We start from the raw sequence: 115,343 nt of genomic DNA, 5'->3' as shown, positions 1-115,343 counted from the left end.
TACGATTGCTGTCCTAGACTCTATCTGTTTTATTGCACGGTTTTTTTTGAAAAATTTATTAAATATGCATAATTGCATAAAAAAATTGAAATTTATAAGTTAACATTAAACTACTTTTTAATTGTAAAGAATAGTTTAATAATCTTTACTAGGGAAGGATATTCCTTGTGAAAAGTGAATTTGTTTGAAAAGTAGATAAACCAAAAGTATGGAAATGATACAGACTGAATAGGGGTTTGTATTAAATAAAAAGAGAAGGGGAATGGAGTTTTAAACGTTTTCGTAGTTTTAGGGAGAACATTTTTAGTAAATGACTTCAAATTATATTTTAAAGGGGAAATGGGTATATGAAGTTTCGAAATACAAAGCTTGCTATGGTTACACTATCTTCATTCTTTATTTTAGGTTCTGCATCTCTATCATTCACAGATACTATACATGGTGAAGTAGCTTCTGTATCACCACAAGAGATGATTGTAAAAAGCTATGACGATACATATTATAATAATGCAATAGGAAAAACGGGTTTGGAACTAAAGAAGGAACTTCATAATATTATTGATGATCATACAAAGTTATCATACAGTGCGGTTTGGGAAGCGCTAAGAGATACGGATGAAGATCCAAATAATAAAAACAATGTAATACTCTTATATACTGGGCGTTCGCAAGGGAAACTTACGAATGGTTCAGGAGTTAATAACTGGAACCGAGAGCATGTTTGGGCAAAATCTCATGGTGATTTTGGAACGGCTGCAGGACCTGGAACAGATCTGCATCATTTAAGAGCGACGGATGTATCTGTAAATAGTTCACGTGGAAATCTGGATTTTGATAATGGTGGTGTGAATCATTTGGAAGCGACAGAATGTAAATATGATAGTGATTCTTGGGAACCTCGTGATAGCGTAAAAGGAGACATCGCTAGAATGCTGTTTTACATGGCTGTTCGTTACGAAGGGGATAGCGGTGAAATAGATTTGGAACTAAATGAAAAGGTGAATAACAATAAAGATCCGTACATGGGGAAACTCTCTGTATTACTAAAATGGAATGAACAAGATCCGGTCGATGATTTAGAGCGAAAGCGTAATGAAATAATTTTTACAAAATATCAACATAATCGTAATCCTTTTATTGATCATCCGGAATGGGTAAATAAAATTTGGAACTAAGATTTGTAAAGGTATTATATTTTGTAAGAAGGGATTGATCATAATGATCAATCCCTTCTTACATCTATACTAGAATCAATAATTTTCATAGGATTGGAGATGAAAATAGAATAGATGTTTTTGTATCATCAAGTTAAGTATATTGTAAACCTTTTAGTACGGTCCCCACTCAATATTCACTCCAATAATAAGAAAAATAAGTCCAATGATAAACCAAATGAATGCAAGAGGAGCCATAAATCGAATCCATTTTCCGTAAGAAATGCCGCTAGCTGCGAGAACGCCCATTAAAACACCGGAAGTTGGATTTAAGCAGTTCACTACACCTTCGCCGAGCATAACAGCTTGTACTGTAACTTGGCGTGTAATGTGCATGAAATCAGCTAATGGAGCTAATATCGGAATGAAAATAACAGATTCTCCTGTCCCGGATGAAATGAGGAAATGTAATGCGGCACTACTTACATACATACCGATAACGCCAAATACAGGGCTATATCCTTCGAGAGACTGTGCGAGTTGATTAACAATTGTATCAAGTAATTTGCCTTGTTCTAGAATGACTGAAATAGAGCGAGCCATTCCGACGATCAAAGCACCGTATATGAGATTTTGGCAGCCTGCTAGAAAAGTAGAAGCGATATCGTTCGCTTTCATACCGCCTATTATTCCTGCTGTAATTGCGATGAAAATAAAAGTAGCGGTCATTTCTGCATCTGTCCAATGTAGTCGAAAAGCCCCTATTAAAAATACAATTAATGATAAAGCTGAGACGAGTAAAATTAATTTGTGACGTATTGTCCAAGGAACTTCAGTTTTCTCTATTTCTCTCTCTCTTGAAAGAGCATTACTTGGAAACCAGTTATCGCCGAGTATGCTTCCTTTATTCGATTTTTTTAAACGTTTTATATACCAATTAATATACAAAATGGTAGCAATTAAAAAAGAGATATAGATTGCTGTACGTAACCCAATCCCTGAAAACATCGGAAGTTCTGCGATTTTTTGTGAAATACCTAAAGGTGAGGGAGATAATATAGTAGCATTAAAACCAGCATAAGTGCCTAAATAAATAATTGCTACGCCAACGATAGCGTCCCATTTCAATGTGCGTGCAACGATGATGCCGATGGGGATAAAGCCGATAACTGAGTTAACGATAATGCCAGTCGTTCCGAGAAGAGAAAAGAGTGCGGCGACAATACAAATGAAAAGTAATTGCTGATTCCGAAATTTGTTAATCACATGATAGATTAAACCGTCAAGAGCACCTGTTTTTTCAAGAATGGCAATGGCACCACCTGTAAATAAAATTAAGAAGATGATAGGAGCAGCAAGTGTCATTCCTTTTTCAATAGCGGTAAAAAAAGAAACAAACCCTACCGGTGATTGCGGAACAGAATGGTAACTTCCTGGTATTGTCGTTGTAACAGTCCCGTTTGTTACTCTTTTAAATTCTCCAGCAGGAACGAAATAAGTAGCTATGGCACAAAGTAAGGCAATAAAAAATAGTAGTACGTACGCGTCAGGCATTTTAAACTTTCGTTTACTAGGTTGTTTTTTTATCTCAGTTTGTAATTGCATAAAATCCCTCCTTTTTCACTTGGTTAATTTTTAATATTCTGAAATTTATCTGTGAAATAGATTATAATAAAGGTGACTTCTTAAGGCAATAGTTTTTCTGTCCTTTCCTGCACATACAAATTATTGCAACATTAGACAGGGAAACGAAAATAATCCAAGAATATGTTAAATAGAAAGTAAAAGGAAAAGAGGGAAAAAGATGTGGAAAACTACGGATCTATGTGATGAGTTTGAAAAGGAGTTACAAATATGTCGCCAGTCTTTTCGATCTTTTGGGAAGAAAGAACAATTCCACGGGAAAATTGCAACGGTGAAAGTGAAGGATGATAATGTACTAGTGAAGGAAGGATTACAAACATTACCAGAAGGAACGGTATTAGTTGTTGATGGTGGAGCGTCTACGAATTGTGCGTTACTCGGTGATAATTTGGCAGCTATTGCAGAGGAAAGAAAGCTGGCAGGAATTATTGTAAATGGATATGTTCGTGATTCTAGTGAACTAAAGAATATTAATATTGGTATTTTAGCGTTAGGGACGATGCCAAATAGAAGTGTAAAAGAAGGGAAAGGAGAACGAAATATTTCATTGCAATTTGGACAAGTAGAATGGAAGCCAAATGATTATGTTTATGTGGATGAAGATGGAGTCATTATTAGTGAAAAAAGTTTGCGTCGTTAAAGGTTAGTAAGTTACTATTCTTAGAAAATAAATCCGATAAAGCATGGACAAAATTCTTTGTCAATAGTAAAATAATACAGAAATTTAAAATTAACAGAATGTATAGGTTTATCGTTTTACGATAACTTAAATGGAAGTAAGTCGTGCCTAAAAAAGTGAATGTTATCACAATGATACGTTCATGAACAAAATTATTTTTCCTATACAAATATAGCGGCGAATGATGCGGGTAGGAGGTGTTGCACAGTTTGTTCGACACTTACAAAAAAAGAGTGTCAATTGCACGCCCTTGAAGGGTCTTTTTTTGTGTGAATAGTAGTAAGGGAGGAAATTTTGGGATGGCAATGTTGAAAAAATGGCTGCTTACGTCGTTAATGGCAGTTATACTTGTATTTGTTTCTTTTGCGAATACAGTACATATTACGTTTGCTGAAGGAAATACAGCAAAACTTGCAATTGTTGGTGAATCACAAAATGGCATTATGTTATGTCCGAAAGAAGAGCAAATTAAAGATGGGGAAACAGCTTTAAGTTTGCTGCAAAAAGTCATGGGGGACAAAGTAGAAGCTGAAACGATGTCGTTTGGAACGTATGTAAAAGGCATTGATGGGCTAATGGCCGGGGCTACAAGTGGCTGGCTGTATGATGTAAATGATAAATCTGCAGAAGTTGGAGCGGATAGTTATAAATTAAAATCTGGAGATGTTGTTGTTTTCCGTTTTGTTTCAGACTGGAGCAATATGAGTCAAGAAACATTACAACAAACATTAGATAAATTTGGTACTTGTAAAACGGTAGAAGAACCAAAAACAGATGATCCAAAACAAGAAAAACCAGAAGAACCAAAGACGGATGATCCAAAACAAGAGAAACCAGAAGAACCAAAGACGGATGATCCAAAACAAGAGAAACCAGAAGAGCCAAAAACAGATGATCCAAAACAGGAAAATCCAGATGGAACAAAAACACCAGAAAAACCAAAGCAAGAGAACATTCAAGTTCCAGCAGCGCAAGTAAACGAAGCAATTTCTAAAACGTCTGAAAAGATGTTACAAGATGGAATAGAGAGTGATTGGGTAGCTCTAGGGCTTTCTCGTTCTGGAAAGAATGTACCAATTGAGGCGCAATTAAATTATGTTAAGGCAGTAACAGAAAAAGTGGAAAAGCGTATAAATCGTTTTTCAGCAACAGATTTAGCTAGAACGATTATTATGATGAATGCAATGAGTGCAGACCCTAAAAAGGTAGGCGGACATAACTTAGTTCAAAAATTGTATGAATCTGATAAAGTAAATTCTGTTACAGGTTATACATTTGCGTTACTTGCCTTTGATACGAATAAATATGAAATTCCAGTCGAAGCAAAGTGGAATCGAGTTGCTTTAGTAGATGCAATTTTAAACACGCAACATACAGATGGTGGCTGGACTTATACTAGTTCAGGTAGTAAAGATAGTGCTAGTAGCGTCGATGTAACAGGTATGGTTTTATCCGCGTTAGCACCTTATCAAGATCGATCAGATGTGAAACCAGCTGTACAAAAAGCTGTTGCGTATTTATATACCGAACAGCTAAAAAATGGTGGTTTTTCTGCTGATGGACAAGAGAATTCTAATAGTACTGCGCAAGCAATTATTGGATTATCACTTGTTAAAGATGTAGATCAAAATCGTCTTCATAAGGCAGTGCAAAGTCTGCTGTCATATCAACTTCCAAATGGTGAATTTAAATGGTTACCAAGTGATCAAAATGGTAACGGAATGGCTACAGAGCAAGCTCTTTTAGCGTTAGTTCAATTTAAAGAAATCGGAAAGTCTATTTATGACTGGTCTAATGTAGGCGATGATGAAGTAATTAAGCCGAAACCGATTGAAGAGCCAGAAAATAAGGTAATAGAAAAAGAAATTACTGAAGAACCGAAAGAACAAAAACAAATACAACAAGAAACAAAAGATGAAGATGTAAAAGTTGTTGTAGATAATAAACCAGTTAAAAATGAAAACATGCTACCGAAAACAGGAGCATCTTCTCATAGTACAGCTACAGAAGTAGGTATGGGTGTATTATGTATTGCTTCTGCATATGTATTATGGAGACGTAAAGCAGCTTAACAAAAATTAGGAGCAATGATTTGCTCCTAATTTTTATATGAAAGGTGAGAGAGAACATGAGTAAGATGAAGTGGTTCATTTCTTTAATGCTTTCACTCGGGCTACTTGCCGGATGTGAAGAGGCGGCTGTAAAGCCTGAGAAGAAAGTAGAGCCAAAGCAAGAAGAGGTAGCAAAACAAGAAGAACCGAAAGAAGAAGTGAAACCGGAAGAGAAACAAGCTGAGCCGGAACAGAAACAACAAGAAGAGAAACAAGAACAAAAAGTAGCAGAGCAGCCGAAAGAGGAAAAGCCGCAGGAACAACCTGAAGTAAAGAAAGAAGAGAAACCTCAGGAGCAATCTGCTACTAAACAACCAGAACAACAAAAAGCACAAGAAGAGAAACAACAGCAACCGAAAGCACAGGAAGTAAAAGAAGAAGCAAAGGTTGTCAATCAGCCGAAAGAAACACCAAAGCAGGAGCAAAAGGTAGATCCGAATAAAGAGAATAAAACGATACCGACTCCGCCCGTACCAACTCCTGTACCACCAAAACCAGATCCAGTACCGGTACCTAAACCACAAGCAAAACAAGTTACTATCTCCGTAAAAGGACATGAAGCGTACTTATTAGGTGCGAAAAAGGTTGATGTACAAGAAGGTGATACTGTTTATAAAGTGTTGCAGCGTACAGGATTAGATGTTGATGCAAGTGGATCAAAAGATAGTATTTATGTAAAAGGTATTAATGATTTATATGAAAAAGATATTGCCGATACTAGTGGATGGAAATATCGTGTGAATGGTGCATTTCCGAACCGTAGTGCTGGTGTAGTTACAGTAAAACCAGGAGATACAATTGAGTGGGTATATGTATTAAAATAAGAAAGGCATTCGGTAAAGGACTATGAAAATAAGTTTTTCTTCTTTACATCCTTTTGTGAATTTTTTCTATTATATTGGGGTGATGATACTATGTATGATGTGTCTTCATCCTCTTTTTTTAATTGGAGCAATTTTATTAATCGTTATTTTAAATGTGATACAAGGGAATAGCGAAAAGATAAGAAAGATGTTACCGAGCACAATCGTATTCTTTTTTATGGTAATTTTATTTAATTCGTTATTAACGCATAGAGGTCGAACTACGTTATTTTGGTTAGGTGATAGCCGTATTAAGCTGGAGGCAATTATGTTTGGACTAGTAATGGGGTTATTACTAGTTGCGATTATGTTTACGTTTGCTTCGTATAATGATATTATTTCAAGTCATAAATTTTTATATTTGTTTTCGAGAATTTCACCGAAAGTTGCATTGTTAACGATGATTACAGTGAGGTTTGTGCCTTTGTTTATTAGACGATTACAGAAAATAACACTCGTCCAAAAGACAAAAGGTGTGCAGGTAGATTCAGGTTCAATTGTTGAACGAGTGAAAAATGGCATGCAGTTACTGCAAGTATTATTAATTTGCTCGTTAGAAGATGCACTTCAAACGGCAGATTCTATGCAAGCTCGTGGATTTGGTGTAACGAAACGTACGACGTATATTCGGTATAGAATGGAAAAACGTGATTGGTATACGCTCAGTTATTTAATGATTTTATTTATAACTGCTATCATATGTAGTAAGTATGGCGGAGGAAAATTGATCATTTATCCGAAAGTCGAATTTATTCTATTCCACCAATACGATGGAATGATGTTTGTAGCATTTACGCTGTTTATTAGTTTACCAATCATAATGGAAGGAAGGGAATGGATATGGTGGCGCATGCAGAAATAAACAATTTATCATTTGTATATACTGATGAAAATGAAAAAGCGTTACAGCATATTTCTCTTTCTATTCAAAAAGGAGAGTTTATAGCGCTAGCTGGAGGATCCGGATCTGGGAAGACGACATTATTAAAACATTTTAAAAAGGAGTTACTTCCAATTGGCACGCGTTCGGGAGAGATGTTTTATGAAGATGTATTATTAGAGGAAGTACCTGACTTATTATCTGCCCAAGAAATTGGGATGGTATTTCAAAACCCAGAAAATCAGCTTGTAATGGATACAGTGATTCAAGAATTAGCATTTTCTTTAGAAAATATCGGATTACCATCACATATTATTCAAAAACGAATAGCCGAGCTCATTAGCTTCTTAGGATTTCAAGATTTATTGCATCAATCTGTTCATACGTTATCTGGTGGGCAAAAACAACTTGTCAATTTAGCTGCGGTATTAGTTATGCAGCCGAAACTATTATTATTAGATGAACCAACGGCGCAATTAGATCCAATTGCTGCGAAAGAGTTTTTAGGATTGTTAAAACGTATTAATGAAGAACTTGGAATTACGATTATTTTAAGTGAACATCGTTTAGATGAAGTGATACCACTTGCAACACGCGTTGTTTGTATGGATAACGGCCGAATTGTTTATGATGGTAGTCCTAAAACAGTTATAGCGAAAATGTGGAAAGTAGAAAACTTCCGTCCATTTATTCCGCAAATTCCAAGGTTGTTTTTAGAATGGAATGCGAGAGATATTCCGTTTACAGTGCGAGAAGCACAAATGAAAATGAATGACTTTTCAGCGATATCATATGTGAATGAGCAGATGGTACAACGTGAAAAACAAGAAGTAATGTTAAGTGCAGAACATATTTCTTTTCAATATGAAAAAAATAGTCCGCTTATTTTACGAGATTTAACAGTTGCGATTGAAAAAGGAAAATGGGTAGCGCTCGTTGGGAAAAATGGTACTGGGAAGTCTACACTGTTAACGATTTTAGCAGGATTGCAAAAAGCGAGAAGAGGGAAAGTAAAGTGGCATGGTAAAGTGATACATAAAATTGATTCGAAAGAACGATTTAAAAGGATCGGGTATGTATCACAGCATCCGTATTATCATTTTACATTTGATACAGTGTGGCAAGAAGTTTATGAACGTGCTCGTGAATTATATGGAGAACAAGGAAAAGAAATAGCAAAAGATATGTTGAAACAGTTTTGGTTACATTCGCTTAAAGAGCGCCATCCACATGATTGTAGCGGGGGAGAGCAACAACTACTTGCATTATGTACAACGTTATTATCAAAACCAACGCTATTACTACTTGATGAACCGACAAAAGGGTTAGACCCATGGAAGAAAGAAAGAGTAGGGGAGCTATTTAGGAAATTACAAAAAGAAGGTACAACCATTGTAATGGCAACGCATGATATTGAGTTCGCAGCGAAATATGTTGATCAGTGCATGATGTTATTTGATGGAACAGTCATTATGAATGATGCACCGAAAGAATTTTTTAGCGGTAACTTCTTTTATACAACATCTATTAATCGATTCATTCGAAAAGAATTGCCATATGCATTAACGTGGGAGGATGTGTACGAAGCGTGTCCAAACGATATATTGCATTCATAATATGTATTTTTGCGTTTATAATAGGCACATTACTCTTTACTACACTCCTCATGGACGGCTATTACATGGTAAGTAGTTTGTTTTTATTAGCTGTTATTATGTTACCTTTCTATATCCGTTTTGAAAGGAAGGCGTTTGTTTCACGTGAAATTGTTCTCGTTGCCGTGTTAGCAGCAATTGCTGCGGTTAGCCGCGTACCATTTTCTATTTTACCAAGTGTACAACCAACTTCCTTTGTCATTATCGTTTCTGCAATCGTGTTTGGGAGTGAAACTGGTTTTATGATCGGGGCAACAGCCGCTATCGTATCGAACATTTTTTTAGGACAAGGTCCGTGGACACCGTGGCAAATGTTTTCGTGGGGTATGATTGGTTTTATAGCTGGACTATTACGTAATACATTTTTCATGAAAAAGCTATGGGGAAGACTCCTATACGGATTAATTGTTGGATTTTTATTTGGTTGGATTATGAACTTCTGGGGACTTCTCGGTTTTATACGAGAAGCAACGTGGGAAACCGTCATTGCGTACTATGTCGCGAGTTTTTACTTTGACTTAAGTCATGCGATTTCAAATGTTATTTTCCTACTACTATTTAGTACTTCGTGGATTACGATTCTCACAAGGTTTAAAAAGAAATACGGTATATTAGATGAGCATAACATGACATAGAAAAGCATACTTATATAAGGTAGGGTCGCGACTTACATATTCGTTTGCCTCTTTCATGCTTCTTACATATTGTAAGAAGCATTTTTTATTGTCAAAAAATAGATCCAATATACATCCGTTATTATATAAAATTATTTGTATAATAGTAGGTGAGAACTTCTTTCAAGAGGGAGGTGTATAGTTAATGAAGTTAGTTATTCCGAAGCAACATGGTGCATGGGCCATGCTTGTTATCCCATTTCTATTAAGTGTCATACTTGGGAAACCTACTTTTTATCATATTCCATTGTTTTTAGCTTGGTTCTTTATCTATTTAGCTACGTATCCATTTCTCATATACATAAAACAAAAACGAAAAAAAGAGTTTTTACATGCAGCAATTGTATATTTTATTATTGCGTTCGTATTTGGGATGATTTCTCTATTATATGAATGGCGAGTTCTTTTATTCGTAGCAGCAATGATTCCATTATTTATAGTAAATATGTATTACGCTCGTCAAAAGAATGAAAGAGCACTGCTAAATGACATTTGCGCAATCATCGTTTTCTGTATAGGTGGTTTAGTTAGTTATTATTTTTCAATGAAACTCATAGATAAAACAGCTTTATTTATTGCGCTTATTTCATTTTTATATTTTTTAGGAAGTACGTTTTATGTGAAGACAATGATTCGTGAAAAAAATAATCCGAAGTATCGTATTATATCATGGGGTTATCATATCGTATTAACGATAATTATATTTGCTATCAATCCATGGTGCTCTCTTATTTTTATACCAAGTGTCATTCGAGCAATTATGTTGTATGGCAAAAAAATTTCTATCATAAAAGTAGGGATTTTAGAAATTGTTAATTCTGTATATTTTTTAATCATAACGGCAATAATTATGAAGTATGCCATTTGAAAAAACTTCCCACCTTATGATGGGAAGTTTTTTTCAATCTTGTTCTAAAATGTGAACCGTGTAATCACAGCGTTGAATAGCTTGTTCGATCGCATAAAGAGATTGCTCAATACGAGCACGATTAAAATCTTTTTCGACAGTCTGTAATGCTTCTTCTAAACAATGTTTTGCTTCTTGTAATGATTGAAAAGAATCTTGTACATATCCGCGAGCATTTTCGTGCATTTCATAATCCTCCTTGCATATTCATATATGTATAGTATGAACAGGAAGAAAGAAAATATAATTTGTTGTATTTGTTTGACAATTGAAATGAAATTACGTATAGTAAGATTTAAGTGAATATTTTCTTATCCAGAGAGGTGGAGGGACTGGCCCGATGAAACCCAGCAACCGCGATGCAGGTGCTAATTCCAGCAGAACATATTTGTTCTGGGAGATAAGACGAAGATATATACGTAACTTCTTCTTATCGGAGAGGTTTTTTTGTTGCAAAAAAACCGATTACGAAAATTTATATTAAGAAGAAAGGGGTTGCGGATTACTGTGACACTCGAAAAATACGTAAAACTGCGTAGTACAGTTTATGAATATATGATAGAGCAAGATAAGCCAATATCATTGTTAGATATTCAAGAACATATCGTTTCGCATCATGAAGGAAAATTCACGAAAAAAATGTTACATCAATTTTATTTATCAAGACTATTAGATGAACTCAAACTGGATGGGAAAATTACATTAGCTGATGATGAATATCTCTATACTGAAAAAGGGGTATTTTATAAGGCGAGAAAAGGGAGCTAGTCTCTCTTTTTTTCTTGAAATAGCGAAGTATGTAGAGTAAAAGACTGCTAATGCAGCCTGATACAGGGAATGGTGTTGAGTGTGTAGTGTCAAAAATTGAATGTGCCTGAAAGAGGCAATTCATATCGGCTGCAAATGAAAAGAGACACCTCCGCCGAATAGGTGTCAGTCGTTTTGTCACGTAGACTCGCTACTTGACAGTTATTAGAATAACATGCAGGTTTTTTGAAGTCAAAAGGGAATTAAAGGAAGAGGTGCAAATATGTACACTTACTTATTAAAAGATATAACGAAATGGATCCCAAAGTACATTATAGATAAGGGATATGAATATTATGAAGATGGACATGTAGAAGATGTTGAAATACAAGACAAGAAAGTAATTGCTTTCGTTACTGGAAATGCAGGAAATTATGAAGTGATTATTGATCTTGAAGATTTTACAGAAAGTAGCTGCGAGTGTCCTTATGAGAATCTTTGCAAGCATATGGCGGCAGTTGTTTATGATATTCAAGGTGCTGGTGAGCGTAAGGTGAAAGAGAAACTGAAAGATTTAGACAAGGAAGAGTTACTTACCGTATTAAACCGTTTATTACAAAGTTCGAAAAACGTACAAATTGTAGAGAAGATGTTAAAGAAGGGGAAACTTTAACTATAGAGGGAGTTGTTTTGTAATGAACGTATTAATTATATACGCTCATCCTAATCCTTCCATTTTTAACGAGGCGATTTTAGAGCATGTGCAAAAAGGACTACAGGGGACAAATCATTCTGTTACAGTACTTGATTTATATAAGGAACAATTTGATCCGGTGCTCGTATTTAATGAAGAGAAGAAAAGGCGTGATTTAGTAAATGAAGAAGAAACAGCTTGGTACAGAACGTTAGTGGCAGAAGCAGATACTCTTTTATTCATATATCCGATATGGTGGTGGGGGATGCCTGCTATTTTAAAAGGGTTTATTGATCGCATTTTCGTAGCTGGATTTGCTTATAAATATGAAGGTGCCTTGCCGAAGGGCTTATTGAAAGGAAAGAAGGCGTGGGTAATTAATACGTTAGATTCACCGTTATGGTACGTCGCCCTATTATATCGATCAGCAGATTGGATTATGATGAAGAGAGGTGTGTTACGTTTTTGCGGCATTCGCGATATAAAACGATCTGTTTTTCAATCTGTGAAAACGAGTAAACGAGAGAAGCGGGAAAAGTGGTTATTACAAATAGAAGAAAAGGCTCGTACATTATGAATGAAATTGATCGTATTATAAATTGTTGTCAGTATGATAACGAACTTTTTCGTACCTATATTAATTGCTTAATCCAATTAAAGAAATATAGTGAAACGTTTCAACAAATGAAGATCCAATTAAGAAATGATTATTTAATAAGAGGGATTTGTGAAAGAGAAGTCGATGAGGTAGTAAGAGGAAGTAAAGAGTATGAAACGTATTTTCTTCCTAAAGCGTTACAGTGGAATTTCTTGAGGGAAAATCCATATCTGATTGAAAAGATATGTGAAGATTTTTTTGCATTTGAGGCATTACATCTTACCGATATAGAGTGGGAAACGATTGTAAATTGCATGGGAAATAAGTGATTTATTATGTAAAAAAGCTAGTATAAAACTAGCTTTTCGTTTAAATAAATAAGAAGCATAAACTAATGATAAAACCTGCATATAGTAAGTTCACAACGCAAAATCCCATAATATCACGAGCACCTAAACCAGCTATCGCTAACGCTGGTAATGCCCAGAAAGGTTGAATTAAATTCGTCCAAGCATCGCCCCACGCAATTGCCATCGCTGTTTTTGCAGCAGGTACACCAAGTTCAGCACCAGCTGGAATCATAATGGGTGCTTGTACAGCCCATTGACCGCCACCAGATGGAACAAAAATATTAACGATGCCAGCACTTAAAAAAGTAAAGAGTGGGAAAGTCGTTTCGTTTGAAATACTAATAAAGAAATTAGAAATAGCTCCTCCAAGAGAAAGTCCTTCACTATTTACTCCAATCATCATACCCATAATTCCTGCGTAAAACGGAAACTGAAGTAGAATGCCAGAAGCACTTTTTGTAGAGTCTGAAAAAGCGCGAATATATTGAATCGGAGTCCGGTGAAAAATAAGACCAGCAATTAATAATATAAAAATAACGATATCGAGTGTAAGGTTAAAACCTTTCGTATAAAAGTAATTGAAAATATAAATGAGACCTAATAACCCAACGCAAAGTGTAATAATGATGCTATTTTCCATTTTTTCAGCGACTGTTTTTGGCTCTACTTCTATAGCAGCAGCTTCTTCATGAAATACGCTAGGATCTACTGTTACCGTATGTTTTTCATCGGGATGCATTGCCCTGTTAATGAGTGGCATCGTAATGAGAAAGATAATAACTGGAACGAGAGCGTATGGTGAGAATAACGTTTCTGTTATTGGAATCGCTTCTTTAATACTTCCAGCTGTCGTTTTAATTAACGTTTCACCGCCCGTAGCTAACGTAAGAGGGATAGAAGCGGAAAGACCCGCATGCCAAATGAGAAATCCAGAGTAAGAAGAAGCAATTGCTAATCTGTAATCTAATCCTTCAAGTTGTCTTGCAACTTCTTTTGCATATAAAACAGATACAACAATACCAAATCCCCAGTTTATGTATGCACCAAGTAAACTTACAATTGAAATGGCAATAATACCTTGGCCATTCGTTTTCGGTAGCCTGGCAGCTTTCGTTAACCCCTTTTTAATAAGAGGAGCGTTCGCTAAAGCAGATCCAGTGACAAGTACTAGTGCCATTTGCATAGAAAAGGCGAGAAGTCCCCAAATCCCATTACCCCAATGATTAATCATTTCGACCGGTGTTTGGTGAGTTGCAAACATGCCGAAGAAGATAACAAAAACAGTTAATAAACATGATAAAATAAACGGTTCTGGCAAGAAACGTTGCACTAAGGCGACGCAACCATTTGTAAAGGAACGAAACAAAATAGATCAACCTCCTTATGTATGTTTCTTACAATGTTCGAGGTTGTTTGGAGGATAACCTTTAATAAATAGAAAATTCTGATATTTATAGATTTTTGTTGTAATGTATTGATAGATTGAATTTATATTTCAAAACGTTTTTTCATTTTGATTTGAAATATTTTTAAGAGGGGGAGTACTACATGCCTTTCAATATAAGAGGAACGAATGGAGCAAATGCTTATTTCTACCTGTAAAAAAATGAATGAACTTATAGGAGCATTGTAATGAATATAAAAGAGAGGTGAAAGGATTGGTAAGGAGAAATTTGAATGTATTTACTAAAATATCCTCTTTGCCAGCGATTGCTACGATTATTATCTTACCAATTTACAATTTATTAAGTAGTGTAGACGATAGTGGGAATTATATGATAAGAATGTTAGTATTACTCACATTCTATCTTTCTATATTTAATGTACCTGTAAGCATTCTTTCAATGTTCAGCACAGAGAAATTAAGTAAAAGAATTTTCGCTTTAGTTGTAAATGTATTACCTATAAGTCTTATCATTTATGCTTTGATTATGGAATTTATAGATGAATTTGTCAGACTAGCACCTTAGTTAAAAAGGGCTCTGCAACACCCCATTGACGGCATGTTTTAAATCCTCGGCCGATAATTGCTGAATATGTAACATAAACCCTGCACCAAGTTCGTATACTCGTCCAGCGATTGTGTGCTGATCATTTATTAAAGGGAGCATAACTAGAGGAACTTCAAAATAAAGTGATTCACTTATGCTGTTTATCCCACAATGGCTAATATTGTGCGTCTGTTTGTTTCAAAATCATTTGCTGAATACTAGACACTATTATCTCCAAGTTCTATTAAATTGTGCACTAATCTTAACGTTGGATTTAGGTGTCACATGAAGTGATTTGTTTTTATCGTTGTGGGGGACACCAAAACTTCAGGGTGATGGGCATATGGTTCTATTCCATCATCAATCTAGTAAAAAAATGTTCTTCCTCCAATATGTAATATTGCATATAAAAATGAATTGATGCAAATGTAAAAGCTTATTATAATGAAGACATAAATATTCAACACATCTTTAATACAACAAAGAGGAGGAAGCAATATGGAAATCGCAATGGCAGTTTTGAAATTTTTAGGTGGGGTAATTCCGTTAGTTCAAGAACTTTTAAAAGCATTTATGTAAGTTTATTAATTAGCAATCATTATCATATTTAATATAAAAAAAGAACGGGGTGATTTTTCTGAAAATTAAGAAAAGTAATAAAAAAATAAAATTCCTAGCATGTGTGTTAGTTAGTTTATGCACTATTCATTATTCATCTATTTCTTTCGCGGAAACGCAAACAGGTAATGCAACTGATGCAGTAAAAAATGCTAGTGACATTAATAATGGTATAGCAAATTTAAAGTATGATAGTAGAGATATTTTAGCAGTAAATGGTGATAAAGTAGAGAGTTTTGTTCCGAAAGAAAGTATCAATTCAAATGGTAAATTTGTAGTAGTTGAGCGTGAAAAAAAATCACTTACAACGTCACCGGTCGATATTTCGATTATTGATTCTGTAGCTAATCGTACGTATCCAGGAGCAGTACAACTTGCAAATAAAGCTTTTGCCGATAATCAACCTAGTTTATTAGTGGCTAAGAGAAAACCTTTAAATATTAGTATAGACTTACCTGGAATGAGGAAAGAAAATACGATATCTGTCCAGAATCCGACATATGGTAATGTGTCTGGAGCAGTAGATGATTTAGTATCTACTTGGAATGAGAAGTATGCATCAACACATTCGTTACCTGCAAGAATGCAGTATACAGAGTCCATGGTGTATAGTAAATCACAAATCGCAAGTGCTCTTAATGTCAACGCTAAATATCTTGATAACAGTCTAAACATTGACTTTAATGCAGTTGCAAATGGAGAGAAAAAAGTGATGGTTGCGGCATATAAGCAAATATTTTATACCGTAAGTGCTGAACTACCTAACAATCCATCAGATCTTTTTGATAATAGTGTTACTTTCGGTGAGTTAACTCGTAAAGGGATAAGTAATGCGGCTCCGCCTGTTATGGTGTCAAATGTAGCCTATGGCAGAACCATTTATGTGAAATTAGAAACAACATCTAAGAGCAAAGATGTACAAGCTGCTTTTAAAGCGTTACTTAAAAATAACAGCGTCGAAACGAGTGGACAGTACAAAGATATTTTTGAAGAAAGTACCTTTACCGCTGTAGTATTAGGCGGAGATGCAAAAGAGCATAACAAGGTTGTTACAAAAGATTTTAATGAAATCCGAAATATCATTAAAGATAATGCAGAGTTAAGTAAAAAAAATCCAGCATACCCAATTTCATATACGAGCACTTTCTTAAAAGATAATGCAACTGCTGCTGTTCATAACAATACAGATTATGTTGAGACTACAACTACAGAATATTCAAGTGCGAAAATGACGCTTGATCATTACGGTGCATATGTTGCTCAATTTGATGTATCTTGGGATGAATTCTCATATGATCAAAATGGGAAAGAAGTACTAACACATAAAACTTGGGAAGGAAGCGGCAGAGATAAAACTGCTCACTTTTCTACAGTTATACCACTTCCACCGAATTCAAAAAATGTAAAAGTCGTAGCGAGAGAATGTACAGGTCTTGCATGGGAATGGTGGAGAACAATTATTAATGAGCAAAATGTTCCTTTAACAAATGAAATAAAGGTTTCAATTGGAGGAACGACATTATACCCAACTGCTAATATTAGTCATTAGGTTGGAGCAAAGCGCCCTGTGTACAGGGCGCTTTTTTACTTTTTTGAAAGTATATCGGTGTTTTTAGATGTATCATAATCAATTCGCAAATCTTGTAATCATATTTTTAAATGGATGTATCAATGTTTTTAATGATTGCATTCTCCATTATTAAATCCCCATAAATGTAGCCTATCTTAGGTTGATAGTGATGCATGGTGCCTCCATGTATATAAATGCATTTTGTCGAAATTATTAAAAAGGGGAATTTTTCTATTTGAAGAACTAATAATTGATTGTCAATATGTATTAGAAATCTCAATCTAAACTAAAGGAGAACAAAATGGGACAAAACAATAAGGGCTTTTCTGAAACAGGATTGCGCAAAATGCGCAATGTATTGGCGCGGCATGTCGATTCTGGAAAGATTCCTGGGCTCGTCGCCTTAGTCAGCCGAAACGGCGAGACGCACGTCGAAGCGCTTGGAACAATGAGGCATGATGGCGGTGCATCAATGCGTCGGGACACGATTTTTCGATTGGCGTCCACTAGCAAGCCAATCGCAGTTTCACCAGTAATGGTTTTGCTCGATGAGTGCAAACTGCATTTAGACGACCCAGTAGACAAATGGCTACCGGAACTCGCCGACCGGCAAGTGTTGAAACAGCCCGATGGCCCACTAGAAGAGACCGTCCCAGCACGGCGTCCTATCACTGTACGAGACTTGTTGACCTCCACATTCGGGCTCGGAGTGGATCTCACGTTGATGGGTTCTCCCATCATGAACGCGTTCTTCGAGAGTGGGATATTCGACACGCCAGGGCAGGATATGCCCGATCCAGATGAGTTTATGCGTCGCCTAGGTGCACTTCCGCTAAGCTATCAGCCCGGAGAGCGGTGGCAGTATCATATCAGTTTAGAAGTAATCGGCGTTCTTGTTGCCAGGGTCACGGGTCAGACGTTCGAGTCGTTCTTGCACGAACGCATATTCGATCCGCTAGGAATGAAGGACACTGGATTCTACGTACCTGAGCTCAAGATTGACCGGCTTCCACCAGCCTTCAACCCCGATCCGCAGACAGGTGAATTCATCGTGTGGGATGAAGGTGTGGGCGGACGTTACAGCAAACCTCCAGCATTCCAAGCAGGCGGTGGTGGACTGCTTGGAACCGTCGACGATTATCACGCGTATTTGCAGATGCTTTTGAATAAAGGGATGCACGGTACTAAACGGATCCTGTCTAGGCCCGCAGTCCAGCTGATGACCACCAACCGTCTTACTCCTGAACAACAAGTATACCGAGACGATTTGGCCAAAAATAACATCCATTTGTCGTTCGGACAAGGGATCCAAGGTGGCTGGGGCTTTGGGATGGCGGTGCGTACCTATCTTGGAGACTACGCGTCTATCGGTCAATTCGGCTGGGATGGCGGAACCGGCACTTCAGCTTACGCTGATCCAGATAAACAGTTTATTGGAATTCTGTTCACACAGGTTGGGATGTCCACTCCAGCCCCATCGCATCTTATCCAAGACTTCTGGACCACGGCCTACCAAGCGATCGAAGATTAGGGTATCGTTTAAAGGAAAACGCCAAGACGGATAGATAATCATAGGCCTGATGGCCACGATCAACACCATGGTTAAAAGTTATGATAGGACGGTGTTGGAAGTACTGCGGTAACAGTTGAGCATTATTAATAATAGCACAACAAAAAATCCTCTTGGATGCAAGAGGATTTTTTTATTGGGAATAGTAAGGAGGAGGGAGGTGCATTACATATGGGAAAAGGTAGAAGTAATAATGCTGGTAAAAAGCAACCAAATTTCGATGATTCATCTAATTTCGCTAAACAAAGCCAACCGACAGAAAAGAAGAAGAAGTAAAAAAAGGATCTCTCTTGATAAAGAGAGATCCTTTTTTACTATATTGACGTTTCAGCACAATAGATCGATTGTTCAACCAAATAGTCATTCATGTAAGGCTTAAACTCCTGCTTCCACTACTGTGAAAGCTTCTCCAAATGATGGGCAATATCAACATACATATCGGAATAAACCGAATGTATTTCATTACTAGGTGTAGCATTAGAAGAGAAGTGGACGATTACCATATTTGCTTTCGGATCGATATAAAGCGTTTGTCCGTAACTGCCTAACACTTCGAAAGCACCTTGTTCATTGTGCGGAATCCACCATTGATTATGATAAGAAATAGAAGCGCCATTGCCAATTGCGAGTTCACCTTCTTGTACATTTTCCACACTTTCTGTAATGGAGGAAGGGATGATTTGTTTTCCGTTATATTCCCCGTTATTTAATAGTAGTTGACCGAATCTTGCCATATCTCTAGTAGTTGCATTTAAACCAGCGCTTGCTTGTTCTACCTTTGTTTCGTCTGTAACGTAATACGCATTTTCTTCCATACCAATTTGAGACCATATTCGTTCGCTAACATTTTCAGCTAATGATTTACCAGTGATAGTTCGAATAACCCAAGCGAGTGTTTCCGCTGATCCGTTATCGTAAGAAAAACCGGAACCAGGTGGTGCAGTTTCTTCTGCTTCTCGTAACATATCATAAATTTTCATCGGACCGTTGTAGTTTTTACCTCGGGGTAAAATATTGCTCGCTAAATATAGTTGTGCATCTTGATTTTCTAACGCTGGATGTTCATATCCATGAGTAGGGTACTCTACAGAAACTTGCATGTCCATTAATTGCTGAAGTGTCGCTTTACCGAACGGTGTATTGTTTAATTCTTTTATATAAGTGTCAGCTGTTTTCTCTAAATCGATACGATTTTCTTTAGCGAGAGATTGTATCATTACCCCAGTAAAGACCTTTGCTAATGAAGCCATACCATGCGGTTCACTCTCGTTATATCCATTGAAATATCGTTCATATACAAGTTGCCCATTATGTACAACGACAAAAGCATCTGTTTTGTTATCGTCTAAAAGTTTTCTTAAAGGAGTCGTAGTTCCAAATCCACGCTCCACAGCAAAATCATCTAATTTTTGTAACGCAGTAGGGAAGTGAGCCACTTGGTCGGGGTTGTTTTTGACTTCATTAATTAAAGTGAATTCTTTCATATGTGTGTACGACCAACGTAAGTAAGGGTCATCTAACCAATTCTCCTTTGTCACGTTATTTTTTGATGGGGTTGTTTTATTATGTTTGAAGTATGTAAAACCAAGCCCTGTAATTACAAATATGCATGTTAGTATAAGTAAGAGTAGGGGAGATTTTTTTAGTTTCATATAGGTCCCTCCTTTATTTGCTACTATAAGTATACGCTCGTCTTGAAAGAAATACAAAATAAGGAAAGTAAACGGGGAAGTTTACTTTCCTTATTAACGTTAAGCGGAAATTTGTCCGTCTGTACGTTGTTTCTTGAATTTTTGTTTTCGACCGTGTAATCCATAATATAGAAGTAAAGTGAACGCAACGATAATAGCTGCGATAAAATACATATTATGATAACTTGATTTCGCTGCGACGATACCTAAAATGAAAGAACCAAAACCAATACCACTATCAAAGAATGAGAAGTACGTAGCTGTCGCAGAACCACGTCGATGATTTGGCGCCGCAGAAATTGCAATCGTTTGGAAACTTGGAATTAATGTTCCATAACCTAAACCGATTAATACACCTGCGCTTAGGAACCAAAATGGAGTTTGCGCTTGACTTAATGCGAACATCCCAATTGTGAAAATAATAATAGCTGGATAAACAAGTACGTTTTCGCCGTAGCGGTCAAAAATCTTTCCTGTAAATGGACGAGAAATTACAACAACAAGTGCGTATACAATGAAGAAATAACTTGCAATATCGGCTAAACCGAGCTCTTTCGCATATATAGGAATAAAGGATAAAATACCACTATAAGAAAAGGCTAAAACAAATCCTGTCAGAGCGATTGGAATAGAAGATGGTTCAATTAAATCTTTCCACTTCATTTTTTCTCGTTTTTGTTTTTTCACTGGTGCTTCATGTGGAATATTTACAAGTAATCCTAATAAAAATGCAAGTAATGAAAATACGGAACAAACGATAAATAGTACAGTAAACGAAAAATGAGAAATAATTGTTAAACCTAAAAAAGGACCAATTACCATCGGCAGACTCATAAATACGCCGAAATAAGCAAGTGCTTCGCCTCGTCTATGAGCTGGCGCAACATCAGTTACAATCGTACCAGTTGCTGTCGTCGCCATCCCAAAGCCAATACCATGTAAGAAGCGAAGGGCAAGTAATAAAAATAAACTTTGCGCACCGAAATACATAACAGTAGCGGCTAAAAATAATGAAAGTGAAATAAATAATATTTTCTTTCTTCCTAAGTCATCGAGCCATTTTCCTGTAAATGGTCTACATAAAACAGAAGAAATAAGAAAAACAGTTGCAACTAAACCAATTTCCTCAGGTTTTCCTTTTAGGCCGTCTATTACATAGACAGGTAAAGTAGTCATAAGCATATAGAATGTTAAAAAGAGAAATAGACTACTAAAACAAGTTCCGAGGAAATCCTTCGTCCAAAGTTTTTCACTTTGCATCGTCATCCCTCCAATTTAATCTAAGTTTTTAATAATTTGTTGTAACACTTGAAATGCTTGATGTAAGTCATCTTCGTTAATACCATCTAGCGTCTTTTCTTCGAAGGTATCCACTTCTTCTTGCCATACTGGAATCATTTTTATAGCTGTTTCGGATAAAGAAATAAGCTTCTCACGGCGATCTTTTCCTTCTGTACGAATAATCCAGCCCATCGTTTCCATACGTGTCAACGTACGAGTCATCGTTGGTGATTCAACATTTAAATACTGGCATAATTCTGTTTGTGTACAAGAACCGGTTTGATTAATACGAAAAATAACAGCCCACTGCGCACTAAATAACCCAGTTGGAGATACGCGTTCATTAAATTTCTTCGTAAACTTTCGAGAAGTCTGGCTGACGATGTGAAAAAAATGTTGTTTTTCGTCCATATATTTTGATCCTTTCAAATTAGTTACCTAGCTAACTATATCTTTTTTTATTATAGTTGTCTAGTAATAGGCATGTTGTTTTATGTGAAAATTTCGCATAGGTTTTATGTTGAGAACATATATTCTGTATGTTATTCTTTAATTATATAAAGAATTTTCTTTCTATTAAAAAGAATGGGGGAACTTGTGATGATTAAGCCTGCAACAATGGAGTTTGTTGCACTATCGAATGGAGAAACGATTGCGTATCAGGAAGTTGGAAGGCGAAATACAGAAACTCTCGTACTCATTCACGGGAACATGACATCGTCACAACACTTTGATTTAGTTATCGAAAAGCTGCAAAATCAATACCATATTTACGCTCTTGATTTAAGAGGATTTGGACAATCGACGTATAATAAGTCGATAGATTCATTACAAGACTTCGCAGAAGATGTAAAATTATTTATCGATCAATTAAAGCTAGAGAAGTTTTCGTTAATGGGATGGTCAATGGGCGGTGGTGTTGCGATGCAATTTACAGCGAATCACCCAACTTTTGTAGAAAAGTTAATTTTAGTAGAATCAGTAGGGATGAAAGGCTATCCAATCTTTAAAAAAGATATTAACGGGGAACCGATCGTATCAAGTTTAGTAAAGACGAAAGAAGAAATCGCGCAAGATCCCGTACAAATTGCTCCAGTACTAGATGCGATAAAAAATATGAATAAATTATATTATCGTACAGTGTGGAATCTATTAATATATACACACAATCAACCGGAACCGGATCGTTATGAGAAGTATTTAGATGATATGTTAACGCAGCGTAATTTCGTAGATGTGAATTATGCGCTCATCACATTTAATATTTCGGATGAACATAATGGTGTGGTAGAGGGAAATAAACAAATTCATCGTATTAAAACTCCTACACTCGTCATACAAGGTGACAGGGATTACGTCGTACCGCAAGTAGTCGGTGAGGAATTAGCAAAACATTTGCCAAATGCAAAGTTGCAGGTGTTAGAAGATTGCGGGCACTCACCGTTTATTGATTGTTTAGATGTATTTATAAATCATGTAGAGAATTGGTTAGAACAGAAATAGTCCCCGAAAGCAAAAGTATTGCATATACTATAACATTTGTAGGTAAAAGGGGAGATTACTAGTGCATCAACCGTTTTTAATTGCGCATTCGCCATATAATCATCACTTATATGCAAAAATAATGATAAGCCCGATGTATTTGCAAGTTTCACCAGCTGTAGTTCCTTTACAAATACAGCAGCCACCAATCGCTCATTCACATCCGTACTTATATGGCCCTTCATTTTATGAAAATCCATATTTTAAACATTTTCATTACAATGTGAAAGCACAAGTTTGGGAAGGATAAGAAGCTAAAAGGCTCATTCTTTTAGCTTCTTTTTATTGTTAATATTCGTACACGCATTTGAAGAAACCGTTTATAATGAAAAGTGGAAAGCGTGAGAAGGAGAGGGAACAGGATGTCGATGCGTTTTACTTTTTGGATTATGGTTGGGATTGTGGCAATCTCAGGTTTATCACAGGGGATGCTCTTACCTGCCATTGCAATGATTTTTGAACAAGAAGGGGTTAGTTCAAGTATTAATGGTATTCATGCGACGGCATTATACATTGGGATATTAGTTATTTCACCGTTTCTTGAAAAACCGATGCAAAAGTTTGGAATGAAGCCAATTATCGTCATTGGTGGGTTTCTCGTCATTATTTCATTATTCTTTTTTACACAAACATTTTCATTTTGGGTATGGTTTATCCTTAGATTTCTAGTTGGAGTCGGCGATCATATGCTTCATGTTGGAACGCAAACGTGGATTACGACAACATCGGATCCGAGTAAAATAGGTAGACAAGTATCGATATACGGTGTATTCTTCGGAATTGGTTTTGCCGTCGGTCCGTATTTAGCAAGCACTGTTCAGTACGGTCTTGCAACACCATTTATCATATCTACTATACTTTGTTTAATAGGTTGGCTTTTACTACTCCCAACGAAAAATGCATTCCCAGCACAAGATGAAAGAGAAGTGAAGAGTGGATCATCATTTTCTCGTTATAAACAAGTTGTTGGATTAGGGTGGATTGCATTACTGGGACCACTTGCATACGGTGTGCTTGAAGCAATGTTAAATAGTAACTTACCAGTATACGCACTTCGTAAAGGGTGGTCTGTATCGGAAGTTTCCTTCTTATTGCCAGCGTTTGCAGTTGGGGGCATTATTACACAAATTCCTCTCGGTATATTAAGTGATAAATACGGAAGGGACCGTATATTAACGTGGACGTTCAGCATAGGTACGAGCATTTTTCTACTTGCGGCCGTATTTGATCAATATTACTGGATAGTCTTTGCCTGCATGCTGTTAGCTGGTATGGTCATTGGATCTTGCTTCTCTTTAGGACTTGGATTTATGACAGATTTATTACCGAGACACTTACTACCAGCAGGTAATATATTATCTGGAATCGCCTTTAGTTTAGGAAGTATTATGGGGCCTGTATTAGGAGGCGTATTTATAGAAAAAATACAGTATACAAGCTTTTTTATTGCGGTTATGATTATAATAGGGATTCTCGCAATGGTATATATGATCTACATGAAGAATCAATTCGCATCAAGAAAAATAGAAAGTAGGTTAGGGCATGACAAAACAACCTAATAAAAAGAAATTTGAAGTACTCGAAAACGAAGCAATTACAGACTGCTTAGCTCGCATGGAACAAGAAGGATACGCCCCGTCTCGTCGTATGGAAGAGCCAATCTTTCATGAAGTGAAGAAAGACGGAAAAACAGTAGTTGAACCGTGTGGTAGAAAAATTGTTTTTGAGGGAAAATTGAAGTAATACAAATAGAACATTTTCTTTCTAGTATAAGGCCATCCAATTCGTTCGAGTTGGATGGCTTTTTTTACGACTGGTCAATGGAGGAAAAGGGATTTTAGGAGGGGGATAGAATGAAGAGATATTTTCTGGGAAGAACGAATAAAAATGAGTTGCGCTGTCTTCGTTAGTAAAGATAGTACTGTGAGACCTTCACTAAATAAAAAAATCTAATAGTAGTCCGAAGAATGCTAAACGTATAGAGTTTTGGAGTTGGGACAGGAACTATAGAGCCGTGACTATAATTCATTTAAATAAGATTGATATGTAAACGTTGTAGAATGAAATTGGCAAATCGAAAATGGTAGTGCGGATGCTGATACCCGCACTACCATTTTAGCTACAAAGGTGCTACTCATTTGTGAAATAGCATATTTTTCGGACAAATACTTTTTGTATGCTATTTGTTCGTACTAGCCAAATACATGAGCATGTGGAATTTTTCGTCTATTACATGATAATCGAAATAAGGTCCTGGATCTGTACAGTAACCGATATTTTCACTTTGCGTAATTTGAAATCCATTGACTGATAAATTTTCTTCTAAGTATTTGGGATACAAAATATGCTCGTTGGAATTTGGATATAAGCCTGAAATGTTTTTCAAGGATTTGGCCGAGCTATCATAATACGAGTATCCGCCGACAATTGTTGAACTGTTATGTAAATAGTTTTTTAGAACGTGAATGGGGAATTGCGGATTGAGCAATGAAAAATCAGTTACTGAAAAACTATCTACAAAAACATCGATGCTAAGCGGTTTCAATGGCAAATTTAAATCGGAATTCAAAATATAAAGGACGCGTGGCTTCGGATTCATACGCTCAATTCTGTTTCGAACCTTCTTGAGCATCTCAAGTGAATAGCCACTGAATACATAGGATGCGCTCGTTTCAAGAACATCGATATATTTAGGTAGTGACACGAAAGCGTCAACGTTTGTTTCCACAATTAATTTGTTTTTCAAATCTATATTTTGTAGAACTTTTTGAAATTGAAAATTAATTTTTTCAAATAAGTTAATCATTTTGGGATTAATCTCTTTAATCGTTTCTTTATCGTAAAAATAAGATGGATAAGGAGACGTCTCATACAAGTTCGCGGTAATGATAATACCTTCCTCGATAGCTGCTTCGTATCCACAGGTACAAGTTAAACTTCCCGTGTGAATGTAAACTTTTTTAATCGTTACATCTTTCATTTCAAGGGGAATTTGGCATTTCGGACAATAGAGCAGATTTACAAAGTCAAGCGGAATTCCTGTAATATTCTCTTCTTTGGATGAAGGCGAACTGGTTTGAACCGCCTTTTCAATCAATTGGATAGCTTTTGATATGTCTTCTTTTTTTTGGATCAGTTCGTTCTTTTTATCAGTGAGCAAGTTGTTGTAGTAGTCGATATCCTCATGGTCCGAGAAGCTTGTAACACGCCGATACGATAAAATTCGTTGGATTTCTAACAATGAAAAATGAAATTTTTTCAACTCGGTAATAAAAGCCATGTCGTCGAAACACAATTGGTTCATTTGATACTGGGTGTTTTTTTTGTCTGGTATTAATAATCCAAGTTCAATGTAATAACGAACGGTATCAGTCGTAACATGAAAAAGTTTTGCAAATGCACCAATTTTCATAGATGTGTCCCTCCGATGAAAAAAGTGGAGTTACTCCACTTTTTTCGCAAAATGAATTCAAAAAACTCTTAAATGACTATTGACTTGGAGGAAACTCCAAATCATATTATTAATTCAATAAGAGTGAATATTTCGAATATTTTTGACTGTATTGTAACATACATGTCACGAAAGGAGAAGGATTAGCTATGGAAAAGATGGATCGAATGGATACGCTCTCTCTGTGGACAGCGACTGCAAACAGCTATGACAAAGGAAAACCTCTTGAAGGAAATGAAGAGGCGGATGTTGTCATTATTGGCGCAGGTTTCACAGGTCTTTCTTCTGCATATCATTTGCAAAAATTAGGAAAGAGTGTCATTGTCCTTGAGCAGGAAACAATCGGATATGGCGCAAGCGGTCGCAACGGCGGGATGGTATTGCCGGGCTATAAGTCAACGATGCAGGAGCTTGCTAAAAAGTATGGTGCCGAAGAGGCGAGACAGCTTAACGATCTTTCTCTGCTTAGTGTTGAATTAGTTAAAAACATTATCGACGAGCATCAAATCAACTGTAATTTTAGAAAGACAGGTCACATTGTGGCAGCTTACAAAGCCAAACATTTTGAAGGATTGAAACATGAAAGTGAGTACTTAAACAAAAATTTTGGATATGAATGTAGCGTGCTTAATCGAAGTCAGTTGCATCAAGAAATTGATTCCCCTCAATATTATGGTTGCTTAGTCGACAACTCAAGTTACTCATTCCAACCACTGAACTATGCAATTGGTTTGGGAGAAGCAGCGAAATCAATTGGTGCAAAAATCTTTGAGCATTCGAAAGCATTATCTATTGAGTACGGCCGAAATAGTGTGAAAGTTGTTACAGAAAAAGGTACTGTTACAGCGAAAGACATTATTGTTGCTACAGATGGTTACTCTGGAAAAATCATGGCTGAACTGAATAAAGGCGTACTGCCAATTTCGGCACGCATTATTGCTACTGAACAGCTTTCAGAAACACTTTTGAATAGCGTTATTCCTAAAGATCGCATGGTTTTTGATACGAGTAGTTTCCTTTACTATTTCAGGCGTACACCAGATAATCGAATCGTATTTGGCGGTGGTGATATTCGTCCGAACTTAGGTGATGCCGTTTATCAAAGTGTGTACGATGCTATGGTTAAAATAATGCCAAAACTAGAAGGAAGCAAGATAGATTACAGGTGGGGTGGATTTATCGGTGTGACAATTGATACGTTCCCGGTTATCGGTAAATCTAAAGAAGGTGCATATTTTGCAACTGGTTATACAGGCCACGGCGCGTCTCTCTCAACATTGTTTGGTAAGTTATTGGCACAATGGATCGTTACGGGGAATGCAGGTGGATATCGATTTGAAAAGGAACGTCTCAAATCATTTCCATTCTATAATCAGAAAACGATGCTGGTCAATATAGCACATATTGGTTTCAAGTTGGTAGATATTATTGCGTAAAGGAGAGGTGTTTATGGAAATAAACATGTTCATTGACGGAAAATGGGTAGAAGCATTATCGGGTGCGAGACGAAATATTATCAATCCTGCAACTGAAGAGGTTATTGCAACGTCCGCTCATGGATCAGCAGATGATGCGAAACTAGCAATAAAGGCGGCTCGTAAAGCGTTTGACAGCGGAATTTGGTCAGATTTATCGGCTGATGAAAGAGCTGATTATCTATATAAGATTGCAGATCGTCTTGAAGAGAAGACAGCTGAAATTGCCCGTTTGGAAACTGCAAATAACGGTAAGGTTATTCGTGCAACAACCTATGTAGATATTCCAGTATCGGTTCAATGCTTCCGCTATTATGCTGACTTGATTAAAGGTATAAAAAAGGAATCTTACAATCGTGATGATTCTTCAGAAACGATTGTTATTCATGAACCGATTGGTGTTTGTGGACTGATTGTACCTTGGAACTTCCCGCTTATGCTAGCTGTTTGGCAAATTGCTCCTGCACTTGCCGCAGGGAATACAATTGTAATTAAACCTGCTGACGTCACTCCTGTAAGCGTATTCAAGTTATTTGAAATTATCGAAGAGATTGGGCTTCCAGACGGAGTGGCAAACTTAGTGTTGGGACCTGGTTCAAAGGTTGGGAATGAGCTTGCAGAGAGCCATGATGTTGACAAAATTGCCTTTACAGGTGGAACAAAAACAGGTCAAAGTATTATGCGAGCAGCCGCGGGCAATATGAAAAAAATTACACTGGAACTAGGGGGGAAATCTCCACTTATTGTGTTCGACGATGTGGATTTTGAAACTGCTGTCGATAATGCGATGTTTGGTATTTTCCACAACGCTGGGCAAGTTTGTTCAGCTGCATCCCGTTTACTTGTACAAGAGACCATTTACGATAAGTTTGTTGAAAGATTGGCCGAACGTGCGAACAAAATTGTAGTTGGAAACGGAGAAAGCGAGAATATCGAAATGGGAGCTCTCACAACCGAGTCTCATATGAATGACGTTTTACATTATATAAAGAGTGGAATGGAAGAAGGTGCAAAATTAGTTTGTGGTGGTAAACGTTTAACAGAAAATGGGCTTGATCGAGGTTTTTTTATCGCACCAACAATCTTTGCTGATGTAAATGCAGATATGCGTATTGTTAAGGAAGAGATTTTTGGACCAGTCCTTATTGTACAGAAATTTAAAGATGAGGAAGATGCGATCCAAAAAGCGAATGATTCCATTTATGGATTAGCCGGTGCTGTATTTACTGAAGATATGGACCGAGCAAAACGTGTCATTAGTAAATTGCGTGCGGGAATTACTTGGATTAATAGTTATCATCTTGCTTATGTTGAAGGTCCTTGGGGCGGGTATAAGCAAAGTGGAATCGGTAGGGCTTTAGGTGTTGCCGGGCTGGAGCACTTTATGGAAACGAAGCAAATCAATATCCACCAGCATGCCAAGCCTGTAGGTTGGTATGTGAATTAATTGAGCTTAACTTGCTATATAAATTATTTGTAAGGGGATATGCTCATGAAAATAGTGGACAACCGTCCGTCATCGAACATAGAGAAGCCAGAAGGAATGAATAAGTCGGTGGATGATTCAGTGCTCGGAACCAAAAGTATTCCGTTACTATATTTACGGTTTGCTTTGGCAGGAATTATGGCTAATGTAATTCTAGGAGTTGTATCGGTTATTGATGGCTATTTCGTCAGTGGCTTTCAGGAGCTAGAAATCGAAGGAATCGGAATTGGATTTACGGTCATGGTTATTACCCGTATGATTGGGGTTCTTTTGGGGATAGGAGCCGGAGCGGTCATTTCACTTCGAATGGGGAAAGGGAAGATAGAAGAAGCTAGAAGTATTATGGGACAAACTTTATGGTTTACTCTTTTCCTTTCCACTTTGATAGCTGTACTTGGATTGGTCTTTGAAACTGATATTATGATTCTATTTGGAGCAAGTGATGAAGCACTTCCGTATGCGGTGCAATATAGCCGACTACTATGGATTTCGTTGCCATTAACGATATTGGCCGTTGTATTAAGTATTTTAGCTAATATCGATGAAAAACCTATATTGTCAATGAACAGTTGGTTAGTCGCAGCAGTTGTTGCTGGAGTTATGGAATGGATTATGGTAGTGAAGTATGACATGGGGATGATGGGTTCTTCATGGGCTAATACGATTTCGCAATCGATTCCTGTTCTCTTAATCTTTTATTTCTGGTTTGGTAAAACAAAACTGAAGCCAAAAATGAAAGATGTGATGATTAATCTTAAGAAGATTGGTGAAGTAGTTTGGACGGGGTTTGCATCTTTCTCTAGTCAGTTCATGATGTTTATAGCAATTATTTTCACCAACAATTTACTGCAAAGCTACGGAGGTGGTCTGCACGTTGCAGCTTTCACGATTCAAAATGGTTACATTACAAATCTTCTCGCTTTAGCGGCGCTCGGTGGAATGACAGGGCTTCAACCGATTATTAGTTATAATTATGGTGCAGGCAACCTTGATCGTGTGAAACAAGCAATTAAGATGGGACTCATTTTTACAGTTTCCTTCTTTGTAATTGTGACAGCTATATTAATCATTTTTGCAGATCCAATTGTGTCATTTTTTTCCGGTGGTAATCCTGAATTGCAAAAACTGGGCATTTGGACGACGGTTGTATTCAATTGTTTGTTTACACTTAGTGCAGTTAGCTTGCTTGTCTCTGGTTATTTTGAATCACAGGAGAGAAACTGGTCCGCAACGTTTATTAGTGTTAGCAAAATATTGTTGTTCATGATACCGTTTCTATTTGCTTTTCCGAAGTTCTGGGGTGTAGAAGGTGTATGGTACGCTGCTCCTGCTGCCGAAATTCCAGGCGTTCTCATTGCCATATACTTTATGAGAAAAGAGTTCAAACGTTTAAAGGTTACCAATGTTAATACAGATACCAATGTTAAAACAGTAGATGTATAGGAACGTATTCCGTCAAAATTACTAATAAGAGAGAGGGGTATCATCATGTTTTTTGCGAAAAAAATTACAGCAGAAGAAGCAGAGCAACTAGGTGCCAACACATGGGAACCATGGGTAGGTGAACCAAATAAAGGAACGTGGCATGTAGAAGAACAGGAAGTTTTCTATGTGACAGACGGTGAAGTGTTTATTACTGTTGATGGAAAAAAGTATCATGTTACAAAGGGCTGGGTTGTTTCCTTGGATAAGGACCTTGTTTGTGAATGGGATTGCCCAGTATTTTTGAAAAAGAATTATAAGATGAACCATGAGATTAATCTGAAATAATGTGAACTGGAGAGTGGACAAATGCTAAGCAGATGACTGCTCCTGCATATGCAATCGATAAGAGTAAGATTAGTAATGTTAGAGAAATGTATATAAATAAGTTTATATACCGTCTAATGAATGCGCTTTCTTTTTTTGTGAATGCAATACATACATAGGACGGCTATCTTAAAATTAGGAGGTTTCACCATGGTAGTAACCAAAAATGTACAAACGTTAAAAAATTATATTGGTGGACAATGGATAGAATCTAAAAGTAAACAAGTAGAAGATGTACCAAATCCAGCAACAGGAGAGACTATTGCTCGTGTGCCGCTTTCGACTAAAGAAGATTTGGATAGAGCTGTAGCAACTGCGAAAGAAGCATTCCAAACATGGAAAAAGGTTGCTGTACCTCGGCGTGCTCGGATTCTATTTCGCTACCAACAGCTTTTGATTGAAAACTGGGAGGAGTTAGCGAAACTCGTTACCTTGGAAAATGGAAAAAGTTATAAAGAAGCTTACGGTGAAGTACAGCGAGGGATTGAATGTGTTGAATTTGCAGCAGGTGCACCTACTTTAATGATGGGAGAGCAACTTCCTGATATTGCTACTGGTGTTGAATCAGGGATGTATCGTTATCCAATCGGAGTAATCGCAGGAATAACGCCATTTAACTTTCCGATGATGGTGCCATGCTGGATGTTCCCACTCGCGATTGCATGCGGAAATACGTTTGTATTAAAACCATCTGAAAGAACACCGTTGCTGGCGAATCGCATAGCTGAACTGTTTACAAAAGCAGGTCTTCCAGATGGAGTACTAAATGTTGTACATGGTGCACATGACGTCGTGAATGGCATTCTTGACAATGAGGATGTGAAGGCTGTATCTTTCGTTGGTTCTCAACCTGTCGCTGAGTATATATATAAAACAGCAGCAGCAAACGGCAAACGTGTACAAGCTCTTGCAGGTGCAAAAAATCATTCGATCGTATTAAAAGATGCGGACCTTAGTTTTGCAGTGAAAGAAATTACAAGTGCTGCCTTCGGTTCAGCGGGTGAAAGATGCATGGCGGCGGCTGTTGTTGTCGTGGAAGAAGACGTTGCAGATGAGCTCGTTAATAGACTGCTTCAAGAGGCGAATGCAATTACGATTGGTAATGGTCTGGAAGAAGATGTTTTTCTTGGTCCCGTTATTCGTGACGGCCATAAAGAGCGTACACACGGATACATTCAATCTGGTATAGAGCAGGGAGCGACACTTATTCGTGACGGACGTGAAGATGATGCAGCAAACGGTGACGGTTATTTTGTCGGTCCAACGATTTTTGACAATGTGACACAGGAAATGAAAATCTGGCAAGATGAAATCTTCGCACCGGTTCTTTCTATTATACGCGTAAAAGACTTGGCGCAAGCAATTCATGTTGCTAATGCATCACCGTTCGCAAATGGTGCATGCCTATACACCGATAGCGCGAAAGCAATTCGTGAATTCCGTGAAGAAATTGATGCAGGTATGCTTGGGGTCAATCTTGGGGTTCCTGCTCCAATGGCATTCTTCCCGTTCTCAGGTTATAAGAAATCCTTCTATGGTGATCTCCATGCAAATGGAAAAGATGGCGTAGAATTTTATACGCGCAAGAAAATGCTTACGGCTCGTTATTGATAGAGTGATAGAAAATCATAAACGGATAGAATGGAGTTGGTGATTGTGCAAGTGACAGAGCAAACACAAAGTTTGAAACAAGCAGATGAAAAGTACCTTTGGCATGCAATGAAAGGAGCATCCCCTAATCCAACGAATTTAATTATTACAAAAGCAGAAGGAGCATGGGTGACGGATATTGATGGAAACCGTTATTTAGACGGCATGTCCGGTCTTTGGTGCGTGAATGTTGGATATGGCCGTAAAGAGCTTGCAAGAGCGGCTTTTGAACAACTGGAAGAAATGCCATATTTTCCTCTGACACAAAGTCATGTTCCTGCTATTAAATTAGCAGAGAAATTGAATGAATGGTTTGATGATGAATACGTTATTTTCTTCTCTAACAGTGGATCGGAAGCAAATGAAACAGCGTTTAAAATTGCTCGTCAATATCATCAGCAAAAAGGTGATCATGGACGCTATAAGTTTATTTCACGCTATCGTGCTTATCATGGTAACTCAATGGGGGCTCTTGCGGCAACAGGACAAGCACAAAGAAAGTATAAATATGAACCACTTGGGCAAGGATTCTTGCATGTAGCACCGCCTGATACGTATCGTAATCCAGAAGATGTTCGTACACTGGCAAGTGCTGATGAAATCGATCGTGTCATGACATGGGAGTTAAGTCAAACAGTAGCCGGCGTAATTATGGAGCCGATTATTACTGGGGGCGGCATTTTGATGCCTCCTGATAAATATATGGCAAAAGTAAAAGAAATTTGCGAGAAGCACGGTGCGTTGCTCATTTGTGATGAAGTAATATGTGGATTTGGGCGGACAGGGAAGCCGTTTGGATTTATGAATTACGGTGTCAAACCAGATATCATTACGATGGCAAAAGGTATTACAAGTGCGTATCTTCCTTTGTCGGCAACAGCAGTTAAACGAGAGATTTATGAGGCGTACGTAGGCAGCGAAGATTATAATCGATTTCGCCATGTGAATACGTTCGGAGGAAACCCTGCAGCTTGCGCCTTAGCTTTGAAAAATTTAGAAATTATGGAGAATGAGAAACTCATTGACCGTTCCAAGGAATTGGGTGAACGACTATTATATGAACTAGAGGATGTAAAAGAACATCCAAACGTAGGAGATGTTCGCGGAAAAGGTCTTCTTTTAGGTATTGAACTAGTGGAAGATAAGCAAACAAAAGAACCGGCTTCCATTGAAAAGATGAACAAAGTCATCAATGCTTGTAAAGAAAAAGGTCTAATTATCGGTAAAAATGGTGACACTGTTGCCGGTTACAATAATATTTTGCAACTTGCACCGCCATTAAGCATTACAGAGGAAGACTTTACTTTTATCGTTACAACAATAAAAGAGTGTTTAGCTCAACTTTAATTTGTTAAAAGGCGGAAGATCCTATTGAGAGATGTAACTGTAAATACGGAATGAATTACTCGAAAAGGGTAATTCCGAAAGGGTTGAGTTTATGAAAGCTGATGTTGTCTTGTTAAATGGAGAAGTTATTACAGTCGACCAAAAGAATACAGTAGTCGAAGCTGTGGCAATACAAAATAATCGTATCGCATTTGTTGGTTCAAATGAGGAGGTTAAGAGTTTTATAGGAGAAAAAACGGATGTAATTGACTTGCAAGGAAAAACGCTTCTTCCTGGATTCATTGATTCCCATCTTCACCTCATTTCTTATGGACAAAATCAGTTGGCTGTCAGTTGTAAAGCTGAACATATTGATTCTATCGAAGCTTTGTTAGATGACCTAAAAAAGAAGGCATTAGAAACGCCAAAAGGTGAATGGATACGTGCTTGGGGCTTTAATGAAACCGCTGTGAAGGAAAAGCGTTATCCAACAATTACTGAGCTGGATGACATTTCAGTTGACCATCCTATTATTATAACTCGTACTTGTCACCACATAAGCGTAGTGAACAGCAAAGCATTAGAAATTGCGCAAATTAACGAGAACACACCGAACACGAGTGGGGGAGTTATTGAAAAGGATCAGGCAGGAAAGCTTACAGGAAGGTTAATTGAAGCAGCAAATATGGAGATGAGTGAAGTTGCAAGTTATAAAGAAAGTGAAATGATGAAGGCTGTGAAAATTGCATCAGATCATTTCGTTGCAGCTGGTATAACGAGTATACATGACGCAGGTGGAGATGGACCTGAGAGTTTTCGTTTACTACAACGAGCTGTGAAGAGTAGGGATATTCGTGTCCGAATATATGCAATGATATGTCAAATAAATAACTCCCATGAATTTGTTAATAAAATGGTCGAAGCTGGTGTGATAACTGGTACGGGAGATGAGAGGTTCAAGGTTGGACCAGCTAAACTGTTTACAGATGGAAGTAGTACTGGACCTACAATTGCAACCCGTGAGTCGTATTCGAGTGATCGTAACAATTATGGCATTCTTTATTATAATGAGGAAGAAATTTATCAAGTGTTAGGCGAAGCACACAAAAAAGGTTATCAAATCACTGTGCATGCACAAGGTGATAAAGCTATTGAAATGTATTTAAATTGTGTAGAAAGGGCGTTAGAGGAATCACCAAGAAAAAATCATCGTCATCGAATCGAGCACGCGGGAATTTCTTCACCAGATTTACAAGAGAGAATGAAAAAACTTGAGATAGTTCCAATTCCAAACCCTCCATTTCCATATGAATTCGGAGAGATATATTTACGGCACTATGGTGATCGTGTTAATCATATGTACGCTGCTCGTGATTATATTGATCGAGGCATCATTGCAGCAGGTAGTTCGGATGCACCAGTTACCGACTATAACCCTTTATTAGGAATTCATGTTGCTGTCAATAGAAAAACGAAGTCTGGAATAGAGGTTGGTGTGAATCAATCTATAAGTGTAATGGAAGCTATTAAACTATACACATGGAATGGCGCTTATGCGAGTTTTGAAGAAGAGATAAAAGGAAGCATAGAGGTCGGAAAGTTGGCGGATTTAGTTATATTAAATGACAGCATTTTAAGTGTGAATCCAAACCAAATTAAAGATTTAAAAGTAGAAATAACTATTATTGATGGTGAAATTATTTATCAAGAAGAACAATCAGTGAAAATTTAATATTTCATCGTTTACATACCACGTAACTCTTGTAATGTTACGTGGTATTTTAGTTTGTTAGTTTTATGGAAATATAACGGTGCCATCGTATAGTCGTTTCATACCAGTATTCATTTACATAATTTTCGATATAGGAAATAACTATTTTTTTCTTTTAACTGTTGTTAATAGTACAGATTAACTTTTTTAATACTTGAGCTACATCATCTTTATCAATTGTACGATAGAGATAACGACTTCCTTTTTCATTTCTCCTAATTGTCTTCTTTATATGAATCGCAGGTGATATTGCTACTTTTTTAATATATTGGTAAAATAAGTTCTTGGGTCTTACTTATTGTGATTCGTATAATGATTGTCGCTCGACTTAAAGAAAATAGGTACAAAAATTTTGCACTATCTAAAGAGGGGACGTCAACGATTCCCTCTTTTTGGAGCCACTCACAAATGTAAAGCAAGAGAAGAGGCTATATCTCCTCTCTTGTTTAGATTAACCAGCTACTACAATTGGAACAGGTATATCAAATTCAATATATGGAGGATGTTGATTGGAATCTAGTCGGCATCCTGGTGGATAATGCTTTTTTAGCAATCTATCAATTCTAATAGAATCGATAGATTGTTAGAAAGTGGAAAACGGTTATCCGTATATTCCGAAGCAGATGTAACAGAGTGTCCTTCCATAATGAAGTGTAAAACCAAAATACGTTGTTTAAAAAGTTATTTGTTAAAATTGGTTATAAGTAATAGAACAGAAAAGAGGATTACATGTTACATAATTTACAGAGAAGTAAAAATAAATTTTTATTATGTCTTATTTTTTTAGTACTTTTAACCGCTTGTGATAATACAGATGTTAAGTCATCTAAAGCTTCATCACCACCGGCTCAATCAAATACAGATACATCATTAAAAGCACCAAATTGGGTAGAGAAAAGTCCTATTCAACAGTCTCCTAATTTTATTGAAGGTAAAAAAGTAAAATCGGTTGTGAATGTAATGGCAACGGGTGATAATTTATATCATGATGCAGTAATTAAAGATGGCAAACAAAAAGACGGTTCATATGATTATCACTATATTTATGAAAATATCAAAAAAGCTGTTCAATCAAGTGATCTTGCTATAGTGAACCAGGAGACTCCAATAGCAGGAAATAATCTAAAAGTACAGGGATATCCGACTTTCAATACACCTGAAGAAGTAGGTCAATCTTTAGTGGACACTGGATTCAATATAGTGACGCAAGCGACAAATCACGCTATGGATATGGGTATTAAAGGTGTTGCGAATACAAGAGAATACTGGAAGAAATATCCGGATGTTATCTCATTAGGCATTAATGAGAATCAAAATGAGCGTAATGAAATAAAAACGATTACAAAAAATGGTATTCGTTTTGCGTTACTAAATTATACATACGGTACGAATGGAATTAAAATTCCAGCTGATAAGTCTTGGGCATTAAATGTAATGGATAAAAAAGCGATACAAAATGATGTGGAAAAGGCAAAGAGTAGCTCTGATATGGTGATTGTTATGGTGCATTGGGGAGTAGAATATACCTCTACACCTTCAAAGCAACAAAAAGAAGTTGCTCAATATTTAACAGATTTAGGTGTAGATGTAGTAATTGGAAATCATCCACATGTAATTCAACCAATTGAGTGGAAACAAAATAAAGATGGACATGAAACGCTAATCTATTATTCTCTTGGAAATCTTATTTCTGCTCAAGAAAAATTAGAAACATTGGTAGGAGGATTATCTTATATACAATTTGTTAAGTATGAAGATAAAACTTTTGGTATACGACAAGCGGCACTCGTACCGACAGTAACCGACTATGCTGATGGTAAGAAACAATTTAAAATTCAATTTTTAAAAGATTATTCGGATGAAGATTCTAAAAATCATGGGATTAAAAAATTTGTCGGCCCCGTTTCTTTAGAGAATTTCAAGGAGATTCCTAGAGATGTGTTGGGAAATTGGTATAAAGACTAATAAACAAAAAGGGAATGAGATACAATTAAAAAATTTATAATTTTAGCATTGGTATTGGCAATGGGATGGAGCCTTGCTGCTTGTAGTGGAAAGCAAACATCTCAGGAAACTACTAATAATAACGATAAAAATAAAAATGAGATAAATGCGAATAAAAAAGATGTTTTACCTATCTCTGATGTTAATGATTGGAGAATTATCCTTGTAAATAGAGAGCATATGTTATCAAAGGAACTAGGAATTGAATTAACAAGTATTACCCAAAATGCGAAGCCAAATATGAAAATAGATAGTAGAATTGCAACTTCCTATCAGGATATGGTAGCAGCTGCAAAAAAAGAGGGAATCAATCTTTATTTAAGATCAGGTTATCGAGCTATAAAATTACAACAAACTTATTATGATGCTTCAGTTAAAAGCTATAAATCTCAAGGTTTGTCGGATAAAGAGGCTAGTGCTAAGGCATTGGAATATCTTCAGTATCCTGGTGCAAGTGAACATCATACGGGATTAGCGTTAGACATTATTTCAGTTGAATGGCAGAATACGGTAGAAGATTTAAATGCAAAATTTGAAACGACTGATGCATTCAAATGGTTAGATAAGAATGCTGCAGAGTATGGGTTTACTCTCCGCTATCCGAAAGATAAAGAGAATATTACTGGTATTAAGTATGAGCCATGGCATTATCGTTATGTAGGAAAAGAAGTTGCTGTGTATCTAAAAGAAACAGGGTTAACTTTAGAAGAGTATAGCGAAAAAATTAAGTCAGGCAAGTAAAAATACACTTGGATTCTATTAAAAATTATGCACTGCCACAGGAAAAGGTGGATCTGAGGATGTGTTAACCTTCCGCCTAGTATTGTAAAAACTGTGTATGATAATTTGAGCACGTATGAACCAGTTATCGTATGAAACGATGTATGTATCAAGAAATTAAATTTATAAAAGAAGCAGTGAAAAAGGATCTGATATTTATATCAGATCCTTTTTCATTTGTAACATAGAATACTTACTTAATTAGGCCTTAAAGACTGCCTGCTTTTCAGGTATTACAATTGAAGAAAAATGCGAAAGCTATTTATAAAATATGGAAATGTTAAAACCCCTTTGATAAAATAGCAATATGCAAAAATAATTATTTGTTAATTCTTAATGTAATGAATATTTATGTTTATATATACGAATTTAACTACATAATTATTGTAATAAAGGGGGAGAAAGATGTTAGATGAATTGTACAATGCTTTTTTAAATGCGTCTGGTTTTACAGAAAGTGCGAGGAAACGAGATCGGTATGATGATTTACATGATTATTTAAAAGATAAAGAAAGAGAGTTAAAGCAATTCATTCAAGAGGCTGAATCAGCGAAGAGAGATTATGAGAGTAAAAGTAATGGCTTGGAAGCTAATAAAATTCCGGCAGTTGAATTTGAACAAAAACGTCATGAAAAGGATGAAGAATTAAATACATTAGTATCCTATTTTAAAAGTGCATTAAGCGATGTTGGATCTGCAAAAGGTACAGCTTATGCAAAGTATTTGGAATATAAAGCTAAAGCAGAAGCGGAGAAAGCGTCAGCATACGCTGCAGCGACTAAGGCTTTTGAAGAAAAGAAAAAGGAAATTGAAAAACTTATCCATTAAGCATACAAAGAATGGAGGGAACCAACATGAGTGGTAAAGAGGTTGAAATTATAGGAAGTAACACTGCAAGTGCCATTTCTTACGCACAAAACATAGAAAATGGTATGAAGGATTCTTTAAACGAAGCGAAAAACTTAAAAGCATACGTTACATGTGCGAACTGGAATGGAAAAACGAGAGATGCCTTTTTAAGTTATCTAGATTTAATCATTCAATATAACTCAGAACTGGTAGATGCATTTGAAGGACATACGAAAGCTTTGAAAGAGTTAGATAAAAGTATTCAAACGTACGGAGATAGATCGGAAGTAAGGGCGATAAAACAGTTGTGATGGAGAAATGAGGGATAAAAGAATGGGAAAAGAAAGGGATTTTGCACCAGCTGAATTATATGTTCTCGCAGGTGCAGCCGGGGTTACGGATATATTTGGATTGCCAAACCGTGACGTAATTATTTTACTTGATGAAGAATGTGTCACGAAAGCAACTATGAGTTTAAAAGAAAAAGGCTTGCTTACAAGTGAAAATGGAATTACCTCTGCAGCTTTTCAAATGATTGAGCTATTAAAGGAATATGAAAATTGTCATGAATACACGAGAATTAATAATGTATTAATTGGCTTTTTGAAACATGATAAAGACCGAGTGGCTGTATTAACAGAAGTAGAGCCAAATAAAAAATACGAGATCGACTACATACCAAAGCCAGACGTATATTTTTCATTATTAACACGCATCCCTTTCTTATTGAGAGAACCGAGAGAAATAGAAGATACATTTTTCTCAAAGAGAATGACAGAAACAGAACAACAAACATTTGAGGGGAAAGATTTATCAAATAAAGACGTTATAGCGATAGAAACGTATACGAGGCCTCGAAGTAATAGAGGAGGAAAATGGGAATGTTTCTTATATTTCACTGAAGGAGAAGATTTCGTTCAAATAGATGTAGATCGTAATCGATATGACTGGGTGAGCCTCTATGCGGTTAATAAGAAATTGTATGACGTGTTAAAAATGCCATATAAAAAGTTAATTGACCCGAGACAATTCTCGTTAGGAGGTATGCAATAATGCAAGTATCAATGGGAGATAGTGGTTCTGGTGGTGGAGAAGAAGTATTAGTTAATTTTCAAGAACTACTTGATATAGTAATGAAGTTAGAAAATATATATAAAATCCATTTAGACGTCATTGGAACAAATATTGAGAGTTTATTAAGCAGTGATTTTTATCAAAAAGGTGAAGCGATGAGAGTAATTGAAAAATATCCTGATATATTACACAAAACACTTGAATTGTCTGAACACTATTTGAGGTCGGCGAAAGTTGTAGGAAATGTATGTGTAGAAATGCTTGAAAAGGACGAACAATTACGTGAAAGATTAAGTAAGTTGTAGAAATCACCATACGGCTGGGGGATGAAAACGAAATGGATGTGAAATATAGACCTGAACCATGGCAAAACATGGGAGATGGTATGAATCGAATTACAAAAGATGCACTCATGAAATTACGGGACGCAAATGAATCATTAAAAAGAATTGATGGAAGAATACGAGATTTAGACTCAGATGGTAGTATACATTTTAGCCCAAAAGATCAATCGCAAAAAATAGGGGAATTACTTGATAGCTATTCGACATTACAAAAATATTGCGGAGAAGCAGGGCGATTGGTGTCTGAACATATAGATAAACCTTTTTTAGTAGAAATGGATAAATTCGCTCAAAAAATGAGAGATACATCTATTCTTAGCTTCGAAACAAATAACCGAATTGGCTCTACAACAACGACAGTATTACCAGATGAGCACGCGGGATACGGAAGTGTACCGCAAACAATACAAACAAAAAAAGATAAAATAACTGTAGAAGATATTTTTAAAGATTCACCTGCATTTGATAACGTACTGAAAGCGGAGTACAAAGAACTAAAAAAACAAAACCCAGATGCAAAACTAAATTATGAAGAATACAAGAAAGTAGTCCCATCCACACGAGGATTTGAATACAAATCGATAGAAGATGAACAGAAAAAACTAGAAATGGTGCGAGACATAGGAATAGGCGCAGGAATCATCATCACAACAATCCTTTGTCCACCACTTGGGGCCGCTGCCGCAGTTGTATACGGCGCTGTACAAATAAAAAGCGGTATCGACGGAGAAGACTGGGGAACACACCGGAAATTGAGCCAAGAAGAGCGGGTAGGAAACATCATTTTTGGCGGATTAGATGCAATCCCATTTGTTGGAGCAGTAGGAAAAGGAGTAAAAGCATTCAAAGGAACGAGTGAATTAGCTGATTTAGCCAAATTATTAAAATTCAAAGAAGGAATGCCTGGTTTTAATCCAAATTTGGGTAAAAATGTGGTACAATCGCTTAAGGAAAATAAGACTTTAAAAAATGCACTAGATGCTATGAAAAATACTCCTATTCCAGTAGCAGTTAGGACGGTGGATACTGGAATAGGAATGAAGCTTCCTTATATAGAATCTTCAACTGTTGGAGAAGTAGCTGGAAAGTTTTCAAAGGCAAGTACGGCAGCTAAGGATGACGCTTATCAACTTGCTAAGGGTACGGGTAATACTGTTCATAGATCTGAAATTGACGAAGTAATTAAAAATAATTACGATAAAGACGGAAATTTGATTAATAGATCAATTGTTCCTAAGGGATATAATAGTGTTGAAGATTTCTTAAAACAAGTAGATGATACTACTATCAAAGAATTTGGGTATGATAGTGTTGAAGAGTTTAAAGAAGTGGTAGGTTATGTTGATGAATATTTGAATGCCTCACCTAAAAATAATATTTTAAATAAATCATTAGCGGGAGGTACACATGTGAAAGGTGTAGACTACGATGTACTAGGATTTCCTATTTTTAAAGGAGATGCTGTTAAATTTCAAACAAGGTTGGATAAAGGGATGTTTATAGCATCTGATGATAGACAGTTTAAGTTCTGTACAAAGGCTTTAAAAGAAGCAATAGAGAAGGGAGATATACCAAAAGAAATCTTTACAGAGAAACAGCTCCGGGATATTTATAATGAGGAAGCTAGAATAAAAGGATTGACTTGGCATCATCATCAAGTACCTGGTAAAATGCAGTTAGTAGTGTCTAAAACGCATAAAGTTAACCATTTAGGTGGAAATGCATTATGGGGGGATGGAATCAGATGAGTAAGGTACAATGGAGATCACCAGATGAACCTATTATACGAGAAGATGTAAAGAATGTTGAACAGGAATTGAACATTAATTTTCCTTTAGATTATATAGAATGTGTGATGAAAAATAATGGAGCGCATGTTAGTCCAGAGGTATTTGAAGTTGAAGGGAAAAGAAAGGTTTTTGGAACGTTATTAAGTTACGATATGGATGATGACGAAAATATTATAGAAGTATTTGATGATTACAAGGATACACTACCGGCAGAATTAGTTCCTTTTGCTTTTGATCCAGCGGGAAATTTAATATGTTTTGACTATAAAAATGACAAAAATAACCCTGTTGTGGTATTTTGGGAACATGAAAATGCTGGTGAAAAAGAAATGTTGATGCGAGAAGAAGGATTAACAGAAGAACAAGTGGAAGAACGTGCAAGAGAGAATGTATTTTACATTGCAGATACATTTACTGATTTTTTAAGTAAATTACACGATTAAAAATATAATGATGAATGAAAAATAAAGTTTATGTGAAATGGATAGAAAAAATAATAGGGTGTTTGAAAATATATACTCCATGATGGTTGTACCATCATAGAGTACTATGTACAATGATAGAATAGAAAACGAAGTACGAGCTTAGGCGATATGACATTTTACTGTGCGACGAATACAAAGACATGGAATGGACATAAAACTAACGAACTCGTACAAGCTCGTAATTTTTAATGTAGTAGTTGTCACGACATATAAAAGGTGTCATACTGTTGCCATAAAATTTACAAATTTAATGCTACTTAAAAACAGATGAACTTAAAGCGCTTGATTGTCAACTAGAGGCAACAAGTGCTTTTTTGCGTTTTAGCGTAGAAATTTAAAAGAGCATTATAATTTTATAAGTGCATTAAGTGTTAAATTTTTATTGTTGTTTTATAGATTGTAATGGCTATGTACAGTGTACGACGATAGTAGAGGGAAAAATAAAGGGTTGTGTTATTTTTTGAAGTCATCGTAAAGTACGTTTTAACGGATGGACGTTATGCATACGTTATCCGCAAAAAACGGGTAAACGTTACAAGGACTTTAATTGCTGTAACGGGAGAGGACTCAATATGGAAGAGAAAGTAGTTGGTTATGTACGTGTTTCAACAGAAGGACAAGTGCGTGAAGGGTACAGCCTAACGTATCAAGTAGAAGAAATCGAACGGTACTGCATTGAAAATAAACTACAACTGTTTCATATATACGAAGATAAAGGAATTAGCGGAGCGACAGTAGATGAAGATGGATTAACAGTTGAACGTGAAGGTTTACAAGAATTATTGTCAGATATGACATATCATCAAGTGAGCCACGTGATTGTACTAAATACATCTAGGTTATGGCGCTCTGATATGGCAAAAGTGTTAATACAACGAGAGCTAAAGAAATACAAGGTAGATGTGAAAGCAATTGAACAACCCAATTACAGTATATACACACATGACCCAAATGATTTTTTAGTAAATGGCATGTTAGAGCTATTAGACCAATATCAACGTCTCGAGATTGCGTTGAAGCTAAGTAGAGGCAGAAAGAAAAAAGCGGAACAAGGTGGATATGCAGGGGGCGGTGTGATGTTTGGTTATAGGGCAAACAAAGGACAAAAAGTGTTAGAAGTAGATGCTAGTAAAGCAATCGTTGTACGTAGGCTATTTGAGCTACGACACTTTTTTAAGCATTGGTCACTTACTCAATTGGCAGAACGACTGAATACGGAAGGCTATCGTACAGAGAAAGGAAAGCTGTTTACGAAAGTACAAGTGAAACGTATGTTAGACCGAGAGAGTTTTTATCGAGGGATATATACATACGGGCAAATACAAGTAAACGGTAAACATCCAGCAATTATATAACAGTCGTACTTAAAGAAATCGCTCATTTTACTATATGTACTTATGAAATTATGAAAATGGATAGGCTTGCGTACCTATGCGCATCGGAGGATGAACGCTCGAACTAAGGTTGCCGACATTTTTATATATGACTAAATCATTGAATAGAGGGATGAGTTATGCATAATAGACAGAACTATTTGTATGTAGGAGTAGATTTACATAAGTAGCATCATACGGCTGTTATGATTAATTGTTGGCAAGAGAAATTAGGAGAAATACAATTTGAGAATAAACCATCTGCATTTTCGAAGTTTTTATTAGAAGTAGAGACATATGTGAGTGATGGTTTATCAGTTGTATTTGGTTTAGAAGATGTTGGTGGTTACGGAAGAGCATTAGCGAAATATTTAGTAGATCACGAACAGGTAGTAAAAGAAGTAAATCCAGCTTTATCATTTTTAGAACGAAAAAGCCAAGTGATGATACACAAAAATGATAGTTGGGATTCGTAATGTGTGGCACGCATATTGGTAAACAAATTTAATCAATTACCAGATGCAAAGCCAAACGATTTATTATGGTCAATACAACAACTGGTTTCAAGAAGGAATGCATTAGTAAAAGCACAAAGTGCATTAAAGAACCAATTACATATTCAATTAAACCATCATTATCCAAGTTATAAAAAGTTTTTCTCAGAATTAGATGGGAAAACAGCATTAGCGTTTTGGCAGCAGTATCCGTCACCGTCCTGTTTAGAAGGTGTTAGTATAAAGAAATTAACAGCTTTTTTATTAGATGTTAGCAACAATACATGTTCGGTAAAGAAAGCAAGCGACATATTAAAACTTGTAAAAGAAGATGGACAAACAATGAAAGAGTATCAAGAAATGCGAAACTTTTTAGTAAGAAGTATTGTACGGGAGATTGAGTTTAAAAAGAAGGAAATGAAATACATCGAAAGAGAATTAAAACAGCTAGTAAATCTACTAGATTATCAATTAGAGACGATGCCGGGAATAGAACTTGTGACTGCATCAGCATTAATTGCAGAAATTGGAGATGTAAGACGATTTCCAAATGCCAACAAATTAGCACGATTTGCGGGGATTGCGCCTGTTTACTTTGGTTCTGGTGGGAAAGGTAAGACACATAAAAGCAAACAAGGGAACAGAGCGTTACACGCTTTATTTTATAATTTAGCTGTACAGCAAGTGCAAGTAGCGAAAGGAAGTAAGACGCCACGGAATCCAGTATTTCATGCATACTATCAAAAGAAACTAAAAGAAGGAAAAACAAAGGGACAAGCATTGGTATGTATTATGAGAAGGCTTGTAAATATTATATATGGCATGATGAAATATAAAACAGCTTATGAGTTGCCGGTAGTGGAAGGAAAAGAAGTAGTTTAATAAGGGGTTACATGGTTTGCTTTTTTATTGTGAGGGTTTAAGATTACAACATAGGGTACGGGTAAAGGTAGTAAGAAAATCTCTGATGTTCCTCATGTAAAAGAAGCAAGAGATATTATAGCAGAGAGAACAAAAGGATTAGATTTAAATCAGCATCCAACTACGACAAAGCAAATGAGTTCTAAGAAAATGAAAGCATTAAGAGATAAGATTGATAATAGAACTATTACAAAACAAGAGTATGCAGACTACATCTGGAATAAGAAATTTGCTAAAAGACGGGATAAAGGAGTTAAAGAATTTTGGTACCAAGAACAACAAAGAATATTAAATAATGAACCGCTTACTCGAGAGTGGTCTCAAGAACAGTTAAAAGATATTCTTGCTGGTAAAACTCCTAAATTTGATGGTAAACCAATTGCAGGGCATCATAGTTATAGTGCTGCAAAATATCCGCATCTCGCTGATAAGGGAGAAATAATCTATCCAGCAACTTTTCGTGAGCATTTTTACGGATGGCATGGAAGAAAGTGGAGGAATAGTATTCCAGGTGAGCCTATAATACCAATTAAAGACTTTTAAGGAGGTAAGAATTTATGGTGAAGATGAGACTGAAAATTGATGATGATTCAAATAAATTAAAGTATGTATCGATTATCAGACAGAATAATGGAGCAAGTATTCAAGATATTAAAAGAAATATAGAAGATAATAATGTGGTACTAGAATGTGATTGTTTTGATACAGATGAATTAAAAGACTTCAAAAAAACAATAGAGGCTTTAATAAGTAAGGGGGCTACTGTACATTTGTTTCAAGATAATCGAGAGGTTCAAATTGATTATATAAGTAACCTTATTAGTTCATATGAACAAATTGCTGAAGACAGAGAAAAGCTAGATGATAGAATTTTAGGTGATGATTAAGAGAGATTAGGGTATTGAAATATACATTATCAACTTTATGTATTGAATAGTGAAGAAAATAATAGCAATTATGGTGTTGAAGATAAACATGCATAAACGTATATATAGATGAATAAAGATAAAGTATATTTGTAGTGGAAAGAAAAAGAATAAGTGGTTTAAAAGTGCATACTCCATGATGGTTGTACCATCATGGAGTACTATGTGCAATGATAGAATAGAAAACAAAGTACGAGCTTAGGCGAGATGACATTTTACCGGGCGATAAATATAAACACATGGAATGTATATTAAACTAACGAACTCGTACAAACTCGTAAGTTTTAACATAGTATTTGTTGTGATATATAAAAGGTGTCATACTATTACTACAAAACTTACAAATTTATGCTACTTACAAATAGATGAACTTAAAGCACTTGATTGTTGAATAAAGGAAACGGGTGCTTTTTTAATCGTATGGGGAGGCCGTAATTAGATGAGAAAAGATTTAACATGGCCAGTACCAGATGAGCCGGTTTCAGCAGAATATATATATGAAGTGGGTAAGCAGATGGGTTTTATATTTCCAAGTGATTATGTAGAGTGTGCTATTACTAATAATGGTTCAGCGGTATTACCATATAAGTTTGAGGTGGATGGAGTAACAAGAGTGTTTGGGACATTGCTCTCTTATGATACGGATAGTAGCGAATATATTGTTAAAGTATATCGTACTTATGCCACTACTATACCTAAAGAGTTAGTTCCTTTTGCTTTTGACCCAGCAGGGAATTTAATATGTTTTGACTATAAAAATGCCAAAAATAACCCTGTTGTGGTATTTTGGGAACATGAGAATGCTGGCGAAAAAGAAATGTTAATGCGTCAAGAAGGTTTAACAGAAGCACAAGTAGAAGAACTGGCAAGAGAAAATGTATTTTACATTGCAGATACATTTACTAATTTTTTAAGTGAATTGCACGATTAAAAAATATAATGATGAATGAAAAATAAAGTTTATGTGAAGTGGATAGGAAAAAATAATAGGGTGTTTAAAAATAGATACTTCATGATGGTTGTCCCATCATAGAGTATTATGTGCAATGATAGAATAGAAAACAAAGTATGAGCTTAGGCGAGATGACATTTTACCGGGTGATAAATATAAACACATAGAATGTATATTAAACTAACGAACTCGTACAAACTCGTAAGTTTTAATATAGTATTTGTCATGATGTACAAAAGGTGTCATATTGTTACTACAAAACTTACAAATTTACGCAACTTAAAAACAGATGAACTTAAAGCACTTGATTGTCAATTAAAGGAAACAAGTGCTTTTTGCGTTTTAGCATAGAAAATTAATAAATAACTATAATTTTATTATGTAAACTTATTTCTGTTTTTTTACATAGTTTTTTATACAACTAACGAGAAGAAAAATGTTCACTATTACTTTCATTCCTGTTATAAAAGATTCTACAATAGAAGACAGAACGTATATTTGGTATAATCGAAACATACTATATGGAATTACGGACATGAGTTTGAAATTCATGTAATAAGGTAAGTACTACATAACAATACATAATATTTAAAGTTCCAGTACATATAGGATTCAGTTCATGTTATATAAATCAATTGTGAGAAAGGAAAAGATGTAATGAATCAAATTTCATTTGAAGATTTATTTGAAGAAGAAAAAGAGAAGGTGGAGGTAGCTGAGATACCCGTACCGTTATCGCCATTGCAAAAAGCTATTTTGGAATTACTTAATTCTGAAGAAATAAGTGCACTTGAGCTATGCGAACGATTAATACGATCTGGTAAAATACCCGATGAAAGATTCACAACAAATAAGCCTAAAGCATATGGTCAAGTATGCTTAATATTAGAAGGTTTTGTTAAAGAAGGAAAACTTATTTTTATCAAAGATGATGAGAAAAGAGATAGAGTATATAAATTGAAAGAAGAAGTTTTAGATGTATAGAGGGAAATGAATGATTGGTTCTCTTTAACTTTGAGTCCGATTAATCTAGTAATGTCCATAAAAAAAGGTGTCAATCTCACTTAGATTGACACCTTCATACTTTTAACACCTTACATATTTACGTTTGAAACCAAGTCTGCCACTATCAAGTTCTTTTTGAATACTTTCTGAAGCATTTAGTAAACTGCTTTTTTTCTTATCACGTTTTACTTCAACTATACCAACTTCTTTTGCAGTCTCAACTGCCTTTTCGTGTAGCGGTACATATGAAATTGCCACAGTGTTTAGGAAATTATTCATAGCGGATTTTGTTCGTTCTGGTGAATCATGAATTGTATTTTTCACCATTTCAAGCATATCGGAAATTTTGCTTTCAGAAAACTCATTGTCTTTGCGATTCCCTAAAAGCCAGCAGTAGCAACTCCAGCCTGCAGACATTTTAAGCTCATCCCCACTTGTAATCCATTTATCAGCAACATCTTGTGCAATATTTGCCTCTGATAAAGTTACTGCCACTACATAATCGGATAGCATATAAAAATATGCCCCGTCCATCCAGCGATCAAAATCAGACTCACTCATAGATTTTGGATCTGCAATAATGCCTGCAAAGTACATAGCATCGTAGTTACCTGTGGCATAAAGTTCCTCAGCCAACTCTTGATTTAATTTTATTTTCTTAGCGATTGGTTTCATAGCGCCCGTAGCTACGCCGAAAACTGGCTCGTGTGCACCGTTAGATATGTATATTTTTTTCGTTCTTTCCTTACCGAGGGATTCAAGCTCTTGCATAACTGTTTTAAAATCCATAGCTGTGCACTTCCTTCCTTAATATAAAGACCATTTTAATTTTAATGATATAGTTTATATTTTTTATCGAGTTTTCCATACCTCTCAAATTTAATACTAATCGTATGTGAGTAGGATGTCTACTTTCTATAATTCCTTGGCAATTCAGTTTGTGATTTTGACCTTCCATCTAATTATAATCATGAGAATATTACATTAAGGTAAACGGGAAAGAGACAAAATAGATGTATAACTTTCCGCATCGGTTTTTAAAGTGGGAGAATGTAAATAATATTTTATCTTTGGCATTTTCTCTGTAGTGTTATGTTATTATTTGGTAAGGGGATAAATGGAATTTAAAGTTAAACATGTGAGGTTGGTTACAAATGATAAAGAAATTTACTAGAGTAGTATTAACGGTGGTTATGCCGATTGGTCTTATTACGGGTTGTGGAACTGCTGAAAAAACGGAAGCAAAAGAGCCGAAAGCGGTACAAGTGGAGAAAAAGGATTATACGGATTACTCATATGGTAGCAAAGGTATATTAGTAAGTGGCAAAGCGAAAGAACGTCTACAATACGAGGTAGGATATATGGATGATAACAAGTTAATTGGGATTGATGAAACTATTGAGGACTGTATTATTTTAGATAATAAAGATGAAGCAAGCCACATTTGGAAACAAATAGAGCGTGGATCTATTATTGAAGTGCAATATGGTAAAGACCGAAAAGACATCGTAGGGGTACAATTAGTAGAAGATCGTAAGCCATACGAAATTAGTGATAAGTTTGATCGAAATACGATAAATGAGATTGTTGGACAAGTTAAAGGTAATTTGTAATAGAGGTATTTCGTTAGTATAGGAACCATTAACATGACATGGCGAATCGCATACATAAAAGTTTGGAATCAACGGCATTTTTAATATGAAAATGCCGTTGATTTATTTTAAAAAGTAAATGGTATTCTATAGTCTTGTAGAAAAATGCATATTAGAAAATATATAAATGAATTATTCTTTTTTTAGTTGTGATGATCGTCGTAAGGTCATTGCCCAAAATAAAAGAGCAAAAGCACTAATAGATACACCTAATAGGCATACTCCATTCCATCCGTATTTTGCATAAACATTTGTTGAAAGAATTGCACCCGTTGCACTACCGATAGAATAAAAAATCATGTAACTGGCAGTGATTCGACTTCTTGCTTCAGGGCGCACTGTGAAAAGCATACTTTGATTGGTGACATGTACAGCTTGCACAGCTAAATCTAAAAGGATAATGCCGAAAATTAGTAACAATAGAGAGTAGTTAATAAATTTAATTAGGAGCCATGAAAGTACTAATAAAGATAAGGCTATGCCAGTTGTTCGTTGTCCTAATCCTTTATCAGCTAATTGTCCCGCTTTCGTAGCAGCTAATGCACCTGCAACTCCAGCAAGGCCGAATGCACCAATAGCTGTATGTGATAGATTATGAGGTGTAGCACTTAGAGGTAATACTAAAGAAGTCCATAAAATACTGAATGAAGTGAAAATGAGCAATGCTAATATTCCGCGAATGCGTAAGAGTCGTTCTTCTACAAATAATAAGAGAACAGAACGTATTAATTTTTGGTAAGGCATAGTTGTCATTCTTTTCTGTTCAAGAGTAGGTAAATTCCGATGTAATAAAAAAGATACGAAGAGTAAAAGGGTAGCGGAGGTGAGATAAACGGACCGCCATCCAGCTAAATCTGTTAATGTGCCTGCAAATGTACGAGCAAGGAGAATACCTATTACAACGCCGCTTGTCACGAAACCTACTATGCGTCCACGTTCAGCTGGATTAGCTAAAATTGATGCGTATGCGACGAGTGTTTGCGTCACAGTTGCAAGAAGTCCTACTAAGGCCATACCTATAAAAAGTATGGTGCTGGAGGGAGCGATTCCGATTACAATTAAAGCGAAAACAGATAAAAGCATTTGAACAATAATGAGTCTCTTTTGGTTTAATAAGTCACCAAGTGGGACGAATAAAAGTAATCCGAGTGCATAACAAACTTGAGTAATCGTAATCACAATACCGATAGTTGAATGACTAATCTTAAATTCATTTGATAAAGAATCAAGTAGTGGATGAGCGAAGTAGATATTCGCCACAGCCATCCCGCAAGCTATTGCGAATAATAGAGTCATATAGCGTGACATGGTTGCATGAACAGGTGAATGTATATGAGTATGTTTTAGAGTGGTCATCATTTTTTCTTTGCTACTCATAAAATCAGCTCCTTTTTGTGTGATTGGAAATAACGTACCGAACGGTATGTTATTTCGTAAGTAAAATATAATCTCGAAGAAATAGATATGTCAAGTTTATTTTGAATTAATAACGTTTTCTTTTGACACATCGTTTATAATTTAATACGATATATAATATACTGATTGGTACATAAAGTGATAATGTATAATCTTAAAAAGTAGATGGAGAAGGGGAGGGTTTTAAATGGCTCGACTACGCGAATTTGATGAAGAAAAAGCTTTGGATGCTGCTATGCAACTTTTTTGGGAGAAGGGGTACGCTGCTACTTCATTAAGTGATCTAACTGCTAAAATGGAAATACAAAAGCCGAGTTTATATTCAGCCTTTGGTGATAAAGAGGGTTTATTTGAAGAGGCATTAAGGAGATACACAAATTTACATGCGGCTCGTATACGAACAAAACTTCAAAGCGGAAAATCTGTAAAAGAAGCAATTCGGACATTGTTTGAAAATATAGTGGAAGAAGAATATAAAAAAGAATTAAGTAAAGGTTGTTTTTGTATTAACACAATGGTTGAGCTTGCTCCTCATAATGAAAAGTTTGAAGTGCTAACTAGAGAACATCAAATGTATCTCTCAGTTATATTTCAAGAATTAATTATGAAAGGAATTCAGTCCGGAGAACTGGAAAGTGATTTGAACGCTAAAGCAGTAGCGCAAACATTAGTTACGTCTTTAATAGGATTAACAGTATTAATGAAATCACGCCCAGAACGTTCCGTTATAGATAATTCGGTATGTATAATCGTATCGTTACTAAAATGATTTGTAGAAGTGTATTTCAACTAACCTTATTAATAGTAGCCACTTTCATTTATAAGTTTTCAATCGTCAAGTACTGGATTATCTACGAAGAAAATTCAGTACTTTTATTTTCGGAAAGAATATAATTTTATGGGTGTACACAGTATAAGAAGATTGTAGGAGGCGTGTGTAATTAAAAATTAGACGGGAATAAAACGCTATATAGCCCCTTCCAAGCCCCTCATAAGCACCTACCAAGTAATAAATCACTAAGAAAAAACAAAACAAAAACAAAAACAACTACAAGAACAAAACAAGCGCGAAAACATAATAACGTCGTTGTAAGTGTTCACAAATAATATAGTTGTATAAAATTAGAGATGGTACGATGGATCATTATGCTATTTTTTCTTTCATGTATAATAAGATGAGAGGACATCTCAATATTTAACTAATTAAAATAAGGGCAGTATATCAGTAAAAGGGGGAGAAGGATGGATAAGTTATTGCAAGAAATCATAAATTGGATTAGTAGGACTAATGAACAGGTTGTTATTGGTGTTTCAGGACATGGCGCTGCTGGAAAAACAACGTTTGCTAATATGCTTGTAGACCTACTAGATCAAAATGAAGTGAATTATATTAATACAGATCCATATATTGTTAGTTCAGACATACGAAAGCATGCAATTATTGACTATACATATCAAAACGAAAATCATCATTATAAAATGACGGCTTGTCATCCATCAGCGCATCATTTGTCTGCTTTAGAAAGAGATGTTCAGATGGTAAGGGCTGGTTTAGATTTTTATACGATAGATACGCATTATATGAAAAGCGAGTTAATTTCTTCAAAAAACAAAGTGACAATTGTAGAAGGAATGTGTGTCGCATTTATTAATCCCAATCTATTTGATTTAAAAATTTACTTCTATACAGATGATGAAACGGAATTAATGAGAAGGTCTAGCCGAGATATTGCTGAAAGGGGAGCCGATATCAATTATTTAAGGCGGTCTCATGCAGAACGTCGGATTCAGTATAAAGTGTTTATGCATCCATACAGTCAACGTTTTGATATTATTATTAAAAGTTCCGATGAAGCAATATGTCTAGAAAAAAATACATTTGAGTTTTATAAAGTTTAAATGCAAATACTCTATTTGTTATGTTTATTATGAGGGTTCATTTTCATTATTTGGTTCTCAAATGAAGAAACTTTATTATTCACCTAAAAATCCATTGTCTATGAAACAACTAGATTTTTAAACGACTTTAATAGACATCTGTCATTTACATAGACAGATGTCTATTGTATTTTTGGTAGCAAGATTAAATAACCTTTTTGTTACTTTACAGTAAGTAGTAAAAAAAATTGTAATTCGAATGCCAAAACGGCTCCCACATTCCTATATTTATATTGAAGGATTGGGATTTCTTATTTGCTAGCAAAGAGTGGAGGGAAATAGATGGCGGTGTACCGTAATGTGCAGGTGAACTTTTGGCAAGATGAATTCATATTAGATTTAACGCCAGAGGAGCGTTATTTTTACATATATTTGTTAACTGGAACGAAAACGAAGCAATGTGGTATTTACATATTACCGAAGCGAGTGGCAGAGCTTGAAACAGGTTACAGTATGGCAACTGTTGAGAAGCTATTAAACCGGTTTGTTGAATATGGGAAGATTTTTTATGATATGGAAACGAAAGAGTTATTCATAGTAAATTGGCTACGTTATAACCCTATTTTAAATACGAATGTAGAAAAATGTGTGTTACGTGAGTTGAAGACTGTGAAAAATAAAGAGTTCATACATATGTATTTACGTAGATGTCTTGAAGAAGAATGGAAGATCCCATTGTTATTGCAGCATTTTGGTATGCCTGAAGAAGAGGATACTAGTAGTTTACAAGAAGTTATTGAAGAGAAAGAAGTAGAAGAGGTAGAAAGTATAGAAGAGGCCGTTCCCAATAGTAAAGTGTACAAGTTTTATGAACAACATATTAGTAGCTTATCCCCATATATCGTGAAAGAATTGAAGGATTGGATACAAAGAGTTTCAGGAAAGGTAGTACTAGAAGCACTTAAAATTGCGTTTGAACATAATAAGCGAACGTTCGCTTATGTGAAGGGGATTTTGAGGAATTGGTGTAAGAAAGGGCAAGTAGATTTAAGTGAAGAAAAGGAAGGATTCATTTTGTATGATCCGTAGCATATAAGGATTTTTCTATTTTAAAAGGTTCTTTCAAAATAGAAGCGAATAGTTTGAGAAAGGAGGGGTTATATGGAAGTTGTTATAAAGAAGAAACGAACTAGAGGTAAGAGAATTTTTATTTGGTCTAGTAGTATCGTTCTTTTATTGATTATTTGCAGTGTGATTTTTTTGAACGTATATACGCTGAGATCTATGCCAAAGATAGATGGAACGATAAAGCTAGAGGATTTACAACATGCTGTTACGGTGAAACGAGATAGTAACGGGGTACCGCATATTAAAGCGGAAAATGCACATGATTTATATTTTTCGCAAGGGTATGTGCAAGCACAAGATCGCTTATTTCAAATGGATTTAAGTAGAAGGCAAGCTTCTGGTATGTTAAGTGAAGTTGTTGGAGAAGCAGCCGTTGATAGAGATAAATTGTTTCGAACGCTCGGTTTACGGCGAGCAGCAGAAGCGTCTGTTAGTCAATATGATGGGGAAGCAAAATTTGCTTTGCAGTCATTTGCTGATGGGGTGAACGCTTTTATACGTGAAGCGAAAGCGGAAAAGAGATTGCAAGTTGAATTTACTATATTAGGTTATGAACCTGCTGAATGGTCAATTGTTGATACTTTAACGATTGGGAAGTATATGGCGTTTGATTTAGGAGGACATTGGCACGGACAAGCGTTTCGTTATTGGGCGCTGAAAAATCTTCCGAAAGAGCAAGCAAATGAGCTATTTCCTACATATCCGAAAGATGCCCCTAGATTGCTCGCTGAACTGAAAAATACAAATGTGGACGTAGCACAAAGTTTTTCAAAAACAATAATTCCGCCGGAGTTTAACGGTAGTAATAACTGGGTTGTGAGCGGTGAGAAGAGTGCGTCAGGTAAGCCAATTTTAGCGGATGACCCTCATTTATCTCTTGCGACACCTTCTATATGGTATCAAACGAGACTTGAAATGAGAGATTTAAATGTGAGTGGCGTTATTTTCGCTGGAGTGCCAGGTGTTATATTAGGACACAATGACAAAATAGCATGGGGCGTTACGAATACCGGTCCTGATGTGCAAGATTTATATATTGAAAAGAGAAACCCTAATAATGAAAATGAATTTTTGTATAACGATAAGTGGGAAAAGGCTACTGTTGTTGACGAATCTATTAAAGTAAAAGGCGGGAGAACCATTCCGTATAACGTTACTGTTACGAGGCATGGTCCAGTCATTTCAGAGTTTGCGGATAAGGAGAAGGGAAAAACGAAAACAGTATTCGCTTTGAAATGGACTGCTTTGGAGCCTTCAGCTGAATTAAAGGCTGTATTAAATATGAATAAAGCGAAAGACTGGAATGAGTTTGAAACGGCTCTACAAGATTTTCATACACCAACTCAAAACTTTGTGTTTGCATCAAACGATGGCACGATTGCTTATAAAGCGAATGGAAATATACCAGTGCGCAAAAAAGGTGATGGTAGTTTGCCAGTTCCAGGATGGACAGATGAATATGAATGGGAAGGATATATCCCGTTTGATCAGCTGCCAAAAGTAATAAATCCGAAAGAAGGATTTATTTCAACTGCGAATAATAAAATTGTTGATGATAATTATCCATACCATATTAGCAATACGTGGGCGCAGCCATATAGACAAATGCGTATTCAAGAGTTTTTGCAAGAGAAGGAAAAGTATACGGTGAAAGATTTAGAAGAATTACAGATGGACCAAAAGAATTTATACGGGAAAGAGTTTACTTCAATATTTTTAAAAGAGTTACATAAAACAACTTTAAATGAAGTAGAGAAAGAAGGCGTAAAACAATTAACAAAGTGGAACTTTTACGATAGTAAAGATGAAGCGGCACCATTAATTTTTCATTTGTTAATGAAAGAGATTTCGAATACGTTATTTTCAAAAGAAATACCGAAAGATGTGATGGAGTTATTTGAAGGAAAGTCACAAGTTGTTGATGAATTAATTCGGAAACAAGTAGCCGGGGAAAATAGTGTATGGTTTTCTAAATATGGAGGCTTCACAAAAGTTGTGCATACATCGTACGAGAATGTAATGAAAAAATTGCAGAAGGAGTATGGAACCGATGTTGCAGAGTGGAAGTGGGGCGATTACCATCAACTTGCTTTTACACATCCAATTTCGAAATCATCTAGTATGTTAGCGTTATTTGCTTTTAATCGTGAGAAGCCAGTTCCAATTGGCGGAAGCCAAGTTACCGTTCAAGCAGCGAGTTATGGAGATAACGGTATTGTAAATCATGGTGCTTCTTGGCGATTTGTCATAGATACGAAAGATATGTCAAACGGTTATCATATCGTAGGGCCAGGACAGTCAGGACATTTTAGAAGCGATTGGTATCATGATCAAATAGATGATTGGGTAAATGGCACGTATCATATGACTACTTTAAATACAGATGGAATTGAAGGGAAAGTATTAACTTTACAGCCGAAGTGATAGTATGTTCCTATGTGCAGATGGCCCAGCTTTATGAAGTAATAATCCTTCCGCTAATGAAAGTGTTACTTTAGAAAAAAGACTCTTACTATTGTAAGAGTCTTTTTTCTACGGTAATGGATAAAATATCCTTTTTGTAGAAAAACGACAAATTTTGACAAAATATTGTACTGGGACTTGTTATAATACCTTTTGGAATATTATGTTTATTAAACGGAGGATGAAGTAGTGTGCAACAAGGGGAATTTCTTAATAGTTGCAGTGAAATCTAATAGGGGGATTTAATATGAGCATTAAAGTAATAAGAGCAACAGGGATAATGGGCGGAGCAGCAAGAGTTGCAGTAAAGGTAGATAACGAAGTAGTAATGAAACTTGAGAATAACGAAGAATATACGTTTCCTTTTGAATTAGATGAAGCGAATATTAAAGTAAAACAATTTTTTTTTGGAAGTAAAGAAAAGAAAGTAAAGGATGGCGACATAGTAGAAATTAAGATAAATAGTATCGCCATGCTATTACTGATGGTGTCAATGATGGCTGTTTTATTAGGTTCATCAATTGGTATAAATATTGTTGTTTTTGGTGTAATAGGAGCATTAGTTACGTTAGTATACGGATTGAATAACTGGTTTAGTTTAGAGGTTAAATAATTATTGTATATATATTTATTTCAGTTGATTTACTATACATGAAATGAAAATATTTTTAAGCGGGAAATGGGGAGAATCAGTATGAAGAAAATGGTTGTAATATCTAGTTTGGCTCTAATAGTAGGTTTAACAACTGGTTGTAGCAGTGAAAAAACAAGTGGACCTAAAACAGTATCTGTAAAAAAAGAAAAAGAGTTAGTAGCGAAGGATATTTTTAAAAAAGCAGCTGACGGATTAAAACAAGAGGAATATCTTACATTGACATCTCTTATGTCAATGAAGGGGAGCAGCCAATCAGAAGAGATTAAAATGAAAATACAGATGGAGCCGAAACTGAAGAATTCTAGAGCTGAAATGAAAATAAGTGGTACAGATATTGTAACGTATGAAGTAGATGGAAAGGTCGCTGCTCAAGTGAAAAACCCTGATACAGGAGAGTTAGTTACGATACCTAATGATCAATTTAATGTAAATGATGTAATGGTCAGTAAAAATTTACTGAATGAGTTAGATTTACCGGAAGCTTTGGCTAAGAAAATGAAAGCAAAGAAGGATGGGGACACATATAAACTTACACTTGAATTAAAAGGAAAAGAAGCAGTAGATACGTTACAAAAAATTAATGGAGATATGAAAAAATTAACGGAAGGGTTTAATATGGATGCTTTTAACATTGAATATATAATAACAAAAGATTATAAATTTGAAGAGATGCGAACAACTATAAAAGTGAGTGAAAGTAACGCAGATAAAAAAGCTAGTACAGATAAGGAAAAGTTGGATGCAGTTGTGAGTATAAAGATTGATTCATATGAAAAGTTTGATTCAATTAAGTTACCAGAAGGGATTCAATAATTTCAATTGTAAAAGGATAAAAAAGAGCAGAAATCCGCTCTTTTTTATTTATCTTACTATTTTCAGGAGAATTATATGAATAATGCTTTTATTAATGAAAACTTCATGTAATTTTTTCTGGAATATATGTGAAACATTGTATAAAATAATCAAGAAAGTCAAAAATTATAGGGGGAAAGTTGTGAAGAAAAATAAGAGTTTAATAAGTTTTTTAGGAGTGTTTATTATGTTGTTTTCTTTTTGTTTTCAAGGAAACGTACAGGCAGATGTAAATACTGTTCAACCTGGAAAAATAAAATCAGGAAACGTAACGGTATGGGAAGTTGGAAATGTAGCGAAAGTGTTAGCTGATGTAGAGCGCTTAAATTTAAATACAGTAAATGTACCGATTCAAGTAGATATTCCGAATGTGACTTCTACTAACATGGTAATTAATCAGGCGCAAAAGAAACAGGCTATCATTTTAATTCAAGAATTATTAAAGCGTAATATTCAAGTTATAGTGGAACCGTTCCCATATATTCAGCAGGGGAATGTTGGAGAAACAGAATGGAATCCAAGTAATATTAATGATTTCTTCTGGAATTGGAAAACGGTTATTCTACAAGATATTTTTAATTCTATTACAAGTAAATACAATGTGTATGGACTAAAGATTGCTTCTAATTTCGTTAATATGGAATATGCAGAAGGATATTGGAACGATACGATTAATTTTGTCCGTCAGCAGTATAAAGGAAATGTTTTGTATCAAATGAACTGGTGGTTAACAGCAAGCTGGGACCCTTCGTATGAAGCGAAGTTTAAAGAGAAAATAAATCGTCCGTATTTAAAAAAGGTGGATATTGTTAGTATCGATAGTTGGTTTGAAGTTTCAGGAAAAAGGAATCCATCATACGAAGAAGTGAAGCAAAGTTTATTCGCGACAACAGTATATAATCGTGGACAAAATGTTGTTCAACAACTGGAACAATTACATAATGCAACAGGAAAGCCAGTTTATTTTGGTGGATTTAACGTACCAGCGCGTGAACTAGGACTACAAAATCCATGGAATCCAGATGTTTCAAATGTATTTTCAAAAGATGTACAATTAAATGGCTGGCGCGCTTACCGAGATGTATTAGAACCGAAACCATATTTTAAAGGTTTTTCAATTTGGTTTATTGGCTCTAATGATAGTACACATGCGTATCAAATACATAGTAAAGAAGCAGAGGCAGTTATTAACGGATGGTATCGAAAATAAATTTTATAAAATAGGTAAGTTTTGAAGTTTCCTACATATATTTCTAGTGAAAGGCCTTTCACCATCTTATCACCTAGGGGGCAATCATAATGAAATTTTTGTCTTACCTTACAGTAATTTTGGTGATTCTTGGCGGTTTGAATTGGTTGTTTGTAGCGTTAGATTACAATGTAGTTGAGAAATGGTTTGGTTCTATGCCGGCGCTTGTGGACACTATTTATTGGCTCTTTGGTCTTTCTGCTATTTATCAAATTTTTGATCGGTTCTTTACGGACAATTAGCTATTATTCTTCTATTATTAAAGTGTTAAGTACGATTATGTACTTAACACTTTTTTATATGTTTACATATAGTATGCACGTGCAAGCGATTCCATCGCGTCTTGAGACATAATAATAGAAAAGAAATTGACCGTATATTGTATTGTGGGGTATAATTCAGAAAGTTTAAAAAATAACAAAATGAGAAATAGGGAGGTCATCCGGGTGATGGAGAGAGTGTATAATTTTTCTGCAGGACCATCAATACTCCCTTTGCCAGTTTTAGAGAAGGTGCAAAAGGAGCTTTTAAATTATAACGGGACAGGCATGTCTATTATGGAAATGAGTCATCGATCTTCTTGTTTTCAAAGTATTATTGATGAAGCGAGTAGCCTGCTTCGTGAATTAATGAACATTCCTGATGGGTATGAAGTTTTACTTTTACAGGGCGGTGCATCATTACAATTTTCTATGATACCGTTAAATATAATGAATACGTACAAAAAAGCAGGTTATGTACTGACTGGCTCATGGTCTAAAAAGGCACTGCAAGAAGCAGAAAAAGTAGGGGAAGTACAAGTGATTGCTTCTTCTGAACAAGAGAAGTTTACTACGATTCCTAAATTGGATGGTTTACTCGGTAATGAAAAACTAGATTATGTACATATAACAACGAATAATACAATTGAGGGGACAAAATATGTGGATATTCCACATCTCGAAGAAGTGCCGCTAGTTGCGGATATGTCCTCAAATATTTTATCAGAACGATATGATGTTACGAAGTTTGGCCTCATATATGCGGGAGCACAAAAGAATTTAGGGCCAGCGGGCTTAACGATTGCTATTATAAAAAAAGATTTAATTGGCGGGGCAGATTGCTCTTGTCCTACAATGTTAAACTATGAAACTTATAGTAAAAATAACTCCTTATATAATACACCGCCATCCTTTAGTATTTACGTAACGAAGCTTGTACTAGAGTGGTTAAAAGAACAAGGCGGGGTATCTGCGATTGAAGAACAAAATAGAATGAAATCGTCACTTCTTTATCATTTCTTAGATGAATCTAAATTGTTTACTTCACCAGTTGATCCTACGTATCGATCACTTATGAACATTCCGTTTACAACACCGTCAGAAGAATTAAATAATCAGTTTTTACAAAAAGCGAAGGAACGCGGGTTCGTTACGTTAAAAGGACATCGTTCAGTAGGTGGCATGCGCGCTAGTATTTACAATGCGATGCCAGTGGAAGGTGTACAGCAATTAGTAGATTATATGAAAGAATTTGAGCTTGAAAATAGATAGGGAGATGGGGATATGTTTCGTGTTCAAACGTTAAATCAAATTGCAGAAAAAGGTTTGCAAGTTCTTGGCGGAGAGCGCTATGAAGTAGGGGATAGAATGGATCATCCAGACGGCATTTTACTTCGCAGCTATTCTTTACATCAAGAAGAGTTTTCAAAAGATTTAAAGGCGATTGCAAGAGCTGGTGCGGGTGTAAATAATATTCCTGTCGATCGATGTACGGAAAAGGGAATTGTAGTATTTAACACGCCAGGGGCTAATGCGAATGCCGTAAAGGAACTTATTATCGCAAGTCTTATTATGTCTTCACGTAACATTATTAATGGAGTAAGCTGGACGAAAAATCTAGAGGGTGAAGAAGTACCTCAGCTTGTTGAATCAGGGAAAAAACAATTTGTTGGATCAGAAATTGCGGGGAAACGTCTAGGGGTTATTGGCCTTGGTGCAATTGGTGCTTTAGTCGCGAATGATGCGCTAGCTTTAGGAATGGACGTTGTCGGATATGATCCTTACATTTCAGTTGAAACAGCTTGGCGCCTTTCTACACATGTGCAAAGAGCGTTTAGCCTAGATGAAATTTTTGCAACGTGTGATTATATTACACTTCATATTCCTCTTACGAATCAAACGAAGGGGCTTATTGGTGAACATGCTATAGAGACGATGAAAAAAGGAATACGTCTATTCAATTTCTCAAGAGGGGAACTTGTAGATGAAAATGTTCTTCAAAAAGCATTAGAAGAAGATGTTATTACACATTACGTAACGGATTTCCCGAATGAAAATGTGATTAAGATGAAAAATGTAACAGCGACGCCCCATCTTGGTGCATCTACATCTGAATCGGAAGAAAATTGTGCAGTAATGGCTGCACGTCAATTACGTGAATATTTAGAGACAGGAAATATTCGTAATTCAGTCAACTATCCTAACGTAGAACTTCCGTATATCGGAAAGAAACGTATTACAATTATGCACCAAAACGTTCCGAACATGGTAGGACAAATTACAGGATGTTTAGCAGAACATCATATAAATATTGCGGATATGATTAATCGTAGTAAACATTCTTGGGCGTATACAATGATTGATATTGATAACGGAATTGATGATATAATTAAAGAGAATGTTGTGGAAAATATAAGCAAAATTTCAGGTGTTGTAGCCGTTCGAATGATTGTGTAAAGGAGAGAGGAAGTTGGCAAAAATCCGACCGTTTCGGGCCATTCGTCCAGTAGAAGAAAAAGCAGCACAAGTTGCGGCTTTACCGTATGACGTATTAAATAGTGAAGAGGCAAGAGAAGTTGTAAAAGGCAATCCGTATTCTTTCTTACACGTTGATAAAGCAGAAATCGATTTAGATCCGGCACTTTCACCGTACGATGATCGCGTATATGAAAAAGCGGGTGAAAATTTAAAGCAATTTATACGAGAAGAAGTGTTCATTCAAGATGAGGAGCCAGCATTATACATTTATGAGCTGACGATGCAAGGAAGAACGCAGTCAGGACTTGTCGTTTGTACATCTATTGATGAGTATGATGATGATACAATTAAAAAACACGAAAGAACGCGTCATGAAAAAGAATTAGATCGCATCCGTCACGTTGATGTGTGTGATGCAAATACGGGCCCTATCTTTTTAACGTACCGTACAAAAGATGAAGTGAAACGTTTCATTAGCAGCTGGAAAGAAGAACATGCGCCAATTTATACATTTACAGCAGAAGATGGCGTTGAGCATGTTGCTTGGAAGGTTGCAGATGAAAGTGTAATTGCCACTTTAGTAAACGCATTTGAAGATATTCCGAACTTGTACATTGCAGATGGACATCATCGCTCTGCATCAGCAGCAAAAGTAGGACTTATGCGAAGAGAACAAAATCCGAATTATACAGGAGAAGAGGAATTTAATTTCTTCTTATCCGTTCTATTCCCTCACGATGAATTATCAATTTGGGACTATAACCGAGTTGTGAAAGATTTAAACGGCTTATCAGAGGAACAGTTTTTAAAGCAAATTACGCAGTATTTTTATGTAGAAGAAGCAAATGTTTCTCCGTATAAACCGAATGAGCCGAAAACATTTGGTATGTATATAAACGAGAAGTGGTATAAGCTCACTGTGAAAGAGGAAACGTTTGATGCGAACGACCTTGTGAAAGGTTTAGATGTGTCTATTCTGCAAGACCATCTATTAAGCCAAGTACTTGAAATACATGATCCGCGATCTGATTCACGCGTCGATTTTGTAGGCGGAATACGCGGGTTAGAAGAACTAGAGCGCCTTGTGAACAGCGGTGCATATAAAGCAGCGTTCTCATTATATCCAACGTCAATGGAAGATTTATTAGCAATCGCAGACGCTGGGGAAGTCATGCCGCCAAAATCAACGTGGTTTGAACCGAAACTGCGCAGTGGGTTGTTTGTACATTCTTTAAAGTAAATATAGACTTCTTTAGATTGAAAAACCGAAATGATTTTTAGTTTCGGTTTTTCTTATTTTAAAAGTGTTTTCGAGGAGGGGTATCAATGAAATTGCAAGTAGGCGAAAAAATCACCTTTGAGCGAACGTTTACAAGAGAAGATGTTGTTTTATTTACAGAGGTATCTAAGGATGAGGGAGTTCATCATGTTACACCTGATGAACAAGGGCGATTTGTTGTACAAGGACTTTTAACATCAACACTGCCTACGAAAGTTGGCGGTGATTATAACGTATTAGCTCGCAAGATGGATTTTGAATTTTTACGTCCCGTTTTTAGTGGGGATACGATTCGATGTGACGTAACAATTGAAAAATTTGAACCCGATGAAAAAAATCGTACGAAGATTATTGCGATGTTTACATGTATGAATCAACTTGAAAAAGAAGTATTGAAGGGGAGTTTTTCAGGGATTATTCTTTAATTGGTAGGAGAAGTAATGAATAAGTGGGGGCCCATGCCTCTCAGGCTTAGAGTTTTAATTCCCACCCATAACGAAAATTTTATGTATTATACTCTGTTCTTTTCTTAACGATTAGAAAATAGTTGAATAAGCTCGTCAATAAAAAGGACATTCTTAGTATTACAAGAAATGTCCTTTCCACTAAATTATAGGGTATTTTGCTAAATTTCAAATTCTAAAATTAGTTTACTAGTTTGACCTGTAAACTGATAGTTATAGGACCCTCTCAGACTTTCTAAGTTACCAGTAGCTTTAATAATTGTTCCCGGGGAATCTAAATTTCCTTTATCAAATATTCCTTGCTCTATAGCTGTAAATGTTCCTTGTTGCCCCTTATAAATTCCTTCAAAGTGTAAAAATCCAGAAATTTTAGCAGTAGCCAAGTGACCATCATTTATATTTGAGTCTAAATAATATAATAAGTATTCAACAAAAGCTTTTCCTTTTAATTCCCCATCAATATCATATTCAACATGGGCAATATTAATAGGGAAATCTTTTCTAGTATCATCAATTGGTTTTTCATCCCATTTCCTTACTGTAAATGTTACTTCCATACACGTAAATCCCCCTTTATCATTAGATAAGTAATCTCCATATCATTTAAAAAGTAACAATTCCCAGTCATATCTCATAGGAGTGTTTTTATTGATTTGAGTCCTGCCATATCGCTATCAAGCTAATAAAATAAAAATACGCTAGGATCAGGAAAACATAATTATAAAACTTATGGCTTTACTTATTGAAAGTTTCACTCCACTCCACTTTCCAAAATAGAGAAAGATCCATTTTCACAATCAATTTCTGCCATCGCACCGTAAGGTAAAATAAACTTCGGTTCGGTATGGCCGAAATTTAAATTGTAAAGAATCGGCAAATCTTCTAAATTATTTTCCTTCATAATCTTAAGTATTGCCTGTTTATATTCTTCATAATATGTTTCGTCTTTCGGTTTACCGAAGATGATTCCCTTTGCTTTTTGCAGAATGCCTTGCGCTGCATAATTTCGCAACCAATACTTTATATAATTTGGTTCTGGATGTTCTTCAGATGTTTCAAAGAATAGAATACTATTCTCCCAATGCTTTTTCTCAGGCCAAAGTTCCGTTCCTTTTACGAATTCCAATACTTCAATACAACCACCAATTAAACGCCCTCGTACAGTCCTAGATCCTTGAAGGACCTCATATCCGTTGTTTTGCTGCATCGTACGTCTTGTATCCTTATTTATTTCTATCCATTCTAAACGCTCATTCGTCCATTCGTTAGCTGGTTGAATTTCACCAATAATCTCATTTGAAAAGAGAGTTCGATTCACTGTTTCAATCGTATATGAATCCATCTCTATATTTTCAGCAAAATCGGTTAAGATTGCTGGACCGTAAAAAGAGGAAATTTCTGCTTTATGACAAAATAAGTGTGACACGGTATCGTCAGAGTACCCCATAAAGATTTTCGGATTTTCACGTATCACATTAAAATCAATATAAGGTAGTAAACGGATACTATCTTCGCCACCAATATTCGTAATAATTGCTTTAACACGCGTATCTTTAAATGCTGTCATTAAATCTTCCGCACGAGCCCCTGGATTGTTATAAAGGTATTCGCTACCTTTTAAACTATTTGGCATTGGGATAACTGTAAGCCCGAATACTTCTTCTAATCTCTTTACTCCTTGCTCATAACGCCATCTTAGCTTAGAATCACCCGCTCCTCCCCATGAAGCACTTACTGTTGCTACGATATCTCCTGCCTGTAATCTCTTTGGTTTTATTAACATATGAATTCCGCCCCTACATAATGTAATGAACTACGATTATACAAACCGTAGCATTGAAAAATATGCTGCATGACAGTAGTTTCTTCATCATCAATCCGTTTACCTGCTGATATTCAAGAATTTAGCAGTAGTGTTGAATATAGGAATAATCGATTTATATTTAAAAATTACAGTATGCAACATTGCATGAGAAAAGTGGTTGTTATTTTTATAACCTGTAACTATAATGATTACAGGTTGGTCTTAGCCAATCAAACAAATAAAATCATCATGAATGGAGAGGTTACATATGGGTATGAAAAAATTAATTTTAGCAGGTGCTTTAGGTATCGCAGCATTATCAGGAACGAATGTACCAGGATTAGAACTATCAAAAGCGAGTGCCGCTTCTATTGAGTCAAATTTCTCGACGTTAGAAGGGCGAGTAGTAGAAGTAGATAACGGTGTAATTGTTGTGAAATCTAAGCAATATGAGGAGCCTGTTAGTGTGTATATGGATTCACTTTCAAATGTGAAAATAGGAGACGAAGTAAAAGCGACTGGATCTATGATGCGTAATTTTACAGAATATATGGTTGCAACTGCATTTGAAAATACAACAAACAAGTTAGGTATGCACATGAAAGAAGATGGCTCACCTGATTATGTAATTGGCGAAGTATCAAAAATAGGAACGATGGAAGATGAGGGAGACGGTTCTACTAAGTATGTCGTAGTTGAGTATCCATCACTAAATGGGAAGAAAGATAGTATTGACGTTTTCTTAACAAAGGGACAAGTATTTCATACTGGTGAGAAAGTAAAAATTGATATGAAGTTTGTAGGATGGGGCGGAAGTTCTATTAACTGGAACACAACGGACAACATTGAAAAAGTTCATGAGGTAAAGAGCGACGTTGAAAATAATGATGATGTTTGGATTTGGTCTTAATTAGACGCTTGTAAATAACAAATGTATCATGCAGTACCCATCGAATCATCATATGTATGATAATTCGATGGGTACTTTTTTGTTTTATGTTTTTTTGAGAATACTGGATTTCCGATTAGAATATGATGTTAACACTGGAGCGAAGGTTAAAAATACAATATTGAAAGAGGTGTTTAAGGGTGGAGCGAGATGATGTTTATTTACGAGCTAAAAAAAGAATGGAGAATTTAAAAGCATTTTACATTCATTTAACGGTTTATATACTAGTGAACTTAATGCTTTTTATTATAAATATAAGTTCTGATTCAAGTAAATTATGGTTTTTATATCCACTTGCAGGTTGGGGGATTGGTATCGTTATACACGGATTGACGACTTTTCCATTTGGGATATTCGGAAAAGAGTGGGAAGAACGAAAGATTAAAGAATATATGGAGAAAGATAAGTAAATTTATTTCTGGAATTTATGAATATAAAATCTCATATAAATCTCTATGATTACACGCTTGGTGCGAAGTCTATTCTATAGCTTCGCCTATTTGCTTTGTATTTGAAGTTTGTGCGAGTGAGAGTGTTCATATACATTTTTTAGGGTGAACTGCATGTGAAATCAAAACTTTATTTGTAGTACATAATAAATACAGTTATTTTACTTTTTAAATTACATGTGGATATAGGATAAAGTTGATTTATTACCCTATATTAAAATAAAAATAAACCACTGTTCGATTTGAATATTCCACGATATAATGGTGAGAGTTTATGGCAGAATAAATATTTACATAAGAAGTGAGGTACTGTATGAAAAAAAGAACGACAGACATTATTTTTATTATTATTGGTGCATTTCTTTTTGCGTTAGGTGTCAATTTGTTTGTTATCCCGAACGAGTTTGGTGAGGGCGGGGTAACAGGTATCACGATTATTACGTACTATTTATTTGAGTGGTCACCAGGTTTAGTCAACTTAATTTTAAATGCGATTTTGTTAATAGCTGGTTATAAATTTTTAAACAAGATCACAACAATTTATACGATTATCGCTGTAGTTACGAACTCGCTATTTCTTCATTTAACAGAAGGTTGGACGATTGCTTCTGATGAAATGCTCGTAAATGCCATTTTCGGAGGAATATTTATTGGGTGCGGGATTGGCCTTATTATTCGCGTTGGCGGAACAACTGCAGGTACTACTATCTTAGCAAGGATGACGCATAAATATTTAGGATGGAGCATTAGCTATGGTTTACTGTTCTTCGATTTAATTGTTGCGTTTTCATCTTATTTCATCATTGGTGCAGAAAAACTGATGATAACAATTATTATGCTATATGTAGCAACGAAAGTGATGGAGTTTGTAATTGAAGGTTTAAATCCGAAGAAAGCCATTACGATTATTTCTGATAACCCGAATGAAATTGCCGGGAAGGTAACTACCTTAATGGGCAGAGGGGTTACTGTGTACTCAGGTCATGGCTATTACACGAAAACTCCGAAGGAAATTCTTTATGTTGTTATTAATAAGCAAGAAGTAGTGAAGCTAAAACGGATTGTTCAAACTACAGATCCGGCTGCGTTCATCGCTATACACGATGTTCGTGATGTGTTCGGAGAAGGATTTGTTGATATTTCTAAAGCATAGAAATTACTTTTCATTAAAATAATCTTAATACTAAAACGTAAGAATTTATTTTGAATAATCTTTTTTCAAAATAGATTCTTTTTTATTTATCTTAAAATGTTGGTTTGTTTTTCTTTTTCTTGCAAAAAATCCAATTGTTTCTTAATGTAAGGATGTAGAAGGATGAACGAGAGAGGGTTTAATGAAGATGATACATATTTTATTAGCTGATGATGATAAGCATATTAGAGAATTATTGCATTACCATTTACAAAAAGAGGGGTTTAAAGTTTTTGAAGCGGAAGATGGAAAGGTAGCGCAAGACGTTTTAGAGAAGGAAAATATTCATCTTGCGATAGTAGACATTATGATGCCGTTTGTTGATGGCTATACGTTATGTGAAGAAATCCGGAAGTATCATGATATACCGGTTATTTTATTAACTGCGAAAGATCAGTTAGTTGATAAAGAAAAAGGATTCATTTCTGGTACGGACGATTATATTGTAAAACCGTTTGAGCCAGCTGAAGTCATTTTTCGAATGAAAGCTTTGTTGCGCCGTTATCAAATGTTGAGTGCAGACATTATTACACTTCACGGGACGACAATTGATCGTAAAGGTGTTGAAGTAAAGTGTAACGGTCAAACGATTTTGCTTCCGCTGAAGGAATTTGAATTATTATCGCAATTAGCTAGTTATCCTGGAAGAACATTTTCAAGAGAAGAGTTAATTGAATTAGTATGGGGAATGGATTTCGAAGGGGACGAACGAACGGTTGACGTTCATGTGAAGAGACTACGAGATCGTTTCTCAAAAAGAACAGATGATTTTCAAATTACGACAGTGCGCGGACTCGGCTATAAGTTGGAGTTGAAATAAAATGAAATCACTATATTCTAGATTCGTTTTTATGACAGTAGGTATTATGCTTCTTAGTAGTATTATCGGTTTTTTATTAACGAATGTATATTATCAAGTGAAGTTAAAACCGTATAATAGTGAAAAGATTTTAAACTATGCTGAGGAAGTTAAATCGTTATATGAAAAGCAAAATGAAGAAAATAAATATGATTATTTACAATCTATTGCGAAGTTAGGGTATGAAATTTATATTGTAGACGACCAAATGAATGGAAAGCGTATCGGCAACGCGTTTCGTAAAATAACGATAAGTGATGATACGGTTCGTAAAGTATTGCAGGGGGAAACGTTTAATGGTGTTTCCACATATCCAACGAGGCTCTTTATTACAGGATTCTTCGATAATGAATTAATTAATAGTGTCGGTGTACCGTTAAAACACGGTGATAAACAATACGCTTTATTTATTCGTCCTGACATTCAGCAACAATTTGGTGAAATGAGAATTTTCTTAGCGGTTTTACTTGGTTTTATCGTGTTATTAAGTATTATTTTTATTGCAATTGCAGCAGGATATATCGTTCGCCCAATTCGTAAATTTACGAAAGCTACGCAAAAAATTGCAAGTGGCGAATATGAAATTGAATTAGACGTAAAACGAAAAGATGAAATAGGAACGTTATCTACAAGCTTCCAAAAGATGACGAAAAGTATAAAAGAATTAGATGAAATGAGACAAGAATTCGTTTCGAACGTTTCGCATGAATTTCAATCGCCGCTTTCTTCCATACAAGGATTTTCGAAAACATTGCAAACAGAAAAGATGAGTGAAGAAGAAAGAAACCATTACTTACAAATTATCGAGGGCGAAAGTAAGCGAATGTCTAGTTTATGTAAACAGTTACTTACGCTAGCTTCTTTAGATAAAGAAGAAAAAGTATTACAAATAAAAGAATTCAATCTACAAAAGCAAATTAAAGACGTCATTTTTATGCTCGAATGGAAATGGCGTGAAAAAGATATTGCCGTTGAATTTGATGTACCAGACATTACAATACAAGGTGATGAAAATTTACTTCATCAAGTATGGAGTAATATTTTTACGAATAGCATTAAGTTTTCAAATGATGGTGGGACGGTTGAGTTTTTTGTCGAAGAGTTAGAGTCTAGCGTTATAATCTCTATATCCGATAACGGAATCGGTATGGAAAAAGAAGGAATGGATCGTATTTTTGATCGTTTCTATAAAGTAGATACGGCAAGGGCAAGAAATGTAGAAGGTAGTGGCTTAGGATTATCAATCGTGCAGAAAATTGTTGAACTGCATAAAGGGGCAGTTTCGGTGTATAGTACGAAAGGGGAAGGGACGACTGTTCGGGTTGAACTTCCGAAATAGATGGAAGAGGCTGTTTGCGAACGCCTCTTCTTTTTTGTCCGTTATTCTACATGTAAAGTGAAAAAATATGAGTAATCCTATTCTATAATTGGACTTGTTTGTGGAATAAGATTAGGAGGAAGTTTATTTGAAAATGTAGAATCTCTACAGAGTTATAAGGATTTTATTGAAACTTTAACTATTTAGGGAGGAAATTACTTTGAAACGAGTTGACGTGTTATTAAACGCACTAGATTCAACATTCGATAAAGAGAGTTGGTATGCACCGTTTAAACATGCTATAGAAGGACTTACAGCCGAACAGGCTATGTGGAAACCATCTGGAGAGGGAATGAAAACCATTTGGGAGAACGTTAATCATCTTATTTATTACAAAGAGAGACTTGCTGCAAACTTGGAAGGCCGTGAATGGACACATAATCTCGACGGTGATGAAACCTTTTATCTTACTAAGCAATCTAATGGTGATAAGGAATGGAAGGAGGTCGTTGAACGTTCTGAAAATGCTCAATGTAATTTAAGACAGGTATTAAGTGCAATTTCTGAAAAAGAACTTGAACAAAATTCACTTGAGGGTAAGTTACTGGATATTATGCTTCACGATGCTTATCATACAGGACAAATTATTCAATTAAGGAAAATGCAGAGTGCTTGGCCATCAAAGCGTTAACTGCCGTTTTAAGTTGGTGCTATTGTTGAATAAAATTTAGATATTCAAACGACTTTATTGTTATATTTTTAGTGAAGTATTTTACATCCAAAATGAAATAACTATATTTTTAACCCCGTCCCCAATTTAGAACGGGGTTATGTTTGGTTTGCTATAAAGCCGCACCTTTCCCGCGCTCTTCCTTAAACCGAACCCCAAAAGTATCCGTTGTAATCTCATCAGCTTTCGGCAAAGCCCGTAATTTCGGATGAAGCAGCCATACAAGAGAAATGAATAAAATTCCGATACTAGCGAGTGCGAAAATGAGTTGGCTACTAAATACATTTGCCGTATATCCACCAATTAGAGAACCGAACGGCATAGCGATTGTGCCCATACTTCGCATCACTGAATTGATACGTCCAATATATTGATTTGGAATTACAATTTGACTAATTGTCGCGAATAATATGTTCGTGGCTCCAATTGGAATCCAAGCTAGGCCGAATAAGAGAATAGATAGCCATTGAAACGGTACGATTGTAGAGAGAAACCAAAAGATAGCGCCAGTCGCAAAGCCAATAATAGAGACATGGCCAACATTACGTTTGCCAACCCAGGAACTGAATAATGCACCAATGAGACTACCTGCTGATATAGCAGCTAAGAAGAAGCCATATGATTTCACGCCTCCTAAAGAATCAGCGAAAGAAGGGAGTATGGCCATCGTCATACCGATTGAAAAATTAGCGACTACTGAACCGATTAAGAATACGCTCATTAATGAACGGAAGACGATTGAAAAACCTTCTTTTAAATCAGAGAAATATTGCTTAGTTGATAGTGATGTGCCCGTTTCGGTTTGTTTTGGCATTTTTAATGAAAAAAATAAAAGGGCAGTAATCGCGAATGTAAGAGAGTCGATCACATATAAAGTAATGGCACCTAGTAGTGCTACTAATATGCCAGAAAGAGTTGTACAAATTAAATCGATGCCTTGATACGCAAATGAGAAGAGTGAATTTCCTTTTAATAATTGTGTTTTATTCAGTAGAAGTGGTAAAGCTTTCGATTGTGCGGGATAGGCGAATTGTTCGATAAAGGCTACGATGGGCATGATGATGAGTAGTAATTGGACTGTTAATAGGTCGAAGTAGTGTGTAATAGGAATGATTAAAATAAGAATGCATTGCAAAACTTGTGTGATGACGAGGGTGTTTTTTATTGACCATCTATCAACGAATGGACCGGTAAGAAATTGTAATGCAGAAGGTAATAACGTAAGGAAACCAGCTAATCCAGAATAAAAAGGATTGCCACTTAGCCTATATACGAGCCACATCGCTGCTACATAATACAAGCTATCTCCTATGTTTGTAAAAATTCTCCCTAAAAATAATAAGAGGAAATTCCGGTTTTTTAATATGTCCATTTAATCTACTCCTTTATAATAAATTTATTCGGTAAAATAAATTTGACCGTCTCAGTAAAAAAAATCGTATTACGATTTTTCTTCTTCTTTAATAAATTGGTGCATTGTTCTCTCAGCAATTTGAAGTGCAGTAGTAGAAATATAATAAGGTTTACTATTCGGATCTTTATCTGCACTTTTTGTAATTTCGCTTAATTCAGCCATCAATTCATAAAACCTTTTTACCCACACTTGAAATTGTTCTGGCGTAGCATCAAATTCCCAGCAAGATGAAACGTAATTCCACTTAGCTGGGTCTTCACTTGCATTTCGTAATGTAAAAGCTTCCTCTGGTGCAGCGAGAATTTGGCTTTTCGTTCTTTCTATCATTTGTAAAAAGATTTGGCGACCTGATTCGCTTAATATTTCTAAATGAGGTAATAGATCTGTGGCAGGGGTGAAGCCTTTAGCGACAGATTGATAAAACTTTTGAACAATGCCATTCTTTTCTTCTGTATAAACAATCTCTATAAGACCATTCTTTTCTAATTCTTTTAAATGATAATGAATTTTCGCCCTTGAAATGCCGAATTTCTCAGATAGTAATTGTCCAGTATAAGGACGTTCGCATAGACGTATCATCATTTCGGCACGTAGTGGATCGCTTAATGCTTTTAGTTGGCTATAAGTAGTGAGTGTTAATACGGGCTTCAAAATGATCAACTCCTTTAATAAAATTACTCGGTCAAGATTATTTGACTGAATTGTATCAAGGATTCCAAATATTTTCAATACTTTCTGAAAATTAAATCTTAATCTCTGTAATCTTCTGTTCATATTCCGTTCATATTTCTTTTTTATGATAAGTGCATAGAAAGAAAGAGGAAGGAGCGAGCGAAATGTTTTTAGCTCTGCGTGAATTAAAACAATCAAAATTAAGATACGGATTAATCGGACTGATTATGGTGTTATTATCATTTTTAGTTCTTGTTATTTCAGGATTAGCAAATGGACTATCATATGATAATGCTTCATCGATTCAAAATATGGAGGCAAACAAGTTCGTTTTAGCAGATGATGCGGAAAATAAATTACTTCGTTCACAAATTAAGAAAGATGATGTAGATAACGTAGTAAATCAAGTAGGCGAGAAAGAGGCAGTTCCGTTTCGTGTGAAAGTTTCAACGTATGAAAAGAAAGATAGTTCGAAAAAAGTGGACGTTGCTATTTTCTCAAGTGAACGTGATTCATTTTTAGAGCCGAACATTGTAAAAGGTGAGAAATTAGGCACAGCAAATAACGAAATGGTTGCTGATGAATCGATTAAAGAAAAAGGAATCGATATCGGAGATACAATTATTGATCCTGTTTCAAAGAAAGAATTTACAATCGTTGGATTTACGAAAGATCAAATGTTTAGCCATACACCAGTTGTATATGTAAATGAAGATGTATGGGGATCTATTTCACAACCAAACCAAAAAGATTATAGTGCAATTGCGCTGAATACAGATAAAGAGATTAAAAATGCTCACGTTATCGATAAAAAAGAAGTACTGCAAAGTATTCCAGGATTTAAAGAAGAGCAAGGAACATTAACGATGATCATTGCATTCTTACTTGTTATCGCTGCGTTATTAATCGGTGTATTCTTCTACGTCATTACGTTGCAAAAAACACAGCAATTAGGCGTATTAAAAGCAATCGGTACTAAGAACTCGTATTTAGCAAATAGCTTAGTCGTGCAGGCGTTATTCTTATCAGTCGTTGCGATGGTAATCAGTATTGTTCTTGTACAAGGATTAGAACAAATTTTACCAGCAGGTATGCCGTTCTTATTAACAACACCGATGATTGCACAATATGCAGCAATCTTTATCGTCATTAGTATTTTAGGAACACTTATTTCGTTATATCAAGTATTAAAAGTTGATGCATTAGAAGCGATTGGAGGCGGGATGTAATGACTTCATTATTAAAATTAGACAAAGTAAGTAAAGTGTACGGAGAAGGGAATACAGAAGTAACAGCCCTTCATCCGATATCGCTTGATGTGAAAGCTGGAGAATTTATCGGAATCGTCGGTCCTTCTGGATCAGGGAAAAGTACGTTATTATCAATTGCGGGTGCTTTATTATCGCCGTCAAAAGGGGATATATACATTCGTGAACAAAATATTACGCAGTTATCCGAAAAGGAAATGACAGATATACGTTTGAAAAAGATCGGTTTCATTTTCCAGTTCGCAAACCTTGTTCCGTATTTAAATGTGAAAGAACAGTTACTTTATATTGCAAAGCTGAAAAAAGACAACAAACAAGAGTCTGAAAAGCGTGCGGATCACCTATTAGCGGCATTTGGATTAGGAGAAAGAAAAAATCATTATCCAAATCAACTATCTGGTGGAGAAAAACAAAGGGTGGCAATCGCTCGTGCGTTCATGAACAACCCAGATTTAATACTAGCAGATGAACCAACGGCAAGCTTAGACTCAAAACGTGCACGTGAAGTCGTTGAAATGATGAAACGTGAAGTGAAAGAGAGCCAAAAAGCAGCTATTATGATTACACATGATGAAAGAATGCTTGATGTATGTGATCGTATATTGACGCTTAGAGATGGACAGTTAATATAAAGAAAAAGGCCAACCGCACATGCGGTTGGCCTTTGTATAATTGTTTTTAATAAGTATAATGGCTTTATTTTGAGAATAACGTTTTAATTTTATTTCGTGTTACTAATAAAACGCTGCCTAATACAGATAACATACCTAAAGCCATATTATTTGATTGCTCACTACCAGCGTTAGGAAGTTCTCTAGCGTTATTGTTTTTAGCACTATTATCTGCTTGCGTTTGTTTCGATTGTGATATTTCATTAATTTTGTTATCAACATTTTGCTTCGTTGTATGTACCTCAGCTAATTTGTCATCAATTTTTTTCTCAGTATGTTTAAAGTCGTTGATTTTAATATCTAAGTCTTGTTTTTTCTTTGTTAAATCGTCTGAAACAGTTTGTTTCGCTTGTTTAATTTCGTTAATTTTATTTAGTAAGTCTTGTCTAGCCTTTTGTAATTCAGCTAGCTTATTTTTCACATCTTGTTTAGCTAGTTCTAAGTTAGCGGAAAGACTATCTAAATTGCCTTTAATTTTCTTAAGTTCCTCTAACGTATTCCCAGTATTCGGCTTGTTTTCTTTTAACTCAGCAAGTTTGTCCTCAGCAGTTTGTTTCGCTTTCTTTAACTCAGCTAATTTTTCATCTACTTGTTTTTTAACTTCCTTAAGTTCATTAACCTTTTGATCAATGTTCTCTTTATGTTGCTTAATTTCATTCACTTTTTCATCGACAGTTTGTTTATGTTCTTTAATCTCATTAACCTTGTTATCGATATTTTGCTTATGTTCTTTTACTTCAGCAACTTTATCATCTACTTGTTTCTTATGCTCTTTAATCTCATTGATTTTCTCATCGACGATTTGTTTGTCTTGTTGAAGTTTTGCATCTAACTCTTGTTTATGTTGTTTCATTTCGTTAATTTTTTCATCAGCAACTTGCTTACGTTCATGTAGTTCATTCACCTTAGTATCAACATTTTCCTTAACTTGGTTAAGTTCATTTAATGTTTGATCCACATTTTCTTTGTGCTGCTGTAATTTCGCATCTAACTCTTGTCTATGTTGCTTAATTTCAGCTAATCGATCTCCTGTATTTTGCTGTGGAGTAGTATCGTTTACTTCCGCATGGGCCGAGTTTGCGCCTGCAATCATAGCTAAAGCTAGTGTAGACGCAGCGATTGTTTGTTTTGTTTTCATATTTTTGTACCTCTTTTCTTTCATATGCATGAGCTGTTTTGTGTAGAATTGAGCATATAGAAGTAGATTATTTTATTATTATATACCATGTGCGGTGACTAGAGGAAGTATTTACATATTAATCTAAGAATATGTAATTTTTAAAATCTCTTATTTAGGGGGAGGGGACAAATCTTCAGCAAGATGAACAATTTCTTCTATACTAAGGTTTACATCCTTACTATTGCGAATAATAAACAAATGATCAGCCTCGTTTTCTATAGGATCTATTGTATCCTCATGCAGTGATTTAGCCTGTTGGCGATTGAGCATTTCTTTGAAACTAGAATAGTTACCCCTAAAAATATTTGTACTTCGTTTACTATGAGCCACTCTTTTATATAGGACATCAACAGGAATGTCAAAATGGACTAATATGCGTATATATTCGTTTTGTGGAAATAATTCATTTAGTAAATATACTCTTCCGTTTTTACTGCGATTAGAGTTACAAATAATAAGGTGTAAACTTGTATGTTCTCTCGCATAATCAACAATGAATTTCGAAAGACCGTGCTTAAATGTATTAGGGCCTTCAGTTGGTTGTAATTTCTCATAATGTGTGTTAATAAATTCTGCTTGGTTATCTTGGTCCATAACGAAAGAGGGGGTAACTCTTTTTCTAATACTTTTGCAAATGTAGTTTTTCCGCTGTGGGTTTTTCCTACTGTAATGATAACTAATCTTTTCATGACGGCCTCCGTTGGTGTTGTTATAAACTGGAATATTCTATGCAAGAAGGAGTATTCCTGCTAGAAAATACACAAATTGCTAGAGTGAAGGTGAGCTAAAAACTTGACAAAAAAACTTATTTATGCTATAATTTACCAATATAAAAATAAAGTGTATAATAGGGTTCTCCTGGCCAGGGGGACCCTATTTTTGTTGTGAAAATGAAGGAGTGTATGTGCGTGAAACAAGGTGAAGCAAGTGTAACGTCGTTAGTATCAGCTTTTGGAAGGGCATATCATAGTGAGTTTGATAGTCCTAAAATCTTTGATGATTATGTAGCTAAAGATTTTCTTTCACAAAAAGAACGTAACAATATTGAAATGAATATGGTTCAAGGAATACATTTTTTCAATAAAGATATTGCAGAGCAGTTTGAAGATAATCCGAAAGAAATATTAAAATGGATTACACAAGTTCAGTTATCACCAACACCTTTAGCACGTGCAGCATATTGTGAAAAGGTATTACTACATGAAATTACACTAGGAGCAAAACAATATGTCATACTCGGTGCAGGTTTGGACACGTTTAGCTTTAGGCACCGAGAATTAGAAAATAAAATAGAAATATTTGAAGTGGATCACCCTTCTACGCAAGCGTTTAAGAAAATAAGAGTGAAAGAGGCAGAATTTGAAATTCCAAATAACCTTCATTTTGTTTCCATGGATTTTACGAAAGGATTTTCCTATGAACAGTTACGCAATGAAGGATTTGAAAATAAAAAGACTTTCTTTAGCCTTTTAGGTGTTACGTACTATTTAACGAAAGAGGAACTTTCCAGTTTAATAGAATGTTTATTCGATTTGGTTCCAGCAGGGAGTTCCATCGTTTTCGATTATCCTGATGAAAACTTATTTATAGAAAAAGGGTTGTCCAATCGAGTTGAAAACATGGTGAAAATGGCTGCGGTAGGCGGAGAACCGATGAAATCATGTTTTTCTTATACCGAAATAGAAGCACTGTTAGAAAAGTCGGGCTTACTCATTTATGAGCACTTATCACCAGTGGACATAAATAAATTGTATTTTGAAGGAAGAAACGATTATTTAGAAGCTTTTGAGACGGTACATTATGTGCATGTGGTGAAAAGGTAAGAAATTAGTAGGCATGGGGAGGAATCTCTGTGTCTTTTTTGTATTAAATTTCCTGCCCTCGAATAAAGAACAGTAAAACCCTTAAGTATGTAGAACTTTGATTTTTATTACAATTTTGTAAGGTTAAGTAATAAAAATCGATAGAATAGGATATTAGAATGGGATATTCTAATCGATGGGTAGAATATTCTGAAAAAAAGGGGTGTAGCAAATGAAGAATAGGCAAAAAGCATCGATAATATGCAAAAGTATTTTATGTTTAATGATTTGTATATTCATTATGAATGAAGCATGGTTTACAAATGTGGTGAGGGCAGAAGCGGGCACGTTGACTGATAGGAGTATAGAGAATTTCAAAAAAAAGATGGATGAACAGGTACCAAAATGGCAGGAGAATTATGAGGTACCAGGGGCTGCAATAGGTATCGTACATGAGGGGCGTATTGCTTATACACTTAACTACGGTTATGTAGACAAAAAGACAAAAAAAGCGGTGAGTGATGATACATTGTTTCAAGCTGGTTCTATATCTAAAAGCCTTACAGCGTGGGGAATCTTGCATCTTGTAGATGAAGGTCGTTTATCACTAGATGATCCCGTTGGAAAATATCTGACCAAATGGAAATTACCTAATTCAGAGTTTAATAATAATGAAGTCACGATAAGAAGATTGTTAAGTCATACAGCAGGGCTGTCTGCACATAAAGGATACCTCGGGGTTGCACCAGGGAAACATCTTGACTCTATTGAGGAATCTCTGTCTGGAAAAGGATGGCTTAATGAACCAGTGGAGGTTACCAATAAACCAGGTTCAGAAACAATTTACTCTGGTGGCGGATATACAATTTTACAACTTGTAATTGAAGAGGTTACCGGAATACCGTTTGATCGTTATATGGAAGAACAAATTATGAAACCTTTAGGAATAAAATCTAGTTCATTCTTACAACGTCCTGAAAACCATAACCTTTCGAAAGCTTATGGATATTTTGGAGAGGAGCTCCCTAGTTACCAATTTACCGAACAGGCTGCTGCAGGTCTTAAGACAAATGTTACGGATATGATGACATTGATACTTGCAAGCATGGATGCAAATAATAAGGGGAATGGTGTCATCAAAAGTGAACATGTTGAAGAAATGCAAAGGCTAGTATTAGGGGAGAATGGTTTAGGCATATTTGAAAAAAAACTATCTAATCAATGGAAATTACTTTATCATTCTGGTGACAATCGAGGCTGGCATTCTTTTTATGGTTTCATTCCTAATACAAAGGATGGATTGGTAATCCTTACAAATGGTGAAGGTGGTATAGACTTACGACAGGATATTTACCACGCATGGATTGAATATGAAACGGGAAAATTACCTGAAAGTTACTTCTCTCTAGCTGAGCAGAGAAAAAACAACTCTATTACATCAATTGTTATTGGAGCCACACTTGGTTTATATTTGCTGCTATTTGTGATTAGATTGTACAAAGGTAGAAGAACTTTCATTTTTAAGCAAGAGAAGAGATCCTACATCGGATTAGTAGTTAGGACATTTTTACTTATTATTACTGCTATCCTCGTATTTTGTGCTGCCTATTTGTGGAGAGTTTTCAGCTTGAATTCCGGTAATACAATAAATTTTATTCTAATAATGGTATGGATTATAACATTATTAATTAGTGGATTTTTCCCGAAAATTAAAAGTAATAAAAAACAACGTATGAAACGAAAAGATTTAACATCAAAATTTACATGTATGTAATGTTAAAGGCTAGAAAGTTAGATTGGCGCGAATCTCGAATTGTGGAGTGCAATGAAAAGACAAAATCTCTTAAAAAACAATTAATTTTTCACTCCATTAGCCTTTACAATCTCTCCCTATAATATGAATTGGACAAGCACCTAAGAGAAAGCAGAACATGTCAGTTTGTACATTCTATTATTAGGGGGAGAATTTGTATGAAAAAGACAGTTGCTTTGTTAGCAGTTATGGCAGCATTATTACCGACGTTTTCAGTGCATGCGGAAGGGAAAGAGCAAGTCCGAAAATCAGCTACAACTTTTAACGTTATTAGTGATATTCAAGGGGATTTAGGGGACTTTGATCACGTGTTAAAAGATATGAGCAAAGTGACGCCACTTTCTAGAGCGCTTATTATGAATGGGGATATAACGCCAACTGGACAGCAGTCACAATATGATGATGTGAAGCGTGTGTTAAACAAAAATAAACATCCGGAAAATGTATGGTCAACTGTTGGGAATCATGAGTTTTATGCTGGGAAATGGACAGCTGATGGGAAACTTTCTCAAAATACATGGCCAAATGGTGTAACTGAGGAAACGCTATTTAACCGTTATCTGAAGTTCAGTGGGCAAGAAAAGGTATATCATAAAAAAGAATTAGACGGTTATCCGCTTTTATTTTTAGGAACTGAAAAATATATGAAATACCACGATTCAAAAATGTGGGACGAAGTATATATGAGTGATGAGCAATTAGGTTGGCTTAAACAAAATTTAGAAGAGTATAGTCAAAAAGATAAAAATAAACCAATTTTCATTTTCTCTCATCACGTTTTACCTGATACGGTATCCGGATCGAAACAATCACCATATTTACAAGATTATTTAAACGTGGATAAATTGTATGATATATTAAAAGACTATCCGCAAGTTGTTTTCTTCACGAGTCATACGCATTGGGATTTAAACTTACCTGACTGGGCTGGTAAAAAGAAAATTAAAGGCGGAGATGAAAAAGGTTTCACTGTTGTAAATACAGGCGGGATTGAAACAGGCTGGATGTCAGCAGGACCAAATGGTGGAGAGAAAACTGCTCCTGATGGATATTCATTTAAACAAGGACTGCAAGTGAAAGCATACGGTAACGATGTTGTCGTAACGGCTTACGATTATAAACGTGATAAGGATATTAAGAAATTATTAGTTAGTGATTCAAAAGTTGCGCAAATGGCACCAAATGTAACAGCTGATGATAGTAAAAACGTAATTGCCGGTGCAACTGAATACATGGAGTACTCTATAGAAGGAACGAATGAGTGGTATACGTATAATAAAGCAAATCCTCCGAATTTTGATGGAGATAAAACTGTATACGTACGTCATAAAGGTGAAATGAATTTAGAGCCGGGATTAACGCAGTTACTTCGTTTTTCGGTAAATAAGTGATTGGAGGGAGTCCACATTTGAATGTGTGGGCTCTTTTTTTGTTGATGAGAAATGGGTGCTTGTCTGTCGTTTTTTGTCGATAGCTCGATATATTAAGAAAATCGTTGATATATTGCAAGTTACGATCGATATATTAAGAAAATCGTTGATATATTGCAAGTTACGATCGATATATTTGAAAAACCGTTGATATATTGTAAGTAATGAACGATATATTTAAAAAATCGTTGATATAAATTTCATGTACCGTAATTAAGTTAAAATCATTAATACGGTTTTACTTATCAAAATGAAATTCTAATACATTTTTAACCCAGAAAGGTGACTTCATCATTTTTACATGTAATAATAGTATCGTTACATATATTGTGAAAGAAGTACAAAAGGAGCGTTACAATGAATTTAGCTAAATTCCCGAGAAAAAAATATACAGAATCATATACACCAATTGAAAAGTTAAACAATTTTTCTGAAGTACTTGGTGGGCCGACTATTTATTTTAAACGAGATGATTTACTTGGTTTAACAGCTGGCGGTAATAAGACGAGAAAGTTAGAATTTCTAGTTGCGGATGCACAGGAAAAGGGTGCAGATACGTTAATTACAGCAGGTGGTATTCAGTCTAATCATTGCCGCCTGACACTGGCAGCTGCGGTAAAAGAGAAAATGAAATGTATCCTTGTATTAGAGGAAGGGCTTGAGCCAGAAGAGAAGCCAGACTTTAACGGAAACTATTTCTTATATCACTTATTAGGTGCTGAAAACGTAATTGTTGTACCAAACGGAGCAGATCTTATGGAAGAGATGCAGAAAGTAGCAAAAGAAGTAAGTGAAAAAGGTAGTACACCATATGTAATACCAGTTGGTGGATCAAACCCTACTGGCGCAATGGGATACGTTGCTTGTGCGCAAGAAATTATGGCGCAATCATTCGAGCAAGGAATTGATTTCAGTACAGTTGTTTGTGTAAGTGGTAGCGCGGGTATGCATGCTGGTTTAATTACTGGTTTTTCTGGAACGCAAAGCCAGATTCCTGTAATCGGAATTAACGTAAGTAGAGGAAAAGCTGAGCAAGAAGAGAAAGTAGCAAAACTTGTAGATGAAACTTCAGCTCACGTTGGTATCCCAAACTTTATTTCACGCGAAGCCGTTACATGCTTTGATGAATATGTAGGACCAGGATACGCTTTACCAACACCAGAAATGGTTGAAGCAGTACAGTTACTTGCGAAAACTGAAGGTATTTTACTTGATCCAGTGTATACAGGTAAAGCAGTAGCGGGACTAATTGACTTAATTAGAAAAGGTACATTTAATAAAGAAGATAACATTTTATTCGTACATTCAGGTGGCTCGCCAGCTTTATATGCGAACACATCTCTATTTGCGTAAGTGTAAAAAGCATTGGGTATCCAATGCTTTTTTTTGTTATATAGCGGAATTGTTAGAAGGTGAGAAGTGGATTACATGGGTTCAAATGTAAAGTGATTCGGATATCGTTATAATCGATTGTTTAAAAATATTATGAGATGGGCCCTAGTATGTATAAAGTTCGTTCTGCTTGCTACTGTTTTGTTTGATGTTCAGTATTTTATTACTAGATTAGCAAGGGATAAATTCAATAAATTTTAAAAAGTTATAGGTGTTAGTTTGATTAAAGTATTGCTACAAATATTGACCTTATAAATAGAAGAAACCCAAACAATTTAATCAAAATGTTTGGGTTTTAATTTTAGATTCTTTACATTTTTATAAAAAAGATTGATCGTTTTATGTGGTCTACTTAAATATTTTGTCATTTTCAAAAAAAGTTCATTTATATATTCATTCAAAAGCTTATTTACATGTGTATAAAGGATTTAGTCAATAAAAATGATTTTAAAATGTTATGTTGAGCAAAGGGAATTGCTAAAAAGAGAATATCTATTCGAAGAGTTTGGCAAAATACTGCAAGGATAAAGTATTCTTGTGCAGATATGCAAACGATTTAAACGAATCAATGAAATTTATAATGAGGGAGCAAACAAATATATGAGTGAAACATTACATAAAAGAAAACCACCATATTTAATGCTTGTAATTCTTTTTATTGGGGCCTTTGTTTCATTTCTAAATAACTCGCTTTTAAATGTAGCTTTGCCATCAATAATGAAAGATTTAGACATTCAAGATTATTCAACGATCCAGTGGCTTTCTACAGGATATATGCTTGTTAGTGGTATATTAATTCCGGCATCAGCATTTTTAATAACCCGCTTCTCAAATAGGAGCTTATTTATTACATCTATGGTGATTTTTATTCTTGGGACTACCTTAGCGGCTGTAGCACCGAACTTTGGTTTATTACTTACTGGTCGGATGGTTCAAGCGGCAGGCTCTTCAGTTATGGGACCTTTGTTAATGAATATTATGCTAGTAAGCTTTCCGAGAGAAAAAAGGGGAACAGCAATGGGGATTTTTGGACTAGTTATGATTACAGCTCCAGCAATTGGACCGACACTATCAGGTTATATTGTAGAGTATTATGACTGGCGTTTGCTTTTTGAAATGATTTTACCATTAGCAATCATTAGCTTACTATTAGGGGTTTGGAAATCTGAAAATGTCATGAAACAAAATAAAAATGCAAAACTTGATTATCTCTCATTGCTATTATCTTCTGTCGGTTTTGGCGGTTTGTTATATGGATTCAGTTCTGCAAGCTCCGATGGTTGGATGGATACAGTTGTCGTAACAACTTTAATCATAGGCGCTATTGCCCTAATTGCTTTCATTATCCGTCAATTAAAAATGAATGAACCGTTATTGGATTTACGTGTTTACAAGTACCCAATGTTTGCACTTGCATCTGTAATTGCAATTGTCAATGCGGTGGCCATGTTTTCAGGTATGATTTTAACACCAGCTTATGTACAAAACGTCCGTGGTATTTCGCCGCTGAACTCTGGGCTGATGATGCTTCCGGGTGCGGTAATAATGGGGGTTATGTCACCAATTACAGGTAAACTATTTGATAAATATGGCCCTCGGATTCTTGGCATAGTAGGACTTTCCATTACAGCTGTTTCAACTTATATGTTGGCAAACCTGCAAATTGACTCTAGTCACACACATATTATTCTTATTTACACACTGCGGATGTTTGGGATGGCAATGGTGATGATGCCACTTATGACAAATGGTCTTAATCAATTGCCGACTCGCTTAAATCCGCACGGTACGGCTGTTAATAATACAGCTCAACAAGTGTCCGGTTCGATTGGTACTGCTATTCTTGTTACGATTATGAATTCTGTAACAACAACAAAAGCTGAAAGTCTAATGTCTGATGTAGATCCAACAACCTTCACAGCAGCTACGAAGGCAATAGTAACTCAGAAGGCTTTATTGTCCGGAATTCAGCATTCATTCTATGTAGCGCTTGGCATGAATGTTGTTGCACTGCTATTAGTTTTTTTCGTTAAACGTGTAGATACAAGTGCGGAAGCAGTCGATAGGTTAAATCGTTAGAGCAAAACAAAACTCTTGCTAATGATTCCTACAAGTTTTTTTGCTTATTAGTTCGAATATGAAGAAATCTAAATTTCCGCTGCTAAGGCGCCGGTATTTAAAGCTGGAAAAGAACCAGTGAAATAATTACATATAGTAAAAAAGATCTGATATTCATATCAGATCCTTTCAGATTGAAGACAAACACATTGTTCAATTAAATAATGTGTTTGCTTTTTATCTATTTCTCTATCCTTCTCAAGCTTTTTATGCGGTGTTTTTTTATTTTCACTCAATATTTTCTACATGTAAACACTTAGTTTCACAGTAATATCCTTTGCCGCCAACATAAACTTTTTCTATTTCATTCTTGCTATTGGTTGCTAATTTAACTAATATTTCGGAAGGCGAGTGTAAAGAATAACCTTGTTCAAATACATAGACTTCTTTTTGCAAGTAGTGCTGTTTATAAAGGTAGCAAGCTAATGCACCGTTTGAAGTTCCAGTCGCTGCTTCTTCATTGATATCGTATAGTGGAGCAAAGTTTCTGCATATAATTCGATTGTCATTAAAAGTATATAGATGCATCCCGACAACATTATAATACTTGCTGATTTCTTTAATTTTTTCAAAATTAGGTTGCATTGTATGTAATTGTGTTTCGCTTTTTATAGGAATTAAAATATCTTTTAAGCCCGTGGAGACAATTTGAATTGGGTATTTATTGTCTATATCTTTAATGTCAAAGCAGTCGATAAACTCATTTGGAGATATAACATCATAGAATATCGGTTCGTTTTGTTCCATGAATATGATGTCCTCTTTTATGGTAATAGTAAGAACACCGCTGTTCGTTTCAATCGTATAGCGATTCTTGAAAAGTTTATTTAAATGCATCAGTATCGTGAAAGAGCCAATTGTGGCATGCCCACATAAATCAACTTCTTCTTTTGGTGTAAAATACTCAATTTTATAATCAGCAATTTCAGATTCTGATATAAATGCGGTTTCCGCATAGCCCAGTTGTTTGGCTATTGCCATTTTTTGAGTAGTGGTCAATGTATTCTCCATAAATACCACTCCTGCTTTATTTCCGCCTTTATGATCCTTGCTAAATGCACTTGCAACATAAACGGATATTTTCATAAGACACCTTCTTTCCTCACTTATAGTAAATTGTAGCATGGAAAGCACTACGTATAAATGTTGTTGGATAAATTTACTATAAAGCAAGAGACAAACTATTTTTTAGCATCTGAACTCTCTGGAAATAGTTTCACTAGTCAAACATTACTTATCGTATTTGTTTGACTGGACATTAAAAACTATGGGCTTTCCAAATACTACAATCTTAAGCTCATCAACTTCTTTGTTTTGGGTATTCGCTTTTCTTAGCTTGACGGATATGTAGTGCAACTGTAGCTGTAAAATAAAGTGTGATCAAAATATGTGGGGAGTTTTTAGATTATCTTTTAACACCAACATTATAATGCTCCAATTATAATAATTCGCTTCATTGTAAGTTAGTATTTTTTTCTGCAAGTTATAAATCTAATGTCAACAAACAACTTAGATTACCAACCTTATAAGCAATATCATAATCATGAATAGTTAGGGAAAAGATAAAATAAGGTAATCAATTACATATCTTTATCCCAGGCGATTACTTGCTATCTTCTCTTTATTGAATGGGATATTTTATCCCGCTATTTGCCGGGCAGTAAGACCCCCACCTCAAAATTCAGCGGAAGCAAAGAAGTTAGGTGGGGGTCGGGCTGCCCGTAAAAGCCCGATTGGTGAGGGCTGATTAAAGTTTCACTTTATTTCATGCTTTTTGAAAGGGTGTTTTTAATGGATAAAAAAGTATCTGCCATTCCTCAGCCGAAAACATATGGACCGCTGGGGAATCTCCCATTAATCGACAAAGATAAACCGACCTTATCTTTTATCAAGATAGCGGAAGAGTATGGTCCTATTTTTCAAATTCAAACTTTAAGTGATACCATCATTGTCGTTTCTGGACATGAACTGGTAGCAGAAGTCTGTGACGAAACACGGTTCGATAAAAGTATAGATGGTGCTTTAGCAAAAGTTCGCGCCTTTGCTGGGGACGGATTATTTACAAGTGAGACTGACGAGCCTAACTGGAAAAAAGCTCATAATATTTTGATGCCTACATTCAGCCAACGGGCAATGAAAGATTATCATGGCATGATGGTTGATATTGCTGTACAACTCGTTCAAAAATGGGCAAGACTGAATCCGAATGAAAACGTAGATGTTCCGGAGGATATGACCCGCCTTACATTGGATACAATTGGTCTATGTGGTTTTAATTACCGATTTAATAGCTTTTATCGTGAGACCTCTCATCCTTTTATCACTAGCATGAGCCGTGCTCTAGATGAAGCGATGCACCAATTACAGCGACTGGATATAGAAGACAAACTCATGTGGAGAACGAAACGTCAATTTCAGCATGATATCCAATCCATGTTTTCTTTAGTAGATAATATTATTGCTGAACGTAAAAGTAATGGAAATCAAGAAGAAAATGATTTACTTGCCCGTATGTTAAATGTGCAGGATCCGGAAACTGGTGAAAAATTAGATGATGAAAATATTCGTTTTCAAATTATCACTTTTTTAATAGCTGGGCATGAGACAACAAGTGGATTGTTATCTTTTGCAATCTATTTTTTATTAAAGAATCCGGATAAGTTGAAAAAAGCCTATGAAGAAGTAGATCGGGTATTGACAGATCCTACTCCAACATATCAACAAGTTATGAAACTTAAGTACATACGGATGATTTTAAATGAATCGCTACGTCTATGGCCTACTGCTCCAGCATTCAGTCTCTATGCAAAAGAAGATACAGTAATTGGTGGGAAATATCCAATTAAGAAAGGAGAAGATCGTATTTCTGTTCTTATTCCACAGCTACATAGGGATAAAGACGCATGGGGAGACGATGTGGAAGAATTCCAACCTGAACGATTTGAAGAGCCGGATAAGGTTCCTCATCATGCTTATAAGCCATTTGGAAATGGTCAACGAGCATGTATCGGTATGCAGTTTGCACTTCATGAAGCCACTCTCGTAATGGGAATGCTTCTTCAACATTTTGAATTAATCGATTATCAAAACTATCAGCTGGACGTAAAACAAACATTAACGCTAAAGCCCGGTGATTTTAAGATTAGGATCCTTGCCCGAAATCAAACGATCAGCCATCCTACTGTCCTTGCACCTATAGAAGAGAAGCAGAAAGACCATGAAATCAAGCAGCAAGTTCAGAAGACTCCTTCTATTATTGGAGCTGATAATCTTTCGCTGCTTGTTCTGTATGGCTCGGATACAGGGGTAGCAGAAGGTATTGCAAGAGAACTAGCAGATACAGCTAGTTTAGAAGGTGTTCAAACGGAAGTGGTAGCTCTTAACGAGCGAATTGGAAGTCTGCCAAAAGAAGGAGCAGTTCTTATTGTGACTTCTTCTTATAATGGAAAGCCGCCAAGTAATGCAGGGCAGTTTGTGCAGTGGTTGGAGGAATTAAAACCGGATGAGCTAAAAGGTGTTCAATACGCAGTTTTTGGTTGTGGAGATCACAATTGGGCTAGTACTTATCAGCGGATTCCAAGATACATTGATGAGCAAATGGCTCAAAAAGGAGCAACAAGATTTTCTACACGCGGAGAAGCAGATGCAAGTGGTGATTTTGAGGAACAACTCGAGCAATGGAAACAAAGCATGTGGTCTGATGCGATGAGGGCATTTGGACTAGAACTTAACAAAAATATGGAAAAAGAGCGCAGTACTTTGAGTCTGCAATTTGTTAGTCGTCTTGGAGGATCTCCTCTTGCCCGAACATATGAAGCAGTTTATGCATCTATACTAGAAAATCGTGAACTCCAATCATCCAGCAGTGATAGGAATACGCGGCATATCGAGGTATCCTTGCCAGAAGGGGCTACGTATCAAGAAGGAGACCACCTTGGAGTGCTGCCAATTAATAGCGAGAAAAATGTTAACCGAATTTTAAAACGCTTTGGATTAAATGGGAAGGATCAAGTCATACTGAGCGCAAGTGGGCGCAGTGTAAATCACATACCTTTAGACAGTCCTGTTAGTTTGTTTGACCTTATTAGTTATAGTGTCGAAGTGCAAGAAGCAGCCACTCGAGCACAAATACGAGAAATGGTGACATTCACAGCATGCCCTCCTCATAAAAAGGAATTGGAATCATTATTGGAAGAAGGAGTTTATCATGAAAGAATATTAAAGAAACGTATTTCAATGTTGGATCTTCTTGAAAAGTATGAGGCTTGTGAAATCCGATTTGAACGATTTTTAGAACTTCTTCCTGCACTCAAACCGCGTTACTATTCTATTTCAAGCTCGCCACTCGTTGCACAGGATCGTCTGAGCATTACGGTTGGTGTTGTTAATGCACCTGCATGGAGTGGGGAAGGGACATATGAAGGAGTCGCTTCTAATTATTTAGCTCAGCGTCATAATAAAGATGAAATTATCTGTTTCATTCGAACGCCACAATCAAACTTTCAATTGCCTGAAAATCCAGAAACACCAATTATCATGGTGGGGCCAGGTACTGGAATTGCACCATTCCGTGGATTCTTACAAGCGCGTCGTGTTCAAAAGCAAAAAGGTATTAACTTAGGACAAGCGCATCTATATTTTGGTTGTCGTCATCCTGAAAAAGATTATCTTTATCGTACAGAACTAGAAAATGATGAAAGAGATGGATTAATCTCTTTACACACAGCTTTTTCTCGTCTAGAGGGACATCCAAAAACATATGTACAGCATTTAATAAAACAAGATAGAATCAATTTAATTTCGTTATTAGATAATGGAGCTCATCTTTATATATGTGGTGATGGAAGTAAAATGGCTCCGGATGTAGAAGATACCCTTTGTCAAGCATATGAAGAAATTCATGAAGTTAGTGAACAAGAAGCAAGGAATTGGTTGGATCATTTGCAACATGAAGGACGATACGGGAAAGATGTTTGGACTGGAATATAAATTATCCTTAATTAGATAAGTAATATGTAACGAATGAACTTCTTTCGACTAAGTGTTACTTTACAAAATAAACGTATTGATAAAAATCCCGTATTTTTTATGGAATACGGGATTTTTCTATTTTTTAATAAGCTGGACTGATATTGTAGAAAAAGAAAAAATCTCATATGAAACTAAATTAGAGTGTTACACATAGAGTAGGGCCGTTCTATTAAAAAACTAAGTTTGATTAAATAAATGCGATAAAATCTTGTCAAAAATAATGAAATTTCAGGAAAAATAAGGTACACTAGTCAATGGTTTTGGTTTAAAATCGATTGACGTTAATGTCTATGGGGGAAAAATTGATGAACAACAATACAGTAAATGAATCAGTTGAAGAAGTTCATAAAAAACGAGTAAGATCAAGAAAACGTTTTCCAAATTGGAAATTTATCGCAGCGGGTGTTGGTATAATTGCGCTTCTCGTTGGGGGAGTGAGTTATTATCAGGTAACTCACTTCAATTCGAATGTTACGATTAATGACACCAAAGTTGGTGGTATGAGTGCTGATCAGGCAATACAGAAATTAAAAACATCTGGACTAGCAAATAAAGTTTATGTCGATCAACAACAAATTTTAGATGAAAAAGAGACAAAAACAGAACTTACGGAAAAAGATTTGCCTCAAGTTAAGAAGCTATTAAAAAGCCAGTGGACATTTTTCCCTTCCTCAAAGGAAAAAAATTATTCAGTGCTACCGAAAAAGGCGGATCAGTATCGTAGTGAAACGATGAAAAAACTTGTAGAAGAAAAGCTCGTTTCTATGAATAAAGAATTAAAAGCACCTCAAGATGCTATGGCGAAGCTTGAACAAGGAAAAATTGTTATTTCGAAGAGCGTTGATGGAAAACAGTATGACGTTACTAGTCTATTGAAAGATTACGACAAGCAGAAATATAAAAGCGAAATTCATCTGAAGTCTACATACATACAGCCTATTAAAGAAGACGATCCAATTATCAAAAAAGAGGAGCAAGCACTACAGAATCTTCTTGGGCAGTCCGTTGAATATAAAGTACAGAATGAAGTGTATCCTTTAAAAGCGAAAGATTTAATTCAAAATGCCTCTATGTCAAAGGATATGAAAGTGACAATCGATGCGAGTGACATTAAGAAAAAGATTACTGAAATTAATAATGCTAAATCAACATTAAATAAAAATTTCAGCTTTAAAACCCATTCCGGTTCGGTTATATCAGTAAAAGGACAAGGCTACGGCTGGGCACTAGATGTTGAAAAAGAAACAAAACAAGTTCAACAAGCTTTTGAAAAGGGTGAAAAATCGCTATCTGCTTCTAATATTCACGGAAATGGTTGGGAGAAGGAAGGTATCGGTTATGAAACAACAGCGAATAACGGTATTGGAGACACGTATGCGGAAGTTTCAATTGCAGATCAACAAATCTGGATTTATAAAGATGGCAAATTAGCAGTCACAACAAATGTAGTAACTGGTAAACATAGCACGAGTGAAGATACATCACCAGGTGTGTGGTACGTTCTGTATAAACGAACACCATACACGTTGAAAGGAAGCGCAGTAGGTAAAGCTGATTATGCAGTTAAAGTAGATTACTGGGTACCATTCACAAATAGCGGTCAAGGATTCCATGATGCTGGCTGGCGAACAAATTGGGCGAATAATGCCTATTTAACAGGGGGATCAGGTGGGTGTGTTAACCTTCTTCCTAATGTTGCAAAAACTGTGTATGATAATTTGAACACGTATGATCCAGTTATTGTGTACTAGAAAATAGCAATCTTGCGTGAAGCGATGTATGTATGAAGAACTTAAATTAAAAAAAGAAGCAGAAAATCGTGAGTGATTTTCTGCTTCTTTTTTATTATGTATACTATGTACTTCTCGTGTGCGGGGGGAACTGTTATCTAGGTACATTTAAACATAACATGTGGTTATCAATTCAGAGAAAGGCATCTGATGGTATCTTTTCTTTATTTCCAAAAGGACTTGCTCAATATCATCATGAATTTTTATTGATGGCATTTATATATTTTTTTACTCATAAGAATAGAACTAGCTTAGTATTTACTGGGGGGATTAAGAATGAATAGGGATGAGACCTCATTACATCCTGATACGGGTGTTACGTCTGTCATGTTTGTTGAACGATCATTAAATGAAATTCGTTTTTGGTCTAGAATCATGAAGGAGCATTCTTTTTTTCTTCGATTGGGGTTTAGATGTGAGGATACCCAACTAATCGAAGAAGCTAATCAATTTTATCGATTGTTTGAACATATCGAACAAATAGCGTATTCCTATACAAATGAAACAGATCCTGAGCAAATAAAAAGATTTAATTCAGAAGTACAACAAGCTGCAACTAATATTTGGGGATTTAAAAGAAAAATTTTAGGATTAATTCTCACGTGTAAATTGCCAGGGCAAAATAATTTTCCACTGTTAGTTGACCATACAAGTAGGGAAGCTGATTATTTTAGAAAACGTTTAATTGAATTAAATGAAGGTAAATTAGATGCCCTTCCGGATGCTATTATTAAAGAAAATGTTTTCTTTTTAAGGATTATGGCAGACCATGCTAAATTTATTGGTCATCTTCTTGATCCATCGGAAAGAAAGCTTGTAGATACAGCACGGAATTTTAGCAATGATTTTGATGAATTAATGTATCAAGCAATTGACTTAGAATCTATGAAACCACAATCTCAAACAGTTCCTCTTTTAGATCAATTTTTAGATCAAAATCGTGTGTCAGTCACATCTCTTCGGGATTTTAAGAAAACGGCACGTGATTTAATTGAGCAATGTAAAGTAAAGAGTATCATTCATCCATTATTAGCAGATCATGTATTTCGTGAAGCGGATAGATTTCTTGAAATCATTGATATGTTTGATGCTCATCTTACCAATATTAAATCACAACCTAGATATTAAAAAATAAGGAAAGATACTATTTTTCCTTAAGCTGAGAAGTTAACAATTTATTGTTAGCTTCTTTTTCTTGTGATTTTTAATATTTCCAAGCAATGTAATGAAGTATAATTAGCGTATAAGCTACAAGAACAAGGCAAACAGCTTGTGAAAATAGATAAGTGATTTCCTTCTGCAAAGATGTGTCACGGTTGTAGAAACAAAAAAGAAATGTCACTATCTGAAAGAACAATGTAGACGATCGGAATTAAAAATGTTGAATAAAATTGACAATGAATATCATTTGCATTTATTATGGAATCGTCCCATGTAATTGGATATGATTTTTGTGAAAAAAAGTCTACTTTTTTATTAATGTAATAGATTTCAATTAAAATGTCACTTTCAAGAACTATCACTAATTTTTTTATGAATTTAAACGTAGGAAAGGGTAAGTAAAAATGAACTGGAAAAAAGGCGGATTATGGATTATTATTTTTTTCATTGTAAAAGGTACGATTTCTACACTTTTACTTGTTACGGGTGCTAAATATTTTAATTTATCATATATGCAACTTTTCGTACTAGTACTGATCTTATTACTGATTTCTCTCATAAGTCGAAAATTGCTTTATAGACATAAACAAAATAAAAAGCAAAAAGAGCTAAATATATAATGAAGCCCCAGAGACCTTTGGATTTCTGGGGTTTTACTTTTGGAAATTCATCCCGCTATTTGCGGGTAGTAAAACTCCCATCATTTACAATCTAGTAATAATTCATATAACCAAGAATACTTGGGCTAACAGATTTTATTAGAGTGCCATTATCTTTTTGTAACCGAATAGATTCATTACCGTTTCAGACTTATGTATGAATTCATAACCTAACAGTAAAAGGGGGATGATTGAAAATATGGCGAGTAATGAGGAATCAATTTGTCGACAGTTTGCCAGAATTATCGGTGGACAAGAAGGATTCGCCGGTGGAAAATGTGTAGCAACAATAAATCGGGAGGAAATACGAGCAACAATCTTAGGAAAACGTTTTAGAGTAACAACTTCCTTCTCATTTGAATCAAGAGATCATAAAACTGGACGGGCATTATGTCTAGGCCGAGTAGCACTCTTGCAAAAGGAAGTTACTGAATTTGTTGCTACAATTATTAAACAAGGTATAATTGTTTCGTCTATACACAATGAATGGTTATGTGATGATCCGAATTTGATTTACGTTAATATCGAAGACGTTGATGATCCACTAATTTTCGCAAAAAAAGTTAGAAGAGCGTTATGCAAGTAACAAATTTCTTTCGTTAAATGTTTGACTTTATTAATTAGAATTTTTTGGAATAGATTTAAGTGAATGATTTTATAAAAAAGAAGGCGTTCCATATTTGGAATGTCTTTTCTTAATAATTTTGCTGCTAATGTCGGCTGTTACATTATTTTAATTGATTATATGCTGCTTATCTTGCAACAATAAGAACTGGGTGAGGTATGTTAACTTGATGGCGATGAGCTTCGATTGTGGAAAACCTCCAGATTTTTATTAGCTGGTTAGTTGAAGAAGAATTTGTTCCACAACCATTAAGTTATTATAATACAAAAAATTCTTCTCCTGTAATCCCTTCAAATCGGTCAATCTCCGCGTCTTTTGAATTTCCTGAAAGTTGCTAAACTTAAGCTAAATAACTATACCCTCTCTAGAGAAATAATTAACATATCCTATGCAAGAAAGTTTAGGTAGCTAATAGCATATGTTTTATTGAAAGGGTGTGTTTGAATTATGGAAAGGCCGAATTGGGGAATTGGAGGATTAGTATTCGTTGGCTGCATGTTTCTTGGTGGAGGAGTGGGATCTATGTTAGGAAGTACTCAAACTGGATGGCTAATAGGAATGGGTACTGGATTTCTTGGGATGGCTTTAACGAGACTGATTAGAAAGTAATATAACGGGGATTCTTCTTCCGGTAAATAATGAAATATGTATGTAAGTAATTAATGCCATAAGAACTCTATAAATTATAGTTAGAAGCTTCTCTTTTGTATTTGTTTTTTCTGATTTTTTCCATACATAGATATGATTCTCAAGTCAGAGGATGGCACCTTAGGGTGTTTTTTTATGCCCTCTAAAAATATCTTAACATATAATAGCCGAGTTTTATCTTCAGTCGCCCAGCAAGCATAAAAGGAAAAACACCTCATAAAGTGAAAGTTTAATCAGTGGGGTGTTTATCTCTCACTGATTATTAGCCCTCACCAATCGGGCTGTTACGGGCAGCCCGACCCCACCTAACTTCTTTGTTTTCACTAAATTTTGAGGTGGGAGCGTTACTGCCCGTTACTGCGGGATAAAATAAAAATTCTGCACCATTTAAACTCTGGTAACAATACAAATGATCAAGAATAATTGAGCTAATAGATTTCGTTAGATTCCCATCATCTTTTTTATAATAGCATAGATTCATTACCATTTCAGACCTATGTATTCATTCATAACCTAACAGTAAAAGGGGTGATGATGAAAGGTATGGCGATTAATGAGGAATCAATTTGTCAACAGTTTGCAAGAATTATCGGCGGACAAGAAAGATTCGTCGGTGGAAAATGTGTGGCTGCCTGTAGATATCAAATTTTATAAAATGTTATAAGAACATCATAAAAAGAAAGAGGATGAAGCGCTAAAAATTACTGTGGTCATATTAAGCTGGGAGATCTACGGAACTTCTGTAGAATGGAGAAGAAATAGTCAGCAGAAATCACACCGGAGGAATGTATGGAATAGATTTTGACTTTGAAAACAATAGGTAATTCATTTGACAATTAAAATGACCTAATTTAATATATATGTCATAGCATATAAATAGTGAAACAAATACATTCACTGTGAATAATTGACTGGTATGCTATATCCTTTTATATCTTAATTTATAGAGGTGATCCATGAACTTACATGATTTAATAGGCTATCTTGTTCATCGTACTGATGTGAAAATGACTAATTATTTTACTAAGAAATTAAAGCCTTATGGAGTTACACCAGAGCAGTGGGGAATTATTAGTGTTCTTTGTAGCCAAAGGGGCACTACTCAAAAAGAGTTAGCAGAAGCTATTGATAAAGATCAAACTACTGTCGTAAGAATGATACAGTCAATGGAGAGAAAAGGGATTGTAAAGAAGGCTTTGAATGACCAAGATAGGCGTTCACATAACCTTTTTTTAACTGAAAAAGGTGACGAGTTAAAGAAAACCATCTTGCCTGTAGTGACAGACGCTCACCATTTCGTTACGAGTAATTTGAGCGAGGAAGAGATTAAAGTATTACAATCATTATTAAACAAATTGTATGATACACGCTATTAATACTTGTTCCTTATTAATACTATGCTATTCATAAGGAACAAACTTTGTTTTATGTATTATATATGCTATAGCATATAATTTTGTTTGTTTAGAGGAAGGAGAAGGTAGCTTTATTTTCTATGATATCTGATCCAGGATCACTTTTTTACCTAGTACCAGTCAAATTTCTGTATCATATATGCTATAGCATATAATTTTTACCCCTTTAAATATTGAAGCAATTTCCCTATGATCAATCTCAGGAAATAGGGTATAGGTAGTGACTACTACCTGAACAATACTGAGTTTTTATCAAATAATATGAAAGGTGTGATTACTATTTTAATTTTCATCAATATTGTAAACGTTTTGTTGTTTGTGTTCTTTTTAATGACAGGTACGAAAATTATATCTGGGAAAATGGCAGAGGAGTTCAAACGATTTGGTTTACCTTCGTTTTTTAATTTCTTAACTGGAGCTTTTGAGATTGTAGGAGCAATTGGAATGTTGATAGGAATTTGGATTCCAATAGTAGCTTTATTAGCAGGATTGTTGTTAGGTGGTACGATGCTTGCAGCTGCATTAACTCTTATTGTATTAGCGAGAGATCCTTTTAAGAAAGCAATACCTGCGCTTGTTTTGTTTGTCCTTAGTATAGGAATAAGTTGTTATCATATTTTTTAAACATAACCTGAAGCCGTTAAACTGTATGCGTTCAAGTTGCTAACATTTTGTAGTTTTTTTACAAATAGGGGGATTCTCAAATTAATGCTTGAATAATAATAGCAATACGAATTTAGACATTACTATCATTCGAATCATAATCAGTAAAAGAATGGGAAGGATTTTTATACAAAGGAATTCCTGATGAATTTTATATTAAAAATAGGAGTGAGTGAAAATGGCGTATTTATTACAAGTTGATTTTCCGTTTGAAGGTCCTTTTGGTGAAGAAATGGAAAAAGCATTTTGGGATTTAGCAAATAGTATTAACGAAGAAGAAGGATTCCACTGGAAAATATGGACTGAGAATGAAGAAACAAAAGAAGCTGGAGGCATTTATGTATTTGAGGAAAAACAAGATGCTGAAAAATACGCTGAAATGCACAAGAACAGACTTGAAGCAGTTGGTGTTAAAGATATTAGAGTAAGAATTTTTAACATCAATGAAAAGTTAACGGAACTGAATCGTGGGTATATTAAATAATTTCGACAGTCGGAGCAAGCGTAAAAAGGAGGGGATAATCCCCTTCTTTTTTTGAATTCTTAAATTGATGGTGAGGGGACTTGCACAAATCCCTATATAAATAGGGATTTGTGTATCGGTATATTGTTCCTTGGAAAAGGATGTATGAAGTGTAATATATGAGAGTTCTTACATTTGTGAAAGTGACGTAAAAGTACTTTAAAGAAATTTTATTGAAATAATTTCTTCTCCTTTAATTCTTTCAGTCTGCTTTTCCTTAACGTCTCATGCCCATCAAGCTAAGAAAACAGATGAACCCAAAAACAAAAAAATCCTTCGCAAAATTTGTGAGAGAAAAAGAGAGATAAAGGTATTTTAACCTTATCTCTCTTTTTCTATATTAATTTATTTTCAGGTAAGGAGTTGATTAGTTATTACTAGTTATAAGAACGTGAAGAAGTGTTGATGCCGTTTGGAACTGTTGTAAAGGTTGAGGGGGAATCCAAGGAAATATCAGAGATGTGCATGATGATTTGGCGCAGGGTTATTAATCCATCTTCTATGAAATCGTGGGATTATATAAGCATTTATTATCCTGGAGATTTTAAAATAAAACCTACCTAATTATAGAAGTGATTTGAACGTAAGGAAATTGTAAGAAATGCATAAGAAAAAAGAAATATTTATTATGTAGGATACAAATATAGAGAAGCACAAAAGAGGGAGGATAAATAGGATTTATTTATACGAAAACCAAACTAGTAATAAGCACATTCTAAATAAAAAAATCATTTATGGTACTAACATACATGTGAAAAAGAGAGGTTTTACCGTTTGTTACGACAGTATGGTGTTTGTAAAAATAAACAATATGAAGATGATTTCTGTGTAATTAGTAAGAAATAATATACAACCGCCGATACTCTTTATTATACCTAACACCAACCGCAATGATAAAAACAGGCTCCACTCAAAATATACTTAGTTCATTACAAATAAGTACTCAACGAGATCGTACTTCCGTCGAACAAGTAATGCGAGATACATTGCAACTTGGATACCCCGGGGTACTCGCTAAAACTTCCCAGGGTAGAAAAACGTAGGGGTATGCAGCTGGTGTATAGGATATAAGAACTAAGAACCGATGAAAACAGATTTTTACTTTCGCATTGGAAGTGTAACGACTTAAACAAATTTTTTTCTTATTTGCTTGGTGGCAATTACTGAAAGAACAGCAACTAAAACAAATATTCACTACAGTTTCTACAGGAAAGGGAGGAATCAATGGATATGGTCTAGGAATCTATGAAATAAAACTTCCTAACGTTGTCTCGATAGGGGGACATACAGGTGTTATTCCAGGATTTAATACTTTTGCTGGAGGGACACATGGAGGGAGGCATATGTTGACGGCAATTTGAACAGTATGGGTAGAGCCGAAAATCCTGGTCTTTTTAAAAGTATTTTACTTGTTGAATTTAGACAGTAGGGATAAAGGCGGAATAGTAGTTTATGTGATGTTTGTAATTGTACAAATAAAAGATGAAATCGATCATTTATCTAAGGAGGTATTTTTCTTATGGAAAATAAATTATCTGGGGTGTTAGCCGCTACCTTGGCTCTAACGATGAGCCTACCAACAGGAGCGCTAGCGTCTTCTAGCAGTAAGGCTCCAGTTGTATCTAGTCAAGAAGTTGCTAGCCAAGATTTGGAGAAGATTGCTGCAGAGAACGCTGAACTACTCACGAAGTCCTATGAGACTACTAGCGTGCAGTATGCGCTGATTGATAATGGTAAACTTATTTTGTCGGGGCAGACAGGCAAGAACGACATAGAAGGGAAAGAGCCACTAACCAAAGATACTCTATACGGAATTGGTTCAACCAGTAAAGTATATACAGCTGCGGCTGTTATGAAACTGGTAGACGAAGGAAAAGTTGATTTGGATGCTCCTGTTGCCCGCTATATTCCTGAGTTCAAAATGAAAGATAAACGATACAAGCGCATTACACCGCGTATGCTGTTGAATCACTCCTCGGGTTTGCAAGGTTCCTCGTACAATAATGTATTTTTATTTAAAGATAATGATGCTTATGCCCATGATATCTTGTTGCAGCAATTGTCCAACCAAAACTTGAAGGCAGACCCTGGTGCGTTCTCAGTATACTGTAATGATGGTTTTACGCTAGCTGAGATCTTGGTAGAGAGAGTCAGTGGTATGAGTTTTACTGAATTTCTACATCAAAAGTTTACAGAGCCATTAAAACTGAATCATACGATAACATCGCAAGACAAATGGGAAGACGAAAAGCGGGCTGGACAGTATTCTCCAAAATACCAGGGACAGCTTCCAAGTGAAATGGTAAATGCGATTGGTACGGGAGGAATCTCTTCTACTGCAGAAGATGTGGTGCGATTCTCACAAATATTTATGGGACAGGGAAAAGAAATTCTCTCTAATAGAGCAGTCAAGGCGATGGAACAAGAAGAATATAAAAGAGGCATGTGGCCGGAAGATAGCGAAAACATGTTCAACTATGGTCTTGGCTGGGATAGTGTGAAACTATACCCATTCAGTGAATATGGGATAAAAGCGTTGACTAAGGGTGGGGATACGGTACTGCAACATGCTACATTGGTCGTGCTTCCAGAACAGAAGATGGCAGCAGCTGTATTATCCTCCGGCGGCAGCAGCACGACAAATCAACTGTTGGCAAACAAATTACTGCTAGCTAGGCTTAAAGAGAAAGGGACAATTAAGGATATAAAAGCAGATAAATCCTTCGGCAAGCCAGTCAAGGCTAAAGTACCTCAAGACGTGGTAAAAAAAGCGGGTTTTTATGGAAATAGCCGCAGCCATTTCAAAATAGAAATTACGAAGAAGGGAGAACTGTTTTTACCAACTAAACCGGAAGAAAAATATGTATATACGGCGGATGGAAGCTTTATAAATGAGAAGGGTACCTCCAAGCTTAACTTCGTTACTGAGAAGAATGGAAAAGTTTATTTGAGAGAGAGCACATATGAATTATCGCCGGGATTGGGGCAAAATGTGTTGACTCAATATTTAGCCCAAAAATTAGAAAACAATGTGTTACCGAAGAAAACAGCTGCTGCATGGGCGAAGCGTGAGGGTAGCAAGTTCTACCTCGTTAACGAAAAATTTAATTCAATGAACTATCTAGGACTACTAATGCCTCTAAACACACAAATTACGCTCAAGGATGGGTATTGGGACGGCAAAAAAATTACAGGTCCAAATTCGGCGACGCATCAAATTCAGATTCCCGTGATAAATGGGCGGGATACGACGGAAGCTCATTTCTATACAGAGAATGGTAATGAATATATGGAGATGGCCAGCTTTTTATACGTCAGTGAATCTAACGTAAAATCCCTTGATGCAGGTCAATTATCGAAAGTTACACTGCAAGAAAATGGGCATGCCAAATGGTTTACGATTCCGCAAACGGCAGCAGGGAAAACGATGACTGTGGAGTTGCCATCAGGAAGTTCATTCGCGGTGTATGATGAGAATGGAGTATGCGTCAATTTTACCGTCGTTAGTGACAATAACAAAGTGAAACTACCAGAGAACGGAACGGTTGTATTTGCTGGCGCACCGAACTCTGAATTTACAGTTGCATTGAACTAGCTACAACTCGGGATAGACTTCAATAAAACAGTGCGACATGGAACAGATATTTTATTTGTATCTTAAGTATTACCTTAAATGATATTACACTTAAATTCTTAGCTTAATAGCAATGGGATAGCACCACATGCCTATCAACCTAAGAAAATAAATCAACCCCATGTCCATCAAGCTAGTAAAAATAAATACCCTAAAAATAGTAAAATTGACATCCCCAGAGTAAAAATGTAAAAAATTATTGTTTAGGGGCAGCATAAAACCTTAGTTTGATAGCGATATGGCGCTACTCATAAAAAAAGAAATAGGAGAGAATATCCTATTTCTTTTTATTAATATAATAAAATGTAATGAATAGATCCAAAGTAATGATAATAATTAGAAGTAACAAGTGTATAAGTGCATCAGTTTTTCCGTTTAGTAAAGACTTTACAAAGAAATCCCATTCTGTTTCATAGGGAGGCTCTACCCAATTTCGTTGCAGTCCTAACACCATTCCATTTATGAAATAGACAATGCTTAATAGGATTCTTCCAAGAAATAAGGCAGTTGCTTTTATAGTCCACTTCTTTATCTTTATTATATAAAGGGTTGGAAATAGTATAAGCACCCAAAAAATAAGAATGTAAACAGCATTGATCATTCTCTATACTCCTAACAAAACGATTTTTTCTTAATCTTGGTGAATTTTCAGGGTGAAAGTTAATGGTGTTCAAACCGTTTCTGCACTTGGGAAAAAAGGAGACAGAATTCCGGCTCCTTTTCCTTTTCTATCTCTCCGTCTCAAAAAACTCAATCCACTCCCCATCAGGGCCAGCGAAGAATATGTAACGTGTTCCATCTGGTAATGTTTCGATTTCTTCTCCTAGTAAAAATGTTACGCTGTGTTTTTGAATTCTTTCAATTTCATCTTCTAATGAATCCACTTTAAAGCAAATATGATGTACTTTTCCTTCTGCTGGAAGAGAAGAGTTATAACCTTCGATGAGTTCCAGTATCGTTTCCTTCGATTCTTCCACACCTAAAAAGGCGAGTTTTAAATCTGGATTCGGGTGCCCCATACGTTTAATGAGCTGTAAGCCGACTACTTTTTCATAAAAAGTAATAGATGTTTCTAAGTTTGCAACCATAAGTCCAACGTGTTCTATTCTTCTAACTGGCATGTAGATTCCTTCTTTCTGAAAATTTTATATGTAAAATGATATTGAAAATTAAGAAAATAATCAAGATAAAAACCTTACAAATTTTAGCGTGTTATATGGTATAGTGAGAAAGTATGTTTGGGGAGAAGGAAGGAGATTATACGATGAATACACCTACTCAAACTCCTTCATTATCGGAAACGATGAAAGAGTGGCATTATGCATTAGCATATGAAATTAAACATTGGAAAACGATAGGTGGTAGTAAAATTTCTATTATGAACGGTCGTTTTTTATATACAGATTATGAAAATACAGTGTATGTATTTCAGCTTATTTCGGAAGTAAGCTTACCTGAAGGTTCACCAATTCGAATTGAGTTCGATGGTGAGGAAGCGACAGGGGAAGTATTATCTGTACATGGATTAGAAATAGAACTGAAATTAAATGATTATATACAAGGTGAAATAAGAGAAGCGGTTTTATATAGTGAACCGTGGCAATTGTTAGAGCAACTGCAAGAGCGATTGAAAGAGGCACATAAAGATAAGCTAAAACGTAATCGTATAAAGCGTCTTGTTGATGGGACGAGCAGTCCGAAACATATTGAGAAGATGAAAAATCCGAAAAATGAATTGGCGTATCGTTCATTTTACAATCCGACAACGTACGTATGGGGACCGCCTGGAACAGGGAAGTCGTACAATTTATCACGTATTATTTCGGCTCATTACCAAAAAGGAAAATCGGTACTTGTGTTAGCTCATAGTAATGCGGCAGTGGACGTATTAATGAGTGAAGTAACGAAGCAAATTGAAAAGAAAAAGAAATGGACGCCTGGCGAAATTGTTCGTTACGGTTATAGTCAACATGAACATATACGAAATCATGAAACGTTACTTGCGTCGAAGTTAGTTGAAACGACGAACGGATCATGGGGTGAGGAAAGACTCTACTTAGAAGAAACACGCCAAGAACTTCGTGAAAAAATTTTATCGTATAAAGCAACATCTGCTGATAAGAAGCGTATACAAGAGATTGAAAGTGATCTTCGAAAGCAAAAAGCGAAAATTAAAGAAGTAGAAAAAGAATATATTGAAAATGCGAAAGTAATTGGTGCGACTTTATCAAAATGTGCAATTGATTCACTTATTTATGAGCGTACATTTGATTTAGTTGTCGTAGATGAAGTGAGTATGGCGTTCGTTCCGCAAATCGCATTAGCTGCTTCACTCGGAAAACGTATCGTCGTTTGTGGTGACTTTTTACAGTTACCTCCGATTGCGATGGCGAACCATGAACTCGTTCGCAAATGGCTCGGCGAAGATATGTTTTATCATGCCGGCATTGTTGATTCTGTAAATAAATCAGAAGCACATCCCAACCTTTTTATGTTGCAGGAACAAAGACGTATGCATGCGGACATATCGAAGTTTACGAATTCATTTATTTATAAAAATAGAGTATACGATCATCCGTCTGTTTCAGAGCGTAAAGAACTTGCACAGTTACAGCCGTTCGCAAATGAGGCGAGTGTTTTATTTGATACGAGTTTAATGGGAGCATTTTCGTTAAAAGATGCTGCTTCGGGTTCTCGTTTTAATATTATGTCTGGTTTAGTAGCGATGCAAATGATGTTAATCGGACTGCTAGATGGTGTGCAATCGATCGGTGTGGTTACGCCTTACAGGGCGCAGTCACGCTTTTTATCAACGTGTATCAGGGAAATGTTGCAGAGAACGAAATATCAAAACATACCAGTATTAGCGGCGACAGTTCATAAGTTTCAAGGTTCTGAAAGAGATATGATGATCTTTGATACTGTTGATAGTTATCCACAAGAACGACCTGGTGTGTTATTCTTTGACCATAAAAACCATCGCCTCGTCAATGTAGCAGTAACGAGAGCGAGAGGGAAGTTCATTCAATTATCGGATTGCCATTATATGCGTAAAAATCTTTCGAGAAAACAAGCCTTATCACAATTAACAGCTCATATAGAACGTCACGGGGATGTGTATGATCGCACGACATCCAGACAATTATGGGAGCGGAAAATATCGAAACGATTACGCTGGTTTATGGAAATGAATCTGGAGGAAACGAAAGGGCTATTAAAAGATATTTTAGCTGCAAAACGAAAAATCATTATTTCACTTCCAAGTACGAAGCAAGTAGATAAACGAGTATGGCAAGCGTTAATGCGTACAAATGCACAAATAACGGTTTATAGTGATGGACCAGTTCCGTTAAAAAACGTAAAGTTACAAAGACAAAATAAAGCATTCCCATTTGTATTAATCGATGATGAAATCTTTTGGGCAGGGGCACCACTCACATCTCAAATGATGTTTGAAGGTAGTACGGAATTTCCGTACATATGTGCAAGACTACAAGCACCTGAGACAATTGGTGTATTAAAAGGATTTTTAGATATTCGGTAAATTCGGATAGGAATTCCTTGACTTTTGCTTGGAATGAACTTAGAATGAAAATAATTTAATACAATTTTATGAAAATTCTTATCACGAGAGGTTGAGGGACTGGCCCTATGACACCTCGGCAGCGGATTCTTTACGAATACTGTGCCAATTCCAGCAAGGTAACTTGAAAGATAAGAAAGAAGCTCATTTTGACTGTATATACAGAAGCCTCTTTCTATCCTTTAGAAAGAGGCTTTTTTACGTGAAAATAAAAGGAGGAAGAAAAATGGGAGCGACAAGAGTAACGTCACAAAGAAAAACAATTGAAGAGAGCATAGAAAGAAATAAGGAAAAGTACATAAAAACAAGTCATGATATTCATGCGAATCCAGAGATTGGTAATCAAGAATTTTATGCATCAAGAACGTTAAGTTTATTACTAGGTAGTGCTGGTTTTCAGCTGCAGCATAATATAGCTGGGCATGAAACAGGTTTTATCGCACGAAAAAGTTCAGGAAAACAAGGACCAGTTATCGCATTTTTAGCGGAATATGATGCTTTACCAGGACTCGGTCATGCGTGTGGTCACAATTTAATTGGCACAATTAGCGTTGCAGCAGCAATCGCATTATCAGAAACGCTTGAAGAAATCGGCGGAGAAGTTGTCGTGTTTGGAACACCAGCAGAAGAGGGCGGGCCTAATGGTAGCGCAAAGTCGAGTTATGTAAAAGCTGGGTTATTTAAAAACATTGATGCGGCGCTTATGATTCATCCGAGCGGAAAGACAGCGACGACGAACCCTTCACTAGCAGTCGATCCACTTGATTTTCATTTTTACGGAAAAACAGCTCATGCCGCAGCTTCACCTGAAGAAGGGATTAACGCATTAGATGCGGTGATTCAGCTTTACAACAGTATTAATGCACTTCGCCAACAACTTCCCTTAGACGTGAAAATTCATGGCGTCATTACAGAAGGCGGAAAAGCACCTAACATTATTCCTGACTATGCCGCAGCAAGGTTCTTCATCCGTGCAGCTACGCGAAAAAGATGTGCGGAAGTAACAGAAAAAGTAAGAAATATAGCACAAGGAGCAGCGTTAGCAACAGGTGCAAAAGTAAAAATTCATCAATTCCAAAATGAAATTGATGAACTACTCGTAACAAAAACATATAACGACATCGTAGCGGAAGAACTAGAACTACTAGGTGAAGAAGTAAATCGTAAAGAAAGAATCGGCATCGGCTCAACCGACGCCGGAAACGTCAGCCAAGTCGTACCGACCATTCACCCGTACATTAAAATAGGTCCAGATGACTTAATTGCGCATACGAATGAATTTAGAGAAGCAGCCCGTTCAGAATTAGGAGACAAAGCGCTAATTACATCTGCAAAAGCATTAGCAAATACGGCGTATCGATTAATTACGGAAGAAGGGTTGTTAGAGAAGGTGAAGGAAGAGTTTAGAGAGGCGCAGAGGAATCAGGGATAAGGGGATTAAGGTGCTCTTTTCGAATAGCAATCTAATTAATAAGTAGAGATATCAAAAAAGAACATTGAAATATCAATGTTCTTTTTTGTTTACTAATCATTGATTTTGTTGGTTTTTCTCATAAAGGAAAAACTTTTACTGTTAGCAGGAGATAATACGTATCCCTTTATCAGAACGACAATTTCTCCTCAAACTCACTCTTTAAAACAATTAAAGGAGATGATAATCCGAATTGCATTAACGAGTCTAAAAATGTAGCGAGAGAATCCATCGAATCGCTCATGACCTTCATCATATAATTAAATTCCCCGCTAATTCGGTATAAATCTGTTACTTCAGGAGCGGCATTACAATATTGGATAAAATCAGAGCATTGGCTCGTTTTAAACATGATGAATGCTTGAATGTTTTTATTAATTTTGGAAGGCTCAAATTTTGTTCGGTAAGCTGCGATAACTCCTTGATCTTCAAGTTTATTCATACGTTCCTTTACAGCAGGCTGCGTCATGGATATAATCCGTCCTATTTCTGAAACAGAAATTCTTGCATTTTCATACAACAAGTTCATAATTTTATGGTCGATTTCATCCAATTTTACTGCGTTTTGCATTGTGTAGCCTCCTTATTATATTTTTTAAGTGAATCACAAATTATAACTATAATATCATAAGTGAACGAACTAAATTACCTATAAATCTATATTTAAAATGATTGGTGTTTGCATGAAAATATAAGTATAGGTTTTTATCAAACGGAAATTTAGGAAGGATGGAAAAAATGAAGAATCTTGATGGGAAAGTAGCGTTAGTAACAGGAGCGAGTCGCGGCATTGGCCGTGCCATTGCAATGAGATTGGCGAAAGATGGTGCATTAGTTGCGATTCACTACGGCCGAAATAAAACAGCTGCAGATGAAACGATTAGTGAGATTGAATCCAATGGAGGAAAAGCGTTCATAATTGAAGCTGAGCTCAATTCAATGGATGGTGTCAAAAAGCTAGTAGAACAATTAAAAAATGAATTACAAATAAGAGTTGGTACATCAGAGATTGATATTTTAGTAAACAATGCAGGGATAGGTACACAAGGAACGATTGAAAATACGACAGAAGAAGTTTTTGATGAAATTATGGCCGTAAATATTAAGGCGCCATTCTTTTTAATTCAGCAAACATTACCGTTACTACGAGCAGAGGGGCGCGTTATTAACATTTCATCAGCTGAAGTAAGACTTGGTTTTACAGGATCCATTGCATACGGTTTAAGTAAAGGTGCACTAAATACGATGACACTTCCTCTAGCTAAACAACTTGGAGAAAGAGGTATAACAGTGAATACAATTATGCCTGGATATACGAAGACTGATATGAATGTGAAATTGCTAGATAATCCGGAAATACGAAATTTTGCTACGAATTCATCTGTGTTTGGACGAATAGGGCAAGTTGAAGATATTGCAGATGCAGTAGCATTCCTTGCTTCTTCTGATAGCCGCTGGGTAACGGGGCAGATTATAGATGTTTCTGGAGGGTTTTGTTTATAGGGGCACTACTCCATACCCATCAAGCTAATCAAGTAAATTACTAGATATGAAACGATCCTTGTTTCAGTCTGAACAAGTTATCAAAGGAACAGTAGAGTCTATTTGTGGCGCTTAGTGCGCTCTTTTTTCGCATTATTTTTGTACCAATCATTACAATTATGAATAAGGAGTGTTTTTATGCCATCGATTATTTATTAGCTTTAGCAATCTTTTGTATGACTACATCAGAATTTATGGTTGCAGGTATGATGAATGAACTTGCTCTTGCATTCCAGGTTTCTGTATCATCTATTGGTATTTAATTTCAGCTTATGCAGGAGCAATGGTAATAGGAGGCCCCATTTTAACTGCAATCCTCTTACGGATGCGCAGCAAACAAGCATTATTGTTTTTAATGTTCGTATTTTTAATTGGTCAATCGCTCGGAGCTATTGCTTGGAACTATAATATTATGATGATTTCACGTATTATAACTGGTATTGCTTCAGCTTTTGGAGTTGCGATTTCCTTTTCTGCAACATTGGTTCACTCTGATTCAAGGGGAAAAGCTGCATCAATTGTACTTGCAGGTTTAATGTTCTCAACTGTATTAGGTTTACCTATAACAACCGTTATTTCGCAATATTTTGGCTGGCGTATTAGTTTTGGGGCAGTTTCGGTTCTTGTGCTAGTATCAGGGATTATGATTCAACGGTTGTTACCATCATCTTCAAATAAAGAGCAATTAAATTGGAAAGACGAACTTCTGCGATTTAAGAATATCCATCTTTGGGCAGCGTACGTAACAAGTATGTTCATTATTGGTGGTACGTTTGCAGCATTTAGTTATTTCACTCCGATCTTTACAAATGTCACAGGCTTTTCAAGTGCAAGTACGCCATCCTTTCCTATGATTCTACAGAAAGAATAGCGTATTTTTTCATTTTAAGGAAATTTAGTTTTACTAGCTTGGTAGTATCACACATCCATCAACTTAAAGGACTATTTTTGAACTTGATTTTTATGAAATATGCACCCGAAAATTTATAGAAATAATTCTAATGTTACCTCTCTAGTTAGTAGGATATTTTTTCTTAATATATGCATACTAAACATATTATAAAAAGTACATAGAAAGTGAGAGAATCATGGCTAAATTTTTGAGGCGTTTAAAATATAGAGATAATCCTAAGTCATTTCCAATACGAGACAATACTCATTTTCAGGAAAAAAATATTGAAGACGCCCTCTTAGACGCTGATTTAACCAAAAACATAGCTAATATTCAGAATATATTTCGTCAAGCGCCTGATTTAGTAATTCGGCGGTTTCAAATAACAGTAGATGGATTAGAAGCAGCTTTAGTATATTTATCTGGATTAACAGATAAAGAATTGATTCAAAATCATGTTCTAAGTCCTTTGATGAATAGTGACTTTAATACCAATACAGAACTTCCAATTCCATTAGGACAAATTAAGATTATTAATACATTGAGTCAGATTGAAAATGCTATTTTTGGGGGAGATAGTGTTTTATTAATTCACAGTCGAACAACAGCACATCAACTGGATACAAAAGGATGGCCACAAAGGAGTGTTGAAGACGCTCATAACGAAATAGCTCTAAAAGGTGCACATCAAGCATTCATAGAAACTGGAAGTCAAAATATCGCAATGATTCGAAGGTATATTCCTTATCGAGAATTAACGATAAAAGAAATGGCAATTGGTGTACGAAGCAAAACCAGAATTTCTATTTTATATTTGAAAGATGTAGCTTCTGAAAATGTGCTGAAGGAATTAGAAACACGAATTCAAAATATTACAGTCGACGCTGTTGCTAGTAATGGCGAACTTATAGAATTCATTGAAGATAACCCTTACTCACCGTTTCCGCAATTTATATTAACTGAAAGACCTGATTTGGCAGTATCTCACATTTTACAGGGCAGATTTGTAACTGTAATGGATCATTCGCCTAATGTGTTAATTACTCCAACAAATTTTATTTCCTTTTTTCAAGGAGTGGATGATTACGGTACAAGGTGGTTAGTTGCTTCGTCTATTCGGGTGCTTCGTTTTATCGCCTTTATGATTGCTTTATTTTTACCTGCGAGTTATGTTGCGTTTATTTCCTTTAATTTTGAAGTTATTCCTGTAGAGCTGTATTTATCTATTGCAGAATCAAGAACGCGCGTACCCTTTTCTCCAGTTATGGAAGCATTACTTATGGAAATAACATTGGAAACGATGAGAGAAGGGGCTTTACGGATACCTACTCCGATCGGTCAGACAGTTGGAATTGTAGGTGGTATTGTTATTGGACAAGCGGCTGTTCAAGCGGGAATTGTAAGCAATATTATGATTATTGTTGTTGCTGTTACCGCCATCTCTTCTTTTGTTATCCCTAATTATGATATGGGAGCGGCAGTAAGATTTTTACGTTTTCCGATGATGCTAGCAGCTGCCTTATTTGGAATTGTTGGACTTGTTATCGGATGGATGACATTAATTGGACATCTAATCAGCCTTGAATCGCTAGGTACCCCTTATGGAATGCCATTAGCACCGTTTCGCTTTGCAGATATGAAAGATGCTTTTGTACGCTTTCCTTTATGGGCAATAAGAAGACGTCCTAAGGGAAAAAGAGCCATTCAATCTATTCGACAAGGAAAGAATCATAATAAAAGGTGAAATTATGAAAAAGTATGCTTATAATGAAATCTCTCTTATGCAGTATATTGTTTTAATCAATGGAATGCAGGTGGCCACTGGCGTTTTATCGCTTCCACGTGTGCTTGCAGAAAAGGCTGGAACAGATGGATGGATAGCTATATTGATTGGTTGGATTTTCTCCACAATATCAGGTGTGTTTATAGTGAAAACAGCTGCAAGATATCCTGAGGATACGATTTATGATATTCTTATACGATTGTTTGGAAAAATAGTAGGGAAAGCATTCGTTGTTATTTACATGATGTACTTCGCTTTTTATTCTTGTGTAGTTCTTGTGAACGCTATGCTTTATCTTAAGGGATGGCTTCTTCCAAAAACGCCTGACTATCTCGTTATCTTTTTGTTTTCGATTCCTACCTTTCTTGTCGCGCGTAACGGCCCTCGTATTATAGGGCGGTACTCCGAACTTACTTTTTATACGATGCTTTGGATTCCGTTATTTTTTTTGATACCTCTTAAAGAGAACGGAAGTTGGATGCCATTCTTTCCTCTCTTAAAAGATGGGTGGAAACCTATATTTACAGCTGTACCGACCACTATTTTTGCTTATTTAGGATTTGATATTGCGTTCTTTTTATATCCCTTTTTACAAAAAAAACAGTATGCAGTCCATGGAATGGTTATTGCAAATACTTTAACGATGTTATTTTATTTATTTGCTACTTTTGTTTGCTTTGCCTATTTTAGCCCTGATAGCATTACGCAATTTAACCAACCAGTACTAAATTTACTGAAAGTAATTGAGTTTCGTTTTTTAGAACGTTTTGACATGATTTTATTGGCTCTTTACTTACCCGTTGTTTCCACAGCATGGATTCCCACCATATATTGCGCTGTATTTTGTTCAAGCCAATTACTTGGAAAACAAGACCATAGCCCTCATGTAGTTATTCTCTTATTGCTCATTATCGGATTCATATTTTGGACTCATCCTAGTTGGAATGAAGCCGAAATTTGGCAACAGGTATTATCGAATGCTGGATTAGGATTAACCTATATATTACCTATCATTTTATGGCTGTACTGCTGTCTATATGAGAAATTTCGCCAGGGGAGGATACATTGAAAAGAAAAGTACTGTGTTGTATTTTGTTATCGGTATTCATGATGACTGGATGCTTTGATCAAACAAATGTTGAAGACGTTTCTCTTACTCTTGTTCTTGGTATTGATTTAGATCGTAATGATAATTTATTAGTGTATATATCAAGCCCTGTTTTTAATAAAGAAGCAAAAGTAAAAGAAGAAACTACTGTTGTAAAATCTGCTACGGTTCGAAAATCTAGAGACCAATTTGATGCTACTGTTATGGCACTTACCTCGGGAAGCAAAACACAGGTTATTTTAGTTGGAAAACGGTTACTGAAACAAAAAAATTGGATGAAATATCTCGATCCATTTTACCGAGATCCCAAAAATACAGTTACCACAAGGGTTGTTGCTGTAGATGGACCTGTTTCAGACGTCATCTATTACAATCCAAAAGATAAGCCGCGTCTTCCTCTATATTTAACAAAACTAGTTGATACCGCCTCTTTAAGAAATATAACAGTAAAAACAAATCTTCAAGAACTACATGAACAAATAGCAGACAAAGGGTTAACAGCAAATATGACTGAGATGAAAAAAACGAAAAAAATATTTGTGACAGGTACAGCTTTGCTAGATGAAAAAGGACGGTATAAATTAACACTAAAATACGATGAAAATAAATTATTACGCATTCTGCAACAAAGAACTGCAGGCGATTTTCCATTTACAATTGCAATTAAACTAAAGTCTAATAGCCAGGATAAAGATTGGATAAGTTTTACTGCATATAATATTAAAGTAAAGACAAAGGTAAGATATGATAATAAGTTTATATTTAATACAGATATAAAGATGAGGGTCGGCATTACAGAACGGCTTTTTTCGTTCAATACAAGAAAGGATGCAGCAAAATTACAAAAGGCGATCGAAACTAAGCTGGAAGCTGATTTCAAACAATTAATAAAGAAAATACAAACTGCCAATATTGATCCTATTGGGCTTGGGAGATATGCAAGAACTTACACATATCCAGAATGGAAAAAAGTCCAAAATAAATGGAATAACGAATTAGCAAAAGGCGATGTAAACGTCAAGGTTAACATTAAAATTTCCGGAATGGGTACGATTAAGTAACATGAATTCAACTGTGATTCGTACTAAGATTGCAAGTACTGTCTACTTTAGAAGGAGAAATGTCTTTAATAGGAGTACCGTCACATCGCTATGAACCTTAAATTTTATAGTACCCCCAGAACGAAATTTTGTGTTAACTTGTAACAAAAACGCTCATTTTTTCGTCTTGGGGTAATTCTGAATTCTTAAGGTGATGGCGATGGGGTATTGACCCTACCTATCAACTTAAAAATTTTATAACACCTCAAGCTAAAAATTTCGTGTATTTTTGACAGAAGGCAGCTTATTTTTCGTTTTGGGGTATTTGCATTTCTTAGCTTGATGGTGATGTGACGGTACCCCAATCGTAATTTATATGAAAAGAACTCCTCAACAGATGAAAGAGTTCTTTTTTATTTTCACATTCATTTTTCATCTTTCATTGATTAATAGACATTCCAACAAATACCTCTAAAAAGAACATAAATTCGTAAATGATCAGAACAAACTTTCAAAAGATCCTTACGCAATCTATTACCATGCGTACTACTCAATAGGAAAAAATGCCTGCCACTCCCTGAGAAATGTCGAATCTGCAAAATTCATTCAACATTTCCAGGATGATGACAATAGATTATTTTTATAATTCTATTTTCTGGTCACCACGTTTCTCTAGGTTTTTAGCAGTTTTACTTTGGGCAACATCTTTTTGGTCTTTAAAGGTTCCCATGAGAAAATCATAGGCTGGATTCGTAACACCATACCAGTAATTTTCATTTTTGAAGTGATGCCATAAATGAACTTTTTTCATCCATCGCCCCCATGGTGATATTGGTTGAATGGGGCGATGCGCGATATAATGCTTCCACTCATAAAATAATAAAAAGAGCATAATACCTGCAATAAATGCGTTTGTCATGACAAAGCTGGATGAAAGAAAATAAAAAATCGTTCCTGAAATTGCAATGTTTGGCACACTATACCATAAGGGTAAAAATAATAAATGTAATTCATTCGGATTTGTATGATGGTCATAATGTAGGCGCTTAAGCGTTTTTAATAAAAATGCATTCTTTGGTGGCTTTAGATGAAAAATAAATCTGTGAGTAGCGTACTCAGCTAAGGAATACATAATCATTCCCAAAATAAAAGCACCCCAAATTCCGATAGAGGTTAAATGTAAAATCATAAATCCAAAGCTAGTGAGGAAAAGACAGCTCATAATCAAAATATCAGGATAGGAAAAATATTCTTTAAAATATTTTAGTTTCATTTATCACGCCTCCAGCTTTCTTTATTTTTTTCTATCTTTCCAAAGAGCCAAGCTTTTCTCCAATGTTGTCTTACACAATCTTTCTGCTTCAATCGCATCTCCCTTTAATGCAGCTTTTAATAAGTCGTGATAATAGTTGAAGGATAACTCACGATGATCTTTTACAGAAAAATACCTTTTTGCCATATCTACATAAATGGAATCAAAGCTATTTAAAATGAGTAGAAAGATTGGATTGGCAGCAAGCCCAGCACACCTTTTTTGCAAATCCCAATCAAATGCTGCATAGCTTTCTGCACTATCTTCAAGTTGCTCAAGATTAGCAAGGAGAGCAACCACTTTAGGTTGATTAAACGTAACAGCATTACGAATATAAGTCGGAGTCAACGAACTTCTAAATTCTAATAAATACATAATGAATTCATCTGTAATGGTATGATGATTCTCAACAATATTAATAAGTGTCGTTAGATTACCATTGCT

102 protein-coding genes, 6 pseudogenes and 2 riboswitches (1 of these 110 only partly in view) are annotated in these 115,343 nt (G+C 35.6%); of the genes and pseudogenes, 86 read left to right on the top strand and 22 right to left on the bottom strand.

The window, feature by feature from the left end:
* Positions 1–347: 347 nt before the first annotated feature.
* Positions 348–1,175 (top strand): endonuclease I family protein, encoded by an 828-nt coding sequence (locus F0362_RS16145; protein ID WP_149889881.1) that lies wholly within the window; start codon positions 348–350, stop codon positions 1,173–1,175.
* Between the two features lie 153 nt (positions 1,176–1,328).
* Here the strand turns inward: F0362_RS16145 and F0362_RS16140 are convergent, their stop codons facing one another.
* A complete protein-coding gene (locus tag F0362_RS16140) occupies positions 1,329–2,759 on the bottom strand; it encodes a YfcC family protein (RefSeq protein WP_001176941.1) in 1,431 nt (476 codons plus the stop codon).
* 199 nt (positions 2,760–2,958) lie between these two features.
* On the opposite strand from F0362_RS16140, the gene rraA reads away from it, so the two are divergent.
* The 7 genes from rraA (at position 2,959) to F0362_RS16105 (ending at position 10,528) form a co-directional block, all read left to right on the top strand.
* A complete protein-coding gene (gene rraA, locus F0362_RS16135) occupies positions 2,959–3,438 on the top strand; it encodes a ribonuclease E activity regulator RraA (protein WP_000266041.1) in 480 nt (159 codons plus the stop codon).
* A 338-nt stretch (positions 3,439–3,776) separates the two neighbouring features.
* Positions 3,777–5,549, top strand: coding sequence for a DUF4430 domain-containing protein (locus F0362_RS16130; RefSeq protein WP_001241039.1), 1,773 nt, complete (start codon positions 3,777–3,779; stop codon positions 5,547–5,549).
* A 56-nt stretch (positions 5,550–5,605) separates the two neighbouring features.
* A complete protein-coding gene (locus F0362_RS16125) occupies positions 5,606–6,412 on the top strand; it encodes a DUF4430 domain-containing protein (protein WP_149889880.1) in 807 nt (268 codons plus the stop codon).
* Positions 6,413–6,434: 22 nt separating this feature from the next.
* Complete coding sequence (locus F0362_RS16120) at positions 6,435–7,313, top strand: energy-coupling factor transporter transmembrane component T (protein ID WP_002093566.1); 879 nt, start codon at positions 6,435–6,437, stop codon at positions 7,311–7,313.
* On the top strand, positions 7,286–8,947 hold the full coding sequence (locus tag F0362_RS16115; protein ID WP_149889879.1) for an ABC transporter ATP-binding protein: 1,662 nt from the start codon (positions 7,286–7,288) through the stop codon (positions 8,945–8,947). Before F0362_RS16120 ends, F0362_RS16115 begins: the two co-directional genes overlap by 28 nt.
* Positions 8,920–9,621 carry an ECF transporter S component gene (locus tag F0362_RS16110; RefSeq protein WP_002093568.1) on the top strand — a complete coding sequence of 234 codons (702 nt, stop codon included), beginning with the start codon at positions 8,920–8,922 and terminating at the stop codon, positions 9,619–9,621. The genes F0362_RS16115 and F0362_RS16110 overlap by 28 nt, the downstream gene beginning before the upstream one ends.
* A 184-nt stretch (positions 9,622–9,805) precedes the next feature.
* Positions 9,806–10,528, top strand: a complete 723-nt coding sequence (locus tag F0362_RS16105; protein ID WP_000779958.1) for a YwiC-like family protein — start codon at positions 9,806–9,808, stop codon at positions 10,526–10,528.
* 33 nt (positions 10,529–10,561) lie between these two features.
* On the opposite strand, the gene F0362_RS16100 is transcribed toward F0362_RS16105, so the two are convergent.
* On the bottom strand, positions 10,562–10,753 hold the full coding sequence (locus F0362_RS16100; protein WP_000545000.1) for a hypothetical protein: 192 nt from the start codon (positions 10,751–10,753) through the stop codon (positions 10,562–10,564).
* A gap of 122 nt (positions 10,754–10,875) precedes the next feature.
* A riboswitch (SAM riboswitch) is annotated at positions 10,876–10,974 on the top strand.
* 40 nt (positions 10,975–11,014) lie between these two features.
* Here F0362_RS16100 and F0362_RS16095 point away from each other — a divergent pair.
* The 4 genes from F0362_RS16095 (at position 11,015) to F0362_RS16080 (ending at position 12,935) form a co-directional block, all read left to right on the top strand.
* Positions 11,015–11,335 carry a hypothetical protein gene (locus F0362_RS16095; protein WP_073990648.1) on the top strand — a complete coding sequence of 107 codons (321 nt, stop codon included), beginning with the start codon at positions 11,015–11,017 and terminating at the stop codon, positions 11,333–11,335.
* A 262-nt stretch (positions 11,336–11,597) separates the two neighbouring features.
* Positions 11,598–11,987 (top strand): SWIM zinc finger family protein, encoded by a 390-nt coding sequence (locus tag F0362_RS16090; RefSeq protein ID WP_149889878.1) that lies wholly within the window; start codon positions 11,598–11,600, stop codon positions 11,985–11,987.
* A gap of 22 nt (positions 11,988–12,009) precedes the next feature.
* Positions 12,010–12,585 carry an NAD(P)H-dependent oxidoreductase gene (locus F0362_RS16085; RefSeq protein ID WP_149889877.1) on the top strand — a complete coding sequence of 192 codons (576 nt, stop codon included), beginning with the start codon at positions 12,010–12,012 and terminating at the stop codon, positions 12,583–12,585.
* Positions 12,582–12,935, top strand: coding sequence for a hypothetical protein (locus F0362_RS16080; protein ID WP_001002312.1), 354 nt, complete (start codon positions 12,582–12,584; stop codon positions 12,933–12,935). Before F0362_RS16085 ends, F0362_RS16080 begins: the two co-directional genes overlap by 4 nt.
* Before the next feature lie 40 nt (positions 12,936–12,975).
* Here F0362_RS16080 and F0362_RS16075 read toward each other — a convergent pair whose 3' ends face one another.
* Both F0362_RS16075 and F0362_RS30980 read right to left on the bottom strand, forming a co-directional pair.
* On the bottom strand, positions 12,976–14,322 hold the full coding sequence (locus tag F0362_RS16075) for a short-chain fatty acid transporter (protein WP_000490016.1): 1,347 nt from the start codon (positions 14,320–14,322) through the stop codon (positions 12,976–12,978).
* A gap of 604 nt (positions 14,323–14,926) precedes the next feature.
* Entirely contained in the window at positions 14,927–15,067 is a 141-nt protein-coding gene (locus tag F0362_RS30980) for a hypothetical protein (RefSeq protein ID WP_253265934.1), read from the bottom strand.
* Between the two features lie 508 nt (positions 15,068–15,575).
* Here F0362_RS30980 and F0362_RS16060 point away from each other — a divergent pair.
* Positions 15,576–17,114, top strand: coding sequence for a thiol-activated cytolysin family protein (locus F0362_RS16060; protein ID WP_149889876.1), 1,539 nt, complete (start codon positions 15,576–15,578; stop codon positions 17,112–17,114).
* Between the two features lie 322 nt (positions 17,115–17,436).
* Positions 17,437–18,666: a serine hydrolase domain-containing protein gene (locus tag F0362_RS16055; RefSeq protein ID WP_000531373.1), complete on the top strand. Its 1,230-nt coding sequence runs from the start codon at positions 17,437–17,439 to the stop codon at positions 18,664–18,666.
* A gap of 431 nt (positions 18,667–19,097) precedes the next feature.
* On the opposite strand, the gene F0362_RS16050 is transcribed toward F0362_RS16055, so the two are convergent.
* The 3 genes from F0362_RS16050 to F0362_RS16040 form a co-directional block, all read right to left on the bottom strand.
* Positions 19,098–20,357, bottom strand: coding sequence for a serine hydrolase domain-containing protein (locus tag F0362_RS16050; RefSeq protein WP_000768725.1), 1,260 nt, complete (start codon positions 20,355–20,357; stop codon positions 19,098–19,100).
* Between the two features lie 99 nt (positions 20,358–20,456).
* Positions 20,457–21,656 carry an MFS transporter gene (locus F0362_RS16045; protein ID WP_001190323.1) on the bottom strand — a complete coding sequence of 400 codons (1,200 nt, stop codon included), beginning with the start codon at positions 21,654–21,656 and terminating at the stop codon, positions 20,457–20,459.
* A gap of 15 nt (positions 21,657–21,671) precedes the next feature.
* Positions 21,672–22,088 carry a MarR family winged helix-turn-helix transcriptional regulator gene (locus F0362_RS16040; protein ID WP_000343676.1) on the bottom strand — a complete coding sequence of 139 codons (417 nt, stop codon included), beginning with the start codon at positions 22,086–22,088 and terminating at the stop codon, positions 21,672–21,674.
* A gap of 189 nt (positions 22,089–22,277) precedes the next feature.
* Here F0362_RS16040 and F0362_RS16035 point away from each other — a divergent pair, with 189 nt between their 5' ends.
* The 4 genes from F0362_RS16035 to F0362_RS16020 all read left to right on the top strand — a co-directional run bounded on the left by F0362_RS16035 (position 22,278) and on the right by F0362_RS16020 (position 24,962).
* A complete protein-coding gene (locus tag F0362_RS16035; RefSeq protein WP_000594846.1) occupies positions 22,278–23,180 on the top strand; it encodes an intracellular short-chain-length polyhydroxyalkanoate depolymerase in 903 nt (300 codons plus the stop codon).
* 61 nt (positions 23,181–23,241) lie between these two features.
* Positions 23,242–23,469, top strand: coding sequence for a hypothetical protein (locus tag F0362_RS16030; protein WP_000554163.1), 228 nt, complete (start codon positions 23,242–23,244; stop codon positions 23,467–23,469).
* A gap of 112 nt (positions 23,470–23,581) precedes the next feature.
* Positions 23,582–24,778, top strand: coding sequence for an MFS transporter (locus F0362_RS16025; protein ID WP_000062789.1), 1,197 nt, complete (start codon positions 23,582–23,584; stop codon positions 24,776–24,778).
* Positions 24,762–24,962 (top strand): NETI motif-containing protein, encoded by a 201-nt coding sequence (locus F0362_RS16020; RefSeq protein WP_000166300.1) that lies wholly within the window; start codon positions 24,762–24,764, stop codon positions 24,960–24,962. Before F0362_RS16025 ends, F0362_RS16020 begins: the two co-directional genes overlap by 17 nt.
* A 436-nt stretch (positions 24,963–25,398) precedes the next feature.
* Here F0362_RS16020 and F0362_RS16015 read toward each other — a convergent pair whose 3' ends face one another.
* On the bottom strand, positions 25,399–26,631 hold the full coding sequence (locus F0362_RS16015) for a MerR family transcriptional regulator (protein ID WP_000689568.1): 1,233 nt from the start codon (positions 26,629–26,631) through the stop codon (positions 25,399–25,401).
* Between the two features lie 188 nt (positions 26,632–26,819).
* Between F0362_RS16015 and F0362_RS16010 the strand changes: the two genes are divergently transcribed.
* From F0362_RS16010 to F0362_RS15895, 21 genes and pseudogenes are all read left to right on the top strand, one after another.
* Complete coding sequence (locus F0362_RS16010; RefSeq protein WP_000413844.1) at positions 26,820–28,106, top strand: NAD(P)/FAD-dependent oxidoreductase; 1,287 nt, start codon at positions 26,820–26,822, stop codon at positions 28,104–28,106.
* 13 nt (positions 28,107–28,119) lie between these two features.
* Positions 28,120–29,592 carry an aldehyde dehydrogenase family protein gene (locus F0362_RS16005; protein ID WP_000405148.1) on the top strand — a complete coding sequence of 491 codons (1,473 nt, stop codon included), beginning with the start codon at positions 28,120–28,122 and terminating at the stop codon, positions 29,590–29,592.
* A 45-nt stretch (positions 29,593–29,637) separates the two neighbouring features.
* A complete protein-coding gene (locus F0362_RS16000) occupies positions 29,638–31,074 on the top strand; it encodes an MATE family efflux transporter (RefSeq protein WP_000706165.1) in 1,437 nt (478 codons plus the stop codon).
* 45 nt (positions 31,075–31,119) lie between these two features.
* Positions 31,120–31,401: a cupin domain-containing protein gene (locus F0362_RS15995; protein WP_000464526.1), complete on the top strand. Its 282-nt coding sequence runs from the start codon at positions 31,120–31,122 to the stop codon at positions 31,399–31,401.
* Positions 31,402–31,590: 189 nt separating this feature from the next.
* Positions 31,591–33,051, top strand: coding sequence for a CoA-acylating methylmalonate-semialdehyde dehydrogenase (locus F0362_RS15990; protein WP_000261827.1), 1,461 nt, complete (start codon positions 31,591–31,593; stop codon positions 33,049–33,051).
* Positions 33,052–33,081: 30 nt separating this feature from the next.
* The gene (locus F0362_RS15985) at positions 33,082–34,437 is read left to right on the top strand and encodes an aspartate aminotransferase family protein (protein WP_172624226.1); all 1,356 of its coding nucleotides are present in this window, start codon (positions 33,082–33,084) and stop codon (positions 34,435–34,437) included.
* Between the two features lie 91 nt (positions 34,438–34,528).
* On the top strand, positions 34,529–36,148 hold the full coding sequence (locus F0362_RS15980) for an amidohydrolase (RefSeq protein WP_000642584.1): 1,620 nt from the start codon (positions 34,529–34,531) through the stop codon (positions 36,146–36,148).
* Positions 36,149–36,916: 768 nt separating this feature from the next.
* Entirely contained in the window at positions 36,917–38,152 is a 1,236-nt protein-coding gene (locus F0362_RS15970) for a CapA family protein (protein WP_149889874.1), read from the top strand.
* A 48-nt stretch (positions 38,153–38,200) separates the two neighbouring features.
* A complete protein-coding gene (locus tag F0362_RS15965) occupies positions 38,201–38,932 on the top strand; it encodes a M15 family metallopeptidase (protein ID WP_000241998.1) in 732 nt (243 codons plus the stop codon).
* Between the two features lie 444 nt (positions 38,933–39,376).
* The gene (locus F0362_RS15960) at positions 39,377–39,799 is read left to right on the top strand and encodes a hypothetical protein (protein ID WP_000883458.1); all 423 of its coding nucleotides are present in this window, start codon (positions 39,377–39,379) and stop codon (positions 39,797–39,799) included.
* A 26-nt stretch (positions 39,800–39,825) separates the two neighbouring features.
* On the top strand, positions 39,826–40,131 hold the full coding sequence (locus F0362_RS15955; protein WP_000014533.1) for a WXG100 family type VII secretion target: 306 nt from the start codon (positions 39,826–39,828) through the stop codon (positions 40,129–40,131).
* 22 nt (positions 40,132–40,153) lie between these two features.
* Positions 40,154–40,873, top strand: coding sequence for a DUF5081 family protein (locus tag F0362_RS15950; RefSeq protein ID WP_149889873.1), 720 nt, complete (start codon positions 40,154–40,156; stop codon positions 40,871–40,873).
* Positions 40,873–41,199 carry a hypothetical protein gene (locus F0362_RS15945; RefSeq protein ID WP_001198200.1) on the top strand — a complete coding sequence of 109 codons (327 nt, stop codon included), beginning with the start codon at positions 40,873–40,875 and terminating at the stop codon, positions 41,197–41,199. The genes F0362_RS15950 and F0362_RS15945 overlap by 1 nt, the downstream gene beginning before the upstream one ends.
* 32 nt (positions 41,200–41,231) lie before the next feature.
* Positions 41,232–42,986 (top strand): HNH endonuclease, encoded by a 1,755-nt coding sequence (locus tag F0362_RS15940; RefSeq protein WP_149889872.1) that lies wholly within the window; start codon positions 41,232–41,234, stop codon positions 42,984–42,986.
* Positions 42,983–43,471 (top strand): SMI1/KNR4 family protein, encoded by a 489-nt coding sequence (locus F0362_RS15935; RefSeq protein ID WP_000049179.1) that lies wholly within the window; start codon positions 42,983–42,985, stop codon positions 43,469–43,471. Before F0362_RS15940 ends, F0362_RS15935 begins: the two co-directional genes overlap by 4 nt.
* A gap of 614 nt (positions 43,472–44,085) precedes the next feature.
* Positions 44,086–44,868 (top strand): recombinase family protein, encoded by a 783-nt coding sequence (locus tag F0362_RS15925; RefSeq protein WP_097860885.1) that lies wholly within the window; start codon positions 44,086–44,088, stop codon positions 44,866–44,868.
* A 224-nt stretch (positions 44,869–45,092) separates the two neighbouring features.
* A pseudogene (locus F0362_RS15920) lies at positions 45,093–46,262 on the top strand (IS110 family transposase).
* A 189-nt stretch (positions 46,263–46,451) separates the two neighbouring features.
* Positions 46,452–46,844, top strand: coding sequence for a hypothetical protein (locus tag F0362_RS15915; protein ID WP_240516057.1), 393 nt, complete (start codon positions 46,452–46,454; stop codon positions 46,842–46,844).
* Positions 46,845–46,858: 14 nt separating this feature from the next.
* On the top strand, positions 46,859–47,188 hold the full coding sequence (locus tag F0362_RS15910) for a hypothetical protein (RefSeq protein ID WP_149889871.1): 330 nt from the start codon (positions 46,859–46,861) through the stop codon (positions 47,186–47,188).
* Positions 47,189–47,666: 478 nt separating this feature from the next.
* Positions 47,667–48,158, top strand: coding sequence for an SMI1/KNR4 family protein (locus tag F0362_RS15905; protein WP_016108797.1), 492 nt, complete (start codon positions 47,667–47,669; stop codon positions 48,156–48,158).
* Positions 48,159–48,836: 678 nt separating this feature from the next.
* Entirely contained in the window at positions 48,837–49,163 is a 327-nt protein-coding gene (locus tag F0362_RS15895) for a DUF3895 domain-containing protein (RefSeq protein ID WP_001071903.1), read from the top strand.
* Between the two features lie 102 nt (positions 49,164–49,265).
* Here F0362_RS15895 and F0362_RS15890 read toward each other — a convergent pair whose 3' ends face one another.
* Positions 49,266–49,973, bottom strand: a complete 708-nt coding sequence (locus F0362_RS15890) for a DNA alkylation repair protein (protein WP_149889870.1) — start codon at positions 49,971–49,973, stop codon at positions 49,266–49,268.
* 365 nt (positions 49,974–50,338) lie between these two features.
* On the opposite strand from F0362_RS15890, the gene F0362_RS15885 reads away from it, so the two are divergent.
* Complete coding sequence (locus F0362_RS15885) at positions 50,339–50,797, top strand: hypothetical protein (RefSeq protein WP_097860884.1); 459 nt, start codon at positions 50,339–50,341, stop codon at positions 50,795–50,797.
* Positions 50,798–50,968: 171 nt separating this feature from the next.
* Here F0362_RS15885 and F0362_RS15880 read toward each other — a convergent pair whose 3' ends face one another.
* The gene (locus F0362_RS15880) at positions 50,969–52,213 is read right to left on the bottom strand and encodes an MFS transporter (protein WP_097860883.1); all 1,245 of its coding nucleotides are present in this window, start codon (positions 52,211–52,213) and stop codon (positions 50,969–50,971) included.
* A 226-nt stretch (positions 52,214–52,439) separates the two neighbouring features.
* Between F0362_RS15880 and F0362_RS15875 the strand changes: the two genes are divergently transcribed.
* The 12 genes from F0362_RS15875 to F0362_RS15815 all read left to right on the top strand — a co-directional run bounded on the left by F0362_RS15875 (position 52,440) and on the right by F0362_RS15815 (position 64,919).
* Positions 52,440–53,021 (top strand): TetR/AcrR family transcriptional regulator, encoded by a 582-nt coding sequence (locus F0362_RS15875; protein WP_097860882.1) that lies wholly within the window; start codon positions 52,440–52,442, stop codon positions 53,019–53,021.
* A 473-nt stretch (positions 53,022–53,494) separates the two neighbouring features.
* Entirely contained in the window at positions 53,495–54,151 is a 657-nt protein-coding gene (locus F0362_RS15865; RefSeq protein WP_053445829.1) for a uridine kinase family protein, read from the top strand.
* 321 nt (positions 54,152–54,472) lie between these two features.
* Entirely contained in the window at positions 54,473–55,219 is a 747-nt protein-coding gene (locus tag F0362_RS15860; RefSeq protein WP_016091203.1) for a DnaD domain-containing protein, read from the top strand.
* Between the two features lie 72 nt (positions 55,220–55,291).
* Positions 55,292–57,682: a penicillin acylase family protein gene (locus tag F0362_RS15855; protein ID WP_097881592.1), complete on the top strand. Its 2,391-nt coding sequence runs from the start codon at positions 55,292–55,294 to the stop codon at positions 57,680–57,682.
* Between the two features lie 286 nt (positions 57,683–57,968).
* The gene (locus F0362_RS15850) at positions 57,969–58,334 is read left to right on the top strand and encodes a hypothetical protein (protein WP_000025017.1); all 366 of its coding nucleotides are present in this window, start codon (positions 57,969–57,971) and stop codon (positions 58,332–58,334) included.
* Positions 58,335–58,415: 81 nt separating this feature from the next.
* A complete protein-coding gene (locus F0362_RS15845; RefSeq protein ID WP_000738997.1) occupies positions 58,416–59,189 on the top strand; it encodes a DUF6612 family protein in 774 nt (257 codons plus the stop codon).
* Between the two features lie 181 nt (positions 59,190–59,370).
* The gene (locus F0362_RS15840; RefSeq protein WP_000739752.1) at positions 59,371–60,438 is read left to right on the top strand and encodes a glycoside hydrolase family 113; all 1,068 of its coding nucleotides are present in this window, start codon (positions 59,371–59,373) and stop codon (positions 60,436–60,438) included.
* A gap of 89 nt (positions 60,439–60,527) precedes the next feature.
* Positions 60,528–60,719, top strand: a complete 192-nt coding sequence (locus F0362_RS15835) for a DUF378 domain-containing protein (RefSeq protein ID WP_000670800.1) — start codon at positions 60,528–60,530, stop codon at positions 60,717–60,719.
* A gap of 207 nt (positions 60,720–60,926) precedes the next feature.
* On the top strand, positions 60,927–62,009 hold the full coding sequence (serC, locus tag F0362_RS15830) for a 3-phosphoserine/phosphohydroxythreonine transaminase (RefSeq protein ID WP_053445828.1): 1,083 nt from the start codon (positions 60,927–60,929) through the stop codon (positions 62,007–62,009).
* 12 nt (positions 62,010–62,021) lie between these two features.
* A complete protein-coding gene (locus F0362_RS15825) occupies positions 62,022–63,194 on the top strand; it encodes a 3-phosphoglycerate dehydrogenase family protein (protein WP_000490242.1) in 1,173 nt (390 codons plus the stop codon).
* A 13-nt stretch (positions 63,195–63,207) separates the two neighbouring features.
* Positions 63,208–64,455, top strand: coding sequence for a DUF1015 domain-containing protein (locus F0362_RS15820; protein ID WP_079519425.1), 1,248 nt, complete (start codon positions 63,208–63,210; stop codon positions 64,453–64,455).
* A gap of 86 nt (positions 64,456–64,541) precedes the next feature.
* The gene (locus F0362_RS15815; protein WP_000776365.1) at positions 64,542–64,919 is read left to right on the top strand and encodes a hotdog family protein; all 378 of its coding nucleotides are present in this window, start codon (positions 64,542–64,544) and stop codon (positions 64,917–64,919) included.
* Between the two features lie 200 nt (positions 64,920–65,119).
* Here F0362_RS15815 and F0362_RS15810 read toward each other — a convergent pair whose 3' ends face one another.
* Both F0362_RS15810 and F0362_RS15805 read right to left on the bottom strand, forming a co-directional pair.
* Entirely contained in the window at positions 65,120–65,515 is a 396-nt protein-coding gene (locus F0362_RS15810; RefSeq protein ID WP_000454076.1) for a DUF3224 domain-containing protein, read from the bottom strand.
* 194 nt (positions 65,516–65,709) lie between these two features.
* Positions 65,710–66,741 carry a S66 family peptidase gene (locus F0362_RS15805; protein WP_149889869.1) on the bottom strand — a complete coding sequence of 344 codons (1,032 nt, stop codon included), beginning with the start codon at positions 66,739–66,741 and terminating at the stop codon, positions 65,710–65,712.
* 289 nt (positions 66,742–67,030) lie between these two features.
* On the opposite strand from F0362_RS15805, the gene F0362_RS15800 reads away from it, so the two are divergent.
* The 6 genes from F0362_RS15800 (at position 67,031) to F0362_RS15775 (ending at position 72,220) form a co-directional block, all read left to right on the top strand.
* Complete coding sequence (locus F0362_RS15800) at positions 67,031–67,672, top strand: F0F1 ATP synthase subunit alpha (RefSeq protein ID WP_000525532.1); 642 nt, start codon at positions 67,031–67,033, stop codon at positions 67,670–67,672.
* 179 nt (positions 67,673–67,851) lie between these two features.
* Complete coding sequence (locus tag F0362_RS15795) at positions 67,852–68,121, top strand: 2TM domain-containing protein (RefSeq protein WP_000438987.1); 270 nt, start codon at positions 67,852–67,854, stop codon at positions 68,119–68,121.
* Between the two features lie 352 nt (positions 68,122–68,473).
* Complete coding sequence (locus F0362_RS15790; protein WP_000747488.1) at positions 68,474–69,313, top strand: YitT family protein; 840 nt, start codon at positions 68,474–68,476, stop codon at positions 69,311–69,313.
* A 181-nt stretch (positions 69,314–69,494) separates the two neighbouring features.
* On the top strand, positions 69,495–70,172 hold the full coding sequence (locus F0362_RS15785; RefSeq protein ID WP_000781961.1) for a response regulator transcription factor: 678 nt from the start codon (positions 69,495–69,497) through the stop codon (positions 70,170–70,172).
* Between the two features lies 1 nt (position 70,173).
* Positions 70,174–71,550, top strand: coding sequence for a sensor histidine kinase (locus F0362_RS15780; protein ID WP_000839531.1), 1,377 nt, complete (start codon positions 70,174–70,176; stop codon positions 71,548–71,550).
* 199 nt (positions 71,551–71,749) lie between these two features.
* The gene (locus F0362_RS15775) at positions 71,750–72,220 is read left to right on the top strand and encodes a DinB family protein (RefSeq protein ID WP_000831966.1); all 471 of its coding nucleotides are present in this window, start codon (positions 71,750–71,752) and stop codon (positions 72,218–72,220) included.
* A 151-nt stretch (positions 72,221–72,371) separates the two neighbouring features.
* Here F0362_RS15775 and F0362_RS15770 read toward each other — a convergent pair whose 3' ends face one another.
* Positions 72,372–73,631, bottom strand: coding sequence for an MFS transporter (locus F0362_RS15770; protein ID WP_000353376.1), 1,260 nt, complete (start codon positions 73,629–73,631; stop codon positions 72,372–72,374).
* A gap of 69 nt (positions 73,632–73,700) precedes the next feature.
* The gene (locus F0362_RS15765) at positions 73,701–74,324 is read right to left on the bottom strand and encodes an ArsR/SmtB family transcription factor (protein ID WP_000805791.1); all 624 of its coding nucleotides are present in this window, start codon (positions 74,322–74,324) and stop codon (positions 73,701–73,703) included.
* A 185-nt stretch (positions 74,325–74,509) separates the two neighbouring features.
* Between F0362_RS15765 and F0362_RS15760 the strand changes: the two genes are divergently transcribed.
* Both F0362_RS15760 and F0362_RS15755 read left to right on the top strand, forming a co-directional pair.
* Complete coding sequence (locus F0362_RS15760) at positions 74,510–75,574, top strand: ABC transporter permease (RefSeq protein ID WP_000477765.1); 1,065 nt, start codon at positions 74,510–74,512, stop codon at positions 75,572–75,574.
* Positions 75,574–76,245, top strand: coding sequence for an ABC transporter ATP-binding protein (locus tag F0362_RS15755; RefSeq protein WP_000202590.1), 672 nt, complete (start codon positions 75,574–75,576; stop codon positions 76,243–76,245). Before F0362_RS15760 ends, F0362_RS15755 begins: the two co-directional genes overlap by 1 nt.
* Before the next feature lie 64 nt (positions 76,246–76,309).
* Here the strand turns inward: F0362_RS15755 and F0362_RS15750 are convergent, their stop codons facing one another.
* Both F0362_RS15750 and F0362_RS15745 read right to left on the bottom strand, forming a co-directional pair.
* The gene (locus F0362_RS15750; protein WP_061530656.1) at positions 76,310–77,422 is read right to left on the bottom strand and encodes an LPXTG cell wall anchor domain-containing protein; all 1,113 of its coding nucleotides are present in this window, start codon (positions 77,420–77,422) and stop codon (positions 76,310–76,312) included.
* Positions 77,423–77,572: 150 nt separating this feature from the next.
* Positions 77,573–78,153, bottom strand: a pseudogene (locus tag F0362_RS15745) (AAA family ATPase).
* Positions 78,154–78,366: 213 nt separating this feature from the next.
* On the opposite strand from F0362_RS15745, the gene F0362_RS15740 reads away from it, so the two are divergent.
* The 5 genes from F0362_RS15740 to F0362_RS15720 all read left to right on the top strand — a co-directional run bounded on the left by F0362_RS15740 (position 78,367) and on the right by F0362_RS15720 (position 85,980).
* Positions 78,367–79,287, top strand: coding sequence for a class I SAM-dependent methyltransferase (locus F0362_RS15740; RefSeq protein ID WP_073990643.1), 921 nt, complete (start codon positions 78,367–78,369; stop codon positions 79,285–79,287).
* A gap of 211 nt (positions 79,288–79,498) precedes the next feature.
* Positions 79,499–81,040: a serine hydrolase domain-containing protein gene (locus F0362_RS15735; RefSeq protein ID WP_149889868.1), complete on the top strand. Its 1,542-nt coding sequence runs from the start codon at positions 79,499–79,501 to the stop codon at positions 81,038–81,040.
* A gap of 197 nt (positions 81,041–81,237) precedes the next feature.
* The gene (locus F0362_RS15730) at positions 81,238–82,470 is read left to right on the top strand and encodes a DUF4073 domain-containing protein (RefSeq protein WP_149889867.1); all 1,233 of its coding nucleotides are present in this window, start codon (positions 81,238–81,240) and stop codon (positions 82,468–82,470) included.
* A 396-nt stretch (positions 82,471–82,866) separates the two neighbouring features.
* A complete protein-coding gene (locus F0362_RS15725; RefSeq protein WP_001046631.1) occupies positions 82,867–83,862 on the top strand; it encodes a D-cysteate sulfo-lyase in 996 nt (331 codons plus the stop codon).
* Positions 83,863–84,501: 639 nt separating this feature from the next.
* Positions 84,502–85,980, top strand: coding sequence for a DHA2 family efflux MFS transporter permease subunit (locus F0362_RS15720; RefSeq protein WP_000005107.1), 1,479 nt, complete (start codon positions 84,502–84,504; stop codon positions 85,978–85,980).
* 267 nt (positions 85,981–86,247) lie between these two features.
* Here F0362_RS15720 and F0362_RS15715 read toward each other — a convergent pair whose 3' ends face one another.
* A complete protein-coding gene (locus tag F0362_RS15715) occupies positions 86,248–87,105 on the bottom strand; it encodes a PhzF family phenazine biosynthesis protein (protein ID WP_000704337.1) in 858 nt (285 codons plus the stop codon).
* Between the two features lie 705 nt (positions 87,106–87,810).
* Between F0362_RS15715 and cypD the strand changes: the two genes are divergently transcribed.
* The 14 genes and pseudogenes from cypD (at position 87,811) to F0362_RS15650 (ending at position 102,129) form a co-directional block, all read left to right on the top strand.
* On the top strand, positions 87,811–91,008 hold the full coding sequence (gene cypD / locus F0362_RS15710; RefSeq protein WP_149889866.1) for a bifunctional P-450/NADPH--P450 reductase: 3,198 nt from the start codon (positions 87,811–87,813) through the stop codon (positions 91,006–91,008).
* Positions 91,009–91,355: 347 nt separating this feature from the next.
* Entirely contained in the window at positions 91,356–92,801 is a 1,446-nt protein-coding gene (locus tag F0362_RS15705) for a L,D-transpeptidase family protein (RefSeq protein WP_001064111.1), read from the top strand.
* Between the two features lie 315 nt (positions 92,802–93,116).
* Positions 93,117–93,968 carry a DUF2935 domain-containing protein gene (locus tag F0362_RS15700; RefSeq protein ID WP_001078037.1) on the top strand — a complete coding sequence of 284 codons (852 nt, stop codon included), beginning with the start codon at positions 93,117–93,119 and terminating at the stop codon, positions 93,966–93,968.
* A gap of 108 nt (positions 93,969–94,076) precedes the next feature.
* A pseudogene (locus F0362_RS15695) lies at positions 94,077–94,196 on the top strand (RNA-guided endonuclease TnpB family protein); the annotation flags it as partial.
* Between the two features lie 209 nt (positions 94,197–94,405).
* Complete coding sequence (locus F0362_RS15690; protein ID WP_001104095.1) at positions 94,406–94,621, top strand: hypothetical protein; 216 nt, start codon at positions 94,406–94,408, stop codon at positions 94,619–94,621.
* Between the two features lie 238 nt (positions 94,622–94,859).
* Positions 94,860–95,246 (top strand): DUF1259 domain-containing protein, encoded by a 387-nt coding sequence (locus F0362_RS15685; protein ID WP_000157863.1) that lies wholly within the window; start codon positions 94,860–94,862, stop codon positions 95,244–95,246.
* A gap of 486 nt (positions 95,247–95,732) precedes the next feature.
* Positions 95,733–95,894 (top strand): hypothetical protein, encoded by a 162-nt coding sequence (locus F0362_RS30585; protein WP_000441014.1) that lies wholly within the window; start codon positions 95,733–95,735, stop codon positions 95,892–95,894.
* A gap of 543 nt (positions 95,895–96,437) precedes the next feature.
* Positions 96,438–96,563 (top strand): annotated as a pseudogene (locus F0362_RS15675) (cytoplasmic protein); the annotation flags it as partial.
* A gap of 326 nt (positions 96,564–96,889) precedes the next feature.
* The gene (locus tag F0362_RS15670) at positions 96,890–97,309 is read left to right on the top strand and encodes a MarR family winged helix-turn-helix transcriptional regulator (protein ID WP_001048562.1); all 420 of its coding nucleotides are present in this window, start codon (positions 96,890–96,892) and stop codon (positions 97,307–97,309) included.
* Positions 97,310–97,621: 312 nt separating this feature from the next.
* The gene (locus tag F0362_RS15665; protein ID WP_085450494.1) at positions 97,622–97,972 is read left to right on the top strand and encodes a DoxX family protein; all 351 of its coding nucleotides are present in this window, start codon (positions 97,622–97,624) and stop codon (positions 97,970–97,972) included.
* A 217-nt stretch (positions 97,973–98,189) separates the two neighbouring features.
* Positions 98,190–98,495, top strand: a complete 306-nt coding sequence (locus F0362_RS15660) for a monooxygenase (protein WP_000323751.1) — start codon at positions 98,190–98,192, stop codon at positions 98,493–98,495.
* A gap of 444 nt (positions 98,496–98,939) precedes the next feature.
* A complete protein-coding gene (locus tag F0362_RS30580) occupies positions 98,940–99,098 on the top strand; it encodes a DUF4176 domain-containing protein (protein ID WP_172624225.1) in 159 nt (52 codons plus the stop codon).
* Positions 99,099–99,424: 326 nt separating this feature from the next.
* Positions 99,425–99,963 (top strand): annotated as a pseudogene (locus F0362_RS15655) (alkaline D-peptidase).
* A gap of 90 nt (positions 99,964–100,053) precedes the next feature.
* Entirely contained in the window at positions 100,054–102,129 is a 2,076-nt protein-coding gene (locus tag F0362_RS15650) for a serine hydrolase domain-containing protein (protein WP_097838016.1), read from the top strand.
* Between the two features lie 316 nt (positions 102,130–102,445).
* On the opposite strand, the gene F0362_RS15645 is transcribed toward F0362_RS15650, so the two are convergent.
* Both F0362_RS15645 and F0362_RS15640 read right to left on the bottom strand, forming a co-directional pair.
* Positions 102,446–102,769: a hypothetical protein gene (locus tag F0362_RS15645; RefSeq protein ID WP_000606340.1), complete on the bottom strand. Its 324-nt coding sequence runs from the start codon at positions 102,767–102,769 to the stop codon at positions 102,446–102,448.
* Positions 102,770–102,896: 127 nt separating this feature from the next.
* Positions 102,897–103,289 (bottom strand): VOC family protein, encoded by a 393-nt coding sequence (locus F0362_RS15640; protein ID WP_001145292.1) that lies wholly within the window; start codon positions 103,287–103,289, stop codon positions 102,897–102,899.
* Between the two features lie 113 nt (positions 103,290–103,402).
* Here F0362_RS15640 and F0362_RS15635 point away from each other — a divergent pair, with 113 nt between their 5' ends.
* On the top strand, positions 103,403–105,712 hold the full coding sequence (locus tag F0362_RS15635; RefSeq protein ID WP_141540468.1) for an AAA domain-containing protein: 2,310 nt from the start codon (positions 103,403–103,405) through the stop codon (positions 105,710–105,712).
* Positions 105,713–105,787: 75 nt separating this feature from the next.
* Positions 105,788–105,889: riboswitch (SAM riboswitch) on the top strand.
* Positions 105,890–105,977: 88 nt separating this feature from the next.
* Complete coding sequence (locus F0362_RS15630) at positions 105,978–107,183, top strand: M20 family metallopeptidase (RefSeq protein WP_000501421.1); 1,206 nt, start codon at positions 105,978–105,980, stop codon at positions 107,181–107,183.
* Positions 107,184–107,352: 169 nt separating this feature from the next.
* On the opposite strand, the gene F0362_RS15625 is transcribed toward F0362_RS15630, so the two are convergent.
* Positions 107,353–107,793 carry an Lrp/AsnC family transcriptional regulator gene (locus tag F0362_RS15625; RefSeq protein ID WP_001178574.1) on the bottom strand — a complete coding sequence of 147 codons (441 nt, stop codon included), beginning with the start codon at positions 107,791–107,793 and terminating at the stop codon, positions 107,353–107,355.
* Positions 107,794–107,960: 167 nt separating this feature from the next.
* Between F0362_RS15625 and F0362_RS15620 the strand changes: the two genes are divergently transcribed.
* The 5 genes and pseudogenes from F0362_RS15620 (at position 107,961) to F0362_RS15600 (ending at position 113,608) form a co-directional block, all read left to right on the top strand.
* Entirely contained in the window at positions 107,961–108,725 is a 765-nt protein-coding gene (locus F0362_RS15620) for an SDR family oxidoreductase (RefSeq protein WP_000792646.1), read from the top strand.
* A gap of 158 nt (positions 108,726–108,883) precedes the next feature.
* Positions 108,884–109,599 (top strand): annotated as a pseudogene (locus F0362_RS15615) (MFS transporter); the annotation flags it as partial.
* Positions 109,600–109,852: 253 nt separating this feature from the next.
* The gene (locus F0362_RS15610; protein ID WP_001051404.1) at positions 109,853–111,400 is read left to right on the top strand and encodes a spore germination protein; all 1,548 of its coding nucleotides are present in this window, start codon (positions 109,853–109,855) and stop codon (positions 111,398–111,400) included.
* 4 nt (positions 111,401–111,404) lie between these two features.
* Entirely contained in the window at positions 111,405–112,508 is a 1,104-nt protein-coding gene (locus tag F0362_RS15605) for a GerAB/ArcD/ProY family transporter (RefSeq protein WP_000759652.1), read from the top strand.
* The gene (locus tag F0362_RS15600; protein ID WP_000824425.1) at positions 112,505–113,608 is read left to right on the top strand and encodes a Ger(x)C family spore germination protein; all 1,104 of its coding nucleotides are present in this window, start codon (positions 112,505–112,507) and stop codon (positions 113,606–113,608) included. Before F0362_RS15605 ends, F0362_RS15600 begins: the two co-directional genes overlap by 4 nt.
* 619 nt (positions 113,609–114,227) lie before the next feature.
* Here the strand turns inward: F0362_RS15600 and F0362_RS15595 are convergent.
* Both F0362_RS15595 and F0362_RS15590 read right to left on the bottom strand, forming a co-directional pair.
* On the bottom strand, positions 114,228–114,860 hold the full coding sequence (locus tag F0362_RS15595) for a sterol desaturase family protein (RefSeq protein ID WP_000770120.1): 633 nt from the start codon (positions 114,858–114,860) through the stop codon (positions 114,228–114,230).
* A gap of 21 nt (positions 114,861–114,881) precedes the next feature.
* Positions 114,882–115,343: the 3' portion of a GntR family transcriptional regulator gene (locus F0362_RS15590; RefSeq protein ID WP_000659655.1), read on the bottom strand. It continues 222 nt past the right edge of the window; only the last 462 of its 684 coding nucleotides appear in the window; its start codon lies off the right edge, out of view; its stop codon occupies positions 114,882–114,884.

The sequence above is a fragment of the Bacillus sp. BS98 genome (assembly GCF_008432245.1).
Taxonomy (GTDB): Bacteria; Bacillota; Bacilli; order Bacillales; family Bacillaceae_G; genus Bacillus_A; species Bacillus_A toyonensis.
This window is presented reverse-complemented; position numbering and strand designations above follow the sequence as displayed.

What these genes read in the sequence shown, in the direction of transcription:
- F0362_RS15780 (WP_000839531.1), top strand. Translation starts at nt 70,174, where the DNA reads ATGAAATCACTATATTCTAGATTCGTTTTTATGACAGTAGGTATTATG.
- F0362_RS16040 (WP_000343676.1), bottom strand. Translation starts at nt 22,088, where the DNA reads ATGGACGAAAAACAACATTTTTTTCACATCGTCAGCCAGACTTCTCGA.
- F0362_RS15605 (WP_000759652.1), top strand. Translation starts at nt 111,405, where the DNA reads ATGAAAAAGTATGCTTATAATGAAATCTCTCTTATGCAGTATATTGTT.
- F0362_RS30580 (WP_172624225.1), top strand. Translation starts at nt 98,940, where the DNA reads ATGCCGTTTGGAACTGTTGTAAAGGTTGAGGGGGAATCCAAGGAAATA.
- F0362_RS15750 (WP_061530656.1), bottom strand. Translation starts at nt 77,422, where the DNA reads ATGAAAACAAAACAAACAATCGCTGCGTCTACACTAGCTTTAGCTATG.
- F0362_RS15700 (WP_001078037.1), top strand. Translation starts at nt 93,117, where the DNA reads ATGAATAGGGATGAGACCTCATTACATCCTGATACGGGTGTTACGTCT.
- F0362_RS15705 (WP_001064111.1), top strand. Translation starts at nt 91,356, where the DNA reads ATGAACAACAATACAGTAAATGAATCAGTTGAAGAAGTTCATAAAAAA.
- F0362_RS15790 (WP_000747488.1), top strand. Translation starts at nt 68,474, where the DNA reads ATGAAAAAAAGAACGACAGACATTATTTTTATTATTATTGGTGCATTT.
- F0362_RS15720 (WP_000005107.1), top strand. Translation starts at nt 84,502, where the DNA reads ATGAGTGAAACATTACATAAAAGAAAACCACCATATTTAATGCTTGTA.
- F0362_RS16130 (WP_001241039.1), top strand. Translation starts at nt 3,777, where the DNA reads ATGGCAATGTTGAAAAAATGGCTGCTTACGTCGTTAATGGCAGTTATA.
- F0362_RS15890 (WP_149889870.1), bottom strand. Translation starts at nt 49,973, where the DNA reads ATGGATTTTAAAACAGTTATGCAAGAGCTTGAATCCCTCGGTAAGGAA.
- F0362_RS15730 (WP_149889867.1), top strand. Translation starts at nt 81,238, where the DNA reads ATGAAAAAGACAGTTGCTTTGTTAGCAGTTATGGCAGCATTATTACCG.
- F0362_RS15595 (WP_000770120.1), bottom strand. Translation starts at nt 114,860, where the DNA reads ATGAAACTAAAATATTTTAAAGAATATTTTTCCTATCCTGATATTTTG.
- F0362_RS16115 (WP_149889879.1), top strand. Translation starts at nt 7,286, where the DNA reads ATGGATATGGTGGCGCATGCAGAAATAAACAATTTATCATTTGTATAT.
- F0362_RS15855 (WP_097881592.1), top strand. Translation starts at nt 55,292, where the DNA reads ATGGAAGTTGTTATAAAGAAGAAACGAACTAGAGGTAAGAGAATTTTT.
- F0362_RS30585 (WP_000441014.1), top strand. Translation starts at nt 95,733, where the DNA reads ATGGAAAGGCCGAATTGGGGAATTGGAGGATTAGTATTCGTTGGCTGC.
- F0362_RS30980 (WP_253265934.1), bottom strand. Translation starts at nt 15,067, where the DNA reads ATGCTCCCTTTAATAAATGATCAGCACACAATCGCTGGACGAGTATAC.
- F0362_RS15645 (WP_000606340.1), bottom strand. Translation starts at nt 102,769, where the DNA reads ATGATCAATGCTGTTTACATTCTTATTTTTTGGGTGCTTATACTATTT.
- F0362_RS16035 (WP_000594846.1), top strand. Translation starts at nt 22,278, where the DNA reads ATGATTAAGCCTGCAACAATGGAGTTTGTTGCACTATCGAATGGAGAA.
- F0362_RS15990 (WP_000261827.1), top strand. Translation starts at nt 31,591, where the DNA reads ATGGTAGTAACCAAAAATGTACAAACGTTAAAAAATTATATTGGTGGA.
- F0362_RS15635 (WP_141540468.1), top strand. Translation starts at nt 103,403, where the DNA reads ATGTTTGGGGAGAAGGAAGGAGATTATACGATGAATACACCTACTCAA.
- F0362_RS15690 (WP_001104095.1), top strand. Translation starts at nt 94,406, where the DNA reads ATGAACTGGAAAAAAGGCGGATTATGGATTATTATTTTTTTCATTGTA.
- F0362_RS15770 (WP_000353376.1), bottom strand. Translation starts at nt 73,631, where the DNA reads ATGGACATATTAAAAAACCGGAATTTCCTCTTATTATTTTTAGGGAGA.
- F0362_RS16005 (WP_000405148.1), top strand. Translation starts at nt 28,120, where the DNA reads ATGGAAATAAACATGTTCATTGACGGAAAATGGGTAGAAGCATTATCG.
- F0362_RS15995 (WP_000464526.1), top strand. Translation starts at nt 31,120, where the DNA reads ATGTTTTTTGCGAAAAAAATTACAGCAGAAGAAGCAGAGCAACTAGGT.
- F0362_RS16090 (WP_149889878.1), top strand. Translation starts at nt 11,598, where the DNA reads ATGTACACTTACTTATTAAAAGATATAACGAAATGGATCCCAAAGTAC.
- serC (WP_053445828.1), top strand. Translation starts at nt 60,927, where the DNA reads ATGGAGAGAGTGTATAATTTTTCTGCAGGACCATCAATACTCCCTTTG.
- F0362_RS15850 (WP_000025017.1), top strand. Translation starts at nt 57,969, where the DNA reads ATGAGCATTAAAGTAATAAGAGCAACAGGGATAATGGGCGGAGCAGCA.
- F0362_RS15960 (WP_000883458.1), top strand. Translation starts at nt 39,377, where the DNA reads ATGTTAGATGAATTGTACAATGCTTTTTTAAATGCGTCTGGTTTTACA.
- F0362_RS16105 (WP_000779958.1), top strand. Translation starts at nt 9,806, where the DNA reads ATGAAGTTAGTTATTCCGAAGCAACATGGTGCATGGGCCATGCTTGTT.
- F0362_RS15610 (WP_001051404.1), top strand. Translation starts at nt 109,853, where the DNA reads ATGGCTAAATTTTTGAGGCGTTTAAAATATAGAGATAATCCTAAGTCA.
- F0362_RS15860 (WP_016091203.1), top strand. Translation starts at nt 54,473, where the DNA reads ATGGCGGTGTACCGTAATGTGCAGGTGAACTTTTGGCAAGATGAATTC.
- F0362_RS15950 (WP_149889873.1), top strand. Translation starts at nt 40,154, where the DNA reads ATGGGAAAAGAAAGGGATTTTGCACCAGCTGAATTATATGTTCTCGCA.
- F0362_RS16020 (WP_000166300.1), top strand. Translation starts at nt 24,762, where the DNA reads ATGACAAAACAACCTAATAAAAAGAAATTTGAAGTACTCGAAAACGAA.
- F0362_RS15910 (WP_149889871.1), top strand. Translation starts at nt 46,859, where the DNA reads ATGGTGAAGATGAGACTGAAAATTGATGATGATTCAAATAAATTAAAG.
- F0362_RS15925 (WP_097860885.1), top strand. Translation starts at nt 44,086, where the DNA reads ATGGAAGAGAAAGTAGTTGGTTATGTACGTGTTTCAACAGAAGGACAA.
- F0362_RS15620 (WP_000792646.1), top strand. Translation starts at nt 107,961, where the DNA reads ATGAAGAATCTTGATGGGAAAGTAGCGTTAGTAACAGGAGCGAGTCGC.
- F0362_RS16015 (WP_000689568.1), bottom strand. Translation starts at nt 26,631, where the DNA reads ATGAAAATTGGTGCATTTGCAAAACTTTTTCATGTTACGACTGATACC.
- F0362_RS15810 (WP_000454076.1), bottom strand. Translation starts at nt 65,515, where the DNA reads ATGGAAGTAACATTTACAGTAAGGAAATGGGATGAAAAACCAATTGAT.
- F0362_RS15980 (WP_000642584.1), top strand. Translation starts at nt 34,529, where the DNA reads ATGAAAGCTGATGTTGTCTTGTTAAATGGAGAAGTTATTACAGTCGAC.
- rraA (WP_000266041.1), top strand. Translation starts at nt 2,959, where the DNA reads ATGTGGAAAACTACGGATCTATGTGATGAGTTTGAAAAGGAGTTACAA.
- F0362_RS15800 (WP_000525532.1), top strand. Translation starts at nt 67,031, where the DNA reads ATGGGTATGAAAAAATTAATTTTAGCAGGTGCTTTAGGTATCGCAGCA.
- F0362_RS16000 (WP_000706165.1), top strand. Translation starts at nt 29,638, where the DNA reads ATGAAAATAGTGGACAACCGTCCGTCATCGAACATAGAGAAGCCAGAA.
- cypD (WP_149889866.1), top strand. Translation starts at nt 87,811, where the DNA reads ATGGATAAAAAAGTATCTGCCATTCCTCAGCCGAAAACATATGGACCG.
- F0362_RS15725 (WP_001046631.1), top strand. Translation starts at nt 82,867, where the DNA reads ATGAATTTAGCTAAATTCCCGAGAAAAAAATATACAGAATCATATACA.
- F0362_RS15815 (WP_000776365.1), top strand. Translation starts at nt 64,542, where the DNA reads ATGAAATTGCAAGTAGGCGAAAAAATCACCTTTGAGCGAACGTTTACA.
- F0362_RS16120 (WP_002093566.1), top strand. Translation starts at nt 6,435, where the DNA reads ATGAAAATAAGTTTTTCTTCTTTACATCCTTTTGTGAATTTTTTCTAT.
- F0362_RS15740 (WP_073990643.1), top strand. Translation starts at nt 78,367, where the DNA reads ATGTGCGTGAAACAAGGTGAAGCAAGTGTAACGTCGTTAGTATCAGCT.
- F0362_RS16100 (WP_000545000.1), bottom strand. Translation starts at nt 10,753, where the DNA reads ATGCACGAAAATGCTCGCGGATATGTACAAGATTCTTTTCAATCATTA.
- F0362_RS15935 (WP_000049179.1), top strand. Translation starts at nt 42,983, where the DNA reads ATGAGTAAGGTACAATGGAGATCACCAGATGAACCTATTATACGAGAA.
- F0362_RS16145 (WP_149889881.1), top strand. Translation starts at nt 348, where the DNA reads ATGAAGTTTCGAAATACAAAGCTTGCTATGGTTACACTATCTTCATTC.
- F0362_RS15835 (WP_000670800.1), top strand. Translation starts at nt 60,528, where the DNA reads ATGAAATTTTTGTCTTACCTTACAGTAATTTTGGTGATTCTTGGCGGT.
- F0362_RS15885 (WP_097860884.1), top strand. Translation starts at nt 50,339, where the DNA reads ATGATAAAGAAATTTACTAGAGTAGTATTAACGGTGGTTATGCCGATT.
- F0362_RS16125 (WP_149889880.1), top strand. Translation starts at nt 5,606, where the DNA reads ATGAGTAAGATGAAGTGGTTCATTTCTTTAATGCTTTCACTCGGGCTA.
- F0362_RS15865 (WP_053445829.1), top strand. Translation starts at nt 53,495, where the DNA reads ATGGATAAGTTATTGCAAGAAATCATAAATTGGATTAGTAGGACTAAT.
- F0362_RS15735 (WP_149889868.1), top strand. Translation starts at nt 79,499, where the DNA reads ATGAAGAATAGGCAAAAAGCATCGATAATATGCAAAAGTATTTTATGT.
- F0362_RS15945 (WP_001198200.1), top strand. Translation starts at nt 40,873, where the DNA reads ATGCAAGTATCAATGGGAGATAGTGGTTCTGGTGGTGGAGAAGAAGTA.
- F0362_RS15625 (WP_001178574.1), bottom strand. Translation starts at nt 107,793, where the DNA reads ATGCAAAACGCAGTAAAATTGGATGAAATCGACCATAAAATTATGAAC.
- F0362_RS16010 (WP_000413844.1), top strand. Translation starts at nt 26,820, where the DNA reads ATGGAAAAGATGGATCGAATGGATACGCTCTCTCTGTGGACAGCGACT.
- F0362_RS16025 (WP_000062789.1), top strand. Translation starts at nt 23,582, where the DNA reads ATGTCGATGCGTTTTACTTTTTGGATTATGGTTGGGATTGTGGCAATC.
- F0362_RS15785 (WP_000781961.1), top strand. Translation starts at nt 69,495, where the DNA reads ATGAAGATGATACATATTTTATTAGCTGATGATGATAAGCATATTAGA.
- F0362_RS15905 (WP_016108797.1), top strand. Translation starts at nt 47,667, where the DNA reads ATGAGAAAAGATTTAACATGGCCAGTACCAGATGAGCCGGTTTCAGCA.
- F0362_RS15760 (WP_000477765.1), top strand. Translation starts at nt 74,510, where the DNA reads ATGTTTTTAGCTCTGCGTGAATTAAAACAATCAAAATTAAGATACGGA.
- F0362_RS15955 (WP_000014533.1), top strand. Translation starts at nt 39,826, where the DNA reads ATGAGTGGTAAAGAGGTTGAAATTATAGGAAGTAACACTGCAAGTGCC.
- F0362_RS16080 (WP_001002312.1), top strand. Translation starts at nt 12,582, where the DNA reads ATGAATGAAATTGATCGTATTATAAATTGTTGTCAGTATGATAACGAA.
- F0362_RS15880 (WP_097860883.1), bottom strand. Translation starts at nt 52,213, where the DNA reads ATGAGTAGCAAAGAAAAAATGATGACCACTCTAAAACATACTCATATA.
- F0362_RS16055 (WP_000531373.1), top strand. Translation starts at nt 17,437, where the DNA reads ATGGGACAAAACAATAAGGGCTTTTCTGAAACAGGATTGCGCAAAATG.
- F0362_RS15915 (WP_240516057.1), top strand. Translation starts at nt 46,452, where the DNA reads ATGAAAGCATTAAGAGATAAGATTGATAATAGAACTATTACAAAACAA.
- F0362_RS15985 (WP_172624226.1), top strand. Translation starts at nt 33,082, where the DNA reads ATGGAGTTGGTGATTGTGCAAGTGACAGAGCAAACACAAAGTTTGAAA.
- F0362_RS16050 (WP_000768725.1), bottom strand. Translation starts at nt 20,357, where the DNA reads ATGAAACTAAAAAAATCTCCCCTACTCTTACTTATACTAACATGCATA.
- F0362_RS15630 (WP_000501421.1), top strand. Translation starts at nt 105,978, where the DNA reads ATGGGAGCGACAAGAGTAACGTCACAAAGAAAAACAATTGAAGAGAGC.
- F0362_RS16045 (WP_001190323.1), bottom strand. Translation starts at nt 21,656, where the DNA reads ATGCAAAGTGAAAAACTTTGGACGAAGGATTTCCTCGGAACTTGTTTT.
- F0362_RS15895 (WP_001071903.1), top strand. Translation starts at nt 48,837, where the DNA reads ATGAATCAAATTTCATTTGAAGATTTATTTGAAGAAGAAAAAGAGAAG.
- F0362_RS15940 (WP_149889872.1), top strand. Translation starts at nt 41,232, where the DNA reads ATGGATGTGAAATATAGACCTGAACCATGGCAAAACATGGGAGATGGT.
- F0362_RS16140 (WP_001176941.1), bottom strand. Translation starts at nt 2,759, where the DNA reads ATGCAATTACAAACTGAGATAAAAAAACAACCTAGTAAACGAAAGTTT.
- F0362_RS15670 (WP_001048562.1), top strand. Translation starts at nt 96,890, where the DNA reads ATGAACTTACATGATTTAATAGGCTATCTTGTTCATCGTACTGATGTG.
- F0362_RS15845 (WP_000738997.1), top strand. Translation starts at nt 58,416, where the DNA reads ATGAAGAAAATGGTTGTAATATCTAGTTTGGCTCTAATAGTAGGTTTA.
- F0362_RS15970 (WP_149889874.1), top strand. Translation starts at nt 36,917, where the DNA reads ATGTTACATAATTTACAGAGAAGTAAAAATAAATTTTTATTATGTCTT.
- F0362_RS15805 (WP_149889869.1), bottom strand. Translation starts at nt 66,741, where the DNA reads ATGTTAATAAAACCAAAGAGATTACAGGCAGGAGATATCGTAGCAACA.
- F0362_RS15825 (WP_000490242.1), top strand. Translation starts at nt 62,022, where the DNA reads ATGTTTCGTGTTCAAACGTTAAATCAAATTGCAGAAAAAGGTTTGCAA.
- F0362_RS15660 (WP_000323751.1), top strand. Translation starts at nt 98,190, where the DNA reads ATGGCGTATTTATTACAAGTTGATTTTCCGTTTGAAGGTCCTTTTGGT.
- F0362_RS15650 (WP_097838016.1), top strand. Translation starts at nt 100,054, where the DNA reads ATGGAAAATAAATTATCTGGGGTGTTAGCCGCTACCTTGGCTCTAACG.
- F0362_RS15875 (WP_097860882.1), top strand. Translation starts at nt 52,440, where the DNA reads ATGGCTCGACTACGCGAATTTGATGAAGAAAAAGCTTTGGATGCTGCT.
- F0362_RS16085 (WP_149889877.1), top strand. Translation starts at nt 12,010, where the DNA reads ATGAACGTATTAATTATATACGCTCATCCTAATCCTTCCATTTTTAAC.
- F0362_RS15755 (WP_000202590.1), top strand. Translation starts at nt 75,574, where the DNA reads ATGACTTCATTATTAAAATTAGACAAAGTAAGTAAAGTGTACGGAGAA.
- F0362_RS15715 (WP_000704337.1), bottom strand. Translation starts at nt 87,105, where the DNA reads ATGAAAATATCCGTTTATGTTGCAAGTGCATTTAGCAAGGATCATAAA.
- F0362_RS15640 (WP_001145292.1), bottom strand. Translation starts at nt 103,289, where the DNA reads ATGCCAGTTAGAAGAATAGAACACGTTGGACTTATGGTTGCAAACTTA.
- F0362_RS15685 (WP_000157863.1), top strand. Translation starts at nt 94,860, where the DNA reads ATGGCGAGTAATGAGGAATCAATTTGTCGACAGTTTGCCAGAATTATC.